The organism is Streptomyces sp. NPDC054961 (genome assembly GCF_053609145.1).
In genome coordinates, this window is sequence record NZ_JBSGWY010000021.1 from 52,553 (window position 1) to 136,859 (window position 84,307).

75 protein-coding genes and 1 pseudogene are annotated in these 84,307 nt (G+C 73.3%); 30 read left to right on the forward strand and 46 right to left on the reverse strand.

The window, feature by feature from the left end; all coding sequences use genetic code 11:
- Positions 1-108: 108 nt before the first annotated feature.
- Positions 109-1,806 (reverse strand): DEAD/DEAH box helicase, encoded by a 1,698-nt coding sequence (locus ACWF9Z_RS20025; protein ID WP_453603816.1) that lies wholly within the window; start codon positions 1,804-1,806, stop codon positions 109-111.
- Positions 1,807-1,922: 116 nt separating this feature from the next.
- Positions 1,923-2,126 (reverse strand): cold-shock protein, encoded by a 204-nt coding sequence (locus ACWF9Z_RS20030; protein ID WP_112447913.1) that lies wholly within the window; start codon positions 2,124-2,126, stop codon positions 1,923-1,925.
- 410 nt (positions 2,127-2,536) lie between these two features.
- Between ACWF9Z_RS20030 and ACWF9Z_RS20035 the strand changes: the two genes are divergently transcribed.
- Positions 2,537-3,331 carry a class I SAM-dependent methyltransferase gene (locus ACWF9Z_RS20035; protein WP_453603818.1) on the forward strand — a complete coding sequence of 265 codons (795 nt, stop codon included), beginning with the start codon at positions 2,537-2,539 and terminating at the stop codon, positions 3,329-3,331.
- Positions 3,332-3,381: 50 nt separating this feature from the next.
- On the opposite strand, the gene ACWF9Z_RS20040 is transcribed toward ACWF9Z_RS20035, so the two are convergent.
- From ACWF9Z_RS20040 to ACWF9Z_RS20050, 3 genes are all read right to left on the reverse strand, one after another.
- Positions 3,382-4,569 carry an RNA-guided endonuclease InsQ/TnpB family protein gene (locus tag ACWF9Z_RS20040; protein WP_453603930.1) on the reverse strand — a complete coding sequence of 396 codons (1,188 nt, stop codon included), beginning with the start codon at positions 4,567-4,569 and terminating at the stop codon, positions 3,382-3,384.
- Positions 4,570-4,788: 219 nt separating this feature from the next.
- Positions 4,789-5,778 carry an acyl-CoA dehydrogenase family protein gene (locus ACWF9Z_RS20045; RefSeq protein WP_453603820.1) on the reverse strand — a complete coding sequence of 330 codons (990 nt, stop codon included), beginning with the start codon at positions 5,776-5,778 and terminating at the stop codon, positions 4,789-4,791.
- Complete coding sequence (locus ACWF9Z_RS20050) at positions 5,778-6,923, reverse strand: acyl-CoA dehydrogenase family protein (protein ID WP_453603822.1); 1,146 nt, start codon at positions 6,921-6,923, stop codon at positions 5,778-5,780. The genes ACWF9Z_RS20045 and ACWF9Z_RS20050 overlap by 1 nt, the downstream gene beginning before the upstream one ends.
- Before the next feature lie 106 nt (positions 6,924-7,029).
- On the opposite strand from ACWF9Z_RS20050, the gene ACWF9Z_RS20055 reads away from it, so the two are divergent.
- The 4 genes from ACWF9Z_RS20055 to ACWF9Z_RS20070 are packed head-to-tail and all read left to right on the forward strand — an operon-like array spanning position 7,030 to position 9,811.
- The gene (locus ACWF9Z_RS20055) at positions 7,030-7,197 is read left to right on the forward strand and encodes a hypothetical protein (RefSeq protein WP_453603823.1); all 168 of its coding nucleotides are present in this window, start codon (positions 7,030-7,032) and stop codon (positions 7,195-7,197) included.
- On the forward strand, positions 7,194-7,979 hold the full coding sequence (locus tag ACWF9Z_RS20060; protein WP_453603824.1) for an SDR family oxidoreductase: 786 nt from the start codon (positions 7,194-7,196) through the stop codon (positions 7,977-7,979). The genes ACWF9Z_RS20055 and ACWF9Z_RS20060 overlap by 4 nt, the downstream gene beginning before the upstream one ends.
- Positions 7,980-8,010: 31 nt before the next feature.
- Complete coding sequence (locus ACWF9Z_RS20065; RefSeq protein WP_453603826.1) at positions 8,011-8,637, forward strand: TetR/AcrR family transcriptional regulator; 627 nt, start codon at positions 8,011-8,013, stop codon at positions 8,635-8,637.
- Between the two features lie 16 nt (positions 8,638-8,653).
- Positions 8,654-9,811, forward strand: coding sequence for an acetyl-CoA C-acetyltransferase (locus ACWF9Z_RS20070; RefSeq protein ID WP_453603828.1), 1,158 nt, complete (start codon positions 8,654-8,656; stop codon positions 9,809-9,811).
- A gap of 92 nt (positions 9,812-9,903) precedes the next feature.
- Here the strand turns inward: ACWF9Z_RS20070 and ACWF9Z_RS20075 are convergent, their stop codons facing one another.
- The 3 genes from ACWF9Z_RS20075 to ACWF9Z_RS20085 form a co-directional block, all read right to left on the reverse strand.
- A complete protein-coding gene (locus ACWF9Z_RS20075) occupies positions 9,904-10,263 on the reverse strand; it encodes a hypothetical protein (RefSeq protein ID WP_453603830.1) in 360 nt (119 codons plus the stop codon).
- 63 nt (positions 10,264-10,326) lie between these two features.
- The gene (locus tag ACWF9Z_RS20080; protein WP_453603832.1) at positions 10,327-11,058 is read right to left on the reverse strand and encodes a glucose 1-dehydrogenase; all 732 of its coding nucleotides are present in this window, start codon (positions 11,056-11,058) and stop codon (positions 10,327-10,329) included.
- Positions 11,059-11,061: 3 nt separating this feature from the next.
- Positions 11,062-11,250, reverse strand: a complete 189-nt coding sequence (locus ACWF9Z_RS20085; protein WP_453603833.1) for a hypothetical protein — start codon at positions 11,248-11,250, stop codon at positions 11,062-11,064.
- A 65-nt stretch (positions 11,251-11,315) separates the two neighbouring features.
- Between ACWF9Z_RS20085 and ACWF9Z_RS20090 the strand changes: the two genes are divergently transcribed.
- From ACWF9Z_RS20090 to ACWF9Z_RS20100, 3 genes and pseudogenes are all read left to right on the forward strand, one after another.
- Complete coding sequence (locus ACWF9Z_RS20090; RefSeq protein ID WP_453603835.1) at positions 11,316-11,906, forward strand: helix-turn-helix transcriptional regulator; 591 nt, start codon at positions 11,316-11,318, stop codon at positions 11,904-11,906.
- Between the two features lie 40 nt (positions 11,907-11,946).
- A pseudogene (locus ACWF9Z_RS20095) lies at positions 11,947-12,242 on the forward strand (VWA domain-containing protein); the annotation flags it as partial.
- Positions 12,243-12,278: 36 nt separating this feature from the next.
- Positions 12,279-12,797: a pyridoxamine 5'-phosphate oxidase family protein gene (locus ACWF9Z_RS20100; RefSeq protein ID WP_453603837.1), complete on the forward strand. Its 519-nt coding sequence runs from the start codon at positions 12,279-12,281 to the stop codon at positions 12,795-12,797.
- Between the two features lie 50 nt (positions 12,798-12,847).
- Here the strand turns inward: ACWF9Z_RS20100 and ACWF9Z_RS20105 are convergent, their stop codons facing one another.
- Positions 12,848-14,188: a DUF1906 domain-containing protein gene (locus ACWF9Z_RS20105; protein WP_453603838.1), complete on the reverse strand. Its 1,341-nt coding sequence runs from the start codon at positions 14,186-14,188 to the stop codon at positions 12,848-12,850.
- A 448-nt stretch (positions 14,189-14,636) separates the two neighbouring features.
- Complete coding sequence (locus ACWF9Z_RS20110; protein ID WP_453603840.1) at positions 14,637-15,329, reverse strand: hypothetical protein; 693 nt, start codon at positions 15,327-15,329, stop codon at positions 14,637-14,639.
- A 128-nt stretch (positions 15,330-15,457) separates the two neighbouring features.
- Here ACWF9Z_RS20110 and ACWF9Z_RS20115 point away from each other — a divergent pair, with 128 nt between their 5' ends.
- Positions 15,458-18,589 carry an AAA family ATPase gene (locus ACWF9Z_RS20115; RefSeq protein ID WP_453603842.1) on the forward strand — a complete coding sequence of 1,044 codons (3,132 nt, stop codon included), beginning with the start codon at positions 15,458-15,460 and terminating at the stop codon, positions 18,587-18,589.
- Positions 18,590-18,788: 199 nt separating this feature from the next.
- Here ACWF9Z_RS20115 and ACWF9Z_RS20120 read toward each other — a convergent pair whose 3' ends face one another.
- The 3 genes from ACWF9Z_RS20120 to ACWF9Z_RS20130 form a co-directional block, all read right to left on the reverse strand.
- Positions 18,789-20,249 carry a glutamate synthase subunit beta gene (locus ACWF9Z_RS20120; protein ID WP_453603843.1) on the reverse strand — a complete coding sequence of 487 codons (1,461 nt, stop codon included), beginning with the start codon at positions 20,247-20,249 and terminating at the stop codon, positions 18,789-18,791.
- A complete protein-coding gene (gene gltB / locus ACWF9Z_RS20125) occupies positions 20,242-24,819 on the reverse strand; it encodes a glutamate synthase large subunit (RefSeq protein WP_453603931.1) in 4,578 nt (1,525 codons plus the stop codon). The genes ACWF9Z_RS20120 and gltB overlap by 8 nt, the downstream gene beginning before the upstream one ends.
- 374 nt (positions 24,820-25,193) lie before the next feature.
- Complete coding sequence (locus tag ACWF9Z_RS20130; protein WP_453603844.1) at positions 25,194-25,925, reverse strand: VIT1/CCC1 transporter family protein; 732 nt, start codon at positions 25,923-25,925, stop codon at positions 25,194-25,196.
- A gap of 269 nt (positions 25,926-26,194) precedes the next feature.
- On the opposite strand from ACWF9Z_RS20130, the gene ACWF9Z_RS20135 reads away from it, so the two are divergent.
- Genes ACWF9Z_RS20135 through ACWF9Z_RS20165 form a run of 7 tightly spaced genes read left to right on the forward strand, consistent with a single transcriptional unit; the run spans position 26,195 to position 34,606 of the window.
- A complete protein-coding gene (locus ACWF9Z_RS20135; RefSeq protein WP_356658869.1) occupies positions 26,195-27,181 on the forward strand; it encodes an ADP-ribosylglycohydrolase family protein in 987 nt (328 codons plus the stop codon).
- On the forward strand, positions 27,178-28,713 hold the full coding sequence (locus tag ACWF9Z_RS20140) for an ADP-ribosylglycohydrolase family protein (protein WP_453603846.1): 1,536 nt from the start codon (positions 27,178-27,180) through the stop codon (positions 28,711-28,713). Before ACWF9Z_RS20135 ends, ACWF9Z_RS20140 begins: the two co-directional genes overlap by 4 nt.
- On the forward strand, positions 28,710-29,927 hold the full coding sequence (locus ACWF9Z_RS20145) for an ADP-ribosylglycohydrolase family protein (protein ID WP_453603848.1): 1,218 nt from the start codon (positions 28,710-28,712) through the stop codon (positions 29,925-29,927). Before ACWF9Z_RS20140 ends, ACWF9Z_RS20145 begins: the two co-directional genes overlap by 4 nt.
- Positions 29,924-31,588 (forward strand): ADP-ribosylglycohydrolase family protein, encoded by a 1,665-nt coding sequence (locus tag ACWF9Z_RS20150; protein WP_453603850.1) that lies wholly within the window; start codon positions 29,924-29,926, stop codon positions 31,586-31,588. The genes ACWF9Z_RS20145 and ACWF9Z_RS20150 overlap by 4 nt, the downstream gene beginning before the upstream one ends.
- Positions 31,585-32,583: a ribokinase gene (gene rbsK, locus ACWF9Z_RS20155; RefSeq protein ID WP_453603852.1), complete on the forward strand. Its 999-nt coding sequence runs from the start codon at positions 31,585-31,587 to the stop codon at positions 32,581-32,583. Before ACWF9Z_RS20150 ends, rbsK begins: the two co-directional genes overlap by 4 nt.
- The gene (locus ACWF9Z_RS20160) at positions 32,580-33,785 is read left to right on the forward strand and encodes a CaiB/BaiF CoA transferase family protein (RefSeq protein WP_453603854.1); all 1,206 of its coding nucleotides are present in this window, start codon (positions 32,580-32,582) and stop codon (positions 33,783-33,785) included. Before rbsK ends, ACWF9Z_RS20160 begins: the two co-directional genes overlap by 4 nt.
- Complete coding sequence (locus tag ACWF9Z_RS20165) at positions 33,782-34,606, forward strand: HpcH/HpaI aldolase/citrate lyase family protein (RefSeq protein WP_453603855.1); 825 nt, start codon at positions 33,782-33,784, stop codon at positions 34,604-34,606. The genes ACWF9Z_RS20160 and ACWF9Z_RS20165 overlap by 4 nt, the downstream gene beginning before the upstream one ends.
- Before the next feature lie 211 nt (positions 34,607-34,817).
- Here the strand turns inward: ACWF9Z_RS20165 and lgt are convergent, their stop codons facing one another.
- From lgt to hisI, 11 genes are all read right to left on the reverse strand, one after another.
- The gene (gene lgt, locus ACWF9Z_RS20170; RefSeq protein WP_453603857.1) at positions 34,818-35,894 is read right to left on the reverse strand and encodes a prolipoprotein diacylglyceryl transferase; all 1,077 of its coding nucleotides are present in this window, start codon (positions 35,892-35,894) and stop codon (positions 34,818-34,820) included.
- 78 nt (positions 35,895-35,972) lie between these two features.
- Positions 35,973-36,965 carry a DsbA family protein gene (locus ACWF9Z_RS20175; protein ID WP_453603859.1) on the reverse strand — a complete coding sequence of 331 codons (993 nt, stop codon included), beginning with the start codon at positions 36,963-36,965 and terminating at the stop codon, positions 35,973-35,975.
- A gap of 119 nt (positions 36,966-37,084) precedes the next feature.
- Complete coding sequence (gene trpA, locus ACWF9Z_RS20180) at positions 37,085-37,897, reverse strand: tryptophan synthase subunit alpha (RefSeq protein WP_453603861.1); 813 nt, start codon at positions 37,895-37,897, stop codon at positions 37,085-37,087.
- On the reverse strand, positions 37,894-39,141 hold the full coding sequence (gene trpB / locus ACWF9Z_RS20185) for a tryptophan synthase subunit beta (RefSeq protein WP_453603863.1): 1,248 nt from the start codon (positions 39,139-39,141) through the stop codon (positions 37,894-37,896). The genes trpA and trpB overlap by 4 nt, the downstream gene beginning before the upstream one ends.
- 200 nt (positions 39,142-39,341) lie before the next feature.
- Positions 39,342-39,551, reverse strand: coding sequence for a tryptophan biosynthesis modulator TrpM (gene trpM, locus ACWF9Z_RS20190; RefSeq protein ID WP_356659938.1), 210 nt, complete (start codon positions 39,549-39,551; stop codon positions 39,342-39,344).
- A 9-nt stretch (positions 39,552-39,560) separates the two neighbouring features.
- A complete protein-coding gene (gene trpC, locus ACWF9Z_RS20195; RefSeq protein ID WP_250743801.1) occupies positions 39,561-40,370 on the reverse strand; it encodes an indole-3-glycerol phosphate synthase TrpC in 810 nt (269 codons plus the stop codon).
- Between the two features lie 162 nt (positions 40,371-40,532).
- Positions 40,533-41,048, reverse strand: coding sequence for a DUF2752 domain-containing protein (locus ACWF9Z_RS20200; protein WP_453603866.1), 516 nt, complete (start codon positions 41,046-41,048; stop codon positions 40,533-40,535).
- A 71-nt stretch (positions 41,049-41,119) separates the two neighbouring features.
- Complete coding sequence (locus tag ACWF9Z_RS20205; RefSeq protein WP_356659934.1) at positions 41,120-41,371, reverse strand: HGxxPAAW family protein; 252 nt, start codon at positions 41,369-41,371, stop codon at positions 41,120-41,122.
- A gap of 90 nt (positions 41,372-41,461) precedes the next feature.
- On the reverse strand, positions 41,462-42,142 hold the full coding sequence (locus tag ACWF9Z_RS20210) for a TIGR02234 family membrane protein (protein WP_453603868.1): 681 nt from the start codon (positions 42,140-42,142) through the stop codon (positions 41,462-41,464).
- A gap of 14 nt (positions 42,143-42,156) precedes the next feature.
- Positions 42,157-43,647 carry an anthranilate synthase component I gene (locus ACWF9Z_RS20215; protein WP_453603870.1) on the reverse strand — a complete coding sequence of 497 codons (1,491 nt, stop codon included), beginning with the start codon at positions 43,645-43,647 and terminating at the stop codon, positions 42,157-42,159.
- Between the two features lie 17 nt (positions 43,648-43,664).
- Positions 43,665-44,030: a phosphoribosyl-AMP cyclohydrolase gene (gene hisI / locus ACWF9Z_RS20220; protein WP_453603872.1), complete on the reverse strand. Its 366-nt coding sequence runs from the start codon at positions 44,028-44,030 to the stop codon at positions 43,665-43,667.
- Between the two features lie 84 nt (positions 44,031-44,114).
- Between hisI and ACWF9Z_RS20225 the strand changes: the two genes are divergently transcribed.
- Positions 44,115-44,747 (forward strand): TIGR03085 family metal-binding protein, encoded by a 633-nt coding sequence (locus tag ACWF9Z_RS20225; RefSeq protein WP_453603874.1) that lies wholly within the window; start codon positions 44,115-44,117, stop codon positions 44,745-44,747.
- A gap of 8 nt (positions 44,748-44,755) precedes the next feature.
- Here the strand turns inward: ACWF9Z_RS20225 and ACWF9Z_RS20230 are convergent, their stop codons facing one another.
- From ACWF9Z_RS20230 to hisD, 9 genes are all read right to left on the reverse strand, one after another.
- On the reverse strand, positions 44,756-46,042 hold the full coding sequence (locus ACWF9Z_RS20230) for an MFS transporter (protein WP_453603876.1): 1,287 nt from the start codon (positions 46,040-46,042) through the stop codon (positions 44,756-44,758).
- 101 nt (positions 46,043-46,143) lie between these two features.
- Positions 46,144-46,899, reverse strand: coding sequence for an imidazole glycerol phosphate synthase subunit HisF (hisF, locus tag ACWF9Z_RS20235; protein WP_356659924.1), 756 nt, complete (start codon positions 46,897-46,899; stop codon positions 46,144-46,146).
- Positions 46,896-47,306, reverse strand: a complete 411-nt coding sequence (locus ACWF9Z_RS20240) for a RidA family protein (protein WP_453603878.1) — start codon at positions 47,304-47,306, stop codon at positions 46,896-46,898. Before ACWF9Z_RS20240 ends, hisF begins: the two co-directional genes overlap by 4 nt.
- Positions 47,303-48,040: a bifunctional 1-(5-phosphoribosyl)-5-((5-phosphoribosylamino)methylideneamino)imidazole-4-carboxamide isomerase/phosphoribosylanthranilate isomerase PriA gene (gene priA / locus ACWF9Z_RS20245; RefSeq protein WP_453603880.1), complete on the reverse strand. Its 738-nt coding sequence runs from the start codon at positions 48,038-48,040 to the stop codon at positions 47,303-47,305. Before priA ends, ACWF9Z_RS20240 begins: the two co-directional genes overlap by 4 nt.
- Complete coding sequence (hisH, locus tag ACWF9Z_RS20250) at positions 48,040-48,690, reverse strand: imidazole glycerol phosphate synthase subunit HisH (protein WP_453603882.1); 651 nt, start codon at positions 48,688-48,690, stop codon at positions 48,040-48,042. Before hisH ends, priA begins: the two co-directional genes overlap by 1 nt.
- Entirely contained in the window at positions 48,687-48,854 is a 168-nt protein-coding gene (locus ACWF9Z_RS20255; RefSeq protein ID WP_453603883.1) for a hypothetical protein, read from the reverse strand. Before ACWF9Z_RS20255 ends, hisH begins: the two co-directional genes overlap by 4 nt.
- Before the next feature lies 1 nt (position 48,855).
- The gene (gene hisB, locus ACWF9Z_RS20260; protein WP_453603885.1) at positions 48,856-49,449 is read right to left on the reverse strand and encodes an imidazoleglycerol-phosphate dehydratase HisB; all 594 of its coding nucleotides are present in this window, start codon (positions 49,447-49,449) and stop codon (positions 48,856-48,858) included.
- A complete protein-coding gene (locus ACWF9Z_RS20265; protein ID WP_453603887.1) occupies positions 49,446-50,639 on the reverse strand; it encodes a histidinol-phosphate transaminase in 1,194 nt (397 codons plus the stop codon). Before ACWF9Z_RS20265 ends, hisB begins: the two co-directional genes overlap by 4 nt.
- Positions 50,636-51,967, reverse strand: a complete 1,332-nt coding sequence (gene hisD, locus ACWF9Z_RS20270) for a histidinol dehydrogenase (protein WP_453603888.1) — start codon at positions 51,965-51,967, stop codon at positions 50,636-50,638. The genes ACWF9Z_RS20265 and hisD overlap by 4 nt, the downstream gene beginning before the upstream one ends.
- A gap of 146 nt (positions 51,968-52,113) precedes the next feature.
- Between hisD and ACWF9Z_RS20275 the strand changes: the two genes are divergently transcribed.
- The 3 genes from ACWF9Z_RS20275 to ybaK are packed head-to-tail and all read left to right on the forward strand — an operon-like array spanning position 52,114 to position 54,978.
- Positions 52,114-53,718 carry an oxidoreductase gene (locus tag ACWF9Z_RS20275; RefSeq protein WP_453603890.1) on the forward strand — a complete coding sequence of 535 codons (1,605 nt, stop codon included), beginning with the start codon at positions 52,114-52,116 and terminating at the stop codon, positions 53,716-53,718.
- A 34-nt stretch (positions 53,719-53,752) separates the two neighbouring features.
- The gene (locus ACWF9Z_RS20280) at positions 53,753-54,490 is read left to right on the forward strand and encodes an LON peptidase substrate-binding domain-containing protein (RefSeq protein WP_453603891.1); all 738 of its coding nucleotides are present in this window, start codon (positions 53,753-53,755) and stop codon (positions 54,488-54,490) included.
- Positions 54,490-54,978 (forward strand): Cys-tRNA(Pro) deacylase, encoded by a 489-nt coding sequence (gene ybaK / locus ACWF9Z_RS20285; RefSeq protein WP_453603892.1) that lies wholly within the window; start codon positions 54,490-54,492, stop codon positions 54,976-54,978. Before ACWF9Z_RS20280 ends, ybaK begins: the two co-directional genes overlap by 1 nt.
- A 46-nt stretch (positions 54,979-55,024) precedes the next feature.
- Here ybaK and ACWF9Z_RS20290 read toward each other — a convergent pair whose 3' ends face one another.
- From ACWF9Z_RS20290 to ACWF9Z_RS20305, 4 genes are read right to left on the reverse strand one after another with little or no spacing between them, the layout of a single operon-like run.
- Complete coding sequence (locus ACWF9Z_RS20290) at positions 55,025-55,735, reverse strand: hypothetical protein (protein WP_453603894.1); 711 nt, start codon at positions 55,733-55,735, stop codon at positions 55,025-55,027.
- Between the two features lie 49 nt (positions 55,736-55,784).
- Positions 55,785-56,549 (reverse strand): ABC transporter permease, encoded by a 765-nt coding sequence (locus tag ACWF9Z_RS20295; RefSeq protein ID WP_453603933.1) that lies wholly within the window; start codon positions 56,547-56,549, stop codon positions 55,785-55,787.
- Between the two features lie 50 nt (positions 56,550-56,599).
- Positions 56,600-57,640: an ABC transporter ATP-binding protein gene (locus tag ACWF9Z_RS20300; RefSeq protein ID WP_453603896.1), complete on the reverse strand. Its 1,041-nt coding sequence runs from the start codon at positions 57,638-57,640 to the stop codon at positions 56,600-56,602.
- A 28-nt stretch (positions 57,641-57,668) separates the two neighbouring features.
- Positions 57,669-59,027: an NYN domain-containing protein gene (locus ACWF9Z_RS20305; RefSeq protein ID WP_453603897.1), complete on the reverse strand. Its 1,359-nt coding sequence runs from the start codon at positions 59,025-59,027 to the stop codon at positions 57,669-57,671.
- A gap of 220 nt (positions 59,028-59,247) precedes the next feature.
- Here ACWF9Z_RS20305 and ACWF9Z_RS20310 point away from each other — a divergent pair, with 220 nt between their 5' ends.
- Entirely contained in the window at positions 59,248-59,421 is a 174-nt protein-coding gene (locus ACWF9Z_RS20310) for a hypothetical protein (RefSeq protein ID WP_453603899.1), read from the forward strand.
- 81 nt (positions 59,422-59,502) lie between these two features.
- Here ACWF9Z_RS20310 and dnaE read toward each other — a convergent pair whose 3' ends face one another.
- The gene (gene dnaE, locus ACWF9Z_RS20315) at positions 59,503-63,045 is read right to left on the reverse strand and encodes a DNA polymerase III subunit alpha (protein WP_453603901.1); all 3,543 of its coding nucleotides are present in this window, start codon (positions 63,043-63,045) and stop codon (positions 59,503-59,505) included.
- Positions 63,046-63,223: 178 nt separating this feature from the next.
- Between dnaE and ACWF9Z_RS20320 the strand changes: the two genes are divergently transcribed.
- The 5 genes from ACWF9Z_RS20320 (at position 63,224) to ACWF9Z_RS20340 (ending at position 69,261) form a co-directional block, all read left to right on the forward strand.
- On the forward strand, positions 63,224-64,549 hold the full coding sequence (locus tag ACWF9Z_RS20320; RefSeq protein ID WP_453603903.1) for a DUF2252 domain-containing protein: 1,326 nt from the start codon (positions 63,224-63,226) through the stop codon (positions 64,547-64,549).
- A gap of 159 nt (positions 64,550-64,708) precedes the next feature.
- Positions 64,709-65,398: a hypothetical protein gene (locus ACWF9Z_RS20325; RefSeq protein WP_453603905.1), complete on the forward strand. Its 690-nt coding sequence runs from the start codon at positions 64,709-64,711 to the stop codon at positions 65,396-65,398.
- Between the two features lie 65 nt (positions 65,399-65,463).
- Complete coding sequence (locus tag ACWF9Z_RS20330; protein ID WP_453603906.1) at positions 65,464-66,261, forward strand: DsbA family protein; 798 nt, start codon at positions 65,464-65,466, stop codon at positions 66,259-66,261.
- Between the two features lie 134 nt (positions 66,262-66,395).
- Positions 66,396-68,078, forward strand: a complete 1,683-nt coding sequence (locus ACWF9Z_RS20335) for an alkaline phosphatase D family protein (protein WP_453603908.1) — start codon at positions 66,396-66,398, stop codon at positions 68,076-68,078.
- Positions 68,079-68,301: 223 nt separating this feature from the next.
- Positions 68,302-69,261 (forward strand): zinc metalloprotease, encoded by a 960-nt coding sequence (locus ACWF9Z_RS20340; RefSeq protein WP_453603934.1) that lies wholly within the window; start codon positions 68,302-68,304, stop codon positions 69,259-69,261.
- A gap of 91 nt (positions 69,262-69,352) precedes the next feature.
- Here ACWF9Z_RS20340 and ACWF9Z_RS20345 read toward each other — a convergent pair whose 3' ends face one another.
- Positions 69,353-69,922 carry a dienelactone hydrolase family protein gene (locus ACWF9Z_RS20345; protein WP_453603910.1) on the reverse strand — a complete coding sequence of 190 codons (570 nt, stop codon included), beginning with the start codon at positions 69,920-69,922 and terminating at the stop codon, positions 69,353-69,355.
- On the opposite strand from ACWF9Z_RS20345, the gene ACWF9Z_RS20350 reads away from it, so the two are divergent.
- The gene (locus ACWF9Z_RS20350) at positions 69,921-71,018 is read left to right on the forward strand and encodes a mechanosensitive ion channel family protein (RefSeq protein ID WP_453603911.1); all 1,098 of its coding nucleotides are present in this window, start codon (positions 69,921-69,923) and stop codon (positions 71,016-71,018) included. The two genes, ACWF9Z_RS20345 and ACWF9Z_RS20350, sit on opposite strands and share 2 nt — an antisense overlap.
- 120 nt (positions 71,019-71,138) lie before the next feature.
- On the opposite strand, the gene ACWF9Z_RS20355 is transcribed toward ACWF9Z_RS20350, so the two are convergent.
- Positions 71,139-72,515, reverse strand: coding sequence for a sensor histidine kinase (locus ACWF9Z_RS20355; protein ID WP_453603936.1), 1,377 nt, complete (start codon positions 72,513-72,515; stop codon positions 71,139-71,141).
- 125 nt (positions 72,516-72,640) lie between these two features.
- Positions 72,641-73,324: a response regulator transcription factor gene (locus ACWF9Z_RS20360; protein ID WP_453603913.1), complete on the reverse strand. Its 684-nt coding sequence runs from the start codon at positions 73,322-73,324 to the stop codon at positions 72,641-72,643.
- A 73-nt stretch (positions 73,325-73,397) separates the two neighbouring features.
- Here ACWF9Z_RS20360 and ACWF9Z_RS20365 point away from each other — a divergent pair, with 73 nt between their 5' ends.
- Complete coding sequence (locus tag ACWF9Z_RS20365) at positions 73,398-74,588, forward strand: UDP-N-acetylglucosamine--N-acetylmuramyl-(pentapeptide) pyrophosphoryl-undecaprenol N-acetylglucosamine transferase (protein ID WP_453603914.1); 1,191 nt, start codon at positions 73,398-73,400, stop codon at positions 74,586-74,588.
- 43 nt (positions 74,589-74,631) lie between these two features.
- Positions 74,632-75,642, forward strand: coding sequence for an SDR family NAD(P)-dependent oxidoreductase (locus ACWF9Z_RS20370; RefSeq protein ID WP_453603937.1), 1,011 nt, complete (start codon positions 74,632-74,634; stop codon positions 75,640-75,642).
- Between the two features lie 45 nt (positions 75,643-75,687).
- Here the strand turns inward: ACWF9Z_RS20370 and ACWF9Z_RS20375 are convergent, their stop codons facing one another.
- From ACWF9Z_RS20375 to ACWF9Z_RS20395, 5 genes are all read right to left on the reverse strand, one after another.
- Complete coding sequence (locus ACWF9Z_RS20375; protein WP_453603916.1) at positions 75,688-77,280, reverse strand: Na+/H+ antiporter; 1,593 nt, start codon at positions 77,278-77,280, stop codon at positions 75,688-75,690.
- A gap of 84 nt (positions 77,281-77,364) precedes the next feature.
- Positions 77,365-77,838 carry a GNAT family N-acetyltransferase gene (locus tag ACWF9Z_RS20380; RefSeq protein WP_453603918.1) on the reverse strand — a complete coding sequence of 158 codons (474 nt, stop codon included), beginning with the start codon at positions 77,836-77,838 and terminating at the stop codon, positions 77,365-77,367.
- Positions 77,835-78,776, reverse strand: coding sequence for an RluA family pseudouridine synthase (locus ACWF9Z_RS20385; RefSeq protein WP_453603919.1), 942 nt, complete (start codon positions 78,774-78,776; stop codon positions 77,835-77,837). The genes ACWF9Z_RS20380 and ACWF9Z_RS20385 overlap by 4 nt, the downstream gene beginning before the upstream one ends.
- Positions 78,777-78,817: 41 nt before the next feature.
- On the reverse strand, positions 78,818-79,381 hold the full coding sequence (gene lspA / locus ACWF9Z_RS20390; protein WP_453603920.1) for a signal peptidase II: 564 nt from the start codon (positions 79,379-79,381) through the stop codon (positions 78,818-78,820).
- Positions 79,382-79,564: 183 nt separating this feature from the next.
- Positions 79,565-80,302, reverse strand: a complete 738-nt coding sequence (locus ACWF9Z_RS20395) for a TraR/DksA family transcriptional regulator (protein ID WP_453603922.1) — start codon at positions 80,300-80,302, stop codon at positions 79,565-79,567.
- 621 nt (positions 80,303-80,923) lie between these two features.
- On the opposite strand from ACWF9Z_RS20395, the gene ileS reads away from it, so the two are divergent.
- Positions 80,924-84,082, forward strand: a complete 3,159-nt coding sequence (gene ileS / locus ACWF9Z_RS20400) for an isoleucine--tRNA ligase (protein ID WP_453603924.1) — start codon at positions 80,924-80,926, stop codon at positions 84,080-84,082.
- Positions 84,083-84,307 lie beyond the last annotated feature (225 nt).

The following is an 84,307-nucleotide window of genomic DNA, read 5'->3' on the forward strand; positions in this document are numbered from 1 at the left end:
CACACAGAGAGCCACCCCCACCCCGGGCGTGGGGTCGCGCCCACCCCCCGGGGGGGGCGGGCGCGGCGGCCCGCGCCCCCGGCCCCCGTGGCCGTACGTCGTGACGGGTCAGGCGGAACGGCGGCGGGCCTGGCCCGCGCCACCCACCCGGCTGCGGGCCGAAGCCGCGGCCGCGCCACCGCCGGAGGCGCCGCCCCCGGTGCGCCGGCCGCGCTCGCCCGCTCCGCCCGTGGCACCGCCCTGGCCGGCCTGGCCGCGGCGGGCCTGGCCCGAGCCGGCGGCCGGGGCCTGACCCGTGGCGGCGCCGCCACCGCCGGAACGGCGGCCGCGGCCGCCGGCGGCCGGAGCCGCTCCCGTACCGGAGCCCGTGCGCGGACCGCCGGAGCGGCGGCGCGCGCCGGAGCCGGAGCCCCCGCCGGCCTGGCCGGCGGAACGCTGACGCGGCGCGGGCGGCTGCGGCACGTCCAGCACCACCGGGATGCCCGAGGGCTCCTTGGCGCCGGTGAGGCGGGCCAGCTCCTCGTCGGAGGACTTGATCTGGGCGGTGCGCGGGGAGATCCCGGCGTCCGACATCAGGCGGGTCATGTCGCGCTTCTGGTCGGGCAGGACCAGCGTGACGACGCTGCCGGACTCGCCCGCGCGGGCGGTACGGCCGCCGCGGTGCAGGTAGTCCTTGTGGTCGACCGGCGGGTCCACGTTGACGACGAGGTCGAGGTCGTCGATGTGGATGCCGCGGGCGGCCACGTTGGTGGCGACGAGCGCGGTGACCTCGCCCGTCTTGAACCAGTCGAGGGTGCGGTTGCGCTGCGGCTGCGAGCGGCCGCCGTGCAGGCCGGAGGCGCGGACGCCGTCGGCGAGGAGCTTCTTGACCATGCGGTCGACCCCGCGCTTGGTGTCGACGAACATGATCACCCGGCCGTCACGAGCGGCTATGCGCGTGGCCACGGCCTTCTTGTCGGTCTCGTCCATGACGTACAGGACGTGGTGCTCCATCGTGCTGACCGCACCGGCGGACGGGTCGACGGAGAAGGCGACCGGGTCGGTCAGGAACATCTTGACGAGCTTGTCGATGTTCTTGTCGAGGGTCGCCGAGAACAGCATGGTCTGGCCCTCGGGCTGGACCTGCTTGAGCAGCGCGGTGACCTGCGGCATGAAGCCCATGTCGGTCATCTGGTCGGCCTCGTCGAGGACCGTGATGGCGACCTGCGAGAGGTCGGCGTCACCGCGGTCGATGAGGTCCTTGAGGCGGCCGGGGGTGGCGACGAGCACCTCGGCGCCGCGGCGCAGGAGGCCGACCTGCCGGTTGATCGACATGCCGCCGACGACGGTCGCGGTGCGCAGATTGACGGACGTGGCGTACGGGGCCAAGGCGTCGGTGACCTGCTGCGCGAGCTCGCGGGTCGGTACGAGGACCAGTGCGAGCGGCTGCTTGGGCTCCGCGCGGCGGCCGGCGGTGCGGGCCAGCAGGGCCAGGCCGAAGGCCAGCGTCTTGCCGGAGCCGGTACGGCCGCGGCCGAGCAGGTCACGGCCGACGAGGGAGTTCGGCAGGGTCGCCGCCTGGATGGGGAACGGCTCGGTGACGCCCTGGGCGGCGAGGGTCTTCAGCAGCGCCTCGGGCATGTCCATGTCCTCGAACGCGGCCACCGGCTCGAGGGCCGGGGTCTGCGGGACGGGCATGGTGAATTCTTGGGGCCTGGCCACGGGTGCGGACTTCTGCCGTCCCGCGCCAGCCTTCGGACGTCCCTGGGCCGCACCTCGACCCCGGGTGGGGCGGCGGCTGGGTCGTGCGGAGCTGGAGCTGGTCATGCGAGAAAGCCCTCCTGAAACCGGCAGGTACTGCTGAGAAATGCACAAACGGGTCGAAACAGCAGACAAGCCGGGGCCCGCACCTACTCGGTGCGGACCCCGGCGTGCTGACTGCCTTAGGCGGGGAGGATGTTCTCCGCCTGGGGGCCCTTCTGGCCCTGGGTGACGTCGAAGGACACGCGCTGGCCCTCGTTGAGCTCACGGAAGCCCTGGGTGGCGATGTTCGAGTAGTGGGCGAAGACGTCCGGGCCGCCACCGTCCTGCTCGATGAAGCCGAAGCCCTTTTCCGAGTTGAACCACTTCACGGTGCCAAGTGCCATTTTGAATCTCCTGAATAGGCGGCAAAGGGCCCCATCCGGAGATTCCGGCAAAACAATAAAAGCGCCTGTCGGAGCATTCCCGTCAGGCGCACATAAAGTTCATGGGTACCACAACTGCAACGAGAACTAAGCTAGCACACGTCGGCCGGGGAGTGCCGTGGCGCTCCTGTGACCTCCGTCGCGCGCGGCCCCACGCGCGCACCCTCGCGCCCACCTGCGCGAGGGCCGCCCGGAGCCGCGAAGGCCTTGTCCCGCTTGGGTCGAGGAGGATCCGCTCCCCCTCCGGGGATCCGGTCGTCACGCCGGGGAGGACCTCTTCGTCCCCGGTCCGAAGATTCACCCGGACGGCGGCGCCGGGGGTGTGCTCGGGCGGTCTGGTCCCGGGGTGCTTGATCGAAAACAATGAAGCCATGACGACGACTCCCCGCTCCCGGGCGCGATCCTTCGACAGCGCCGCCGCCCTCTACGGGCAGTTCCGGCCCGGCTATCCCGAGGCGCTCTACGACACGGTCGAGGAGCTGGCCGGGCGCGGCTTCGCCGGGGCGCGGGTGGCCGACGTGGGGGCGGGGACCGGGATCGGGACGGCGCCGATGCGCGCCCGCGGAGCCGAGGTGGTGGCCGTCGAGCCCGGGGACGGGATGGCGGCGGAGTTCCGGCGCGGGCATCCGGACATCCCGATCGTGCGCGGGGACGGGAACCGGCTGCCGCTGGCGGGCTCCGGGTTCGACTTCCTGACGTACGCGCAGGCCTGGCACTGGACCGATCCGGTCCTGTCGGTGCCGGAGGCCCGCCGGGTGCTGCGGCCGGGCGGGGCGCTGGCGATCTGGTGGAACGACCTGGACGAGTCGGTCGGCTGGGTGGCGGAGCAGGGCGGGCGGATCCGCGCCTTCTTCGCGGAAGACGGCCCGGGCGGTGCGGTGGGCGGGGCCGGTCCGGTGGGCGGGACCGGCGGCGCGGCCGTCAGCTTCCGCACGCTCCCGCGCGGCCTGGACTCGGGCTTCACGACCCGGTCCGTTCCCTGGTCGCGGCGGATCCCGCTGGAGGCGCACCTGGCGCACCTGGCCAGCCACTCGGCGTTCCTGCTGCTGGGCGAGGCCGGGACCCGGGAGTTCCTCGACGCCGAGCGGGAGCGACTGCGTCCGCTCTTTGCGGACGGGGTGGTGGAGGAGCCCTACGTGGTCTCCGTCAGCGTGGCGGTGATTTGAAACCTCCCCTCCCTGAAGGGAGGGGATTCCTAGCTCACTTCGCCTGGCACCTAGCAGGTGGCAGGGCTTACAAGATCAGCACTAGCCGGGTTGAGACCTGCCCGGACGAGCATCACGCGGGCGGAGTTCTTGTCCCTGGGGGACACCGCTCCGCACGCGGTGCACGTATACGTTCTCTCGGAGAGGGGGAGTGCGTGCTTGGTTCTCGCTCCGCACTGCGCGCAGTCCATCGTGGTGTGCGCGGGGTGTACCAGGTACACGGCACGGCCGTGCTTGCGGCCCATCTCGATCAGCGCCGCCTTCGTTGCGCTGATCGCGGCATCAGCTGCTTTGCGGGCCATGGTGGACTTGGCAAGGAACTTCGGGCGGAAGTCCTCCACTGCCAGGGCGTCATGGTCGCGGACCACGGTCCTGGCCCACTTCCGGCCGGTGTCCTGCCGCTGCCGGGCGATCTTCTTCGACACCTTTGCCGCAGCCCGGCGGGCTTTGCGGTATCCGGCGGTATCAGGCCGGTTCTTCGGCGTCTTGCGCCGGGCCATCATCCGCTGGTACCAGGCGAGCTTCCGTGCAGCGTTCCTCCCATGCTGGGGGTGGGGCAGGTCGTGGGCATCGGACGTGGTCGTGGCGGTCTCCCTCACGCCCCAGTCCACCCCGATCACACAGCCGGTCTCCGGCAGCGGCCGGGCCTCGGCAGCCACCACGAACGAGGCGTACCAGTGCCCGAGACTGTCCCGGTACACGCGTACCGAGGAAGGCCCGGAAGAAAGGTCCCGCGACCACACCACCGTCAAGACGATGCCGCCCGCCAAGTGCAGCAGGCCGTCCTTGAGCCGGAACCCGCGCTGCGTGTAGTTCAGCGTCGCCAGCGCCTCGCGCTTGCGCTTGACGCGGGGCATCCCGGCCCGCTGCCGTACCGGCAGCTTCGCCTTGATGTCCTTCAACGCCTTCGCCCGGGACTTGGCGAAATCCCGGACGGTCTGCTGCTGCGGCACTGAGGAACCCGCACGCAGCCAGCCCATCGACTGCCGGGCCTCTGTCAGCATCTTGTCGAGCTGCGCCGGGCCACACGTGATCTTCTCGGCGGCCGTCTTGTTCAGGCCGTTGACCTTGCGGGACATCGCCACACACTCGTTCCACACCCAGCGACACCGCGCCCACTCCCCTTCCAGGGCAGCCAGCGCGGTCGACGACACACGAAGCCGGTACGTGTACCGGGCGTGCCCGCCCCCGTCGGCCATCGCTGCTGTCGTCACGACGATCAACGTACAAGGCGCCACTGACAACGGAAGAAAGTACAGGTCAGAGCAGAGGCGCAGAGAACTCCGCCGCTTCGCGACTCCGCCCCAAGGACCCATTCCCCCCGGCCTGAAGGCCGGGGCCTCCCGGGAGAAATCAGGTGAGACCTGGTGCCCGGCGGTCGTCGTCGTGCACCCCGCTCCCGCTTCACCGCCTCCTGCTCACGGCGCCCCCGTCCGCCCCTGGAGCACCGCCGCCCGGCACTGCGAGGGGCTCCCCCATGCGTCGCGCAGCGGTCGGGCCTTGCGCAGCCAGAGCGAGAGGTCGAGCTCTTCGGTGTAGCCGACGGCGCCGTGCAGCTGGAGCGCGGTCATGGCCGCCGCGTACGCCGCCTCGCCGGCCGTCAGCTTCGCCGCCGCGATCTCCGCGGGTTCGAGCGACAGCGCCGCCGCCCAGAGCAGCGGCCTGGCGAACTCCAGGCCGAGCAGGGTGTCGGCCAGCCGGTGCTTGACCGCCTGGAAGCCGCCGATCGGCGCGCCGAACTGGGTGCGCTGCTTCGCGTACTCCACGGTGCGCGCCAGGAGCGCCTCGCCGACACCCAGGCTCTGGGCGGCCGTGAGCAGCCGGGCCCAGTGCGCGGCGGCGTCCGCCGCCGCGGTGACCGCCGGGCCGGCCGCGAGCAGCTCGCCGCCGTCGTCCGGCAGGGCGAGGCGCCGGGCGGGGTCGGTGGAGGTCCGTGGGGGTGTGGTGGCACCGGCCAGGCGCAGTTCCCCCGCCGGCGACACCGTGAAGAGGTGGGTGGCCGCGTCCGCGTCCAGGGCGTACGGGCCCCCGGCCGGCAGGGTCAGCGTGGCCGTGGTCTCCCCCGCGACCAGCCCGGGGAGGAAGCGTTTCGCCAGCGTCTGGTCGCCGAGCCGGGTGAGGAGGACGGAGGCGGCCGCGGTCTCCACGACCGGGCCCGGCACGCCGACCCGGCCCAGTTCCACGAAGCCGAGCGCCTGTTCCAGCGGCAGCAGGCCCATGCCGTCGTGGGCCTCGTCCGCCGCGAGGGCGAACAGGCCGGTCGGGGCGAGCCGCGCCCAGAGCGCCCGGCCGGGGCTGTGGTCGCCCGCGCCCCAGGCCCGTACGGCGGCCGGGACCCCGGAGGCGCCGAGCAGGCCGCGCAGGGTGCGGGCGAAGTCCGCCTGTTCCTCGGTGAGCAGGAAGCGCATCAGCGGCGGCCCTTCGGGAGGCCGAGCAGTCGCTCGGCGATGATGTCGCGCTGGATTTCGTTGGTCCCGGCGTAGATGGGTCCGGCGAGCGAGAAGATCCACGGTTCGGCCCACGCGCCGTCGGCGAGCTCCGCGTCGGGGCCGAGCAGGTCGAGGGCGCTCTCGTGCAGGGCGATGTCGTACTGGGACCAGAAGACCTTGTTCAGGCTGGACTCGGCGCCGATCGTCTCGCCGGCGGCGAAGCGGGAGGCGTTGGCCCAGGTGAACAGCTGGTAGGCGCGCGCGCCGACCACGGCGTCGGCGACCCGGTCGCGCAGTGCGGTGTCCGCGGGGTCCCCGGCGCTGCGCCACAGCCCCACGAGGCGGTCGGCGGAGGCGAGGAAGCGGCCGGGGGCGCGCAGGGTCAGCCCGCGCTCGTTGCCGGTGGTGGACATGGCGATCCGCCAGCCCTGGCCGGGCTCGCCGATCACGTCCGCGTCGGGCACGAAGACCTCGTCGAGGAAGAGCTCCGCGAAGGCCGGTTTGCCGTCGAGGCGGCCGATGGGCCGCACGGTGACCCCGGGGGCGCGCAGGTCGAACATCAGGTAGGTGAGGCCCTGGTGGGGCCGGGGGGCGGCGGGGTCGGTGCGGAAGATGCCGAAGGCGCGGTCGGCGAAGGCGGCCCGCGAGGACCAGGTCTTCTGTCCGGACAGCAGCCAGCCGCCTTCGGTGCGCACGGCCCTGGAGGTGAGGGAGGCGAGGTCGGAGCCGGATTCCGGCTCGGACCAGGCCTGGGCCCAGATCACCTCGCCGCTCGCCATGGCGGGCAGGACGCGGGCGCGCTGGTCGTCGGTGGCGTGGTCGAAGAGGGTGGGGGCGAGGAGGTTGATGCCGTTCTGGGAGACCCGGCCGGGCGCGCCGGCGGCCCAGTACTCCTCCTCGAAGACCAGCCACCGCTCGATGTCGACGCCCCGGCCGCCGTACCGCTCGGGCCAGGAGACCACCGACCAGCGATCCGCGTGCAGGAGCGCCTCCCATTCCCGGTGCGCGGCGAACCCCTCCTCGGTCTCCAGGGAGGGGAGGGGGGCGGGCGGCACGTGGGCGGTCAGCCAGGCGCGGGCCTCGGCCCGGAAGGCCTCCACGTCCGCCGAATGGTTCAGGTCCATCAGGTGTTCGCCTCCTTCGTGGCGGCGGTGCCGCTGCCGCCGGGCGTTTCCGCCGGCGGCACGGACCTGCTTCCCTAACAAGTGTTTGGTAGGTTAACGTACGGCCATGACCAGCGTCGAGGAGTTCCGTACCGGGCTTCGGAGCCGGGTACGGGCCCGCCTCACCGGCGGGTCCGCCTCCCCCGGCGGCCCCGGCGGCCGCGGCGGGCCGGGCCGGGAGCGCGAGGCCGTCGCCGAGCGGATCCTCGGCCTTCCCCAGGAGGTACGGGCATGAACGCACCGGAGTACGTCGCCGGGCACGGGCTGCTGAAGGACCGTACGGCCGTCATCACCGCGGCCGCCGGGGCCGGCATCGGCGGGGCCACCGCCCGCAGGTTCCTGGAGGAGGGCGCCCGCGTCCTCCTCGGCGACGCGCACGCCCGCCGCCTCAAGGAGAGCGAGGAGGCGCTGGCCGCGGAGTTCGGCGCCGGGCGCGTCACCTCCCTGCCCTGCGACGTCACCGACGAGGACCAGGTCCAGGCGCTCTTCGCGCTCGCCGAGCAGACCTTCGGCGGCCTGGACATCGTCGTGAACAACGCCGGACTCGGGGGGACCGCGCCCCTCGTCGACATGACCGACGAACAGTGGGCCCGGGTCCTCGACGTGACCCTGAACGGCACCTTCCGCTGCACCCGCGCCGCGCTGCGCTCCTTCCGGGCCGCCGGGAGCGGACGCGGGGTGATCGTCAACAACGCCTCCGTCATCGGCTGGCGCGCCCAGAGCGGGCAGGCGCACTACGCCGCCGCGAAGGCCGGGGTGATGGCGCTGACCCGCTGCGCGGCCCTGGAGGCCGCCGAGTTCGGCGTACGGATCAACGCGGTCGCGCCGAGCCTGGCCATGCACCCGCACCTGGTGAAGGTCACCAGCGAGGAGCTGCTGCGCGAGCTGACGGCCCGGGAGGCCTTCGGGCGGTACGCCGAGCCGTGGGAGGTCGCCAACGTCATCGTCTTCCTGGCCGGCGACTACGCCTCGTACATGACGGGCGAGACCGTCTCGGTCAGCAGTCAGCACGCGTAGGCCGGCGCCGGCGTATGACCAGAATGGGCACGTGCCAACGAACAAGCCGACAGCCAAGAAGAAGCCCCAGGTGACGGCGTCGCCCGAGCGCCGCCGCGAACTCCTCGACACCGCCGCCGAGGTCTTCGCCGCGCAGGGCTACAACGCCACCACCGTCCGCAAGATCGCCGATGCCGCCGGGATGCTCGCCGGCAGCCTCTACTACCACTTCGATTCCAAGGAATCGATGCTCGACGAGATCCTCTCCGCCTTCCTGACCGAGCTGTGGGACGGGTACGACACCGTGCTCGCCGCCGGTCTCGGACCCAGGGAGACCATCGAGGCCCTCGTCACCGAGTCGTTCCGGGAGATCGACCGGCACCGCGCCGCCGTCGCCATCTACCAGAAGGAGTCCCGGCACCTCTCCGCCCAGCCCCGCTTCCACTACCTCTCGGACTCGCAGGTCAAGTTCGAGAAGGCGTGGCTGGGGACGCTGGAACGCGGGGTCGCCGCGAAGGTCTTCCGCGCCGACCTGGACATCCGCCTCACCTACCGCTTCGTACGCGACACGGTGTGGGTGGCGGCTTCCTGGTACCGGCCGGGCGGCCAGCACAGTCCCGAGGAGATCGCCCGCCAGTACCTCTCGATGGTGCTGGACGGCATCGCCACCCGCACGTGACCCCTGAGGAGTTCCGATGCCCGAGGCCTACATAGTCGAAGCGGTGCGCACCCCCGTGGGCCGGCGCAAGGGAGGCCTGTCCGAGGCCCACCCGGCCGACCTGGGAGCGCACGTCCTGAAGGCGCTCGTCGAGCGGTCCGGGATCGACCCGGCCGCCGTGGAGGACGTCGTGTTCGGCTGCCTCGACACGGTGGGGCCGCAGGCCGGCGACATCGCGCGGACGGCCTGGCTGGCGGCGGGACTCCCCGAGGAGGTCCCGGGCGTCACCATCGACCGCCAGTGCGGATCCTCCCAGCAGGCCGTGCACTTCGCGGCGCAGGGCGTGATGTCCGGAACGCAGGACCTGGTGGTCGCGGGCGGCACCCAGAACATGTCGATGATCCCCATCGCCTTCGCCTCCCGGCAGGCGGCGGAGCCGCTGGGCCTCACGCAGGGGCCCTACCTGGGGTCGGCGGGCTGGCGGGCCCGGTACGGGGACTCCCCCGTCAACCAGTTCCACGGCGCGCAGCTGATCGCGGAGAAGTGGGGGATCTCGCGGGAGGACATGGAGCGGTTCGCCCTGCGCTCCCACGAACGGGCGCTGCGCGCCATCGACGAGGGCCGCTTCGAGCGGGAGACCGTGCCGTACGGGCCGGTGGCGACGGACGAGGGCCCGCGCCGGGACACCACGCTGGAGAAGATGGCGGGCCTGAAGCCGGTCATGGAGGGCGGCACGATCACGGCGGCGGTCTCCTCCCAGGTCTCGGACGGCGCGGCGGCGATGCTGCTGGCGTCCGAGCGGGCGGTGCGGGAACACGGGCTGCGGCCGCGCGCCCGCATCCACCACCTGTCGGTCCGCGGCGAGGACCCCATCCGCATGCTGTCGGCGCCGATCCCGGCGACGGCCCACGCCCTGAAGAAGACCGGCATGTCCCTCTCGGACATCGACCTGGTCGAGATCAACGAGGCGTTCGCCCCGGTGGTCCTGGCCTGGCTGAAGGAGACGGGCGCGGACCCGGAGCGGGTGAACGTCAACGGCGGCGCGATCGCCCTGGGCCACCCGCTGGGCGCGACCGGCGTCAAGCTGATGACGACGCTCCTGCACGAACTGGAGCGCACGGGCGGCCGCTTCGGCCTCCAGACGATGTGCGAGGGCGGCGGCCAGGCCAACGTCACCATCATCGAGCGGCTGTAGCCCGGGGTCCGCGGTCCCGCCTCCCGGGGTCCCCTTCCCGGGGGTCCGGCCCCCGGAAGCGTCCGCGCCCCGCGCGCCCGGCGGGGTCGTGCTCAGCCCCGCCGGCGCCTGGAGAGCCGGGTCAGGGAGACCGTCTGGGCCAGGACCAGGCCCGCGGTCAGCGCCTCCCAGTACACCGCCCCGTCCGCCCCGTCCGTCCCGTCCGTGCGCGGCGCGTACGCGTCCCATGCCCGGGCGGCGCACAGGGCGATCAGCAGCGCGCCGGCCGCGAGCAGGGTCCGGTGGACGAAGCCGGCGTCGGTGCCGTTCGGCAGTCCGGACGCGAAGGCGAACAGCACCAGCGTCACCGGCAGCCAGTGCGGCTGGTCGCCGCGCAGCAGCAGGGCGGCGGCGAACTCCGCGGCGAGGGCGAGGCAGTTGCGCACCAGTGCCCCGGAGACCGATATCGACATGCACACATCATGCCGGGTGGTGTCGCGCGCGGGGCCGCCGGGGCCGCGCCCCGGCGGCGGCGCTCATCGGGCCGTCATCCCGCCGTCGACCGTGAACTCCGCGCCCGTGATGTACGAGGACGCGTCCGAGCAGAGGAAGAGGACCAGCTCCCCGACCTCCTCGGGCCGGCCGATCCGGCCCAGCGGCACGTGCGACCAGTCCCGCCCCGCGACCGCCTCGCTGACCATGGGGGTGTCGATCGCCCCCGGATGGACCGAGTTGACCCGGATCCCGTCCCCCGCCAGGTCCAGCGCGGCCGACTTCGTCAGCCCGCGCAGCCCGAACTTGGTCGATCCGTACGCCGCGTGGCCCGGGATGCCGGTCAGCCCGGCGGTGGAGGAGACGTTGACGACCGAGCCGCCGCCGCCCGCGCGCAGCACCGGGGCCACCGCCTGGATACCGAGGAAGGGTCCGAGCAGGTTGACCCGGAGCAGGGCTTCGAAGTCCTCCAGGCGCTGGCGCTCCACGTGGGCCGTGCGCCACAGCGCCGCGTTGTTGACCAGCGCCGAGACGGTGCCGAAGGCCCGTACGGACTCCCTGACGACCTCCGCCCAGCTGTCGGCGTCGGCCACGTCGTGGCGCACGTAGATCCCCTGGTCGCCCAGCGAGGTGGCGACCGAGCGGCCCTCCTCCTCCCGGACGTCGGTGATCACGACCCGTGCGCCGGCCTCCGCGCACAGCCGGGCCCCGGCCGCGCCCTGGCCGCGTCCGGCGCCGGTGATGACGACGACCTTGCCGTCGAGGGAGACGGACACGGCTCAGCCCTCCAGCGTGCGCGGGCGCGGGTACGGGTACGGGTACGAGCGCCGGTGCGGGGTCCGGCCCGCACCGGCGGTCCGTCCGGGGGCCGGGCCGACGAGCCGCACGGCGTGGAGCATCGAGAACTTCACGGAGAACCTCCCCGCCGTGCCCACGCACGACACCTGGTACGCATTTCGAATAGGCATATGTCTAGCAGTCATGGTCTCTCGGGGGAAGGGGCCCCACGAGGACCGGTCGTAGACTGCGCTGCGTGGCAGACGAGACGAACGACCGCCCGCTCCCCGCGACCAGCTGGGCGGTGCTCGGGCTGCTCTCCTTCGGGGAGGAGCTCTCCGGTTACGACCTGAAGAAATGGTCGGACCGGTCACTGCGGTTCTTCTACTGGAGCCCGTCCTTCAGCCAGATCTACAGCGAGCTCAAGCGGCTCGAGAAGGCCGGCTACGCCTCCTCGCGGCTCGTCGCCCAGGACACCGGCACCCGCGACAAGCGGGTGTACCGGATCACCGGCGAGGGCATGGCGGCCGTACGGACCTGGGCGCGCGAGGCGCCCGTCGACCCGCCGGTGCTCAAACACGGGCCGATGCTGCGGCTCTGGCTCGGCCACCTGCTGGAGCCGGAGCAGATGCGCGAAGTCCTCGTACAGCACCAGGAGTTCGCGGAGCAGATGCGGCTCCGTGCGGTGGCCGACGCGCAGGACGCGAAGAAAGAGGCCTCGTGGGCCTACCCGGCGCTCACCCTCAAGTGGGCGGAGCGGTACTACGCCTCCGAGCGCGACCTCGCGGGCGCCATGCTGGACGACATCGCGGAGCTGGAGAGCCGCCGCGGTGGCGCGGCGGGCTGAGGACCGACGACGGCCGGCCGGAGCATCGGCCAGGACACGGGGTTCCGCCGCTCCGGCGCTCGTCGTCTTCCAGACGGACGGCGGCCCCGTCAGCAAGCTCGCCGCCGAGAAGTACCTGTGCAAGGCGGCCCGGCTGCCGATGTTCTGGCAGTTCGTCGGCTTCGGGAACACGCGCAGCTCGCAGTTCGACTTCCAGCGCCGGCTCGACGAGCTGCCCGTGCCCGGCAAGCGGCCGGTGGACAACGCGGGCTATTTCCATGCCGGTCAGGACCCGCGCGCCGTCGCGGACCAAACTGGCTGGCGGCGGCCCGTGCGGCGGGCATCGTGCGCGCCTGATCCGGCATTGTCGGTGCCCCGCGCTTTGATGGGCGTATGACGACGAACAACTGGGCCGCGTTCGAGACGGCCGAACCGGAATTCGCGGCGGCCGTCCGGGCGCGCTTCGCGCAGTTCCCGCACCATGTCCTGGCGACCCTGCGCAAGGACGGCTCGCCGCGCGTGACCGGGCTGAACGTCGAGATCCGCGGCGGCGAGCTGTGGCTGGGCATGATGCCGGGTTCGATGAAGGGGAAGGACCTGCGGCGCGACGCGCGCTTCGCCCTGCACACGAATCCCGGCGCGGGCGAGACCATGCCCGACGGGGACGTGCGGATCTCCGGGCGGGCGGTGGAGATCGTGGAACAGCCGGAGCTCCACCGGTACGCGGAGGAGGCCGAGGAGAACGACAGTCCGCACCCCTTCGACCTCTTCCGCGCCGATCTGACGGAGGTGGTCCGCGTCGGCGTCGAGGGCGAGGACCTGGTGGTGCGCTCGTGGACCCCGGCCCGCGGCCTGCGCACCGTCCGCCGGGGCAACGACGACGAGCCGGCCCGCGAGGACACCGCGGGCTAGCCCGGCGGCGGCCCGCGGGGCCGGATCGGCAGCGGGCGGGCGGGCCCGGCCTAGCTCGGCGACGGGCGGGTCTTCGGCAGGGCGGCGGGGTCGACGTCCACCCAGTTCCGGTCGATGTTGATCGTCACGTCCCCGTACGTGGCGTCGTGGTCGCCCCGGAACTGGTGGGCCCGGCGCGCCCCCGCCCACTGGCGGGTGCCCGCCGGCAGTCCGAGGTCGGCGTCGGCGACGGAGGCCGCGCCGTTCCAGCGGGCCGCCCACAGCACGTCGGGCATGCTGTCCGGGGCCTGGTCGTAGTGGGCGCTCAGCGCCTTGACCCCGGAGCTGGCCGCGACGTACGCGGCCGCGCGGTAGCCCAGTTCGTGCAGCCGGACCGTCCAGGCGGTGAGGTAGGCGACGACCGGGGCGTCCCAGGTGGCCCGGTCCGTGTAGTTCTCCAGGTCGTTGTAGAGGACCGTGTTCTCGGCCAGGCCCAGCGCGGTGGCCGCCTGGGCGGCGCCCTCGGCGGCGGCCTTGCCCTGGTCGTTGGCCTCGGAGGGGTCGGTGGACAGTCCGCTGCCGGAGTTGTGCCAGGGCTGGGGGCCGACCCAGATCGGCATCAGGTGCCAGCCCGCCTCGGTCTGCCGGGTCACCCATCCCGCGGTGAGCTGCGGCTGGGCGCAGGCGCGGGCGCGTCCGCCGATGTAGACGCCGACCGCGCCGAAGGGCGAGTCGGCCCGCCAGGCGTCCATGGCCCGCTGGGTGGGTGCGGTACAGGCGTCGAACCCCTCGCCCCGGTAGGACTCCTGGGCGGCCTTGCGGGGGCCGGGGCCGACGGCGACGGCCGGTTCCGCGGAGACCGGGCGCCGGGCCGGGCCGGGGCCCTGGACGGGCGGTGCCGTCAGCGACCGGGCCCGGCCGAGCACCCCGCGCACGGCCTCGGGCGTGGCTCCGTAGGAGACGGTGGCCATCACCCCGGCGCGGCGCAGGGCGTAGCGGAGTTCGTTGCTGTCGCCCCGCACCTTCGGCAGGGGGTCGCCCTCGTCCGCGGGGACGGTCGGGATGTCGGCGCGCGGCGGGGCCCCGTCGAGGGGTTCCAGGTGCAGGGTGTCGGCGCGGGGGGCGACGGCGCGGGCGGCCCCGCAGTCACCCTGCGTGCCCGCGTGCCCGAGGTAGAGGGTGGGCAGGTCGAGGCGCAGGCAGGCCTCGGGGTCGCGGTCGAGGTCGACGACGCGCCAGTCGGCGGGGACGGTGAAGCGCAGCCCGCGGTAGTCGACGGTGCGGCCGTCGGTCGGAGCGGGGAGGGCGGCGGTACGGCCGTCGGCGGTGCGGCCGTCGGCGGTCCCGAGCGGGAGGGGAGCGAGCAGCGCGGCGCCGAGCAGGCAGCTCAACAGCGTGTGGGTGGGCAGCATGTGACGTACTGTTACCAGAACGCGGGGCCCCTCTCCCCGGGAGAACCCCCGCCATTGGCCCGTCCGGCCCAGCCGGGTGTCCCCTGCCCCTGCCGGTCCCGCGCCGCGGGCAGCGCGAAGATCCGCTCCTCGCCCGCCGCGTCCACGAGCTCGACGAGCGCCTGCGCCCGTTCCCACCGGTCCTGCGGCGGGGCCGGCTTCGTGGGTCACCCGCACGAGTGAGGCGGGCTCGGCCCCGTCGCGTCGGGCGGTGCGCTCGGGGCTCTTCCGGGGGTTCGGGTGTCCGCGGAACTCCGCGGTGAAGGAGACGGTCAGCTTCTCGACGATGCCGGCGGCCCGGGCCGGCGGAACGGTGCGCACCCCCACGGCGCACCGGCCCCGCCGGCCCCGCCGGCGGCCTCCCCCGAGGCCGCCGGACCGCTGACCCCACCGGCCTCCCCCGGCGGGGTCAGCAGTTCTTCGCGCCCGGCGGCGGCTTGAAGACCGCGTCCAGTACGCGGTCCGCGGAGACGTCGACCAGGGTCCAGTCCAGCGTGGAGTCCGTGCTCGGCAGGCTCAGGTGCTCCGGAAGCTCGCTCTCCGCGAGCTCCTGCCCCACGTACAGGACGGACAGCGTGCCGCCGCAGCCCGACGGGGGCGGGGGCACGCTGCCCCGGACCAGGCCGTCGCCCGGGCCGACGGCGAGGGTGAGGGTGTCGAGGGGGGCGTAGGTGAACTTGTAGCCGGCCGAGCTCGACGACTTGGTCATGTCCACCCGGAAGTGACTGAGCTTCACCGGCACCGCCTCGCACGGGCGCTGGGAGTTCCTGAGGCTCAGCCATACGCCGTTGTCCACCATGAAGAGGGCCGAGGAGTCCGAGGATGCCGGTCGCTCGCTGCTGCGCAGCCCCTTGAGGTAGGCGGTCATCCCCTTGGTGTCCAGGCCCGCCGTGACCGTGCACGGCGTGGCCGGCAGGGAGAGCGGGGGCGGGGAAGCGGAGGGCGAGGCGGAGGGCGAGGCGGAGGCCGACGGGGACGGGGACGGTGATGCGGGCGGCAGGGACCTGAGGTCTCCCAAGCCCGAACCGGAGCTCGAACAGCCGGCGAGGACGAGCACGGGAAGGGCTACGAACGGAACGGCGAACACACGTAATCGGCGCATCAGGCCTCCACGTCGGGCACGGCCGGGTCACTTCCGATGCTCGCAGCCGGGCCCGGGCGGCGGCATCCGTAGAACCGCCTACGCATCCCCGGCGCCCGATCCGGGTATCGGACATCCGGGGAGGCATCATGACGGACAGGACTCCGCTGGTCGGCCGGGGGGCCGAGCTGGACCGGCTGGACGAGGTGATCGGCGAGGTGATCGGCGAGGCGACCGACGGGGCCGCCGGATCGCCGCGCGTCGTCGACCTCACGGGCCCGGCGGGCATGGGCAAGAGCCGGCTGCTCACCGAGGTCTGCGGGCGGGCCCGGGAGCGCGGGCTGACGGTCCTGCGCGGCCGGGCCACCGAGTACGAACGGCACATTCCCTTCCACCTGTTCACGGACGCGTTCGCCGATCTGGATCCCGAGCTGCTGCGCGGACGGGAACCGGACCCGTCGGTGGCCCCCGTCGTCTACGGGGGGACGCTGCCGGATCCGGGTGCCGCCTCGCATGCGGGCGCGGCCCCTTCGCCGTTCGGCCGTGCGCCGAGCGCACCGGTGGACCGGTTCGCCGTGCACCGCGCCACCGCCCGGATGTTCGCGGCGCTGGCCGGGCCGGGCGGCGCGTCCGCGGAGGGTGCACGCGCCACGGACGGCGCGAGCGGGAGGACCGGCCGGAGCGCGGGCGGCGGGCTGCTCATCGCGCTCGACGACCTGCACTGGGCCGATCCGGCGTCGCTCGAGCTCCTCGACCACCTCGTACGCCACCCGCCCCGCGCCCCCGTGATCATCGTCGTGGCCCGCCGCGACCGCCAGACCTCCCCCTCGCTCGCCGCCGCGCTCACCCGGGGCGTCGACACCGGGGCCGTGCTGCGCCTGGACCTCGGCCCCCTCGGCGAGCGGGCCTGCGTGGAGCAGCTCGCCGGGGGCATGTCGCCCATCCGCGCCGCCCGGCTGTACGCGGCCAGCGAGGGCAATCCGCTCTATTTCCTGACCCTGCTCCAGGGACAGGGACAGGGCCCGGGCCGGGAGGAGGAGCGGGAGCGGGGAGACCGGGAGGGGCGGGGCCGGGACCGGCGCCACGGCCCGCACGGGGCCGGGCCCGGCGCCACGGCCGGCGATCTCTCCGCCCTGCTGCTCGACGAGCTGACCCCGCTCTCGGACACGCAGCGCCGTACGGCCGAGGCCGTCGCCGTACTCGGCGACCACGCCACCGCGCCGCTGATCGCGCGCACGCTGGCCGCCTCCCTCCCGGCGTCCGATCCCGGCCGGCTCGACGCCGACCTCGGGGTGCTGGCCGGCCGGGACCTGCTGCGGCGCGGCCCCGGCGGGAGCTGGTCCCTGCGCCATCCGGTGCTGCGGACCGTGGTGCACGAGAACACCGAGCACCGGCGCCGCACCGACATGCACCGGCAGGCCGCCGCCGCGCTCGCCGGGGCGGGCGCCTCCGCCGCCGTACGGGCCCACCACGTCGAGCGGTCGCTGACCGGCTGGGACCCGGAAGCGGCCGCCGTCCTGCTGGAGGCCGCGGGACAGTCGGAGACCACGGCCCCCGCGAGCTGCGCCCACTGGCTGGGTACGGTGCTGCGCGTGCTGCCCGACACCGCGGAACACCGCGCGCGGCGGCGGGAGCTGGTGCTGCGCCGGGCGCGGGCGCTCAGCGTGTGCGGGGAGCTGCGCGCGAGCCGGGACCTGCTCCACGAGCTGATCGCGGGCCCCGGGAGGGCCGGTTCCCCCCTCGGCGCCGTCCCCCTCGGCGCCGTCCGCCTCGACGGCCGCGCGGAGGAGAGGGAGGAGGAGGACGGCGGGCTGCGCGCGAGCGCCGTCACCCTCTGCGCGTCCATGGAGCGCCACCTCGGACAGTACGGGCCCGCGGTCGCCCTGCTGCGCCGCGAGCTGGGCCGCCGGCCCGCGCCGCGACCGGTCGACGCGCTCGCTCTCGGGCTCGAACTCGGCTCCTCCGCCCCGCACGCGCTGCCGTATCCGGAGGTGCGGGAGGACGTACTGCGCACGTTGGAGCTGGCCCGGCGGCTGGGCGACGAGCCGGCCGAGGCGGGGGCGCTGACGACCATCGCGCTCGGGGAGACGTACGGGGGCGATCTGGCGACGGCCCGGGAGCTGACGGACCGCGCCGCGGCCAGGGTGGACGCGCTGGCCGATCGTGAACTGGCCGGCCTGTGCGAGCCGTTGGCGCGTCTGAGCTGGGCGGAGTTCTATCTGGAGCGGTACCCGGACGCCGAGCGGCACGCGGAGCGCGGTCTGGCCCTCGCCCGCCGCGTGGTCCCCCTCCACCTGCTGCCGCACCTGCTGCTGTGCAAGGCGATCGTCCTCATGAACACCTGCCGGCCGGCGCCGGCGCTGGAGCTGGTGGACGAGGCGGAGAGCATCGCCCGTGGCATCGGCAGCGACGAGCTCCTCGCGCTGGTCCTCTCGAACAAGGCGCAGGTGCTGCTGGTGTCCCTGCCCCCGGGCGACGGCGGCTCGCTGGCCGTCGCCGAGGAGGCGGTCGCGCTGACCGGCGGGCGCAGCAGCTGGTGGGCCTCGCTCGCCTGGTGCGTGCTGAGTTACACCGCCCTGCACGGCGGGGACCCCCGCCGGGCCCGGTCCGCGATGCTGCGGGCGGGCGGCGGTCCGGAACTCGCCCGCCTCCAGCCGACGATGCGTCCGCTGTTCCTGGAGGCCCTGGTCACCGCGGCCGTCACCACCGGCGACCTGGCCGACGCGGAGGCGTGGTCGGCGATGGCCGCCGCGGACGCGGAGCGCCTCGGGCTGCCGGCGCAACGGGCCTCGGCGCTGCGCAGCGCGGGGCAGGTGCTGGTGGGGCGCGGCGAGCCCGGGCCGGCGGCGGACCGGTACGCGCGGGCGGCCGAGGAGGCGGCCCGCTCGGGGGCGACCCTGTGGGAGTCCCAGGCCCTGCTGATCGCCTCCTCGCTCACGGCCCGGTCCGGTGACCCGGCCACGGCGGCGTCCCAGTGGCACCGCGGCCGCCGTCTGGCCGACGCGGGCGGCGCGCACCTCCTCACGGGCCTGGCGGACCTCTTCCCCCCGCCGTCGCCCGCTCCGCCCCGGCCCCCGTCCGCGCCCGCCCTCCCCCGTCTCACGCCGCGCGAGGAGGAGATCGCCGCGCTGGTGACCGAGGGTCTGACCACCCGCGCCATCGCGGCGCGCCTCTACGTCAGCCCGCGCACCGTGGACACCCACCTGAACCACATCTTCAGCAAACTGGGCGTCACCACCCGCTCGGCCCTGGCCGCCCTCACGGCCCGCCGCCTGTCCTGAGCCTCCCGCACGGGGGTGGGGCCAGGGCGGGCCCCGCACGCGCCACAGCGCCCGCCGGCCCTGGTCGGGGAGGTGGCGGGCGCTGTGTCGGAGTTCCGCACACCGTTGTACGGACCGTATGGGGGTCCCGGCGCGCCGGGGGTACGGCGAGGCCGGTGCGGTACCCCTCCCGGAGGTGGGGTACCGCGCCGGCCGCCTGCTAGACGGTGATGGAGCGGTCCGTCGGCTTGACGGGGTACGGCAGGGCGCTGGAGCCGGTCAGGAAGCGGTCCACGCCGCGGGCGGCCGAGCGGCCTTCCGCGATGGCCCAGACGATCAGCGACTGGCCGCGGCCGGCGTCGCCGGCGACGAAGACGCCGTCGACGTTGGTCGCGTACGAGGCGTCGCGCTCGATGTTGCCGCGCGCGTCCATCGCCAGGCCGAACTGCGCGACCAGGCCGTTCTCCTGGTCGGTGCCGGTGAAGCCCATCGCCAGGGTGACCAGCTGCGCGGGGAGGACGCGCTCGGTGCCGGGCTTCTGGGTGAGCTTGCCGTCGACGAACTCGACCTCGACCAGGTGGAGTTCCTGGACGTTGCCGTCCTCGTCGCCCGCGAAGTGGGTGGTGGAGACGGAGTAGATCCGCTCGCCGCCCTCCTCGTGGGCCGAGGTGACCTTGTAGAGCATGGGGAACGTCGGCCAGGGCTGGTTGGCGTTGCGGTCCTCGCCCGGCTTCGGCATGATCTCCAGCTGCGTGACCGAGGCCGCGCCCTGGCGGTGGGCGGTGCCCACGCAGTCCGCGCCGGTGTCGCCGCCGCCGATGACGACCACGTGCTTGCCCTCGGCCGTGATGGGGGGCGCCATGAAGTCGCCCTCCTGGACCTTGTTCGCGAGGGGGAGGTACTCCATCGCGAAGTGGATGCCCTTGAGTTCGCGGCCCGGGACCGGGAGGTCGCGGGAGACGGTGGCGCCCGCCGCGATGACCACCGCGTCGAACCGCTTGCGCAGGCCGGTGGCCGTGACGTCGCGGCCGACCTCGACGCCGGTACGGAACTTGGTGCCCTCCGCGCGCATCTGCTCGATGCGGCGGTTGATGTGCACCTTCTCCATCTTGAACTCGGGGATGCCGTAGCGCAGCAGGCCGCCGACGCGGTCGGCGCGCTCGTACACCACGACGGTGTGCCCGGCCCGGGTCAGCTGCTGGGCCGCGGCGAGACCCGCCGGGCCGGAGCCGATGACCGCGGCCGTCTTGCCGGACAGGCGCTCCGGCGGCTGCGGGGTGACGTCGCCGTTGTCCCAGGCCTTGTCGATGATCGAGACTTCGACGTTCTTGATGGTGACGGCCGGCTGGTTGATGCCGAGCACGCAGGCGGACTCGCACGGCGCCGGGCACAGCCGCCCGGTGAACTCCGGGAAGTTGTTCGTCGCGTGCAGGCGCTCGGAGGCGGCGGTCCAGTCCTCGCGGTACGCGAAGTCGTTCCACTCCGGGATCAGGTTCCCGAGCGGGCACCCGTTGTGGCAGAACGGGATGCCGCAGTCCATGCAGCGGCCGGCCTGCTTGCTGATGATCGGGAGCAGCGAGCCCGGAACGTAGACCTCGTTCCAGTCCTTCAGCCTCTCGGCCACCGGACGGGTGCAGGCGGTCTCGCGCGGGGTGGTGAGGAAGCCCTTCGGGTCAGCCATGGGTCGCCGCCTCCATCATCTTCTCGGTGGTCTCGGACTCCGAGAGTCCGGCCAGCTCGGCGGCGTCCTTGGCGGCGAGCACTGCCTTGTACGTGGTCGGGATGATCTTGCTGAAGCGGGCTGCCGCGGCGGTCCAGTCAGCGAGGAGCTTCGCGGCCACGGTGGAGCCGGTCTCTTCCTCGTGGCGGCGCACCACGTCGTGCAGCCACTGGGCGTCGGTGTCGGAGAGGGCTTCGACCGCGCCCGTGTTGCCGACGTTGACGTTGTCCGGGTCGAGGTCGATGACGTACGCGACGCCGCCCGACATGCCGGCCGCGAAGTTGCGTCCGGTCTCGCCCAGGACGACCGCCGTGCCGCCGGTCATGTACTCGCAGCCGTGGTCGCCCACGCCTTCCGAGACGACCAGGGCGCCGGAGTTGCGGACGCAGAAGCGTTCGCCGGTGCGGCCGCGCAGGAACAGCTCGCCGCCGGTGGCGCCGTAGCCGATCGTGTTGCCCGCGATGGTCGAGTACTCGGCCAGGTGGTCGGCGCCGCGGTCGGGACGGACGACGACGCGGCCGCCGGAGAGGCCCTTGCCGACGTAGTCGTTGGCGTCGCCCTCCAGGCGGAGCGTGATCCCCTTCGGCAGGAAGGCGCCGAAGGACTGGCCGGCCGAGCCGGTGAAGGTCAGGTCGATGGTGTTGTCGGGCAGGCCCGCGCCACCGAACTTCTTCGTGACCTCGTGGCCGAGCATGGTGCCGACGGTCCGGTTGATGTTGCGGATCGCGACCTGGGCGCGGACCGGCAGGGCGCTTTCGGCGGAGCCGGCGTTCAGCGCCTCGGCGGCGAGCTCGATGAGCTCGTTGTCGAGGGCCTTCTCCAGGCCGTGGTCCTGCTCGATCAGGGCGTGGCGGACCGCGCCGTCGGGCAGCTCGGGCACGTAGAAGAGCGGCTCCAGGTCGAGACCCTGCGCCTTCCAGTGCGTGACGGCCTTGCTGGTGTCGAGGAGTTCGGCGTGACCGACGGCCTCCTCGATCGTGCGGAAGCCCAGCTCGGCGAGGAGCTCGCGCACCTCCTGGGCGATGAACTCGAAGAAGTTGACGACGAACTCGGGCTTGCCGGAGAACCGGTCGCGCAGGACCGGGTTCTGGGTGGCGATGCCCACCGGGCAGGTGTCCAGGTGGCAGACGCGCATCATGACGCAGCCGGAGACGACGAGGGGGGCGGTCGCGAAACCGAACTCCTCGGCGCCGAGCAGCGCGGCGATGATGACGTCGCGGCCGGTCTTGAGCTGGCCGTCCGTCTGGACCACGATGCGGTCGCGCAGCCCGTTGAGCAGCAGGGTCTGCTGGGTCTCGGCGAGGCCGAGCTCCCAGGGACCGCCCGCGTGCTTCAGCGAGGTGAGCGGGGAGGCGCCCGTACCGCCGTCGTGGCCGGAGATGAGGACGACGTCCGCGTGGGCCTTGGAGACACCGGCGGCGACCGTACCCACGCCGACCTCGGACACGAGCTTCACGTGGATGCGCGCGGCCGGGTTGGCGTTCTTGAGGTCGTGGATCAGCTGAGCCAGGTCCTCGATGGAGTAGATGTCGTGGTGCGGCGGCGGGGAGATCAGGCCGACGCCCGGGGTGGAGTGCCGGGTCTTGGCGACCCACGGGTAGACCTTGTGGCCGGGCAGCTGGCCGCCCTCGCCGGGCTTGGCACCCTGCGCCATCTTGATCTGGATGTCGTCCGCGTTGACCAGGTACTCGCTCGTGACACCGAAGCGGCCGGAGGCGACCTGCTTGATGGAGGAGCGGCGCGCCGGGTCGTACAGGCGGTCCGGGTCCTCGCCGCCCTCACCGGTGTTGGACTTGGCGCCCAGCTGGTTCATGGCGATGGCGAGGGTCTCGTGCGCCTCCTTGGAGATGGAGCCGTACGACATGGCGCCGGTGGAGAAGCGCCTGACGATGTCGGCGACCGGCTCGACCTCGTCGATGGAGATCGACGGGCGGTCCTCGCTCTTGAACCCGAAGAGCCCGCGCAGCGTCATGAGGCGCTCGGACTGCTCGTTCACCCGGTCGGTGTACTGCTTGAAGATGTCGTACCGGCGGTTGCGGGTGGCGTGCTGCAGGCGGAAGACCGTGTCCGGGTCGAACAGGTGCGGCTCGCCCTCGCGGCGCCACTGGTACTCGCCGCCGATCTCGAGCGCGCGGTGCGTGGCCGCGATGCCGGAGGCTGGGTACGCCTTGGCGTGGCGCGCGGCCACCTCCTTGGCGATGACGTCGAGGCCGGCGCCGCCGATCTTGGTGGCGGTGCCCTGGAAGTACGCCTGGACGAACTCCTCGTTCAGGCCGACGGCCTCGAAGACCTGGGCGCCGCGGTAGGAGGCGACGGTGGAGATGCCCATCTTGGACATGACCTTCAGGACGCCCTTGCCCAGCGCGTAGATCAGGTTCTTGATGGCCTGCTCCGGCTCGAGGCCGGACAGGAAGGTGCCCGCGCGCAGCAGGTCCTCGACGGACTCCATGGCGAGGTACGGGTTGACCGCGGCCGCGCCGTAGCCGATGAGCAGCGCGACGTGGTGGACCTCGCGGACGTCGCCGGCCTCGACCAGCAGGCCCACCTGGGTGCGCTGCTTGGTGGCGATGAGGTGGTGGTGCACGGCCGAGGTGAGCAGCAGCGACGGGACCGGCGCGTGCTCGGCGTCGGAGTGACGGTCCGAGAGGACGATCAGGTGCGCGCCGTTCTCGATGGCCGCGTCGACCTCGCCGCGGATCTCCTCCAGGCGGGCGGCGAGCGCGTCGCCGCCGCCCGAGACCCGGTAGAGGCCCGAGAGGGTGGCGGCCTTCATGCCCGGCATGTCGCCGTCGGCGTTGACGTGTATCAGCTTGGCGAGCTCGTCGTTGTCGATCACCGGGAACGGCAGCGTGACGCTGCGGCAGGACGCGGAGGTCGGCTCCAGCAGGTTGCCCTGCGGGCCGAGCGAGGACAGCAGCGAGGTGACGAGCTCCTCGCGGATGGCGTCCAGCGGCGGGTTGGTGACCTGCGCGAAGAGCTGGGTGAAGTAGTCGAAGAGCAGCCGGGGGCGCTCGGACAGGGCCGCGATCGGGGAGTCCGTGCCCATGGAGCCGAGCGGCTCGCCGGCGGTGCGGGCCATCGGCGCGAGGATGACGCGCAGCTCTTCCTCGGTGTAGCCGAAGGTCTGCTGGCGGCGGGTGACCGAGGCGTGGGTGTGGACGATGTGCTCGCGCTCGGGGAGGTCCTCGAGCTCGATCTCGCCGGTCTCCAGCCATTCGGCGTAGGGGTGCTCGGCGGCCAGCGCGTCCTTGATCTCGTCGTCCTCGATGATCCGCTTCTGGGCGGTGTCGACGAGGAACATCTTGCCGGGCTGCAGGCGGCCCTTGCGGACGACCTTGGCCGGGTCGATGTCGAGGACGCCGACCTCGGAGGAGAGCACGACGAAGTCGTCGTCGGTGACCCAGTAGCGGCCGGGGCGCAGGCCGTTGCGGTCGAGGACCGCGCCGACCTGGGTGCCGTCGGTGAAGGTGACGCAGGCGGGGCCGTCCCAGGGCTCCATCTGCGTGGAGTGGTACTTGTAGAACGCGCGGCGGGCCGGCGACATGGAGGTGTGGTTCTCCCACGCCTCCGGGATCATCATCAGCACGCTGTGCGGAAGCGAACGGCCGCCGAGGTGGAGCAGCTCCAGGACCTCGTCGAAGGAAGCCGAGTCGGAGGCGTCCGGGGTGCAGATCGGGAAGATCCGCTCCAGTGCGCCCTCGCCGAACAGGCCGGAGGCCAGCTGGGACTCGCGGGCCCGCATCCAGTTCCGGTTGCCCTTGACCGTGTTGATCTCGCCGTTGTGCGCGACGAAGCGGTACGGGTGGGCGAGCGGCCAGGACGGGAAGGTGTTCGTCGAGAACCGGGAGTGGACCAGGGCGATCGCGGACGCGAAGCGGCGGTCGGAGAGGTCCGGGAAGAAGGGCTCCAGCTGGCCGGTGGTCAGCATGCCCTTGTAGACGATGGTGCGCGCGGAGAGCGACGGGAAGTAGACCCCGGCCTCGCGCTCGGCGCGCTTGCGCAGCACGAACGCCGTGCGGTCCAGCTCGATGCCGCTGCTCCCGCTCCCTCCCCCAGAGCCTTCGGCCTGGGAGGTACCCCCGGTCACGAAGAGCTGCGAGAAGGCCGGCATGGTGGCGCGGGCGCCGTTGCCGAGCAGGTCCGGGGTGACCGGGACCTCGCGCCAGCCGAGGACCGTCAGGTTCTCCTCGGCCGCGATGGCTTCGATCTGCTCCACGGCGACGGCCTGTGCGGTGCCGTCGGCGGGGAGGAAGGCGATGCCGACGGCGTACGCGCCGGCCTCGGGAAGGTCGAATCCGGCCGCCTCGCGCAGGAACGCGTCCGGGACCTGGGAGAGGATGCCGGCGCCGTCGCCGGAGTCCGGCTCGGAGCCGGTGGCGCCCCGGTGCTCGAGGTTCCGCAATACGGTCAGCGCCTGCTCGACCAGCGTGTGGCTGGCCTCGCCGGTGAGGTTGGCCACAAAGCCGACGCCACAGGCGTCGTGCTCGTTGCGCGGGTCGTACATGCCCTGCTGGGCGGGGCGACCGTCCATGGGCGACCAGGCGGTGTTGCTGAGGCCGGTCGCGGAGTGCGTGGATGCGGAACGCATCGGCTCTCCCGTCGTCGTCGTGGCATATGTGCATAGCCGAGGGACGACGTTGGCCCTCTGCGAAATTTCGTGCAGATTACATGATGACGACAATCCCGAGAAGCGGATATGCCATTCCAACATGCGGACACCGCGCGAAGCAGACAAGAAGGGACGATCGCAGGTGCCTGGTGTGCGAGGCACGGGCGAAGGTCCCGTGCGGGGCGGGCTTCATTGCCCGGCGCCCTGGGTGTGATGCCCGGCGGGGACTGGTTCGAAACCGCCGAGTAACCGACTACTTATGCTGCGTACCGCATAGTGTCTCACTCCCTGCCGGGTCAGCCTACGGCTCCACCGAGCCAGGTTCCCAGGATGTACGTCACACCCGCGGCCGCGCCACCCAGGACCAACTGGCGCGTTCCGCTGTACCACCACGACCGGGCGGTGACCCGGGAGACCACGGCGCCGCACGCGAAGAGCCCCGCCAGCGCCAGCAGTACGGCGGGCCACAGGACCGTGGCGCCGAGCAGGTACGGCAGCAGCGGAACCAGCGCGCCCAGCGCGAAGGAGCCGAAGGAGGACACGGCGGCCACCATCGGCGACGGCAGGTCGTCGGGGTCGATCCCGAGCTCCTCGCGGGCGTGGATCTCCAGCGCCTGCTCCGGGTCGCGGGACATCTGCAGGGCCACCTCACGGGCCAGCGCCGGCTCGACGCCGCGCGACACGTAGAGCTCGGCCAGCTCCTCCATCTCGTCGACGGGGTGCTTGCGCAGCTGCTGGCGCTCTATCTCCAGCTCCGCGAGGACGAGCTCGCGCTGCGAGGCGACGGAGGTGTACTCGCCCGCCGCCATCGAGAAGGCGCCGGCCGCGAGACCGGCCAGGCCGGTGATCACGACGGTCTGCGGGGAGACCGCGCCGCCGGCCACACCGGTCATCAGGGCGAGGTTGGAGACGAGCCCGTCCATGGCACCGAAGACCGCCGGGCGCAGCCATCCACCGTTGACGTCGCGGTGGGTGTGGTTGTCGCGGTGGGCGGTGTGCAGCGAGGCTTCGATGTCGATGATGGACATGGCCGTTTTCTCCCCTTTTGTACGAGTGGGTACGCGGAGGCGCGCGGCGCTCGACGCGCGGACACCCACTCCCCCTGAACACCTCGAAACTACGCACGATTTTCGGCGCCCGCTAGCAAGGAAGGCCGTACTTACCTGGGGTTTTGGAGGTCGGCGACCGGGTGACGGGGGTGCGGGCGGGGTGTTTTGCGGCGAGCGACAAACCACATGCCATGGCACAAATCCCCCAAGGGCTCAATATGAGTCCCATCAAGTTGGAGAGGCGCGCCATGGAGCTGATTGCATGCAATCCGCAGGTCCTCCTCGAACGGGCCAGGGGCGCTCTTCTGGGACTCGCGGTGGGTGACGCGCTGGGCGCCCCCGCGGAGAACATGAAGCCGTCCGAGATCCGGGCGAAGTGGGGCCGGATCGAGGGCTTCGTCTCGGACGACCCGGCCGGCACCGACGACACGGAGTACGCGATCTTCTCGGGCCTGCTGCTGGCCCGCCACGGGTCGGCGCTCACCGTCGCGCACGTCGAACGCGCGTGGCACCACTGGATCGCGGACCTGGACGAGGGGCCGTTCCGCGGCGCGGGCTTCAGCGAGCGCGGCACCCTCGAGAACCTCCGCCGGGGCCTGGCGGCCCCCATCTCGGCGCAGCACCGGCACGCCTGGTCGGACGGTCTCGCCATGCGGGCGGCCCCCTTCGGGGTCTTCGCGGCGGGCCGCCCGGCGGAGGCGGCCCGGCTGGTCGCCATCGACGGCTGCGTCAGCCACGACGGCGAGGGCATCTACGGCGGCCAGGCCGTCGCGGCGGGCGTCGCGGCGGCGATGGCGGGCGGCTCGCCCGCCTCCGTCGTCTCGGCGGCGCTGTCGGTCATCCCCTCGGACTCCTGGACGGCCCGGTCCCTGCGCCGGGCGGTCACGGCGGCGCCGCGTGGCGAACGGGCCGTGCGCTCCGCGGTGGTCATCGGCGGCTACCCGTGGACGGACCTGGCCCCCGAGGCGGTGGGCCTGGCGTTCGGGGCGTTCGCCGCGTGCCGCGGGGACTTCCCGTCCTCGGTCCTGACGGCCGTGAACATGGGCCGCGACGCGGACACCACCGCGGCCGTGGCGGGCGCCCTCGCCGGAGCGATGTCCGGCGCCCCCGCCATCCCGGCCGCCTGGTCCTCGGTGATCGGCCCGGTCCGCGGCAGCTGCCTCCCCTCGATGCGCGGCTACCACGTCCTGGACATCGCGGACCTCCTCACCCCGGAAACCGAGACCCCCCGATGACCCTGACCACCCCGCCCCCGGCGACCCCGGCCCCGGCGACCGCGGCCCCTGAGCCGGACGGCCTCCCGTCGGACGGCCCCCGGCCCTCCACACCCGCCGCCCCGACCCCCGACCCGGGCACCGACCCGGGCGCCGAGGCCCGCCTTCCCGGGTCGGCCCGGGACCTGGCCGTGGGAAGGCCCGGGGGCGGAGAGGAGGACCCTTCCTCCCCTGCTCCCGGCCGCGCCACCGGCCCCGGCCCCGGCATCACCCCCGCCGCCTCCCCCGCCGGGCAGGGCGACCCGCAGCGCGCGCGGGCCCGTACCGCCGTCACCGCGTACGCGGCGCCGCCTCGTAGCGCGCCCTCACCGGTCTCCCCCGCAGGGGCACCCGCCTCCGCCCCGGAGCACCCCGCAGGGGTCCGTCGGATCGAGGGGCTGCTCCTCGGTCTCGCCGCCGGCGACGCCGCCGGGTGGCCCGCGGCGCGGCACCGGGCCAGCCGGATGCCCGAGTGGACCCGCCGGCTGACCCGTGAGCTCGACACCTTCGCCGAGCAGAACGCCACCACCACCCTCCCCGTCCCCATCGCCCTCAACCAGCCCCCGGAGCCGCTGCGCCTCGGCCCGTCCGACGACGCCGAGTGGGCCGCGTTCGCCGCCGAGTCCGTCCTCACCGCCGCCGGGGTCCTGCTCAGCGACCTCTCCCGGTCCCGCCGCATGCGCGCCGCCATCGACCTCGCCTGGAACGCCCTGGCCAGCGAGGTCGCGGCGGCCGCGGAACGCGCCCCCGAGGTGGAATCCGCCGTCCTCCCCCTCCGCGCCCGGATCTCCGTCCGCGCGGGCCTCGGCAACCTCGCCACCGGCCTGCGTCCCCCCGCCACCGGCCACGACAACCCGCACTACTTCGACGACGCCGCCTGCATCCGCGCCTGTGTCCTCGCCGTCGTCCACCCCGGGGACCCGGCCGCCGCGGCGGACCTCGCGGAGTTCGACGCCCGGTACACCCAGGACGGCGACGGGGTCCACGGCGCGCGGGCCATGGCCGCCGCCATCGCCACCGCCCTCGGCGGATCCGGTACGGACGCGGCCGTGGACGCCGCCCTCGAACAGCTCCCCGAATCCACCGAGATCGGCCGCAACGCCCGCCACGCCGTGGAGCTCGCCCGCGCGGAACCGGACGGCGGCGCCTTCGCCATCGTCCCGCTCCTGGAGCACCAGATCGTCGACCACGTCTACAGCTACGGGATCGCGGCCGCCGAGACCGTCCCCGTGGCCCTCGCCCTGGCCACCGCCGCCCGCGGCAGGGTCGACGAGGCGGTACCGGCCGCCGCCTGCCTGTCCCGGGTCGCGGACTCCGCCCCCGCCCTCGCCGGCGCGCTGACCGGCGTGCTCGGCGGCGGTGACTCGGTCCCCGCCGCCTGGCGCGCCGCCTGCCGGACCCTCTCCGGCTGCGCCCTCCCCCATCTGGCGGGCACCGACCTCGTCGAACTCGCCGCCCTGCTCGCCCGTACGGAACTCACCTCGCCCAAGCCCCAAGGAACGACCCGACCATGACGACGCCCCCCGCCCCCGCCTCGGCCCCCACCTCGACCCCCACTACCACCTCGGCCCCCGCCCTCACGTCGGCCCCCACCCTGGAAGACCGGATCACCGGCGCGCTCGTCGGCGCGGCCGTCGGCGACGCGCTCGGCGGCCCGGTGGAGGGCTGGACCCCGGAACAGATCGTGGAGCGGCACGGCGGCCGGGTGCACGGCATCGTCGGTCCGTGGCACGAGGACTGGCGCACGGCCCGCCCGATCGCGCCGTACCACAAGGGCGACGGCCACGTCACCGACGACACCCTCATGACGCACGCGCTGGTCCGGGTCTACGAGACCGTGCGCGACCACCTGGACGCGTACTCCGTCGCCGAGCACCTGGTGCCCGACCTCATGACCACCCCCCGCTGGATCCCCGAGCTGGAGGCGGAGGCCCTCCCCCTCCAGCGGGTCTTCCTCGCCGAGAAGTGGATCGTGACCCGGCTGCACTACGCGCACGTCGACCCACGGGAGGCGGGCACCGGAAACATCGTCAACTGCGGCGCCGCGATGTACATGGCGCCGGTCGGCCTCGTCAACGCGGGCCATCCGGCCGGGGCCTACGCGGAGGCCCTGGACATCGCCGGCGCGCACCAGTCCTCGTACGGGCGGGAGGCGGCGGGCGTGTTCGCGGCGGCGGTGGCGGCGGCGTGCGTACCGGGCGCGACCGCCTCCTCGGTGGTCGAAACGGCCCTGTCCCTGGCCAAGGACGGCACGGGCGCGGCGATCGCGGCCGTCTGCGAAGCGGCCGTCCACCACCGGGACTTCGAGTCCGCACTGGCTCCGCTGCGGGCGGCCGTGGCCCCGTACGACTCGGTCGGCCCGGACTACCGCAAGCCCTCGCTGGGCGCGCGGCGGCCGTCGCGCCTGCACGCGATCGAGGAACTGCCCATCGCCCTCGGCATGCTGCTCGTCGCCGACGGGGCCTACGAGGGTTCCGTGCTCGGCGCCGTCAACTACGGCCGGGACTGCGACTCCACCGCCACCATGGCGGGAGCGATCGCGGGCGCCCTGTCCGGCGGGGCGGCGATCCCGCCCGCCTGGTCCCAGCAGGTCGCGGAGGCCAGCCGCCTGGACCTGCACGCCCCGGCGACCGCGCTGGCCGCGGTGACCCGCGAGGTCTTCGCCCGCGACCGCGACCGCCGCCGCACCCACGAATCCGCCTTCACCGCCCTGACGGCCCCCCGATGACCCCCTCCGCCCCGGGCCCGCCCCCACTGCGACCCGCCGACGCCCCCCTCCCCCCGCCTCCGGACACCACGACGCACGCCACCCCGCACCCCATCCGGACCGCCGGGACGGCCCTCGCCCTCGGCACGCCCTCGGTCCGGGCGCCCCAGCCCTGCGGGGCGCCGAGCGACCGGGCCCTCCGGCTGACCTGGGTCCAGCCCGAGGACCTGGTCGGCCACGAGTTCCGCCAGGCCGAGGAGGACGGCCGCGCGCGGGCCGCTGAGCCGCTGCTGCGCGTCTGGCTCGCCGCGGGCGGCCACCGGGCCCCGGCCCGCGCGGGAGCATCCCCCGCCCCGGCCCCGCCGGAGCTCCGCTCCCTGGCGACCGACCTCCTGACCGCCCTCGCCGCCCTCCCCCGCCCCACCCCCCACGCCGAACCGGACACCTGGCCCGCCATCACCACCACCTGGCCCACCCCCGCCCCACCCCCGAACGCCGCCGCCCCTGCCCGGGCCCAGGAGAGCTCGGCCCCCGCCACGCACCGGGCCGCCCCCGCAGGACCGCGCATCGCCGTCGCCCCACGGGCCCCCGCAGCCGCAGCCACCCCCGACACCGCGCTGCGCCGCAGGCTGGAGGCCGCGTGGGTCGGGCGTGCCGTCGGCTGCGTGCTCGGCAAGCCCGTCGAGAAGCTGCCGCTGGACGGGATCCGGGCGCTGGCCCGGGCGGCCGGGAACTGGCCGCTCGACGCGTGGTTCACCGCCCGGGGGGTCCCCGCGGAGCTCCTCGCCGCCCACCCGTGGAACCGCCGCTCCGCCCCCACCTCCCTCGCCGAGAACATCGACGGCGCCCCCGAGGACGACGACCTCAACTTCCCCCTCCTCGGCCTGCTCCTCCTCCAGCGCCACGGCAAGGAGTTCACGACCGCCGACGTCGGAAGGCTCTGGCTCGACGAGCTCCCGGCGGGCCGTACCTTCACCGCCGAACGCGTCGCGTACCGCAATCTCCTCCAGGGTCTGGAGCCCCCGGCCACCGCCACCCACCACAACCCGTTCCGGGAGTGGATCGGCGCCCTCATCCGCGCCGACGTCCACGGCTGGACCAACCCGGGCGATCCGGCCGCCGCCGCCGCGCAGGCCTACCGGGACGCCGCCCTCACCCACACCGGCAACGGCGTCTACGCCGCCCTGTTCGTCGCCGCCGCCACCGCAGCCGCGGCCGCCGGACGGGCCGACGTCCACACCGCGCTGCGGGCCGGGCTGGCCGTCGTACCGCCCCGCTCGCGCCTCGCCGAGGCCGTCCGCTTCGCCCTCGCGACCGGAGCGGCCGCACGGGACGCGGGCACCGCCTTCGATACGGTCGTGGACCGTCTCCACGCCCGCTACGGCCACTACCACTGGGTCCACGCCGTCCCCAACACCGCACTGATCGCCGCGGCCCTCACCCACGCCGACGGCGACTTCACCCGTTCCATCTGCCGCGCCGTGTCCGGGGGCTGGGACACCGACTCCAACGGCGCCACCGCCGGAGCCCTCGCCGGGATCCTCGCCGGGGCCCCGGAGAACCTTCCGCGGCGCTGGACCGCCCCCCTGAAGAACCGCCTCGCCACCACCGTCCCCGGCTTCGACGGCATCGGCTTCGACACCCTCGCCCACCTCACCGCACAGGAGGCAGCACGCTCATGACGGCCATCGCCGTGCTCGGCAGTACCAACATGGACCTCGTCGCCTACGTCCCCAAGGCCCCCCGCCTCGGCGAGACCGTCACCGGCCGCGCGTTCCGCACCGTTCCCGGCGGCAAGGGCGCCAACCAGGCCGTCGCCGCCGCCCGCGCCGGCGCGAAGGTGGTGATGATCGGCGCCGTCGGCGCGGACGAGTTCGGGGTACGGCTGCGCTCGGCGCTCGCCGCCGCCGGGGTCGAGACGACGGCCCTGCGCACCGTCGAGGGCGCCAGCGGCACCGCGCACATCACCGTGGACGACGAGGGCGGCAACAGCATCATCGTGATCCCCGGGGCGAACGCACAGGTCACCGCCCTGGAGCCGGGCGACTTCACCCGCATCGGCGCCGCGGGCGCCCTCCTCCTCCAGCTCGAACTCCCCCTGGAGGCCGTCCTCGCCGGCGCCCTCGCCGCCCGCGCCCGGGGCGTCCGTACGATCCTCACCCCGGCCCCCGCCCAGCCGTTGCCCTCCGGACTCCTGGCCGCCACCGACCTGTTGGTGCCCAACGAGCACGAGGCCGCGGCCCTGACCGGCCTCACCGATCCGCACCGGGCCGCCGCGGCCCTGCTCCACGACGTGCCGGAGGTGGTCGTCACCCTCGGCTCGGCCGGGGCCCTGTACGCCGCCCGGGGCCGGGAACCGCTGACCGTGCCCGCCCCGCGCGTGCGCGCCGTGGACACCACCGCCGCCGGGGACACCTTCGTCGGGGCGCTCGCCGTGGCCCTCGGCGAGGGCCGGCCCGTGCCGGCCGCCCTGCGCTGGGCTTCCGCGGCCGCCGCGCTGTCCGTCCAGCACCCCGGCGCACAGGACTCGATGCCGTCCCGCGCGCAGATCGACGCCTTCGCCCTCTCCCCCGACCCGGCCCCGGACCTGGACCCGCCCGCGGGCGCGGACCCGGCCGGACCCGGGGACTCCGCCCGCCCGCGGCAGGACGGCCGCCGTCCGGGGGCCGCCTCGTGACCCCCGCCGGTTCCCGACCCGCCCCCCTGGAAGGGCTCCGGGTCCTCGACCTCGCCACGCTCTTCGCCGGGCCGCTGGCCGCCACCCTCCTCGGAGACTTCGGCGCCGAGGTCGTCAAGGTCGAGCACCCCCGCCTCCCCGACCCCTCCCGCGGCCACGGCCCCGCCAAGGACGGCATCGGCCTCTGGTGGAAGCTGCTCGGCCGGAACAAGCGGACGATGACCCTGGACCTGTCCACGCCCGGCGGCCGCGACACCCTGCTGCGCCTGGCCGCCACCGCCGACGTGGTCATCGAGAACTTCCGCCCCGGCACCCTGGAGCGCTGGGGCCTCGGCTGGCCCGAGCTGTCCGCCGTCAATCCGCGGCTGGTCCTGGCCCGCGTGACGGCCTTCGGCCAGGAGGGCCCGTACGCCCACCGGCCCGGTTTCGGGACCCTCGCGGAGGCGATGAGCGGGTTCGCCGCGATCACCGGGGAGCCGGAGGGGCCGCCGACGCTGCCGCCGTTCGGGCTGGCGGACTCCATCGCGGCGCTGACCACCGCGTACGCCGTGATGACGGCGCTGGCCGGCCGTGACCGCACCGGGCACGGGCAGGTGGTGGACCTGGCGATCATCGAGCCGGTCCTCACCGTGCTGGGCCCGCACCCGCTCTGGTACGACCAGCTCGGCTACGTCCAGCCGCGCACCGGGAACCGTTCCACCAACAACGCCCCCCGCAACACGTACCGCAGCGCGGACGGCCGCTGGCTCGCGGTCTCCGCCTCCGCCCAGTCCATCGCCGAGCGCGTGATGCGGCTCGTCGGCCGCCCCGATCTGACCGGCGAGCCCTGGTTCGCGACGGGCGCCGGACGGGCCGCCCACGCGGACGTCCTCGACGACGCCGTCGGGGCCTGGATCGCCCGGCACAAGGCGGACGAGGTGACGGCGGCGTTCGAGGAGGCCCAGGCCGCGGTCGCGCTGGTCTACGACGTACGGGACGTCATGGCCGATCCGCAGTACGCGGCCCTGGACACCATCACCGAGGTCGAGGATCCCGAACTCGGCCCGATCCGCATGCAGAACGTCCTCTTCCGCCTCTCCGGGACCCCCGGCGCGATCCGCTGGGCGGGTCGCCCGCACGGCGCGGACACCGAGGCCGTCCTCACCGAACTCGGCCTCTCCGAAGCCGAGATCACCACGTTGCGTACGGAAGGGGCACTGTGATCCTGACCTGGCTCTACGTCCCGGGCGACCGCCCGGACGTCGTCGTCAAGGCCCTGCGGGCCGGGGCCGACGCCGTCATCGTGGATCTGGAGGACGCGGTATCGGCCTCCCGCAAGGAGTACGCCCGCGCCGCCACCGTCGAACTGCTCGGCTCCCGCCACCAGGTCCCGGTGCACGTCCGCGTCAACGCCCTCGACTCCCCCTGGGGCGGCGCCGACCTCACCGCCCTCGGCCGGCTCGGGGGCCTCGCCGGACTGCGGCTGCCCAAGATCTCCGCGCCCGAGCAGATCGCGTGCGTCGCCGAGCGCACCGGCGGAGCGGTGGCCCTGTACGCCCTGCTCGAATCGGCGCTCGGCGTGGAGCGGGCCTACGACATCGCCCGCGCGCACCCCGCCCTGCGCGGGCTGTCCCTGGGCGAGGCCGATCTGCGGGCCGATCTCGGGGTCACCGCCGAGGCGGGTCTGGACTGGCCGCGCTCCCGGGTGGTGGTCGCGGCCCGCGCGGCCGGCCTCGCACCGCCGGCCCAGTCCGTGTTCCCCGACATCCGGGACCTGGAGGCGCTGGCCGTCTCCTGCGCCCGGGGCCGGTCGCTGGGCTTCCTGGGCCGCGCCGCGATCCACCCGCGCCAGCTCCCGGTGATCGAGCGGGCCTACCTGCCGGGGCCGGCGGAGGTCACAGCGGCCGAGGAGATCGTGGCCGCGGCCCGCCGCACCCCCGGCGCGCTGGCCCTGCCCGACGGCCGCTTCGTCGACACGGCGATGCTGGCCGGCGCGGAACGGGTCGTCGCCCTGGCCCGGCGGGGCGTCCCCGTGCCCTCCTGAGCGCGCCGCCGCGGGGCCCCGCCGCCGGACGGAGAAAACGGGAGGGGGGGGGGGGGGGGGCGCGGCGCGCGCCGCGGGGGGGGTTGGGGGGGGTGGGGGGGGCTGGGTGTTGGGGGGGCGCGCGGCGGGGGCCCCCGCCGCGGGGCGGGAGACGCGGGGGGGGGGGCCGCGGGGGGCCGGCCCCCCCCTCCCGTGGTGACCGGTGACCCGGTCAGAGCTTCTTGGCCTCGGTGGCCCGGGGCGCGTCCCCGGCTGCCGTGTCCTTGCCGTCGGCCTCGGTCCCCGCCGCGGCCTCGGCGTCCTTCGGGGCGATGTCCTTCGGCTCGGCGTCCTTCGGCTCGGCGTCGGCCTCGCTCTTGGCGCCCTCGGGGCCGTCTCCGGCTCCGGCATCCGCCCCGGCCTCGCCGTCCTCGGCCTTGACCTCGGCCTCGGCCGCGCCGTCCCCGGCGCCGGTCACGGCGTCAGCGGTGTCACCGGCGTCCGGCTCGACGATCTCCTCGCGGCCCGGCCGCAGCTTCGCCGACAGCACCAGGTACGTCACGGCGAGCACGAAGACGACGATCGAGGTCCACACGTTGAGCCGCAGGCCCAGGACGTGGTGGGCCTCGTCGACCCGCATGTACTCGATCCAGCTCCGCCCGACGCAGTACGCGGCCACGTACAGCGCGAACGCGCGCCCGTGCCCGAGCTTGAAGCGGCGGTCGGCCCAGATCACCAACAGGGCGACCCCGACGCACCACAGCGACTCGTAGAGGAAGGTCGGGTGGTAGGTCCCGGCGACGCGGTTCGGGCCGTCGGTGATCTCCACCGCCCACGGCAGGTCGGTGGCGCGGCCGTACAGCTCCTGGTTGAACCAGTTGCCCCAGCGCCCGCAGGCCTGGGCCAGCGCGATCCCGGGGGCCAGGGCGTCCGCCCAGGCCGGCAGCGGGATGCCGCGCAGCCGGCAGCCGATCCAGGCACCGACCGCACCGAGGGCGATCGCGCCCCAGATGCCGAGGCCGCCCTGCCAGATCTTGAAGGCGTCGACCCAGTTCCGGTCTTCGCCGAAGTAGAGCTGGTAGTCGGTGATGACGTGGTACAGGCGACCGCCGACCAGGCCGAACGGCACGGCCCACACGGCGATGTCCGCGACCGTCCCCGGCTTTCCGCCGCGGGCGACCCAGCGCTTGTTGCCGAGCCAGACGGCGACGAAGACGCCGATGATGATGCAGAACGCGTAGCCGCGCAGCGGGACCGGTCCGAGATGGAGCACGCCCGTCGACGGACTGGGAATGAAGGCAAGGTTCATGGCAAGACCCGACGCTACCCTGCCGGACGGTGCGTACCGCAACCCGCCCGGCAAGCTGCTGCCGAATCGAGACGGCCCTCAGTGGTTCATGGGCATCCCGGAGTGGTCCGCGGAGGCCTGGCCGGAGGCGGAGGCCCGCGCTCCGGAAGCCGGCCGGGACGGCGCCGCCGACCGGCCGGCCGAGGGCGACCCGGACCGCGCGGCGGACGACGAGGCCGAGGCCGACGCGGAAGGGGAGGGCTCCGGCGTGCCGGACGCCTTCGCGCCGCCGCCCGCTCCGCCCTTGGCGGCCGCGGCCGCCTCCACCTTCTCCTTGAGCTTCTGCGGGGTCAGCGGATTGGCCTGGTCCGCGAAGATGTCCTTGCCGTCGAGGAGCACCGTCGGGGTGCCGCGGAACTTGCCCGCGCGGAAGGCGTCCTGGGACTTCTTCACCCAGCTGTCGTGCGTGCCGTCCTCGACGCACCTGCGGAACTCGGGGGTGTCCAGCCCCTCCACCTTGCCCGCCAGTTCCAGCAGCTTCGCCTTCTTGCCGTAGGCGTCGTTCGTCTCCTCCGGCTGGTTCTGGAAGAGCAGGTCGTGGTAGGCGGGGAACTTCCCCGCGTCCTGCGCGCAGGCCGCCGCGTTGGCGCTCTCGAGGGAGCCGCTGCCGCCCATGTTCCCGTCGATGAGGGTGACCAGGTGGTAGTCGACCTTGAGCAGGCCCTTGGCCTCCAGGTCGCGGACGGTGTCCCGGTAGTTCGTCTCGAAGGACTTGCAGGCCGGACAGCGGAAGTCCTCCCACACGGTCAGCGTGGAGGGCGCCTCGTCCTTGCCGGTCTGGATGACGAGGGCGTCCTTGCCGGTGGCCCCCGAGGGGGCGACCAGGGGGCCGCCCTTGGCGGAGGATCCCTCCTTGCCGGTGTTCGCCGCGATCAGGCCGACGACGGCCGCCAGGCCGAGTACGCCCACCACCGCCGCCGCCACGACGAGGGTCCGCCGGCGCTTGTCCTTGGCCTTCTGCCGCTCGCGCTCCGCCTGGAGTCGCTCGCGGGCCGATCGTTTCGTCGCATCGCGGTTCGCACCGTCGTTCATGTCGCTCACGATCCGCCAAACGAAGCAGGGAGGCACTCTCGTGCCTCCCTGCCCCCACTTCCACCCGATCGGGCTACAGAACCCGCTCAGGGGTCCGCATCCTCGGTCGAACGCGCGCGTCAGCTCCTGCGCACGCCTTCCGCGAGCTCGCCCGCGAGCGCCTTGACGGCGGCCAGCCCGGCGGCCTGGTCCGGCGCGTCCAGCAGCAGCTTGACGAAGGCCGAGCCGACGATCACGCCGTCGGCGAAGCCCGCGACCTCCTTGGCCTGGGCGGCGTTGGAGACGCCGAGCCCGACGCAGACCGGGAGGTCGCTGGTGGCGCGGGTGCGGCGGACCAGGTCGGCGGCCTGGTTGCCGACCGACTCGCGGGTGCCGGTGACGCCCATGAGCGAAGCGGCGTAGACGAAGCCGGAGCCGGCCGCCGTGATGGTGGCCAGGCGCTCGTCCTTGCTGCTGGGTGCCACGACGAAGACGGTCGCGAGACCGTGCTTCTGCGCGTGCTCGCGCCACAGCGCGGACTCCTGGACCGGCAGGTCGGGCAGGATGCAGCCCGCGCCGCCGGCCGCGGCGAGCTCGGCGGTGAACCGCTCGACGCCGTAGCGGTCGATGGGGTTCCAGTACGTCATGACGAGGATCGGGGCGCCGGTCGCCTCGTGCGCCTCGCGGACGGTCCGCAGCGTGTCGGCGATCTTGACCCCGCCGCGCAGGGCGATGTCGTCGGCGGTCTGGATGATGGCGCCGTCCAGGACCGGGTCGCTGTGCGGGAGGCCGATCTCGACGATGTCCGCGCCGCCCGCGATGACGGCCCTGACGGCCTCGATGGCCCCGTCCACGGTCGGGAAGCCCGCCGGGAGGTAGGCGACGAGCGCCGCGCGGTCCTCGGACTTCGCCTTGGCGAGCGTGGCCGAAAGGAGTTCGATGGTGCCGCTCACTTGGTCTCCCCCTCGGAGTCGTACAGGTCGAAGTAGCGTGCGGCGGTGTCCATGTCCTTGTCGCCGCGGCCGGACAGGTTGACGACGAGGAGGCCGTCCTTGCCCAGCTCCTTGCCGAGGTCCAGCGCGCCCGCGAGGGCGTGCGCGGACTCGATCGCCGGGATGATGCCCTCGGTGCGCGACAGCAGCCGCAGCGCCTGCATCGCCTGGTCGTCGGTGACCGCGCGGTACTCGGCGCGGCCCGCGTCCTTGAGGTACGAGTGCTCCGGGCCGATGCCCGGGTAGTCCAGGCCGGCCGAGATCGAGTACGGCTCGGTGATCTGGCCCTCCTCGTCCTGCAGGACGTAGGAGCGGGAGCCGTGCAGGATGCCGGGCTCGCCCGCGGTCAGGGTGGCCGCGTGCTCGCCGCTCTCCACGCCGTGCCCGGCGGGCTCGAAGCCGACCAGGCGGACGCCGGCGTCCGGGATGAAGGCGTGGAACAGGCCGATGGCGTTGGAGCCGCCGCCGACGCAGGCCAGGGCGGCGTCGGGCAGCCGGCCCGTGCGCTCCAGGATCTGGCGGCGGGCCTCGACGCCGATGACCCGGTGGAAGTCGCGGACCATGGCCGGGAAGGGGTGCGGGCCGGCGACCGTGCCGAAGAGGTAGTGGGTGCGGTCCACGTTGGCGACCCAGTCGCGGAACGCCTCGTTGATGGCGTCCTTGAGGGTGCGCGAGCCCGACTTCACCGCGATGACCTCGGCGCCCAGCATGCGCATGCGGGCCACGTTGAGGGCCTGGCGCTGGGTGTCGATCTCGCCCATGTAGATGGTGCACTCGAGGCCGAAGAGCGCGCAGGCGGTGGCGGTGGCCACGCCGTGCTGGCCGGCTCCGGTCTCGGCGATGACGCGGGTCTTGCCCATGCGCTTGGTGAGCAGCGCCTGGCCCAGCACGTTGTTGATCTTGTGCGAGCCGGTGTGGTTCAGGTCCTCGCGCTTGAGGAAGATCCGCGCGCCGCCGGCGTGCTCGGCGAACCGGGGCACCTCGGTGAGGGAGCTGGGGCGGCCCGTGTAGTTGACCATCAGGTCGTCGAGCTCGGCCGCGAAGGCCGGGTCGCCCTTGGCCTTCTCGTACTCGACGGCGACCTCGTCCACGGCGGCGACGAGCGCCTCCGGGATGAACTTTCCGCCGAAGTCGCCGAAGTAGCCCTCGGCGTTGGGGATGTGACCCTCGGGGTCCGGGATGAAGAAATGGGTGGCGCTGGACATGCCCAGGTACTCCTACGGATGCGACGCGGATGTCTTCACCGTATTGCGCCGCCCGCCCGTGGCGCCCGCACCCCGCGGGGGCGTGGGCGTACGGTTCGGGGCGGCCCGCGCCCGGAGCCGGCGGCTCGGGCGGCGGACCGTACGGGGACACCGGCGGGCTCGGCGTACGTCGTGTGCGTACGCCGTCCCGGGCGGCCTCGTTACGGCGCTGTCCCGGGTCGCCATCGCATGCCGTTGACCTGACCGGGCTCGGAGCCGATCACGTACCGGACCCGCCGCCCGTGCACGCGCCGGGCCGGGGCACGGCAGCCGCGGGGGCGGCAGCCGCGCGCCAGGGGGGCGTGCGCCGTCGGCACTCCGGCCAGGCGCGAGCCGGGCCGGGTGCGGGCGGAGGGGCGGTCGTGGGCCATGGGGACGGGTCAGCTCCGCCCGTGGCGCAGGGCGGGGTGGGCGCCGGCGGCGACGAGGTCGGCCACGGCCGCCTTCGGGTCGCGGCCGGTCACCAGGGACTCCCCGACGAGGACGGCGTCGGCGCCTTCGTTGGCGTAGGCGATCAGGTCGTGCGGCCCGCGGATGCCGGACTCGGCAACCTTGACGATGTGGGCCGGGATCTCGCCGACGATCCGCTCGAAAGTGGAGCGGTCGACCTTGAGGTCCTTCAGGTTGCGCGCGTTGACGCCGATGATCTTGGCGCCGGCGGCGACCGCACGTTCGATCTCCTCCTCGTCGTGGACCTCGACGAGCGGGGTGAGTCCGATGGACTCGGCCCGCTCGATGAGGGAGACGAGGGCCTCCTGCTCCAGGGCGGCGACGATCAGCAGGACGAGGTCGGCGCCGTAGGCGCGGGCCTCCCACAGCTGGTACGCCGTGACGATGAAGTCCTTGCGCAGGATCGGGATGTCCACGCGGGCGCGGACGGCCTCCAGGTCGGCCAGCGAACCGCCGAAACGACGCTGTTCGGTGAGGACGGAAATGACCGCCGCACCACCCGCTTCGTAGTCGGCGGCGAGCCCGGCCGGATCGGCGATGGCGGCCAGCGCGCCCTTGGAGGGGCTGGAGCGCTTGACCTCGCAGATCACCTTGACGCTGTCACCGCGCAGGGCGGCGACGCCGTCTTTGGCCTGGGGCGCCTTGGCGGCACGCTCCTTGAGCTCGTCGAGGCTGACGCGCGCCTGCCGTTCGGCAAGGTCTTCGCGGACCCCTTCGATGATCTCGTCGAGCACACTCACGCGAGCGGCCCCCTTCCGGGTCGATGACGGTCGGCCGCCTTGCAGACACGTTCAACTGCAAGGTCAGCACTTCAAATGGTATCCGCAGGACGCCTCGCCCTCCGCACGGAGCGGACGGCGTCCCATCACGTGGACATCTGGAATCTGACCTTCAGCTGCAGGTCAGGGGGCCAGGAACGATCCTGCGGGCAGGTTGCGGACCACCGAGAAGACAAGGGCCGCGGCCCCGGCCGCCCACCAGTACAGGGGCTTCATCACGAACCTCGGGGGCCGTCCGCCGCGCCAGGCGCGAACCAGCCACAGGATCATGAAGCCCGCGAAGACGAAGTAGCCGACGACCGCGAGGGCGTTCGCCCCGAAGGCCGTCGGGAGATCGCCGTGGGCGAACGCGTGCGCGCTGCGCAGGCCGCCGCAGCCGGGGCAGAGCACCCCGGTCAGCCGGAACAGCGGGCAGAGCGGATAGTGGCCGGGTTCGTTGGGGTCCACGGCGCCCACGTACGCGAGGGCCGCCGCGGCCGCGGCCAGCGTGAGCACCGGGGAGGCGAGCCGCCGGGTCCGGGAGACCGGTCCGGGCGGCCCCGCGGACGGCGGCGCCGGGGGCCGGGCGGACGGCGCCGTCGGCCGTGCCGGCCCGGGCGGCGCCGACGGCGCGAGTTCGGGAGTGCGAGAGGCGTCCACCTGGTGATTCTCTCCGCTCATGGCAAAAGGCGCAGCCCGACGGGGCCGCGCCTTTCGAACCCGCGACCCGCTCAGACCTTGGCGGCGATGCGGTTGGCGGCGATGACCTCGGAGAGGTCGGTGTGCGCGGCCTTCGGCGCGCCCATGCCCGCCGCCTTCATCGCCAGGCCCACGACACCGCCGAGCGCGACGACGACGAGGCCGGCCCAGAAGCCCAGGGGGTTCGCCAGCACCATGAAGGCACCGGAGATGCAGAAACCGATGAAGGCGATGATGACACCGGTCCAGGCGGCCGGGGTGTGTCCGTGGCTAGTGCCCGCCATGAGTTGCTCCTCGTTGTCCTGGGTTGTTCTGTCGCACGTGCTGTGTCGAACGCTCGATGGTCATTGTCCCGTACCGGAAGGCGGCGGACGTCACGGGGTCCCGGTCGGATCCTCGCCCCGGTCCAGAGCCTTCCACAGGTCCTCCGGCCGGTCCGGGTCCACCACGGCCGCCCTGCGGGACCGTGACCGGCCGGGACCGCCGTCGCGCTCGTAGCGGCCGCCCATCGCCGGCCAGGCGTGCCCGCACCACAGGGCGAGCACTCCGGCCACCAGGATCAGCGCCGCACCGGCGGCCGTCACGTAGGGCCAGGCCGTATGGGTCAGTCCGGCCACCTGCGCGGCCGTGTCCGCCGTCGTGCGGGCGGCGGCCGCGTCCAGGGCCTCACGGCCGTCGGCGTACGCCAGGGCGGCGAGCGCCGCGCCCAGGCCGCTCAGCGCCAGCAGCGCCGAGACCAGCAGCCGGCCCCGTCCGCGTACGGCGAAGACGGCGACCAGGGCGGCGAGGCCGACGATGGCGAGGGCGGCGGGCACGCCCGTGACCGCCCGCCCGTCGGCGCTCAGCGGCAGCGAGCCGCCGCCGATGGCGGCGGTGCCCCGGGCCCAGACGCGGCCGGAGGCGAGCAGGACGACGGTGGCGCCCAGGGCGCCGAGCAGCAGGGCGGCGGCCACGCTGCGGCGGCCGCCTCCCTGGTCCCTCCCGGTTTCGGGATCGGGCCCGGAGGCGGCGGCGTCATCGGTTCGGGGCGGGGGTACGACACTCACGCACCCCACTATCCCCTACCCGCTCAGGCGTCGTGGAGGCGGTTCGCCGCTGCGACCGCGCGCAGCACCGCGGCGGCCTTGTTGCGGCACTCCGCGTCCTCCAGCTCGGGCACCGAGTCCGCGACGACTCCGGCGCCCGCCTGGACGTACGCCGTGCCGTCGCGCAGCAGCGCGGTGCGGATGGCGATGGCGGTGTCGGAGTCCCCGGCGAAGTCGAGGTAGCCGACGCAGCCCCCGTAGAGGCCGCGGCGGGTGGGCTCCAGTTCCTCGATGATCTGCATGGCGCGCGGTTTGGGCGCACCGGACAGGGTGCCGGCCGGGAAGCAGGCGGTGAGGACGTCGAAGGCGCTCTTGCCCTCGGCGACGCGGCCCGTCACGGTCGAGACGATGTGCATCACGTGCGAGTACCGCTCGATCTTCATGAACTCGACGACCTCGACGGAGCCGGGCGCGCAGACCCGGCCCAGGTCGTTGCGGCCGAGGTCGACGAGCATGAGGTGCTCGGCGCGCTCCTTGGGGTCCGCCAGCAGTTCCTCGGCGAGCTCCTGGTCCTGCTGCGGGGTGGCGCCGCGGTGCCGGGTGCCGGCGATGGGGTGGACCATGGCCCGGCCGTCCTCGACCTTGACCAGCGCCTCGGGGCTGGACCCGACCACGTCGAAGCCGTTCTCGAAGCGGAAGAGGTACATGTACGGGGACGGGTTGGTGGCCCGCAGGACCCGGTAGACGTCGAGCGCGGAGGCCCGGCACGGGGTCTCGAACCGCTGCGAGGGCACCACCTGGAAGGCTTCGCCGGCCCGGATCCGCTCCTTGACGTCCTCGACGGCGGCCTGGTACTTCTCGCCGCCCCACAGGGCCGAGTACGGCGGCAGCTCGGCGTCGGGCAGCGGGGCCGGGACGTACGGGGCGGGCCGGGCCAGGTCGGCCTCCATGGCGTCGAGCCGGGCGACCGCGTCGGCGTAGGCCTCGTCCACGCCGGTGTCGAGGTCGTTGTGGTTGATCGCGTTGGCGATGAGCTGGACCGTGCCGTCCCAGTGGTCCATGACGGCCAGGTCGGAGGTGAGCAGCATGGTCAGCTCGGGCAGCCGCAGGTCGTCGGTGGTGTGCTCGCCGATGCGCTCCAGGCGGCGCACGATGTCGTAGCCGAGGTAGCCGACCATGCCGCCGGTGAAGGGGGGCATGCCGGAGGCGAGGTCGCGGGGCGTGTGCAGGGCCTCGATGGTCAGGCGCAGGGCCTCGAGAGGGTCTCCGGAGGTGGGGACGCCGACGGGCGGGGTGCCGATCCAGTGGGCCTGGCCGTCGCGGACGGTCAGGGTCGCGTCGGAGCGCACGCCCACGAAGGAGTAGCGCGACCAGGAGCGGCCGTTCTCGGCGGACTCCAGCAGGAAGGTGCCGGGGCGCTCGGCGGCCAGCTTCCGGTAGAGGCCCACGGGGGTGTCTCCGTCGGCCAGCAGCTTGCGGCTGACGGGAACGACGCGGCGGTCTGCGGCGAGCTTGCGGAACGTCTCAAGATCCATTGCGTGAAACTACCTAGCTAGTCGGCGTCGCTGAGCAGGACATCGGCATCGAAACACGTCCGGGCGCCGGTGTGGCAGGCCGCGCCGACCTGGTCCACCCGGACGAGGAGGGTGTCGGCGTCGCAGTCGAGGGCCACGGACTTCACGTGCTGGAAGTGGCCGGAGGTGTCGCCCTTCACCCAGTACTCCCGGCGGCTGCGCGACCAGTACGTGCAGCGGCCGGTGGTCAGGGTGCGGTGCAGGGCCTCGTCGTCCATCCAGCCGAGCATGAGCACCTCGCCGGTGTCGTACTGCTGGGCGATGGCCGGGACCAGACCGTCCGCGGAGCGCTTGAGGCGGGCGGCGACGGCGGGATCGAGAGAGGACGTACTCATGGACGCCATTGTGCCGGGCCGGCGCGGTGATCACGGAGTCCTGTCCGCCTGATGGGCGGCCGCGGGACGGGTTCCAGCCGTAGGCTGGCAGGCATGTCTACCCATGCGAAGCGTGAACGACTGCTCCTTGCCGACCTGTTGGAGTCGGCCGGCCCCGAGGCGCCGACGCTGTGCGAAGGCTGGCGCACGCGGGAGCTCGCCGCCCACGTGGTCGTCCGGGAGCGCCGCCCGGACGCCGCGGGCGGACTGCTGCTGAACGTCCTGAAGGCCCGCCTGGACAGGGCGATGGAGGAGTACGGGGCCAAGCCGTACGAGGAGCTCATCCAGCTGATCCGCACCGGGCCGCCGAAGATGTCGCCGTACGCGCTCAAGCAGCTCGACGAGGTGGCGAACGCGGTGGAGTTCTACGTCCACTCGGAGGACGTCCGGCGTGCCCAGCCGGACTGGTCCCCGCGGGCGCTGGACCCGGTCTTCTCCGACTCCCTGTGGTCCCGTCTGGAGAAGCTGGCCCGCCTGACCGGCCGCCGCTCCCCCGTGGGCCTGGTGCTGCGCCGCCCGAACGGCCAGACGGCGGTCGCCCACAAGGGCGCGCCGGTGGTGACGGTCACCGGCGAGCCGGGCGAGCTCACCCTGTTCTGCTTCGGCCGCCAGGACGCCGCCGCGGTGGAACTGGACGGCCCGAAGGAAGCCGTCGCGCGGCTCACGGTCGCCCGCCTGGGGATCTGAGCGCGGCCTCAGCCGAACGCGAGCTCGGCGCGGCGGACGGCCGGCGCGGAGGTGCCGACGACCGCGCCGGCCATGCTCACCGCCGCGCCCGCGAGGAACACCGGCGTGACCCCCCACAGGTCCGCCGCGAAGCCGAAGACCGGGTACGCGAGCGGCGCCAGGCCCACGGCCGTGAAGGCCATCACGGAGCTGACCCGCCCCAGGTACGAGGGGTCCGTGGCCGTCTGGATCAAGGCGATCGCCAGGCCTCCGCAGATCCCGCAGACCAGACCCGTCAGCACGGCCAGCGCGACGGCCACCGCCAGGCTCGGTGCCAGGGCCAGGCCGCCGATGCCCGCCGAGCCGACGATCAGGGTGAGGTTCTGGACCGCTCCGGCCCGGGGGAACCGGGGGACGAGGGTGAGCACCAGCGCGCTCGACGCCGCGCCCAGTCCCATGGCGCCGACGATCCAGCCGACCCCGCCCGGCCCCCAGCCGCGCTCCTCGCAGACCAGGATCAGGCCGAGCGTCAGCGGGGCGGAGGTGCCGATCTGGCTGAGCGCCCCGGACAGGACCAGCGGGCCTATCAGCCCGTGCCGACGGATGTACCCGAGCCCCGACCGGAGCTGACGCCACGGGGTCTGCCCGGCCGCGCCGTCCGCGCCGGTACCCGCGCCGTCCGCGCCGGTACCCGCGCCGTCCGCGCCGGTACCCGCGGCCCCTGCCGCGGCCGCCTCTGCCGGGGGTGAGATCCGTACCGCCACCAGCAGCGCCAGCGAGAGCCCGAACAGCGCCGACGCGACCCCGAAGGCCGCGGCCGGGCCTCCGAGGCCCATCGCGAGGCCCGCCGCCGGCGGCCCGGCGGTGTGGCCCACGCGTTCGGCCAGGCTGCGCAGTCCCTGGACCCGGACCAGCTGCCCCGGCCCCGCGATCCGCGGCGGGAGGGCGCCGACGGCCGGCAGGAACAGCGCGTCCACGACGCCGAAGACGAGCGCGACGAGGACCAGTACCCACAGGCCCGGGGAGGTGAACGCCAGCAGGAGCGCCAGCGCCAGGACCGCCGCGCAGCGCACGGCGTCCGAGGAGATGACGACCAGCCGCGGGCCGAAGCGGTCGGCGACGACCCCGCCGCCCAGCATGAGCAGCGCCCGCGGCACCGCGCCCACGGCCATGACCACGCCGACCTCCGCCGGCCCGGCCGTCCGGGCCGCCGTCCAGCCGAGGGAGAGGAAGTAGATCCCGTCCCCGACGAGCGACGCCCCGTAGGCGGCCAGCCAGCGCAGGACATTGGCGTCCCGCCAGACGTTCCGGCTCAACTGGCCCCCCCCGGGCGCATCTCGGCGAACGGCGCACGACCACCGGCCGCGGACCGACGGTCAGGGACCGACGGCCCACGGCCCACGGCCCACGGGCCACCTCAGCGGACCGGGTGGCCCGCCTCCCGCAGCGCTTCCTTGACCTGCCCGATGCGCAGGTCGCCGAAGTGGAACACCGACGCCGCGAGCACCGCGTCGGCGCCCGCCGCGATCGCCGGCGGGAAGTGCGCGAGCTCGCCCGCGCCGCCCGAGGCGATCACCGGGACCGTGACGTGCCTGCGCACGGCCGCGATCATCTCGGTGTCGTACCCGTCCTTGGTGCCGTCGGCGTCCATCGAGTTCAACAGGATCTCCCCGGCGCCCAGTTCGGCCGCCCGGTGGGCCCACTCGACGGCGTCGACCCCGGCGCTGCGCCGGCCGCCGTGGGTGGTCACCTCGAAGGAGCCGGACGCGGTGCGGCGCGCGTCCACGGACAGCACGAGCACCTGGCGGCCGAAGCGCTCCGCGATCTCCCGGATGAGCTCGGGACGCTCGATGGCGGCGGTGTTCACGCCGACCTTGTCGGCGCCGGCCCGCAGCAGCTTGTCCACGTCGTCGGCGGTGCGCACGCCGCCGCCCACGGTCAGCGGGATGAAGACCTGCTCGGCGGTACGGCGCACCACGTCGTACGTGGTCTCGCGGTTGCCCGAGGACGCGGTGATGTCGAGGAAGGTCAGCTCGTCGGCGCCTTCGGCGTCGTAGAGCTTGGCCATCTCGACCGGGTCGCCGGCGTCGCGCAGGTTCTGGAAGTTGACTCCCTTGACGACCCGGCCGTTGTCGACGTCCAGGCAGGGGATCACCCGTACGGCCAGGGTCATGCGGAGGCTCCTTCGACCGGACCGGCCTGGCCGGCCGGCCCGAAGGCCTCGACCTCCACCTCGACGACCATGCTCGGCTCGACGAACCCGTTGACGATGATCATCGTCGTGGCGGGGCGGATCGCGTCGAACAGCTCCTTGTGGGCGCGGCCGACCTCCTCCACGTCCCGGGCGTGCGTGAGGTACAGCCGGGTGCGGACCACGTGCTCGGGGCCGAGCCCGGCCTGCTCCAGGGCCGTGAAGGCCACGCGGAAGGCCTTGACCGTCTGGTCGTACGGACCGCCCGCGTCGGCCCCGGTGCAGCCGGAGACCAGGACCAGCCCGGTGGGGAGCTGTACCGCCCGGGAGTAGCCGATGACGTCCTCGTACGGGCCGCCGGAGGAGATGCGTCGGATGTCGAAGCTCATGCGGAGACCACCTTCAGGGCTTCTTCGAGCGTGAACGCCTTGGCGTACAGGGCCTTGCCCACGATCGCGCCCTCGACCCCGTCCCCGACCAGCGCGGCCAGTGCGCGCAGGTCGTCGAGGGAGGAGATGCCGCCGGAGGCGACGACGGGCCGGTCGGTGGCGGCGCAGACGTTCTTCAGCAGCTCCAGGTTGGGGCCGGTGAGGGTGCCGTCCTTGCCGATGTCGGTGACGACGTACCGGGCGCAGCCCTCGGAGTCCAGGCGCGCGAGGGTCTCGTAGAGGTCCCCGCCCTCGCTGGTCCAGCCGCGGCCCTTGAGGGTGGTGCCGCGCACGTCCAGGCCGACCGCGATCCGGTCGCCGTGCTCGGCGATGGCCCTGGCGGCCCACTCGGGGGTCTCCAGCGCGGCGGTGCCGAGGTTGACGCGGGTGCAGCCGGTGGCGAGGGCCGCCGCGAGCGACGCGTCGTCGCGGATGCCGCCGGACAGCTCGACCTTGATGTCCATGGCGCCGGTGATCTCGGCGACGAGCGCGCGGTTGTCACCGGTGCCGAAGGCGGCGTCCAGGTCGACCAGGTGCAGCCATTCGGCGCCGGCGGACTGCCAGGCGAGGGCGGCCTCGAGCGGGGAGCCGTAGGAGGTCTCGCTGCCGGACACGCCGTGGACGAGGCGGACGGCCTGACCGTCGCGGACGTCGACCGCGGGGAGGAGTTCCAGCTTCGCTGCGGGCACGGTCATCAGAGGGTCTCGATCCAGTTGGTGAGGAGCTGGGCGCCGGCGTCTCCGGACTTCTCGGGGTGGAACTGGGTGGCCCACAGGGCCCCGTTCTCCACCGCCGCGACGAACCGCTCGCCGTGCGTGGCCCAGGTGACCTTGGGGGCCTTGATCAGCGGGTTGGTGACTTCCAGGGACCAGTCGTGGGCCGCGTAGGAGTGCACGAAGTAGAAGCGGGCCTCGTCGTCCAGGCCGGCGAAGGCCTGGCTGTCGGCGGGGGCCTCGACGGTGTTCCAGCCCATGTGGGGGACGATCGGGGCCTTGAGCGGGCCGACCGTGCCGGGCCACTCGTCGAGGCCCGGTGTCTCCACGCCGTGCTCGATGCCGCGCTCGAAGAGGATCTGCATGCCGACGCAGATGCCCATGACGGGGCGTCCGCCGGACAGGCGGCGGCCGATGATCCAGTCGCCGCGCGCCTCCTTGAGGCCCTGCATGCAGGCGGAGAAGGCGCCGACGCCGGGGACGAGGAGTCCGTCGGCGTCCATGGCCTTGTCGTAGTCGCGGGTGATCTCCACGTCCGCGCCGGCGCGCGCGAGGGCGCGCTCGGCGGAGCGGACGTTGCCGAAGCCGTAGTCGAAGACCACGACCTTCTTGGTGGGGCTGACTGCGCTCATTCCCACATCCCCTGGATCCGCAGGACTCCGGCGGCGAGGCACATCGCGGAGCCGATGGCGAGCAGGATGACGACCGAGAGGGGCATCTTCTGCTTCTGGAAGGAGTAGACGCCGCCGGCCAGGAAGAGGCCGAGGACGATCAGTATCGTGTTGAGCCCGTTCACGCTAGAGGGCACCCTTCGTGGAGGGCAGGATGCCGGCGGCGCGGGGGTCGAACTCGGCGGCGTAGCGCAGGGCCCGGGCCAGCGCCTTGAACTGGCACTCCACGATGTGGTGCGCGTTGCGGCCGTAGGGCACGTGGACGTGCAGCGCGATCTGGGCCTGCGCGACGAAGGACTCGAAGATGTGCCGGGTCATCGTCGTGTCGTACGAGCCGATCATCGGCGCCATGTTCTCGGGCTCGGTGTGCACGAGGTAGGGGCGGCCGGACAGGTCGACGGTCACCTGGGCGAGGGACTCGTCGAGCGGCACCGTGCAGTTGCCGAAGCGGTAGATGCCGACCTTGTCGCCGAGGGCCTGCTTGAAGGCGGCGCCGAGCGCGAGCGCGGAGTCCTCGATGGTGTGGTGGCTGTCGATGTGCAGGTCGCCCTCGGTCTTGACGGTGAGGTCGAAGAGGCCGTGGCGGCCGAGCTGGTCGAGCATGTGGTCGTAGAAGCCCACGCCCGTCGAGACGTCGACCTTGCCGGTGCCGTCGAGGTTTATCTCGACGAGGACCGAGGTCTCCTTCGTGGTCCGTTCGACCCGTCCGATGCGGCTCATGCGTGCTGCTCCTTCTTCAGTGCGCGAACCGCTTCCAGGAACGCGTCGTTCTCGGCCGGGGTGCCCGCGGAGACCCGCAGCCAGCCCGGTACGCCGTTGTCCCGGACCAGGACGCCCCGGTCGAGGATCTTCTGCCAGGCGGTGTGGGAGTCGTCGAACCGGCCGAACTGGACGAAGTTCGCGTCGGACTCGGTCACCTCGAAGCCGATCCCGCGCAGCTCGGTGACCAGGCGGTCCCGCTCGGCCTTGAGCTGCTCGACGTAGCCGAGCAGGGTGTCGGTGTGCTCCAGGGCGGCCAGCGCGGTCGCCTGGGTGACGGCCGACAGGTGGTACGGCAGCCGTACGAGCTGCACGGCGTCGACCACGGCCGGGTGGGCGGCCAGGTAGCCCAGGCGCAGTCCGGCCGCGCCGAAGGCCTTGGACATGGTCCGGGAGACCACCAGGTTCGGGCGGCCCTCGATCAGCGGCAGCAGCGAGTCCCGGTGGCTGAACTCCACGTAGGCCTCGTCGACGACGACCAGGCTGGGCCGGGCCGCCTGCGCGGCCTCGTAGAGGGCCAGGACCGTCTCCGCCTCGACCGCGGTACCCGTGGGGTTGTTGGGCGAGGTGATGAAGACGACGTGGGGCGCGAGGGAGGCGATCGCCTGCTCGGCGGCCTCCACGTCGATGGTGAAGTCCGCCCGGCGCGGGCCGGAGACCCAGTCCGTCCCGGTGCCGCGCGCGATCAGCGCGTGCATCGAGTACGAGGGCTCGAAGCCGATGGCGGTGCGGCCGGGCCCGCCGAAGGTCTGCAGCAGCTGCTGGAGGACCTCGTTGGAGCCGTTGGCGGCCCATACGTTCTCGCGCGCCACGGCGTGCTTGCCGGTGCGGGTGAGGTAGGCGGCCAGCTCGGTGCGCAGCTCGACCGCGTCCCGGTCGGGGTAGCGGTTGAGGGTGCGGGCCGCCTCGGCGACGCGCTCGGCGATGCGGGCGACGAGCGCCTCGGGGAGGCCGTACGGGTTCTCGTTGGTGTTCAGCTGGACGGGCACGTCGAGCTGCGGGGCGCCGTAGGGGGTCTTCCCGCGCAGTTCGTCCCGGATGGGGAGGTCGTCGATGCCGAGGGCCGCGGTGTCCTGGGTGCCCGCGGTGTCTTCGGTGCCCGCGCCGCCGTCGGCGCCGGGGCTGTCCACGCCGGCGGTGTCGTCGCTCATGCCTGCGGCACCTTCCAGCCGAAACGGGCCTTGAGGGCCGCGCCGTGTGCGGGCAGGTCCTCCGCCTCCGCCAGCGTCACCACGTGGTGGGTGACCTCGGCGAGGGCGTCCCTCGTGTAGTCGACGATGTGGATGCCGCGCAGGAAGGACTGCACGGACAGGCCGGAGGAGTGGCAGGCGCAGCCGCCGGTGGGCAGCACGTGGTTCGACCCGGCGCAGTAGTCGCCGAGCGAGACCGGGGACCACGGGCCGACGAAGACGGCGCCGGCGTTGCGCACGCGGGCGGCCCAGGCGGCCGCGTCGGCCGTCTGGATCTCCAGGTGCTCGGCGCCGTACGCGTCGACGACCTTGAGGCCGTCCTCCAGGCTGTCGACCAGCACGATCGCGGACTGGCGGCCGGCCAGCGCGGGCTTGATCCGGTCCTCCACGTGCTTGGTGGCCGCGACCTGCGGCTCCAGCTCCTTCTCCACGGCCGCCGCGAGCTCCGCGCTGTCCGTCACCAGGACGGCGGCGGCCAGCGGGTCGTGCTCGGCCTGGCTGATCAGGTCGGCGGCGACGTGCACGGGGTCGGCGGTGGAGTCGGCGAGGACGGCGATCTCGGTCGGGCCGGCCTCCGTGTCGATGCCGATCTTCCCGGTGAAGTAGCGCTTGGCGGCGGCGACCCAGATGTTGCCGGGGCCGGTCACCATGTTCGCCGGGGGGCACCCGTCCGGGCCCGTGGTCCCGTACGCGAACATCGCGACGGCCTGGGCGCCGCCGGCGGCGTACACCTCGTACACGCCGAGCAGCGCGCACGCGGCGAGGATCGTCGGGTGCGGCAGACCGTCGAACTCGGCCTGCGGCGGGGACGCGAGCGCGATCGACTCGACGCCCGCCTCCTGGGCCGGCACGACGTTCATGACGACGGAGGACGGGTACACCGAGCGGCCGCCCGGGGCGTACAGCCCCACGCGCTCCACCGGAACCCACTTCTCGGTCACCGTGCCGCCGGGCACCACCTGGGTGGTGTGCTCGGTGCGGCGCTGGGCCCGGTGCACGATCCGGGCGCGCCGGATCGACTCCTCGAGGGCGGCGCGGACGGCCGGGTCGAGCTGTTCGAGAGCGGCGTCGATCGCTTCGACGGGCACCCTGACCTGGGCGAGGGTGACCCCGTCGAACTTCTGCGCGTAATCGATCAGCGCCGCCGTTCCACGATGATGGACGTCCTCGCAGATGGGCCGCACCTTCTCCAGGGCGGCTTCCACGTCGAACTCGGCACGGGGCAGCAGATCGCGCAGGGCGCCACCCTCGGGGAGGGTGTCGCCGCGCAGGTCGATACGAGAGATCACCTCCCAATTCTCTCAGACCGCCTCACGCCACCGTCCGCCCGTATCACTGGCTGATACACGCCACGGACGTTCCCGGATGTCGCGGCCGCCCTCTAGCGTTCGGGGGATCGCGGTGACGTCCGCCGCGACAGCGGAGGGGGGCCGCCATGGCCGCAGTACGTCAGGACGGGGAACCGCCCGATCTCACCGACCCCGAACAGCGGATGTGGAGCGCGTACCGCACGGGCAGCGTCTGCGATCTCAGCGCCGGCACGGCCGACCGGGACGATCCGCACGCCGATACGGCCTGGGGTCCCGAGCGCAGCGTCCGCGCGGGGGTGGTGGCGCTGCTGCTGCTCCACGGACCGGGGCCGGTGCCGGGCCGGGTGGCCTCGCTGAAACTGCGCGGGGTGCGGATCACCGGACGGCTCGACCTGTCCGGGGGCACGGTCGACCCGTACGTGGAACTCCAGTCCTGCCGCTTCGACGGCGAGATCCAGCTCTCCGAGACCCGCTTCGGCACGCTGCGGCTGGTCAACTGCGCGATCCCCCGGCTGGACGCGGCGCGCCTGCACACCGAGGGCGATCTGCACCTGCCGCGCTGCCGGGTGGCGCGCGGGATCCGGCTGACCGACGCGCAGATCGGCACCGACCTGCTGATCAGCGAGGCGGTGGTGCGGCGGGACAGCAAGGGCCGGGCCGTGGCGGCCGACGGGCTGTCGGTCGCGCAGGACTTCCAGGGCGAGCTGCTGCGGACGTACGGGGAGGTGAGCCTGCGCGGCGCCAAGGTCGGCGTGTCCATGAACCTGCGCGGGGCGCGCCTGAGCAACTCCCACGGGCGGCGCGCGCTGAACGCGCCGCAGCTCACCGTCGAGCGCACCCTGTACCTGACCTCGATCGCGCAGGCCTACACGGCGGGCGATTTCGACTCCTCCTCCACTCCCCCCTACGGGCTGGGTCCGACGCCCGTGCGCGGGCAGCGGGCGCGGCCCTTCGAGTGCCGGGGCGGGCTGCGGCTGGACGACGGCCGCTTCGGCGACGCCGTCGACTTCTACGGCGCCCGCTTCGTCCTCGCCGCGGACCAGGAGGTCTCGCTGCGCCGGATCCACACCCCGGAGCTGCGGTTCGTGGGCGAGCGGCCGGAGCTGGGACGGGTGGTGGTGTCGGGGGCCCGGGTGGTCAAGCTCGTCGACACCTCCACGAGCTGGCCGGGTCCGGGCCGGGTCTCCCTGGAGGGGTTCGGCTACGAGAACCTCGCGCCCCGGGGGCACTTCCCCTTCGCCCGCCGGCTGGAGTGGCTCGAGGCGGCCACGACCGAGTACTCCCCCGAGCCGTACGAGCGCCTCGCCGCCGTGCTCCGCGCCTCGGGGGAGGACGCGGACGCCCGGGAGGTGCTGCTGGCCAAGCAGCGGCGCAGGCGGGCGACGCTGCCGCCGGGGCTGCGCGCGTGGGCCCGGCTCCAGGACTGGACGGTGGGCTACGGCTACCGGCCGGGGCGGGCGGCCCTGTGGATGACCGTGCTGTGGGCGGCGGGCGCGCTGCTGTTCTCCCTGCATTCGGCGCCGGCGCCGATCAAGGCCGAGGAGCACCCGGACTGGAACGCCCCGCTGTTCGCCCTGGACCTGCTGCTCCCGGTGATCGACCTGGGCCAGCAGGACCAGTGGAATCTCAAGGGCGGCTGGCAGTGGTGCGCGGCGACGCTGGTGATCCTGGGGTGGATCCTGGCCACGACCGTGGCGGCGGGCGCGTCCCGCCTGCTGAGGCGGGGGTGACGGCCCCCGGCCCCCGGCCACTACCCTGTGCCTCGTGACCACCGTTCGCCTGCCACTCTTCCCCCTGAACTCGGTGCTGTTCCCGGGACTCGTCCTCCCGCTGAACATCTTCGAGGAGCGTTATCGCGCCATGATGCACGAGCTGCTGAAGGCGGGCGAGGACGAACCGCGCCGATTCGCGGTCGTCGCGATCCGCGACGGCCGGGAGGTCGCCCCGACCTCGCCCGGCCTGCCGGACCAGACGTCCCTGCCCGAGCGCGGCCCGGCCGCCGGTTTCGGCGCGGATCCGATCCAGGCGTTCCACCGGGTGGGCTGCATCGCGGACGCGGCGTCGATCCGGGAGCGCGAGGACGGCAGCTTCGAGGTGATGGCGACCGGTACGGTCCGGGTCCGCCTGCTGTCGGTCGACGCGTCCGGGCCCTTCCTGACCGCGGAGCTGGAAGAGCTCCCGGAGGAGACCGGCGAGGGCGCGGGAGCGCTGGCGGAGGGCGTCCTGCGGGCGTTCCGCGCCTACCAGAAGCGGCTGGCGGGAGCCCGCGAGCGGTCCCTGACCGGCGTGGAGCTCCCCGACGAGCCGTCGGTGGTCTCGTACCTGGTCGCGGCGGCCGCGGTGCTGGACATCCCGGCGAAGCAGCGCCTGCTGCAGGCCCCGGACATCGCGACCCGCCTCGCGGAGGAGCTCAAACTGCTGCGCGCGGAGACGGCGGTCATCCGCCACCTCCCGTCGCTGCCGGCGGTGGACCTGACGCGCGCGCCCACGAGCCCGAACTGATGGCGAAGAAGAAGCCGGCGGGCACCCCGGCCATCGCGGCGCTGACGGCGGCGGGCACCGCGTTCACGGTCCACGCCTACGAGCACGACCCGGCGCACCCGTCCTACGGCGAGGAGGCGGCCCAGGCCCTCGGCGTCTCCCCGGCGCAGGTCTTCAAGACGCTGCTGGCCGACGTGGACGGCTCGCTGGTGGTGGCGGTGGTCCCGGTCTCGGGCAGCCTGGACCTCAAGGCGCTGGCCGCCGCGGTGGGCGGCAAGCGCGCGGCGATGGCCGACCCGGCGCTCGCGGAGCGCACCACCGGCTACGTGCTGGGCGGGATCTCGCCGCTGGGCCAGCGCAAGCGGCTCCGTACGGTGCTGGACGCGTCGGCCTCGGGCTTCCCGACGATCTGCGTGTCGGCGGGCCGCCGGGGCCTGGAGGTCGAGCTGGCCCCGTCGGACCTGGCCGCCCTGACGACGGCCTCGCTGTCCCCGATCGGCCGGCCCTAGAGGCCGTCTCTTCCGGAGCGTGTCGGCCCCCGCCCGCGTGCCGGGATCAGGGGCGCGGGGGCTCCTGCGGGGACCACTCCGCGGGACGCGGCGGGTCGGCGGGAGCGGGATCCGCGGGCGCCGCGCCGTCGGCCTGCGGCGGCGCCTGCGCCGCGTAGTGCTCCGGGGCCCAGGACAGCGACATGGCCGGCGCCGGATCGCGCGGTCCCCACAGGGCCGTCAGGGCCAGCTGGACGATCACCGCGGCCATGGGCCAGGCGAGCAGCGTCCCGTGCGCCATGAGCTCCAGCGGGGCGTCGAAGGGGACGCCCTTGCCCACCCGCCGGGCCACCGCGACCAGGTCCGCGGACGGCCCCAGCCACAGGCCCACGCGCCAGCCCACCAGCGCGGCGAACACCGAGCCGACGGCGAGCCCGATCACCTGCGGGACGCCGCCGCGGCGGCGCCACAGGAACACGGCCACCGCGCTCAGCACGCCGAACCCGGCCGACAGCAGGAAGAACGTGGAGTCCGCCCCGATCCGCGCCTCGCTCTCGGTGTTCTTCAGGAACACGGCCTCGCCGTTGGAGACGTACTGGACGCGGGGCGCCAGCCACGCCCACAGCAGGGCGAGCAGCACGCCGGACACGCCCACCACGAGGGTGATGGCGGCCCCGTCGCGGAGGTCTGCCGGGGACACGGCGGGCTCGGACGCGGGCGAAGCCGGCGGGAACGGCGGCTTGTCGGGCTGGTCATGAGAGGTCACGGCTTCGGTCACTCCCACATCGTGCCAGGTCTCGGACGAGGGGAGCCGACCGCCTTCGGCCTCAGCGGACCGCCGCCCGCCGGTACGCCCACGTCGCGACGGCGAGGGACAGGACGCCCACCGCCGCGCAGACGCCGAGGTCGAGGAGGACGGCCGCCCAGTCCGGGTGCGGTTCGAAGGTGCGGGCGAAGGCCTCCACCCCGTACGTGGACGGCAGCAGGTCCCGCGCCCACACGATGACCTCCGGCATCCGCTCGGGCGGCAGTACGCCCAGCAGCAGCGCCGCGGACATGCCGAGCTGTCCGGCCAGGGTGGCCAGCTCCTGACGCGGCGCGAGCAGCCCCAGTGCGGCGCCGAGCCCGGCGAGCGCGGCGCCGGCCAGCGGCACCACGGCGGCCAGGATCCACAGTCCGCTCATCGGCAGCCCGAACAGCACGCATCCGAAGACGGCCGTCACCAGTGTTCCCGGCAGCGTGAAGGAGGCGTACGCGGCGGCGGCGCCCAGCACCACCGAAGCGGGCGGCACCGGCAGGGTGGCGTAGTGGTCCAGGCCGCCGCTCGCCCTCAGCTGCCCGAAGTACTGCGCGAGCAGGTTGAGCGCGACGAAGGCGACGACGAGCACGGACGAGCCGGCGACGACGGCCCGCGCCTCCGAGCCGCCGTCGACCACGCCTCTCATCAGGATCATGATCCCGACGGACTGGAACGTGGCCACGAACAGCAGCGGGATGCGCGAGACCCGCGCCCGGGAGAGCTGCGCGCGGTAGACGGCGGCGAGCGCCGGGAAGAACCGCGCCCGCGGCGCCAGCGCGCCCTCGCCGCTCACGGCGGCGGGAGCGGCGGCGGTCGCGGCAGCGGTGGCTGCGGTCGCGGCGCTCACGCCTTCACCAGTCCCTTCGACGTACGCCCGCCCAGTGCGAGGTACACGTCCTCCAGGCTCGGCGTCGCCAGCGTGAAGTCGTCGAGGGCGGCGAAGGCGGGACCGCCGGTCACGGCGGCCACCGCCGCCCGCGCCTCGTCCTGCCCGAGCCGCAGCACCCAGCGGCGCCCGGATTCGACGGCCGCCCCGGCGAGCGCGGCGACCTCCGGGATCTGGAGCGGCGGCGCGGTGCGCCAGACGAGTTCCAGGCGGACCTCGTCGGAGACCTGGGCCTTGAGTCCGGCCGGCGTGTCGCAGGCGATGACCCGGCCCTGGTCGATGACGGCGACCCGGTCGAGGACGGTCTCCGCCTCGATGACGTTGTGGGTGACGAGCAGCACGGTGGCCCCCGTCTGCGCGCGGCGCCGGTCGACGGCGGCCCAGACGGCCCGCCGGGCCACGGGGTCCATGCCGGTCGTGGGCTCGTCGAGGACCAGCACGGGCCGCTCCCCGACCAGGGCCGCGGCGAAGCACGCGAGGCGCCGCTGGCCGCCGGAGAGCTTCTTCAGGGGCCGCCCGGCGATCCCGGTCAGCCCGAGCTCCTCCAGGACGGAGTCCCGCGCGGTCCGCGCCTCCCGAAGTCCCAGTCCGCGCAGCCGGCCGGTGGTCTCGGCGGCCAGCGAGACCGTGAGCTCGTCGAGGGCGGTGGATTCCTGCCCGAGGTAGGCGAGCAGCCGGCTCGCCCGTTCGGGGTGGCGCACGAGGTCGTGGCCGAGCAGGGTCACCGCGCCGGCGTCGGGCCGCATCAGTCCGGTGAGCTGGCGGACCAGGGTGGACTTGCCGGCGCCGTTGGGGCCGAGCAGGCCGAAGATCTCGCCGCGCCGCACGTCCAGGGAGATCCCGTCGGTGGCCCGGGTCTCGGGCAGGGCCGGGACTCCGCGCCGTCCCCGGACCGCGGGATACGTCTTGACCAGGTCACGCACCGCGCAGACCACGTCGGAGGCGAGTCCCGCGGCCGTTGCCGTGCCCGTTTCAGCCTGTGCTGTGCCCGTTCTCACGAGGGAGCAGCCTACGGGGTTGCCGCCCCTACTCGGCTGCCGGGGCGGCCGCGGCGGCGGCCACCGGCGCGGTCGGGGCCGCGGGGATCACCGGGGCACCCGGCGCCGCGGCGGAGGGCGGGCCGGTGGCGGCCAGGTGTTCGGCGGCGGCCCGTACGTCGATCTCGCGCCAGAAGCCGGCCCGGATGGCGTAGCGGTCGTGCTCGTCGATCTGGTCGTCCTTGTGGGCGAGGAGTCCGAACCGGGCGGCGTAGCGCAGCAGCTCCCCGTCGATCCGGTGCGGGATCCGCGGGTACATGGTGGCGAGTTTCTGCAGGTGCACGGTCTCCGGGAGCCGTTCCATCCAGCGCCGGGCGAACACCTGGCCGACCTCGAACGGGTCGCCGCCGACGGTGGTGATGTCCTCCTCGCGGTCCGCCCAGCGCTGCTCGGCGGAGGTGAGCTGGGCGAGGGTGGGCAGCGAGGCGGTCTCGGCGGGCTCGCCGAGCGGCCCGGCGCGGTCGATCCAGCCCTTGTCGGAGGACCAGCGCAGGGCGCTGGTCGCCGGGGGCGCCGGGTGCGCGGCCGGGGCCGCGGGCGCGGCGGCCGCCGCCGGGGGGCCGGGGGCGCGCAGGGCCCCGGCGAGGTCCTTGGGGGTGGGCACGGTCTTGCCGTGGGGGGCGGCCGACGCCGGGGCGGGGTCCGCGCCCTCCTCGGGCTCCGCGGGCGCGGGGGGCCCGGCGCCGTTGCCGCGGGCGGCTTCGGCGAGGGCCGCCTCGGGCAGGGGCGCGGAGAGGATGGCGGCGATCTCGGGGCCCGGGGCGGGGGCGGGGGCGCACAGGCCCGTGAGGTCGCGGGCGCGGACGGCCCGGGTGATCCACGTACGGTCCAGGACGCGGCGCTCGTCGGCTTCGGCGACGAGGTCCTCGGACTGGTTGTAGTCGCCGTCGGCGGCCTGGACGGCCCACAGGTGGACGGCGACCCCGTGTTCCTTCGCGGACATCAGGCCGGGCAGCAGGTCTCCGTCGCCGGTGACGAGCACGACGTCCGAGCAGGCGCGGTTGCGGGCCAGCTCGGTCAGCTCCGCGTGCATGGCGGCGTCGACGCCCTTCTGCGCCCAGCGGCCGTCGCTGCGGGTCAGGGCGCCGAGGCGGACGGTGACGCGGGGCATGACGCGCAGCCGGCGGTGTTCGGGCTGGGGCACCCGGTCGGGCGCTCCGTCGAACCAGTAGATCCGCAGGAGCGGCTGCGCGGTGTCGGCCTCGGCGCGCTCGCGCAGGCCCTGGATGAGCGCCGCATGGTCGACGGTGATGCGGGAACGGGAGGGCTCTCCCGCCAGAAGGCTCGCGGCGGCGCCCAGCAGATAGCCGGCGTCCACCAGGACGACGCAGCGGTCCACGCGTACCACCCTCTTCCCTGGGGGTCCTCTGTGTATTTCGCGGTTTCCCCGAGTCTGCCCGACGGCAAGGGCCTGGACGGCCGGAACTCGATCATCGGCGTGGCGTATCTCTCAGGGGCGGCCGGAGCGGGCACCGGCTACGCGGGGTAATGATCCAAAATGCGCCGTTTACTGGCGTGTGTGAGGGTGAAGGCGGTCCTGGCCCCTAGACCCTCACGGAGGTTCCCCCATGGCCAAGAACAAGAAGCAGAACAGGGATCAGCAGAAGTCCTCGTCCTCCGAGCGCGGCGGCGAGCAGTCCAGGGGTTCGTCGATGACGGATCAGGCGGAACAGCGGATCTCGCAGGCGACTCCCGCCGATATGGCCCGCAAGGGCCGCGAGAAGCGCTTCGGCCACAACTGACGCCTCCGTGCGGGCATGACGAAGGGCCCGCCCCGGTCGACCGGGGCGGGCCCTTCGCGCGCGGCATCCGCGCCGCGGTGGTTATCCGGCCAGGCAGGAGGGGCCGAGGAGCACCTTGAGGTCTCCGAAGAGCGCGGGGTCGGGCTTGACCCGGTGCTTGTCGAGGCGGAGCACGGTGGTGGTGCGCGGCCCCTGGAGCTTGATCCGCACCTCGCTGTTGCCGTGGTGGTGGCGCAGGATCTCACCCAGCCGGGTCACCATCGGCGGGGTGACCTTGACGGTCGGGATGGTGAGGACGACGGGGGCGTTGGTCCCGGCGGAGGACAGGTCGGGGACCATCATCTCCATCGCGACGAGCCGGGGCACGTCCTCGCGCTTGTCCAGGCGGCCCTTGACGAAGACGACGGTGTCCTCGACCAGCTGGGTGGAGACGAGCTGGTAGGTCGCGGGGAAGAACATGCACTCGATGGATCCGGCCAGGTCCTCGACGGTGGCGATGGCCCAGGCGTTGCCCTGCTTGGTCATCTTGCGCTGGAGGCCCGAGATGATGCCGCCGATGGTGACGACGGCGCCGTCTCCGTGCTCGCCGCCGGTGAGCTGGGAGATCCCGGCGTCCGTCTTGTCGGAGAGGACGTGCTCCAGGCCGAAGAGCGGGTGGTCGGATACGTAGAGGCCGAGCATCTCGCGTTCCTGGGCGAGCAGGTAGGCCTTCTCCCACTCGACGTCGGAGAACTCGACGTCGAGGCCGAAGCCGGGCTCGTCGCTCGCGCTCTCGTCACCCATGGCGCCGAAGAGGTCGAACTGTCCCTCGGCCTCCTTGCGCTTCACCGCGACGACGTTGTCGATCATCGGTTCGTGGTGGGCGACCAGTCCCTTGCGGGTGTGGCCCATCTCGTCGAAGGCGCCGGCCTTGATCAGGGACTCGACGGTGCGCTTGTTGCAGACGACCGCTTCGACCTTGTCCAGGAAGTCCGGGAAGGTGGAGTACTTCCCCTTGGCCTTCCTGGTCTTGATGATCGACTCGACAACGTTCGTGCCGACGTTGCGCACGGCGGTGAGGCCGAAGAGGATCACGTCGTCGCCCTGGGCGGCGAAGTTGGGCTCGGACTCGTTGACGTTCGGCGGGAGCACCTTGATGCCCATCCGGCGGCACTCGTTCAGGTAGATCGCGGACTTGTCCTTGTCGTCCTTGACCGAGGTGAGCAGGCCGGCCATGTACTCGGCCGGGAAGTTCGCCTTGAGGTAGGCGGTCCAGTAGGAGACCAGGCCGTACGCGGCCGAGTGGGCCTTGTTGAAGGCGTAGCCGGCGAAGGGGACCAGGACGTCCCACAGGGCCTGGATGGCCTTGTCGCTGTAGCCGTTCCCCCGGGCGCCCTCCTGGAAGATGGTGAAGTTCTTCGCCAGCTCCTCGGGCTTCTTCTTGCCCATCACGCGGCGCAGGATGTCGGCCTCGCCGAGCGAGTACCCGGCGATGATCTGGGCGGCCTTCTGCACCTGCTCCTGGTAGACGATCAGGCCGTAGGTGACCGCGAGCACCTCTTCGAGGGGCTTCTCCAGATCCGGGTGGATCGGGGTGATCTCCTGCTGCTTGTTCTTGCGCAGGGCGTAGTTCGTGTGCGAGTTCATGCCCATCGGGCCCGGCCGGTACAGGGCCGAGACGGCGGAGATGTCCTCGAAGTTGTCGGGCTTCATCAGGCGCAGCAGGGAGCGCATGGGCCCGCCGTCGAACTGGAAGACGCCGAGGGTGTCGCCGCGGCCGAGCAGTTCGAAGGTCTTGGGGTCGTCGAGCGGGAGGCCGAGGAGATCGATGTCGATCCCCTTGTTGGCCTTCACCATCTTGACGGCGTCGTCCATGATCGTGAGGTTGCGCAGGCCGAGGAAGTCCATCTTCAGCAGGCCGAGCGATTCGCAGCTCGGGTAGTCCCACTGGGTGATGGTGACCCCGTCGGAGTGGCGGACCCAGACCGGCACGTGGTCGGTGATGGTCTCGCTGGACATGATCACGCCGGCCGCGTGCACGCCCATCTGGCGGACCAGGCCCTCGACGCCCATGGCGGTGTCGATGACCTTCTTGACGTCCGGCTCGTTCTCGTACATCCCGCGGATCTCGCCGGCCTCGCCGTAGCGCGGGTGCTTCGGGTCGAGGATGCCGGAGAGCGGGATGCCCTTGCCGAGGACGTCGGCGGGCATGGCCTTGGTGAGCCGGTCGCCCATGGCGTACGGGTAGCCCAGGACGCGCGCGGAGTCCTTGATCGCGTTCTTCGCCTTGATGGTGCCGTAGGTGCCGATCATGGCGACCTTGTCGGCGCCGTACTTCTCGGTCACGTACCGGATCACCTCGACGCGCCTGCGCTCGTCGAAGTCGATGTCGACATCGGGCATGGAGACGCGCTCGGGGTTCAGGAAGCGCTCGAAGATCAGGCCGTGGGTGATCGGGTCGAGGTCGGTGATGCCCATGGCGTACGCGACGATCGAGCCGGCCGCGGAGCCTCGGCCGGGGCCGACCGCGATGCCCTGGTTCTTGGCCCACATGATGAAGTCGGCGACCACGAGGAAGTAGCCGGGGAAGCCCATCGAGATGATCGTGTCCATCTCGTACTCGGCCTGCTTCATCCGGTCGTCCGGGATGCCCCCGGGGTAGCGGCGCTGCATGCCCCGCATGGTCTCCTCGCGGAACCAGGTGACCTCGGTGTAGCCGTCCGGGATGTCGAACTTCGGCATCAGGTTCCGGAACTGGAACATGCCCTCGGTCTCGATCTGGTCCGCGACCAGCCTCGTGTTGGCGCAGCCCTCCTGCCAGGCGTCCGAGGAGTCGACGGCGTACATCTCCTCCGTGGACTTCAGGTAGTAGCCGGTGCCGTCGAAGCGGAAGCGGTCCGGGTCCGAGAGGTTCTTGCCGGTCTGGATGCAGAGCAGGGCGTCGTGGGCGCCGGCCTCGCTCGCGTAGGTGTAGTGGGAGTCGTTCGTCACCAGCGGCGGGATGCCGAGCTTCTTGCCGATCTCCAGCAGGCCGTCGCGGACCCGGCGCTCGATCTCGATGCCGTGGTCCATCAGCTCCAGGAAGTAGCGGCCCTTGCCGAAGATGTCCTGGTACTCGGAGGCGGCCTTCAGGGCCTCGTCGAACTGGCCCAGGCGCAGCCGGGTCTGCAGCTCGCCGGAGGGGCAGCCGGTGGAGGCGATCAGGCCCTCCGACCACTTGCCGATGGTCTCCTTGTCCATGCGCGGCCACTTGGTGAGCCAGCCCTCGGCGTACGCGTCGGAGGACAGCCGGAAGAGGTTGTTCAGGCCGGTGGCGTTCGCCGCCCAGATCGTCTTGTGCGTGTAGCCGCCGGAACCGGACACGTCGTCGCGCTTCTGGTGGGGCTGGCCCCACTGGATGCGGCGCTTGTTGCGCCGGGACTCCGGGGCGACGTAGGCCTCGATCCCGATGATCGGGGTGATTCCGGCCTTCTTCGCGGTGTGGAAGAAGTCGTACGCCCCGTGCAGGTTGCCGTGGTCGGACATGGCGATGTGGCTCATGCCCATCTCGCCGCACGCGTTGAACATGTCCTTCAGCCGCGCGGCACCGTCCAGCAGGGAGTACTGGGTGTGGACGTGCAGGTGCGTGAACGGCGTCTTGGTCACGGTGGGGGCCTCCGGAGGGGAGAGAGGGGCGGCAGCTACGAATCCTACGTCTCCCGAGTGACAGATCACGGGCACCGGCGGGTACGGTCATGCGTTGCAGAGTCAGAGAGGCGGGACGTCCGTCCGGCCCCTCCGGCTCGATGAGTGATCCACCCCGCGCCACCTGGAGGCACCCGCCATGGCGGTTCCCGAATCGACCGACGAGCAGCGCGCCGAGCAGATACTCGACGTGTTCGACATCGCGTTCGGTGAGCTGATCACCGCCGACCCGACGGCCTTCCAGGTCAAGTTCCGGAAGATGGCCGCCTCCGCGTTCGCCTTCTACCGGGGCACCGCCTGCCTCTTCTACGCGGACCTGGAGCGCGAGCGGCACGGCGGCCCGTACCTGGACGAGCGCACCGGCCGGGTGTGGATCCACGGCGATCTGCACGCCGAGAACTTCGGCACCTACATGGACGCCAACGGCCGGCTGGTCTTCAACGTCAACGACTTCGACGAGGCCTACGTCGGCCCGTTCACCTGGGACCTGAAGCGGTTCGCCGCCTCCGTCGCCCTGATCGGCTACACCAAGGCCCTCAGCGACGACCAGATCAGCGAGCTCGTGCGGACCTACGCGGCGGCCTACCGCGAGCGCATCCACGCGCTGGCCACCGGTGCGAAGAACGAGGAGGTCCCCTCCTTCACCCTGGACACCGCCGACGGCCCGCTGCTGGACGCCCTGCGCGCGGCCCGCAGCCGCACCCGCTTCTCCCTCCTCGACTCGATGACCGAGATCCGCGACTACGAGCGCCGCTTCTCCCCCGGGCCCGGCACCATCGAGCTCGACGCGGCCACCCGGTACAAGGTGCTCGCCGCCTTCGACGGCTACCTGGAGACGCTGCCCGACGAGTCCCTGGTCCGGCCCGACTCCTACCGGGTCAAGGACGTGGTGGGCCGCCGGGGCGTCGGGATCGGCTCGGCCGGCCTGCCCTCGTACAACATCCTGCTGGAGGGGCACAGCGACGCCCTGGAGAACGATGTCGTGATCTACCTCAAGCAGGCGCAGACCCCGGCCGTGTCCCGGCACATCACCGACCGGGCGGTGCGCGAGTACTTCCAGCACGAAGGACACCGCACGGTGATCTCGCAGCGGGCGCTGCAGGCGCACGCCGACCCGTGGCTGGGCTGGACCGAGCTGGACGGGTCCGGGCAGCTGGTGGCGGAGGTCTCCCCGTACGCGGTGGACCTGGACTGGTCGGACCTGGACGACCCGGAGGAGATCGCGGCCGTGGTCGCGGACCTGGGCCGGGCGACGGCGACCATGCACGGCGCGGCGGACGAGCAGCAGAGCGGCCAGACCCTGGTCCCCTTCTCCACGGAGCGGGCCATCGACGCGGCCATCGCCGCCGACGAGGAGGGCTTCGCGGAGCTGCTGGTGGACTTCGCCCACGCCTACGGGGCGCGGGCGCGGGCCGACCACCAGATCTTCGTGGACCTCTTCCGCAACGGCCGCATCACGCCGTAGGTCCGCGCACCGGCCGCCCTGCCCGGCCTCCCGCGGCCGGGCCACGGGCGGCCGGGCCACGGGCGACGAATGGTGCAAACCCCTCTGAAAGGGATGCCCGGTGCCCGGATCGGGACCTGCGGCTCCTCGCCCACAGGGACGCATGGCACACTCGCGGCGATGGACATATCCGGGGTAGGGCTACGAGGGCTGCGGGCCGCGCTGTTCAGCGCGTTCGTCGTGCTGCTCTCGGCCGGCTCGCACATCCTGATGTCCCGGGTGCCGCTGCCTCCCGCCCTGGTGGGCGGGTCCTTCGCCACCGTGTTCGCGATCGCCTACGCGCTGGCCGGGCGCGAGCGGGGCCTCGGCCCCATCGCCGGGCTGCTCGTCCCGCTGGAGCTGGCCGCCGACACCGTCTTCAACGCCGGCCAGCACCTCTGCTACGGACCCGCCGGCGGCCCCGTCTCGGGCCCCTTGCACGCCCTCGGCCTGGCCGGCCTGTGCGGCGGTACGCCGGTGGGCGGGCCGCTGGCCCGGGCGGGCGAGGCCGCCGACCCGGTGGCGCTGCTGGCCGCGCCCGGACCGTGGACGCCCTGGCTGCTGCTGGGCGCGCACGTCTCGGTCGGACTGCTCGCCTCGGTGTGGCTGCGGCACGGCGAGCGGGCGCTGGGCCGGCTGCTGAGCGCGGCGGCCGCCTCCGCCGTCCGGCCGCTGCGGCTGGCCGCCGCCCGGGTGGCCGGCGCCTTCGCACCGGCGGTGCGGGCGGCGCGGCCGACGCTCCCGGGCACGGGGCACCGTACGCGGTTCCCGGCGCACTCCGTGGGACGGCGGGGACCTCCTCGCACACCCGGCGCGCTCGCTCGCGCCTGACGTACGCGGACAGTTCCCCCCTTTCACCCGGCTCCCGTCCGGGGCGACATTCCACGGAGATCACCATGAGTGCACGCAACAGCCAGGCGAACAAGGCCGCCGCCCGCGAGAAGCTGCGCGCCGAGCGCGAGAAGCAGGCCAAGAAGGCCAAGGCCCGCCGTCAGGTGTTCGTGGCCGCCGGTGTCGTCGGCGCCCTCGCCCTGGCGGGCGGCGTCGGCTACCTGGTCGTGCAGGCCAACAAGCCCAGCGAGTGGGAGAAGGCGGCCGACGCGGCCCTGGTCCAGCCGAAGAACACCACGGGCGAGAACGGCACCACCGTGGTCATAGGCAAGGCCGAGGCCAAGAAGACCCTGGAGCTGTACGAGGACTCGCGCTGCCCGATCTGCGCGACCTTCGAGCAGGCGGTCGGCGCGCAGGTCAAGACGGACATCGATGCCGGCAAGTACAAGATCCAGTACATCGGCGCCACCTTCCTCGACAAGGGCTTCCCGGGCAGCGGCTCGAAGAACGCCCTGAGCGCGCTGGGCGCGGCCCTCAACGTCAGCCCCGAGGCCTTCCTGGAGTACAAGACGGCCCTCTACTCCGCGGCGAACCACCCGGAGGAGAAGGACGACAAGTTCGCCAAGGACGACTACCTGCTGTCCGTCGCGGACCAGGTCCCGGCGCTCAAGGACAACGCCGCGTTCAAGAAGGACGTCACGGAGGGCACGTACAACCGCTGGGCCCTGGAGATGTCCAAGGCCTTCGACAAGAGCGGTGTGACGGGCACGCCCACCCTGAAGATGGACGGCAAGAAGATCGACCCGCTGCCGCAGTCCCCCGAGGCGTTCACGGCGGCGATCGACAAGGCCATCGCCGGCTGAGGCACCCTCCCCGCCGGGCGGCGGACGCACTGAGAGGCCTGCGGGCCGACGGGCGGGCGAACTCCTCGAGTTCGCCCGCCCGTTGCTTTCGCGGGCTGTTCCGGACGCCATACCCGTCGGTAATATGATGATCCGTGACCAGTCAACTCTCCTCCCCCGCACCCGAGTCGGCCCCCGAGCCGGCTCCTCGCCGCCGCACGGTCGTGCTGGCCGCCGCCGCCACGGCGGCGCTCGCCCCGATGACCGCGCTGGCCGCCGGCACCGCCCGGGCCGCCACGGCCGCGGCCGCCGCCCCCGCCTTCCTGCACGGCGTCGCCTCCGGCGACCCGCTCCCCGACGGAATCCTGCTGTGGACCCGCGTGACCCCCGCCGACGGAGCCGTACCGGGCTCCGGCCTGGGCCCGGCGACCGCGGTGGACTGGGAGATCGCCGAGGACAAGGCCTTCTCCCGGATCGTCGCGCGGGGTTCCGTCACCGCGAGCGCCGCCTCCGACCACACCGTCAAGGCCGACGTACGAGGGCTGCGGCCGCAGACGGCGTACTGGTACCGGTTCAGCGCGGGCGGCGCCGCCTCCCCGGTCGGGCGCACCCGCACCGCGCCGGCCGCCGAGACCACCACCGCCGGGGTCCGCTTCGGCGTGGTCTCCTGCGCCAACTGGGAGTCCGGCTACTTCTCGGCGTACCGCCACCTGGCCGCCCGGTCGGACCTGGACGCGGTCCTGCACCTGGGCGACTACATCTACGAGTACAAGACCGGCGGCTACCCCGAGGCGAAGTACGTCGTGCGGCAGCACCAGCCGACGCACGAGATCCTCACGCTGGCCGACTACCGCACCCGCCACGGCGCGTACAAGACGGACCCGGACCTGCAGGCCCTGCACCACGCCCACCCGGTCATCGCGATCTGGGACGACCACGAGATAGCCAACGACGCCTGGTCCGGCGGCGCCGAGAACCACGATCCGGCCACCGAGGGCGAGTTCGCGGCCCGCGCGGCCGCCGCCCGCCGCGCGTACTTCGAGTGGATGCCCGTCCGCACCTCCACCGAGGGCACCGTCTACCGCCGGCTGCGCTTCGGCACCCTCGCCGACCTGCACCTGCTGGACCTGCGCACCTTCCGCTCGCAGCAGGCGGCCATCGGCAGCGGCGCGGTGGACGACCCGGAGCGCACGCTCACCGGCCGGGCGCAGCTGGACTGGCTGAAGGCCGGGCTGGCGGGCTCGCAGGCGACCTGGAAGCTGGTGGGCACCTCGGTGATGATCTCGCCGGTGGCCTTCGGCTCGCTGCCGGCGCACCTGCTGGAGCCGCTCACGGAGCTGCTCGGCCTGCCGCAGGGCGGGCTCGCGATCAACGTGGACCAGTGGGACGGGTACACGGACGACCGCAAGGAGCTGCTGGGCCACCTGACGGACCGCGGGATCCGCAACACCGTGTTCCTGACGGGCGACATCCACATGGCGTGGGCGAACGACGTGCCGGTGACGGCGGCCACCTATCCGTGGTCGCGGTCGGCGGGCGTGGAGTTCGTGGTGACCTCGGTGACCTCCGACAACATCGACGACCTGCTGCACGTGCCCGCGGACACGGCCTCACTGGTCGCGGAGGCGGCGATCAAGGCCGCCAACCGGCACGTGAAGTGGCTGGACATGGACGCCCACGGATACGGGGTCCTGGACGTGACGGCCGAGCGCTCGCAGATGGACTACTACGCGGTCTCCGACAAGCGCCGCCAGGACGCCACCAGCGCCTGGCAGCGCTCCTACCGGACGCTGAACGGTACGCAGAAGGTGGAGCGGGCCGACCAGCCGGTGCGCTGACACCCCGTCAAATTTCCTGCCAGGAGGGGCATCTGGTGCAGACCAGGTGCCCCTTCGCCATCAGAAGCAACAAATCTTTTACGTACAGCCCTTGACCTCTTTATGTCATGCACACGTAAGCTTCGCGCCAACGTGACGAGATCCTTCCCGTCATACCCCCCACTCGCGAGGAGCACACGTGCGCGCTCTTGCCCGCATATCCCCCCTTCTCCGCCGCGGCATCATGGGCTCCGCCCTGCTGGCCGGCACCCTGGCGTTCGCCCCGCTGACGGCCCCCACCACCGTCGCCGCCGCAGCCGCCGCCAAGACCCCGGCCGAGGCCTGCGCCGAACAGGCCACGGGCGCGTCCGCGAACGCCCGTGCCGCCCGTCCCAAGGACGCGCACGCCGCCGACGCCAACGAGCTCACGGACGCCCAGGCCAAGGCCATGGACGCCGACCTGGCGAAGAAGCTCGCCGCGGCGAACGCCATGAACCAGGGCCTGCAGGCCGCCCCGTCGGCCGCCGCGGCGACCACCACGATCCCGGTGTACGTGCACGTCATCACCTCCGGCACCACCGGAAACCTGACGGCCGCGCAGATCAACAGCCAGATCTCGGTCCTCAACGCCGCCTACGCGGGCCAGGGCACCGGAAACGTCAACTCCGGCTTCCAGTTCTCCCTCGCCGGGACCGACTACACGAACAACTCCACCTGGTACAACGTCTCGGACGGCACCACCGCCGAGAAGAACATGAAGAACGCCCTGCGCAAGGGCGGCAAGAACGCGCTGAACCTCTACACCGCCAACCTCGGCGGCGGGCTGCTCGGCTGGGCCACCTTCCCCAGCTCCTACGCCTCCCAGCCCAAGATGGACGGCGTGGTCATCCTCAACTCGTCGATCCCCGGCGGCTCGGCCACCAACTACAACCAGGGCGACACCGCCACCCACGAGGTCGGCCACTGGCTCGGCCTCTACCACACCTTCCAGGGCGGCTGCTCGGGCAGCGGCGACTCGGTCTCCGACACCCCGGCGGAGAAGAGCGCGGCCTTCGAGTGCCCGACCGGCCGTGACACCTGCACGGCGAGCGGCGTCGACCCGATCCACAACTTCATGGACTACACGTACGACTCCTGCATGTACCAGTTCACCGCGGGCCAGGTGGCCCGCATGCAGAGCATGTGGACGGCGTACCGCGCCTGACGCACCACCGCATCACCGCGCCACCGCATCACCGCTCTGACGCACGCATGACGACGGGGCCCCTCGAGAGGGGCCCCGTCCGCGCGTTCCGCTACAGGCTGTCGAGGAAGCCGAGGGCGACCGTCCAGGCCTGCTCGGCGGCCTCGGCGTCGTAGTCGTCCAGGCCCGGGTCGGTGAACAGGTGCCCGGCTCCCGGGTAGCTGTGGACCTCCACGTCCGCCCCGGCCCGCCGCATCCGCAGGTACCAGGCGGTCAGCCAGTCGTGCGGCTCGAACGGATCCGGGTCCGCGATGTGCAGCTGCACCGGCAGCTCGTCGACCGCGGCGTCCTCCTCCAGGTCGGCCGTCCCGTGCAGGAGCAGCAGCCCGCGCGCCTTCTCGTCGGCGAGCGCCAGGTGCTGGGCGATCGAACCGCCGAAGGAGAAGCCGGCGTAGACCAGCCCCTGGTCGGAGTAGGGGGCCGAGGCCAGCACCGCGCGCTTGAGCAGCTCGTCACGGCCGATCTCGTCCTGGTGGGCCATGCCCTCCTCGACGGTCTCGAAGGTGCGTCCCTCGAAGAGATCCGGCACCTGGACCTGGTGCCCGGCCGCGCGCAGCCGGTCGGCCGCCTCCCGCACCGCGGGCCGCAGCCCATAGGTCGAGTGGAAAAGCATGATGTTCATGCCTCCATCGTGCCAGCTCCCGTGGACGCCTCCGGCTACGTTGGCCTCCGTGGACACGGACTCCCTCCTGCGCCCGGTCGCGGTCGCCGCGGGCACCCTGGCCGTCACGCTGATCGCGGGCTGGCTGCTGGACCTGCTGCTGCGCCGCGCCGACGCCCGGCACAGCGAGACCCCGCTGTGGGGGCTGCTGCGCCGCTGCCGCCCGCCGTTCCTGCTGGTCCTGGCCGCCTCGCTGCTCCAGGGCGTGCACCGCCGCCGGGACGGCTGGGGCCAGGCACTGACCCTGGTCCTGATCGCCGCGGCCGCGTGGCTGCTCGTGCGCATCACCACGGCCGTCGTGGACTCCGTCTACGCCCGGTACGCCGCCGACCACCCCGACGAGGCCCGTGTCCGCCGGGTCCGCACCCAGGTCACGCTGATCCACCGGGTGGTCACGGCGGTGGTGATCGTGGTGGCCGCCGGCGCGATGCTGCTCACGTTCCCCGAGATGCGGGCGGTCGGCGCCTCGATGCTGGCCTCCGCGGGCGTCCTCGGCATCGTGGCGGGCATCGCGGCCCAGTCCGCGCTCGGCAACCTCTTCGCCGGACTCCAGATCGCCTTCGGCGACACCGTCCGGATCGGCGACACGGTGGTCGTGGACAAGGAGTGGGGCAGGGTCGAGGAGATCACCCTGACCTTCCTCACCGTCCGCACCTGGGACGAGCGCCGGATCACGATGCCGGTGTCGTACTTCACGAGCAAGCCCTACGAGAACTGGTCGCGCGGCGGTGCGCAGATGACGGGCACGGTGTTCTGGCACCTGGACCACAGCGCCCCGGTGGCCCTGATGCGCGAGCAGCTCCCCCGGATCCTGGAGGACATCCCGGAATGGGACGGCCGCGCCGCCTCCCTGGCCGTCACGGACACCACCCCTCACACGGTCCTGGTCCGCGCGGTGGTCACGGCGAAGGACTCCGACGACATCTGGACGGTCCGCTGCGCGGTCCGCGAGCGCCTGATCACCTGGCTGACGGACCACCACCCCTACGCCCTCCCCCGCATCACCACCTCCGCGGCCGTCCCTCCGCCGGACGGTTCCGGCCCCGCCGGCGCCTGAGGCGCGGGCCGCGGGTCCGGGCGCCGCACCCGTCGGAGGCCGCCTCGCGGCGGCGGCCGGGAAGGACCGGGGCGGCGGCCCCGCGACGGCCCCCGCGGGATCCGGCCCGCCGCGCCCGGCTCAGCCCGCGGCCCCGAACGTGAGCCGGAACAGAGCGCCCCCGCCGGCAGCGGCTTCCGCCGTCAGCTCGGCCCCGTGCGCCCGCGCGATCTGCCGCGCCATCGCCAGCCCCAGCCCCGACCCGGGCAGGGCCCTCGCCGCCCCCGCCCGGTAGAACCGGTCGAAGACGTAGGGCAGGTCGGCCTCCGAGATCCCCGGCCCGTGGTCCCGTACGGTCACCTCCGCGCACCCGCCGCGGACCGCCAGCTGGATCTCCACCTCCGCCCGGTGGCCCTGCTCCCCCCGGTCCCGTACCGCTCCCGAGCTGAACTTCGCCGCGTTGTCCAGCAGGTTCCCCAGCAGCCGGCTCAGCCGCGCCGGCACCCCCGCCACCACCGCTTCCTCCGTCCGCACCCGGAACGAGACCCCCGGCCAGTGCGAGCGCGCCGCCCCCGCGCAGTACTCCACCAGGGGGGCCAGCCGCACCTCTTCCACCAGCAGCTGCGGCTCCTCGTCCCGGGCGAGCTCGATCAGGTCGTTGACCAGCCCCGTCACCTCCCGCAGCTGCCGCCCCAGCGCCAGCGACGCCCGCTCCCGCTGCTCAGGCGTCAGCCGGTCCCCGCGCGCCAGCAGCTCCGCGTTCGTCCGCAGCGCCGTCAGCGGTGTCCTCAGCTCGTGCGAGGCGTCGGCGACCAGCCTGCGCTGCGCGGTCACGGACTGCTCCAGCTCGCCGAGCATGGCGTTGAAGCTCCCGGCGAGCCGGGTGACCTCGTCCTCCGCGCCCCGGCCGGGACCCGGCGGCGGCAGCTCGATCCGGTGCCGGGGATCGCGCGTCGCCGCGATCCGCTCGGCGGTGGCGGTGAGCCGGGTGACCGGTGCCAGGCCGGTCCGCGCGACCCAGTAGCCGAGCAGTCCGGCCATCAGCATGCCCGCCGCCCCCGTCAGCGCCAGCCACCACGCCGCCTCCTCCAGGGCGTCCTCCACGCTGTCCGCCCGCAGCGCCACCTGCAGGGACCGCCCTGGGGTGTAGTCGGTGGTCAGCATCCGCGCCGGGTGCCCCGCGTGCACGATGCTGGTGTAGTAGGGGGCTTTCCTGCCCGCCGCGACGGCCCGCGCGGCGGGGGCCACCGGCAGGAGGTACGGCGCCGCGGGGTCCTTCGCCGGATCGGCCGGCACCACCTCCGCGCAGGCGGGCGCCGCCAGGAAGCGGCACTCCCCGCTCAGGGTCCCGGGCCCGGAGTCGGGGTTGCGCTGGGCGGCGAGGCGGGCCGCCTGGGTGAGGTTGAGGTCGAGCTGCCGGTACAGCGCGTCCCGCACGACGAAGTAGGCCGCCGCGCACACGCCGACGGCGACCAGCGCGACGGCCGCCGCCGCCGCGAGCGCGAGCCGGGTCCGCAGCGGCCGTCTGCGCCGCCATGCCGCCGCGAGCCCGCGCCCGCCCTCGGCCCCGGCCCCGGCACCGGCCCCGGCACCGGCCCCGGCACCGGCCCTACCGCCCGTACCCCCCGCGCCCCCCGCGCCGCTCACGCGGTGTCCAGCCGGTAGCCGACCCCGTGCACGGTGTGCACCAGCCGGGGCTCGCCGCCGGCTTCCAGCTTCCGCCGCAGGTAGCCGACGTAGACGGCCAGGGAGTTGGAGTCCGGCCCGAAGTCCCGCCCCCACACCAGTTCCAGGATGAGCTCGCGCGGCAGCACCTGCCCGGGGTGGCGCAGGAGCAGTTCCAGGAGGGCCGCCTCGGTGCGGCTGAACTCCAGCTGCCTCCCGCCGCGCCGGCCGGTGCGGGTCTGCGGGTCGAGGACCAGGTCCCCGTAGGAGAGTTCGGGCGCGGAGCCGGCCGGTTCGGGGGCGGCCCGCCTCAGGAGCGCCCGGACCCTCGCCACGAGCTCGTCCAGCGCGAACGGCTTCACCAGGTAGTCGTCGGCCCCGGCCTCCAGCCCGTCGACCCGGTCGCTCACCGCGTCGAGGGCCGTCAGGACGAGTACGGGCGTACGGTCGCCCACCGCGCGGAGCTGCCGGCACACGCCGAGCCCGTCCAGCACCGGCATCATCACGTCGAGGACCAGCGCGTCGGGCTGCCAGCGCGCCACCTCCGACAGCGCGGCCAGGCCGTCGCCCGCGCCGCGCACCTCGTACCCCTCGACCGCGAGGCCGTCCTCGACGGCCGCCCGCACCTCGGGCTCGTCGTCCACCACCAGAATCCGCTGCATGCCGCAAAGCCTGCCAAATGGTTACCGAAGAACCTCTTAGAACGTTCTTAGGACGCACCGGGAGTGTGCGGACATGAGCACCTCACCCTCACGTTCACCACTTTCCGTCGTGATCGGCGCGGGCGGCACCGGCGGTCACATCTACCCCGGGCTGGCCCTGGCCGAGGCGCTGCGCGCCGCCGTCCCGGACGCCGTGGTCTCGTTCATCGGCACCGAACGCGGCCTGGAGACCGAGCTGATCCCCGCCGCCGGCTACCGCCTGCACACCGTCGACATGATCCCCTTCGATCCGGCGCTCGGCGCCAAGCGCTACCTGCTCCCGGCGGCGCTGCTGCGCTCGGCCGGGCAGGCGCGGGCCGTGATCCGGGCGCAGGGCGCGCAGGTGGCCGTCGGCATGGGCGGCTACCCGAGCGCGCCCGCCGTGCTCGGGGCCCGGATGGCGAGGCTGCCGGCGGTGATCCACGAGTCCAACGCGGTGCCCGGCCGGGCCAACCAGTTCGCCGCCCGCCTGACCCCGCACATGGCCGTGGCCTTCGACCGCAGCCGCGGCCACCTGGCGGGCGGGGAGCGGGCGCTGACCACCGGGATGCCGATCTCGGCGGCGCTCGCGGGCCTGGCCGGGCGGTCCCGGGAGGACCGGGCGGTGCTGCGGCTCCGGGCCCGGCGCGAGCTCGGGGTGCCGGACGGCCGCAAGCTCGTCGTCTTCAACGGCGGCAGCCTGGGCGCGGTCCGCCTCACCGAGGCCGCGGCCGGGCTGGCGGAGGCCTGGCAGGCGCGGGACGACGTACAGCTGCTGATCAAGACGGGTCCGGCGGCGCTGGCGGACACCCAGGCGCGGCTGTCGGCCTCGGGCGGGCTGCGGATCGCCCGGGCCGCGGCCTACCTGGACCGGATGGACCTGGTCTACGCGGCCGCCGACCTGGTGGTGTGCCGGGCGGGCTCGGCGACGGTGGCGGAGCTCGCGGCGACCGGGGTCCCGGCCGTCCTCGTCCCCTATCCGTACGCCCCGGGCGACCACCAGACGCACAACGCCCGCGTGCTGTCGGACGCGGGCGCCGGGCTGCTGCTGCCGGACGCCGAGACCACGGCCGGCCGGCTCGCGGAGCTGCTCGCCCCGCTGCTGGCCGATCCGGCGCGGCTCTCCGCGATGGCCGGCGCGGCCGACCCGGGCCCGCACGCGCGGGCCGCCGAACTGCTGGCGGAGCAGGTGCTGCACGTGGCCGGCTTCCCCTCCCCCTCCCCCCTTCCCACCCCCTGGAGCTGATATGACGAAGGCAACACCGATGACGACGCCGATGACGACGCCCATGACGACTCCGGCGACGACGGACTGGACCGGCAGGACGGTCCTCGTGACGGGCGCGGAGGGCTTCATCGGCTCGACGCTGGTCGACCTGCTGGTGGCGCGGGGCGCGAAGGTGCGCGCCTTCGTGCACTACAAGCCGTACGCGGAGAAGGGCCACCTGGCCCAGTACCTGGCCGATCCGGACGGCCCGGTGGAGATGTGGGCGGGCGACGTCCGCGACGCGGGCCGGGTGAGCGACGCGGTGGCCGGCTGCGACACCGTCTTCCACCTGGCGGCGCTGATCGGGATCCCGTACAGCTACGCCTCCCCCGGCGCGTACGTCCAGACCAACGTCACCGGGACCGAGAACATGGCGGAGGCCTGCCGTCGTCACGGCGTTCGCCGCCTCGTGCACACGTCCACCAGCGAGGTCTACGGGACCGCCCTGACGGCCCCGATCTCCGAGAGCCACCCGCTCCAGCCGCAGTCCCCGTACTCCGCGTCGAAGATCGGCGCGGACATGATGGCGCTGTCGTTCCACCACGCGTTCGAGCTGCCGGTGACGGTGGTGCGGCCGTTCAACACCTACGGCCCCCGCCAGTCGGCGCGCGCGGTGATCCCCACCATCCTCGCGCAGCTCCACTCGGGCGCCCGGGAGATCCGCCTCGGGTCCCTGACGCCCACCCGGGACTTCACCTTCGTGACGGACACGGCCGCGGGCTTCCTCGCGGTCGCGGAGTGCGACCGGGCGCTGGGTGAGGTGGTCAACCTCGGCGCCGGCGAGGAGATCTCCATCGGGGACCTGGCCGGGGCGCTGATCGCGGCGTCGGGCCGGGACGCGGAGGTCGTCGTCGACCCCGCCCGGCTGCGCCCCTCGGGCAGCGAGGTCCAGCGCCTCCTGTCGGACAACACCCGGGCCCGCGAGTGGGCCGGATGGAAGCCCGAGGTCTCGCTCCACGAGGGCCTGACCCGCACCTCCGACTGGATAGCGGACCACCTCCACCTCTTCGCCCCGGACCGCTACCAGGTGTAGGAACGGTCGGGCCACGGCTACGGGCCACGGGCTACGGGCTACGGGCTACGGGCTACGCAGGCTGCGCACGTCGAGATGCCGGAGCACCCGGTCGACGATCTCCGGATCGGCGCCGGGTTCGCTCCGGGCGGCCAGTACCTCGTGGCGGGCGGCGGACATCATCTCCCGCTGGATGCGCTGGATGTCGCGGATCCGCTCCACCCGCTTCGCGTACGCCTCGCGCCGTTCCTCGTCGACCATGTCGGGGCTGATCCTCGCCCCCACGTCGTACGCCCGCCGGTAGAGCGTCTCCACCAGGTCCTCGGGGAGGTCCTCCTCCTCCTCGATCTCCTTCAGCCGCCGCTTGGCGGCCTTGGCGGCGCGGATCGCGAGGGCCCGCGCGATCTCCGCTTCCGCGTCGGGGTCGGCCTCCACGCCGAGCCGGCGGACCAGCCACGGCAGGGTCAGCCCCTGGAGCACCAGGGTCACCATGATCACGGCGAAGGCGATGAAGATGGTCTCGTCCCGGCCGGGGAACGCCTCGCCGGCGTCCGTCCGGAGCGGGATGGCCAGGGCGAGCGCCACCGAGGCCACGCCCCGCATCCCGGCCCACCACATCACCACGGACTCCCGCCAGCTCAGCGGGATCTCCTCGTCGTAGTCGCGCCGCGAGTGCAGCCGTTTCGCCAGCCAGCCGGCGGGCAGCAGCCACGCCAGCCGTACGCCGATCACCACCGCGACCACGGCCGCCGCCCATCCGGCCATCTCCCACTCCCGGCCGCGGGCGACGCCGAACACGTTGTGCAGCTCCAGTCCGATCAGGCCGAACGCGACGCCCGTGACCAGCGTGTCGACGACCTCCCAGAAGGTGTGCCCGGCCAGCCGGCCCAGCACGTCGTCGGCGTCGCTCGCGTACTCGGCGAGGTACAGGGCCGTGGTCAGCACGGCCAGCACCCCCGACCCCTGGAACTCCTCGGCCAGGGTGTAGGCCACGAACGGCACCAGCAGCGTCAGCCCGATCTGGAGCGTGGCGTCGTCGAGCCGTCCCATGAGCCGGTGGGCGGCCCAGCCCAGCGCGAGCCCGACGACCACGGCGACGACGGCGGAGAGCACGAACTCCCCGAGCGCGTCGGGCCACGAGAAGCTCCCGCTCACGACGGCGGCGACGGCCACGTGGTAGAGCACGATGGCGGTGACGTCGTTGAAGAGTCCCTCGCCCTCCAGGATCGAGACCATCCGCCGGGGCATCCCGAGCGACCCGGCCACGGCCGTGGCGGCGACGGGGTCGGGCGGCGCGACGAGCGCGCCCAGTGCCAGGGCGGCGGCGATCGGCAGTCCGGGTACGACGGTGTGCGCCACGGCGGCGACGGCGGCGGTGGTCACGAACACGAGCGCGACGGCCAGCAGCAGGATGGGCCGCACGTTGGCGGCGAACTGGCGCCAGGAGGTCCGCTGCACGGAGGCGTAGAGCAGCGGGGGCAGCACGAGCGGCAGGATGTACTCGGGTGCGACCTCGACGTTGGGCACGGCGGGCACCAGCGCGAGCGCGACCCCGCCGAGCGTCATCAGCACCGGCGCGGGCAGCCCCAGCCGGTTCCCGAGCGGCACGGTCACCACGGCCCCGAGCAACAACACGAACAGCAGAGCTAGTTGATCCACCCGCTCACCCTGTCATCCGCGCGCCCGCCGGTGTCCGAGGCGCGGGCTGGGCGGCGGCAGCAGCAGCGCCCGCCCCGGCCGCGGTTACGGCAGCGCGCGCCGCATCGCCCGGTGCGGGATCCCGGCGTCCTCGAACTCCGGCCCGTAGGCCTCGTACCCGAGCCGCTCGTAGAATCCCAGCGCGTGCGTCTGCGCGCCCAGGTCGACGGCGGCCAGGCCGAGCCGCGCCGCCTCCGCCTCGACGGCCCGTACCAGCGCGACCCCGACGCCCAGTCCGCGCGCGGACTTGACGACGGCCAGCCGGCCCAGGGAGCCGACCTCGGGGGAACCCGTCTTGCCCAGGGCCCCGGGCCCGTGCAGCAGCCGGCCCGTCCCCAGGGGCGTCCCGTCCGGCCCCTCGGCCAGGACGTGCACCGCACCCGCGTCGTACGCGTCGTACTCGATCGACTCCGGCACGGACTGCTCCACCACGAACACCTCGGTCCGCACGGCGAAGCAGGCCTTCAGGTCGGCCTCCGTCACGGCGACCCGCACCCGGACGGCGGGTGCGTCCGTCACTCGCTTTCCTTCCGGATCACGTCCAGCGCGTTCTGCAGGTCCGCCGGGTACGTGCTCTCGAACTCCACCCACTGGCCGTCCGAGGGGTGCTCGAATCCGAGCCGCACGGCGTGCAGCCACTGCCGGGTGAGCCCGAGCCGCTTCGCCACCGTCGGGTCGGCCCCGTAGGTCAGGTCCCCGACGCAGGGGTGGCGGTGCGCGGCCATGTGCACACGGATCTGGTGCGTGCGGCCGGTCTCCAGCTTGATGTCCAGCAGCGAGGCGGCGCGGAACGCCTCGATCAGGTCGTAGTGGGTGACGGAGGGCTTGCCCTCCTGGGTCACGGCCCACTTGTAGTCGGCGCTGGGGTGGCGCCCGATCGGAGCGTCGATCGTGCCGCTCATCGGGTCCGGGTGGCCCTGCACCAGCGCGTGGTAGCGCTTGTCGACGATCCGCTCGCGGAACTGGTTCTTCAGCGAGGTGTACGCGCGCTCCGACTTCGCGACAGCCATCAGGCCGGACGTGCCGACGTCGAGGCGGTGCACGATGCCCTGGCGCTCGGAGGCGCCGGAGGTGGAGATGCGGTAGCCGGCGGCGGCCAGGCCGCCGATGACGGTGGTACCGGTCCAGCCGGGGCTGGGGTGGGCGGCGACGCCGACCGGCTTCATGATGACGACGATGTCGTCGTCGTCATGGACGATCTCCATCCCGGGGACGGGCTCGGCGACGAGCTCGACCTTCCGCGGCGGTTCGGGCATCTCGACTTCGAGCCAGGCGCCACCGTGCACGCGCTCGGACTTCCCGACGACACTGCCGTCGACCGACACCTTCCCCGCGGCCGCGAGTTCGGCCGCCTTCGTCCGGGAGAAACCGAACATACGGGCGATGGCGGCGTCGACGCGCTCGCCCTCGAGGCCATCGGGAACGGGCAGGGTGCGGATCTCGGGAATCGTACTCACCTGTCGAGTATGCAGGACCGGACAGACGCCCGGTCCCGCGATCAGTCCTTGTGGACGGTGCCGTCCGGGTCCAGACCCTTGAACGACAGCAGGACGATCAGGATCCCCCCGCACACGATCGCCGAGTCCGCGAGGTTGAAGACCGCGAAGTGGGCGGGTGCGACGAAGTCGACGACCGCACCGCGGAAGACGCCCGGGGAGCGGAAGATCCGGTCGGTCAGGTTCCCCAGCGCACCGCCCAGCAGCAGGCCCAGCGCGATCGCCCACGGCAGGCTGTACAGCTTCCGCGCGAGACGCACGATGACCACGATGACCGTGGCGGCGATGCAGGTGAAGATGATCGTGAAGGCCTCGCCGAAGCCGAAGGCGGCGCCGGGGTTGCGGATCGCCTCGAACTTGAGCAGGTCGCCGATGATGTGGATCGGCGGCTGGTGCTCCAGCTTCGCGACGACCAGCATCTTGCTGCCGAGGTCGAGCAGGTAGGCCAGGACGGCCACGACGAGCAGCGCGACGATCCGTCGCCGCCCCCTGGGCGCGGCGGCTTCCGGCTCGGTGCCGTCTTCGCCGACCTCCGGCGTACCGATGATGCGCTCCACCTCTGCCACGTGAGTCCCTCGAACTAGCCCGAACCAGGTATGCCGACCGTCCCGCCAGGTTCGTTTGCGGACCCTGACGAGACACGAGGGTACGTCAGGGTCTCCTTCGGCCGCCGCCCTGCCCACGGATGCCGCCCGGCCCTGCCCGCCGCCGGCGCGCCCGGCCGCGGGGGCGGTGGGGGCGGCGGGCGCCTAGTGCCTCCGCTCCTGCTTCTGCTTGCAGTCCACGCACAGCGTGGCCCGCGGGAAGGCCTGCATCCTGGCCTTGCCGATGGGCTGGCCGCAGTTCTCGCAGATGCCGTACGTGCCCGCCTCGAGCCGTTCCAGGGCCCGCTCGGTCTGCTCGAGCATCGAGGTGGCGTTCGCCGCGAGGGCCAGCTCGGACTCCCGGGTGATGTTCTTGGTCCCGGTGTCGGCCTGGTCGTCCCCCGCGCCGTCGCCGGAGTCCCGCATCAGGCCCGAGATGGCCGCCTCGGAGGCGTCGAGCTCGGCGCGCAGCCGCAGCACCTCGCTCATCAGCTCGCTGCGGGCCTCACCGACCTCCTCCGGGGTCCAGGGGTCCTCTCCGGGCCGTACGGCGAGCTCGCCGGGCGCCAGGCCCGCCACGGCCCGCGCCTTGGGCAGCCCGCTGGTCGCGGTCGCGGCCGTCTTCCTGGCCGTGCCGGTGCTCTTCTTGGCAACCACTTTCCGGGCTCCCGTCTCTGGCGCGGCCTGCGCCGCCCCCTCGGTCCCGGCCGCCTTGGCCGTGACCTTCTTCCCGGCCGTCTTCTTGACGGCGGCCGTCTTCTTGACGGCGGCGGCCTTCTTGGCCGGCGCCGGCGCCTTCCCGGCCACGGCCTTCTTCTTCGCCGGCTGCGCCGCCGGCTCCTCCTGCGCAGCCCTTCCGACAGCCTTCCTGGCAGTACTCCCGGCGGTCTTCTTCGCCACCATGGCCGCGGCCCCTTCACATACTGTGATAATTGCTCGCGAATCGTGCCGGAACGATAAATCGACTCCGGACCCACGGCAACGGGGCACGCATCCGTCAAGGTCAACCTGCATCCGTTGTGCCCAGCCGGGAGCCCGGTAATCCGCCCCTCCCGCCCCACGACACCCCGGCCCGGCCCTTCGCGCCCATTCGGGTCACCCGGCTCCCCGCCCGCGCCGCCTCGCGCGCCACCTCCCGCGCCCCCGTCCGCACCCCCGCGCCACGCCCCGGAAACCGGTCTGCCGACCCGCGTCCCGGCCCGTACACTGGCCCCAGCGAAAGGCATGGATGGGGACGAGTAGCGTCGGACGCAGCCAGGAGCGACCCGGGGACGGTGAGAGCCCGGGGGCGAGCGCGATGCGAAGGATCACCCCGGAGCCGCCGGAAGAAGGCCGCACGGAGCCCGCTCGGGCGCCCGTCGGCACGTAGAACCGGCTTCGCACCCCAATGAGGGGGCCCTCGGACCACACGTCCGGAGGCCAAGGAGGGTGGTACCGCGGGAGCAGCCGGTCCCTGATCCAGGGAAGGGCGGCCCTCGTCCCTCCGGACGGAAGTGACACCCCGCCGGAGGAAAGTTCAGCCTCATGACCACACCGCCGCAGTACCGCCCGGTTCCCGCCCAGGTCGACCTGCCCGCCCTCGAGCACGGAGTCCTCGACTTCTGGCACGAGAGCAAGACCTTCGCCAAGACCCTGGAGCAGTCCGAGGGCCGCCCCGAGTGGGTCTTCTACGAGGGCCCGCCCACCGCCAACGGCATGCCCGGCGCGCACCACATCGAGGCCCGGGTCTTCAAGGACGTCTTCCCCCGTTTCCGCACCATGCGCGGCTACCACGTGGCCCGCAAGGCCGGCTGGGACTGTCACGGCCTGCCCGTCGAGCTCGCCGTCGAGAAGGAACTGGGCTTCAACGGCAAGAAGGACATCGAGGCGTACGGCATCGCCGAGTTCAACGCCAAGTGCCGCGAGTCCGTGACCCGCCACACCGACGCGTTCACCGAGCTCACGACCCGGATGGGCTACTGGGTCGACCTGGACGACGCCTACCGGACCATGGACCCCGAGTACGTCGAGTCCGTGTGGTGGTCGCTGAAGGAGATCTTCAACAAGGGCCTGCTCACCCAGGACCACCGCGTCGCCCCCTGGTGCCCGCGCTGCGGCACCGGCCTCTCCGACCACGAGCTGGCGCAGGGCTACGAGACGGTCGTCGACCCCTCGGTCTACGTCCGCTTCCCGCTGACCTCCGGCCCCCTCGCGGGCGAGGCGTCCCTGCTGGTCTGGACGACGACCCCCTGGACCCTGGTGTCCAACACGGCCGTGGCCGCGCACCCCGAGGTCACCTACGTCGTCGCCCGCCGTGCCGGCGGCGAGGACTCGGAGAAGCTGGTCGTCGCCCAGCCGCTGCTGGAGAAGTCCCTCGGCGAGGGCTGGGAGGCCACCGGCGAGACCTTCACGGGCAAGGAGATGGAGCGCTGGACCTACGAGCGCCCGTTCTCGCTCGTCGCCTTCCCGGCCCCGGCCCACTACGTCGTGAACGCCGAGTACGTCACGACCGAGGACGGTACCGGTCTGGTCCACCAGTCCCCCGCCTTCGGCGCCGACGACCTCGCGGTCTGCCGCGCGTACGGCCTGCCCGTCGTGAACCCGGTCCGCCCGGACGGCACCTTCGAGGAGGAGGTCCCGCTCGTCGGCGGCGTCTTCTTCAAGAAGGCCGACGAGAAGCTGACCGCCGATCTGGACGCCCGCGGCCTGCTCTTCAAGCACATCGCCTACGAGCACAGCTACCCGCACTGCTGGCGCTGCCACACCGCGCTGCTGTACTACGCGCAGCCGTCCTGGTACGTCCGCACCACCGCCGTCAAGGACGCGATGCTGCGGGAGAACGAGAAGACGAACTGGTTCCCCGACTCGGTCAAGCAGGGCCGCTTCGGCGACTGGCTGAACAACAACGTCGACTGGGCGCTCTCCCGCAACCGCTACTGGGGCACCCCGCTGCCGATCTGGCGCTGCGAGGAGAACCACCTCACCTGCGTGGGCTCGCGCGCCGAGCTGAGCGAGCTGTCCGGGCAGGACCACTCGAACCTGGACCCGCACCGCCCGTACATCGACGCGGTCACCTTCCCCTGCACGGCGCAGGACTGCTCCCTCGAGGCCGTCCGCGTTCCCGAGGTGATCGACGCCTGGTACGACTCGGGCTCGATGCCGTTCGCGCAGTGGGGCTACCCGCACAAGAACAAGGAGATCTTCGAGAAGCGCTATCCGGCGCAGTTCATCTCGGAGGCCATCGACCAGACGCGCGGGTGGTTCTACACCCTGATGGCCGTCGGCACGCTCGTCTTCGACAAGTCGTCCTACGAGAACGTGGTCTGCCTGGGCCACATCCTCGCCGAGGACGGCCGCAAGATGTCCAAGCACCTGGGCAACACCCTCCAGCCCATCCCGCTCATGGACCAGCACGGCGCGGACGCGGTCCGCTGGTTCATGGCGGCCGGCGGCTCCCCGTGGGCGGCGCGGCGCGTGGGCCACGGCACGATCCAGGAGGTCGTCCGCAAGACGCTCCTCACGTACTGGAACACCGTCGCCTTCCAGGCCCTGTACGCCCGCACGTCGAACTGGGCCCCCTCCGCCGCGGACCCGGCCCCGGCGGACCGCACCGTCCTCGACCGCTGGCTCCTCTCGGAACTCCACGCCCTCACGACCGAGGTCACCGAGGCGATGGAGTCGTACGACACCCAGCGCGCCGGCAAGCTCCTCTCCTCCTTCGTGGACGACCTGTCCAACTGGTACGTCCGGCGTTCGCGCCGCCGCTTCTGGCAGGGCGACGCGGCCGCGCTGCGCACGCTGCACGAGGTCGTGGAGACCGTCACCCGCCTCCTCGCCCCGCTGACCCCCTTCATCACGGAGCGGGTCTGGCAGGACATGGTCGTCCCGGTCACCCCGGACGCCCCGGAGTCGGTGCACCTGTCCACGTGGCCGGTCCCCGACGCCGCGGCGATCGACCCGGTCCTCTCGCAGCAGATGCTGCTGGTGCGCCGCCTCGTGGAGCTGGGCCGCGCGACGCGGGCCGAGTCCGGCGTCAAGACGCGCCAGCCGCTGTCGCGCGCGCTGGTCGCGGTGACGGGCTTCGAGGCGCTGTCCGCGGAGCTGCGCTCGCAGATCACGGAGGAGCTGAACGTCTCCTCCCTGGCCTCCCTGTCGGAGGTCGGCGGGTCCCTGGTGGACACCACGGCGAAGGCGAACTTCCGGGCGCTGGGCAAGCGCTTCGGCAAGGGCGTGCAGGACGTGGCGAAGGCCGTGGCCGCGGCGGACGCGGCGGCCCTGTCCCTGGCGCTGCGCGGCGGCTCCGCCGAGGTCGAGGTCGACGGCTCGCCCGTCACCCTCACCCCGGAGGAGGTCATCATCACGGAGACCCCGCGCGAGGGCTGGTCGGTGGCCTCGGACTCGGGTGCGACGGTGGCGCTGGACCTGGAGATCACTCCGGAGCTGCGGCTGGCGGGGCTGGCGCGTGACGCGATCCGCCTGATCCAGGAGGCCCGGAAGAACTCGGGCCTGGACGTCGCGGACCGCATCGCCCTGCGGTGGTCCGCGACGGACCCGGAGGTCGTGACGGCCCTGACCGACCACGCGGGCCTCATCTCCGACGAGGTCCTCGCGACGGACTTCGCCGCCGCCGAGGCCGACGCCTCGTACGGCGACCCGTTCACGGACGAGTCCCTCGCCCTGACGTTCCGCCTCCGCAAGGCGTAACACGCACGCTCCGTGGCCCGGCCCCCCCTGCGGGCGCCGGGCCACAGTCGTCCCCGCCGATGCCAGAGGCACGACCCCCGGGGCAGCCCACCACCCAGCCCCACCGGCGCTTGAGGCCCGGAGTCCCGGACAGCCCACCACCCAGCCCCACCGGCGCTTGAGGCCCGGAGTCCCGGACAGCCCACCACCCAGCCCCACCGGCGCTTGAGGCCCGGAGTCCCGGAC

Bases quoted from the DNA above. Each gene is read 5' to 3' on its own strand.
- ACWF9Z_RS20025 (WP_453603816.1), bottom strand. From the start codon at position 1,806: ATGACCAGCTCCAGCTCCGCACGACCCAGCCGCCGCCCCACCCGGGGT.
- ACWF9Z_RS20030 (WP_112447913.1), bottom strand. From the start codon at position 2,126: ATGGCACTTGGCACCGTGAAGTGGTTCAACTCGGAAAAGGGCTTCGGC.
- ACWF9Z_RS20035 (WP_453603818.1), top strand. From the start codon at position 2,537: ATGACGACGACTCCCCGCTCCCGGGCGCGATCCTTCGACAGCGCCGCC.
- ACWF9Z_RS20040 (WP_453603930.1), bottom strand. From the start codon at position 4,569: ATGGCCGACGGGGGCGGGCACGCCCGGTACACGTACCGGCTTCGTGTG.
- ACWF9Z_RS20045 (WP_453603820.1), bottom strand. From the start codon at position 5,778: ATGCGCTTCCTGCTCACCGAGGAACAGGCGGACTTCGCCCGCACCCTG.
- ACWF9Z_RS20050 (WP_453603822.1), bottom strand. From the start codon at position 6,923: ATGGACCTGAACCATTCGGCGGACGTGGAGGCCTTCCGGGCCGAGGCC.
- ACWF9Z_RS20055 (WP_453603823.1), top strand. From the start codon at position 7,030: ATGACCAGCGTCGAGGAGTTCCGTACCGGGCTTCGGAGCCGGGTACGG.
- ACWF9Z_RS20060 (WP_453603824.1), top strand. From the start codon at position 7,194: ATGAACGCACCGGAGTACGTCGCCGGGCACGGGCTGCTGAAGGACCGT.
- ACWF9Z_RS20070 (WP_453603828.1), top strand. From the start codon at position 8,654: ATGCCCGAGGCCTACATAGTCGAAGCGGTGCGCACCCCCGTGGGCCGG.
- ACWF9Z_RS20075 (WP_453603830.1), bottom strand. From the start codon at position 10,263: ATGTCGATATCGGTCTCCGGGGCACTGGTGCGCAACTGCCTCGCCCTC.
- ACWF9Z_RS20085 (WP_453603833.1), bottom strand. From the start codon at position 11,250: ATGCCTATTCGAAATGCGTACCAGGTGTCGTGCGTGGGCACGGCGGGG.
- ACWF9Z_RS20100 (WP_453603837.1), top strand. From the start codon at position 12,279: ATGACGACGAACAACTGGGCCGCGTTCGAGACGGCCGAACCGGAATTC.
- ACWF9Z_RS20105 (WP_453603838.1), bottom strand. From the start codon at position 14,188: ATGCTGCCCACCCACACGCTGTTGAGCTGCCTGCTCGGCGCCGCGCTG.
- ACWF9Z_RS20110 (WP_453603840.1), bottom strand. From the start codon at position 15,329: ATGCGCCGATTACGTGTGTTCGCCGTTCCGTTCGTAGCCCTTCCCGTG.
- ACWF9Z_RS20115 (WP_453603842.1), top strand. From the start codon at position 15,458: ATGACGGACAGGACTCCGCTGGTCGGCCGGGGGGCCGAGCTGGACCGG.
- ACWF9Z_RS20120 (WP_453603843.1), bottom strand. From the start codon at position 20,249: ATGGCTGACCCGAAGGGCTTCCTCACCACCCCGCGCGAGACCGCCTGC.
- gltB (WP_453603931.1), bottom strand. From the start codon at position 24,819: ATGGACGGTCGCCCCGCCCAGCAGGGCATGTACGACCCGCGCAACGAG.
- ACWF9Z_RS20130 (WP_453603844.1), bottom strand. From the start codon at position 25,925: ATGTCCATCATCGACATCGAAGCCTCGCTGCACACCGCCCACCGCGAC.
- ACWF9Z_RS20135 (WP_356658869.1), top strand. From the start codon at position 26,195: ATGGAGCTGATTGCATGCAATCCGCAGGTCCTCCTCGAACGGGCCAGG.
- ACWF9Z_RS20140 (WP_453603846.1), top strand. From the start codon at position 27,178: ATGACCCTGACCACCCCGCCCCCGGCGACCCCGGCCCCGGCGACCGCG.
- ACWF9Z_RS20145 (WP_453603848.1), top strand. From the start codon at position 28,710: ATGACGACGCCCCCCGCCCCCGCCTCGGCCCCCACCTCGACCCCCACT.
- ACWF9Z_RS20150 (WP_453603850.1), top strand. From the start codon at position 29,924: ATGACCCCCTCCGCCCCGGGCCCGCCCCCACTGCGACCCGCCGACGCC.
- rbsK (WP_453603852.1), top strand. From the start codon at position 31,585: ATGACGGCCATCGCCGTGCTCGGCAGTACCAACATGGACCTCGTCGCC.
- lgt (WP_453603857.1), bottom strand. From the start codon at position 35,894: ATGAACCTTGCCTTCATTCCCAGTCCGTCGACGGGCGTGCTCCATCTC.
- ACWF9Z_RS20175 (WP_453603859.1), bottom strand. From the start codon at position 36,965: ATGAACGACGGTGCGAACCGCGATGCGACGAAACGATCGGCCCGCGAG.
- trpB (WP_453603863.1), bottom strand. From the start codon at position 39,141: ATGTCCAGCGCCACCCATTTCTTCATCCCGGACCCCGAGGGTCACATC.
- trpM (WP_356659938.1), bottom strand. From the start codon at position 39,551: ATGGCCCACGACCGCCCCTCCGCCCGCACCCGGCCCGGCTCGCGCCTG.
- ACWF9Z_RS20205 (WP_356659934.1), bottom strand. From the start codon at position 41,371: ATGGCGGGCACTAGCCACGGACACACCCCGGCCGCCTGGACCGGTGTC.
- ACWF9Z_RS20215 (WP_453603870.1), bottom strand. From the start codon at position 43,647: ATGGATCTTGAGACGTTCCGCAAGCTCGCCGCAGACCGCCGCGTCGTT.
- hisI (WP_453603872.1), bottom strand. From the start codon at position 44,030: ATGGCGTCCATGAGTACGTCCTCTCTCGATCCCGCCGTCGCCGCCCGC.
- ACWF9Z_RS20225 (WP_453603874.1), top strand. From the start codon at position 44,115: ATGTCTACCCATGCGAAGCGTGAACGACTGCTCCTTGCCGACCTGTTG.
- hisF (WP_356659924.1), bottom strand. From the start codon at position 46,899: ATGACCCTGGCCGTACGGGTGATCCCCTGCCTGGACGTCGACAACGGC.
- ACWF9Z_RS20240 (WP_453603878.1), bottom strand. From the start codon at position 47,306: ATGAGCTTCGACATCCGACGCATCTCCTCCGGCGGCCCGTACGAGGAC.
- priA (WP_453603880.1), bottom strand. From the start codon at position 48,040: ATGACCGTGCCCGCAGCGAAGCTGGAACTCCTCCCCGCGGTCGACGTC.
- hisH (WP_453603882.1), bottom strand. From the start codon at position 48,690: ATGAGCGCAGTCAGCCCCACCAAGAAGGTCGTGGTCTTCGACTACGGC.
- hisB (WP_453603885.1), bottom strand. From the start codon at position 49,449: ATGAGCCGCATCGGACGGGTCGAACGGACCACGAAGGAGACCTCGGTC.
- ACWF9Z_RS20265 (WP_453603887.1), bottom strand. From the start codon at position 50,639: ATGAGCGACGACACCGCCGGCGTGGACAGCCCCGGCGCCGACGGCGGC.
- ACWF9Z_RS20275 (WP_453603890.1), top strand. From the start codon at position 52,114: ATGGCCGCAGTACGTCAGGACGGGGAACCGCCCGATCTCACCGACCCC.
- ybaK (WP_453603892.1), top strand. From the start codon at position 54,490: ATGGCGAAGAAGAAGCCGGCGGGCACCCCGGCCATCGCGGCGCTGACG.
- ACWF9Z_RS20310 (WP_453603899.1), top strand. From the start codon at position 59,248: ATGGCCAAGAACAAGAAGCAGAACAGGGATCAGCAGAAGTCCTCGTCC.
- ACWF9Z_RS20320 (WP_453603903.1), top strand. From the start codon at position 63,224: ATGGCGGTTCCCGAATCGACCGACGAGCAGCGCGCCGAGCAGATACTC.
- ACWF9Z_RS20325 (WP_453603905.1), top strand. From the start codon at position 64,709: ATGGACATATCCGGGGTAGGGCTACGAGGGCTGCGGGCCGCGCTGTTC.
- ACWF9Z_RS20330 (WP_453603906.1), top strand. From the start codon at position 65,464: ATGAGTGCACGCAACAGCCAGGCGAACAAGGCCGCCGCCCGCGAGAAG.
- ACWF9Z_RS20340 (WP_453603934.1), top strand. From the start codon at position 68,302: ATGGGCTCCGCCCTGCTGGCCGGCACCCTGGCGTTCGCCCCGCTGACG.
- ACWF9Z_RS20350 (WP_453603911.1), top strand. From the start codon at position 69,921: ATGCCTCCATCGTGCCAGCTCCCGTGGACGCCTCCGGCTACGTTGGCC.
- ACWF9Z_RS20345 (WP_453603910.1), bottom strand. From the start codon at position 69,922: ATGAACATCATGCTTTTCCACTCGACCTATGGGCTGCGGCCCGCGGTG.
- ACWF9Z_RS20360 (WP_453603913.1), bottom strand. From the start codon at position 73,324: ATGCAGCGGATTCTGGTGGTGGACGACGAGCCCGAGGTGCGGGCGGCC.
- ACWF9Z_RS20365 (WP_453603914.1), top strand. From the start codon at position 73,398: ATGAGCACCTCACCCTCACGTTCACCACTTTCCGTCGTGATCGGCGCG.
- ACWF9Z_RS20370 (WP_453603937.1), top strand. From the start codon at position 74,632: ATGACGACTCCGGCGACGACGGACTGGACCGGCAGGACGGTCCTCGTG.
- ACWF9Z_RS20395 (WP_453603922.1), bottom strand. From the start codon at position 80,302: ATGGTGGCGAAGAAGACCGCCGGGAGTACTGCCAGGAAGGCTGTCGGA.
- ileS (WP_453603924.1), top strand. From the start codon at position 80,924: ATGACCACACCGCCGCAGTACCGCCCGGTTCCCGCCCAGGTCGACCTG.